Source organism: Mycoplasmatota bacterium (genome assembly GCA_018394295.1).
Lineage (GTDB): Bacteria > Bacillota_I > Bacilli_A > Haloplasmatales > Haloplasmataceae > JAENYC01.
Map to the genome: position 1 here is coordinate 2,364,525 of CP074573.1, position 115,343 is coordinate 2,479,867.

General features: G+C 27.9%; 102 protein-coding genes, 3 pseudogenes and 1 other annotated feature (2 of these 106 cut by a window edge). Of the genes and pseudogenes, 36 read left to right on the forward strand and 69 right to left on the reverse strand.

What is annotated here, in order from left to right; translation table 11 throughout:
• Nucleotides 1-232, forward strand: the final stretch of a protein-coding gene (locus KHQ81_11010; GenBank protein ID QVK19625.1) for an IS3 family transposase. It extends 623 nt beyond the left edge of the window; the window shows 232 of its 855 coding nt (coding positions 624-855); the start codon falls outside the window, past its left edge; the stop codon is at nucleotides 230-232.
• A gap of 612 nt (nucleotides 233-844) precedes the next feature.
• Here the strand turns inward: KHQ81_11010 and KHQ81_11015 are convergent.
• The 4 genes from KHQ81_11015 to KHQ81_11030 all read right to left on the reverse strand — a co-directional run bounded on the left by KHQ81_11015 (nucleotide 845) and on the right by KHQ81_11030 (nucleotide 5,016).
• Nucleotides 845-1,693, reverse strand: coding sequence for a hypothetical protein (locus KHQ81_11015; GenBank protein QVK17376.1), 849 nt, complete (start codon nucleotides 1,691-1,693; stop codon nucleotides 845-847).
• A 738-nt stretch (nucleotides 1,694-2,431) separates the two neighbouring features.
• On the reverse strand, nucleotides 2,432-3,706 hold the full coding sequence (locus KHQ81_11020) for a hypothetical protein (GenBank protein ID QVK17377.1): 1,275 nt from the start codon (nucleotides 3,704-3,706) through the stop codon (nucleotides 2,432-2,434).
• Between the two features lie 293 nt (nucleotides 3,707-3,999).
• A complete protein-coding gene (locus KHQ81_11025; GenBank protein QVK17378.1) occupies nucleotides 4,000-4,152 on the reverse strand; it encodes a hypothetical protein in 153 nt (50 codons plus the stop codon).
• Between the two features lie 387 nt (nucleotides 4,153-4,539).
• On the reverse strand, nucleotides 4,540-5,016 hold the full coding sequence (locus KHQ81_11030; GenBank protein ID QVK17379.1) for an ASCH domain-containing protein: 477 nt from the start codon (nucleotides 5,014-5,016) through the stop codon (nucleotides 4,540-4,542).
• Between the two features lie 375 nt (nucleotides 5,017-5,391).
• On the opposite strand from KHQ81_11030, the gene KHQ81_11035 reads away from it, so the two are divergent.
• Both KHQ81_11035 and KHQ81_11040 read left to right on the forward strand, forming a co-directional pair.
• On the forward strand, nucleotides 5,392-6,090 hold the full coding sequence (locus tag KHQ81_11035) for a hypothetical protein (protein ID QVK17380.1): 699 nt from the start codon (nucleotides 5,392-5,394) through the stop codon (nucleotides 6,088-6,090).
• 192 nt (nucleotides 6,091-6,282) lie between these two features.
• Nucleotides 6,283-7,899: an ATP-binding cassette domain-containing protein gene (locus KHQ81_11040; GenBank protein ID QVK17381.1), complete on the forward strand. Its 1,617-nt coding sequence runs from the start codon at nucleotides 6,283-6,285 to the stop codon at nucleotides 7,897-7,899.
• Nucleotides 7,900-8,118: 219 nt separating this feature from the next.
• On the opposite strand, the gene KHQ81_11045 is transcribed toward KHQ81_11040, so the two are convergent.
• The 3 genes from KHQ81_11045 to KHQ81_11055 all read right to left on the reverse strand — a co-directional run bounded on the left by KHQ81_11045 (nucleotide 8,119) and on the right by KHQ81_11055 (nucleotide 14,518).
• The gene (locus tag KHQ81_11045; protein ID QVK17382.1) at nucleotides 8,119-10,740 is read right to left on the reverse strand and encodes an N-acetylmuramoyl-L-alanine amidase; all 2,622 of its coding nucleotides are present in this window, start codon (nucleotides 10,738-10,740) and stop codon (nucleotides 8,119-8,121) included.
• 828 nt (nucleotides 10,741-11,568) lie between these two features.
• A complete protein-coding gene (locus tag KHQ81_11050) occupies nucleotides 11,569-12,816 on the reverse strand; it encodes an NAD(P)/FAD-dependent oxidoreductase (GenBank protein ID QVK17383.1) in 1,248 nt (415 codons plus the stop codon).
• A 16-nt stretch (nucleotides 12,817-12,832) separates the two neighbouring features.
• Nucleotides 12,833-14,518, reverse strand: a complete 1,686-nt coding sequence (locus KHQ81_11055; GenBank protein QVK17384.1) for an ankyrin repeat domain-containing protein — start codon at nucleotides 14,516-14,518, stop codon at nucleotides 12,833-12,835.
• Between the two features lie 163 nt (nucleotides 14,519-14,681).
• Between KHQ81_11055 and KHQ81_11060 the strand changes: the two genes are divergently transcribed.
• Nucleotides 14,682-15,395: a hypothetical protein gene (locus tag KHQ81_11060; protein ID QVK17385.1), complete on the forward strand. Its 714-nt coding sequence runs from the start codon at nucleotides 14,682-14,684 to the stop codon at nucleotides 15,393-15,395.
• A gap of 57 nt (nucleotides 15,396-15,452) precedes the next feature.
• Here KHQ81_11060 and KHQ81_11065 read toward each other — a convergent pair.
• From KHQ81_11065 to KHQ81_11075, 3 genes and pseudogenes are all read right to left on the reverse strand, one after another.
• Nucleotides 15,453-16,346: pseudogene (locus KHQ81_11065) on the reverse strand (DUF362 domain-containing protein).
• Between the two features lie 104 nt (nucleotides 16,347-16,450).
• Nucleotides 16,451-17,635: an aminotransferase class I/II-fold pyridoxal phosphate-dependent enzyme gene (locus tag KHQ81_11070; GenBank protein ID QVK17386.1), complete on the reverse strand. Its 1,185-nt coding sequence runs from the start codon at nucleotides 17,633-17,635 to the stop codon at nucleotides 16,451-16,453.
• 17 nt (nucleotides 17,636-17,652) lie between these two features.
• Complete coding sequence (locus tag KHQ81_11075; GenBank protein ID QVK17387.1) at nucleotides 17,653-18,456, reverse strand: SDR family NAD(P)-dependent oxidoreductase; 804 nt, start codon at nucleotides 18,454-18,456, stop codon at nucleotides 17,653-17,655.
• A 248-nt stretch (nucleotides 18,457-18,704) separates the two neighbouring features.
• On the opposite strand from KHQ81_11075, the gene KHQ81_11080 reads away from it, so the two are divergent.
• The 3 genes from KHQ81_11080 (at nucleotide 18,705) to KHQ81_11090 (ending at nucleotide 20,305) form a co-directional block, all read left to right on the forward strand.
• The gene (locus KHQ81_11080) at nucleotides 18,705-19,394 is read left to right on the forward strand and encodes a hypothetical protein (GenBank protein QVK17388.1); all 690 of its coding nucleotides are present in this window, start codon (nucleotides 18,705-18,707) and stop codon (nucleotides 19,392-19,394) included.
• Nucleotides 19,395-19,510: 116 nt separating this feature from the next.
• Complete coding sequence (locus KHQ81_11085; protein ID QVK17389.1) at nucleotides 19,511-19,858, forward strand: NifB/NifX family molybdenum-iron cluster-binding protein; 348 nt, start codon at nucleotides 19,511-19,513, stop codon at nucleotides 19,856-19,858.
• 45 nt (nucleotides 19,859-19,903) lie between these two features.
• Nucleotides 19,904-20,305, forward strand: coding sequence for a DUF134 domain-containing protein (locus KHQ81_11090; protein ID QVK17390.1), 402 nt, complete (start codon nucleotides 19,904-19,906; stop codon nucleotides 20,303-20,305).
• On the opposite strand, the gene KHQ81_11095 is transcribed toward KHQ81_11090, so the two are convergent.
• From KHQ81_11095 to KHQ81_11125, 7 genes are all read right to left on the reverse strand, one after another.
• Complete coding sequence (locus tag KHQ81_11095) at nucleotides 20,302-21,444, reverse strand: IscS subfamily cysteine desulfurase (protein ID QVK17391.1); 1,143 nt, start codon at nucleotides 21,442-21,444, stop codon at nucleotides 20,302-20,304. The two genes, KHQ81_11090 and KHQ81_11095, sit on opposite strands and share 4 nt — an antisense overlap.
• Entirely contained in the window at nucleotides 21,441-21,731 is a 291-nt protein-coding gene (locus tag KHQ81_11100; GenBank protein ID QVK17392.1) for a hypothetical protein, read from the reverse strand. Before KHQ81_11100 ends, KHQ81_11095 begins: the two co-directional genes overlap by 4 nt.
• Nucleotide 21,732: 1 nt before the next feature.
• Entirely contained in the window at nucleotides 21,733-23,466 is a 1,734-nt protein-coding gene (locus KHQ81_11105) for a hypothetical protein (GenBank protein ID QVK17393.1), read from the reverse strand.
• Between the two features lie 97 nt (nucleotides 23,467-23,563).
• The gene (locus KHQ81_11110; protein ID QVK17394.1) at nucleotides 23,564-24,496 is read right to left on the reverse strand and encodes a hypothetical protein; all 933 of its coding nucleotides are present in this window, start codon (nucleotides 24,494-24,496) and stop codon (nucleotides 23,564-23,566) included.
• A 41-nt stretch (nucleotides 24,497-24,537) separates the two neighbouring features.
• On the reverse strand, nucleotides 24,538-25,569 hold the full coding sequence (locus KHQ81_11115; GenBank protein QVK17395.1) for a M42 family metallopeptidase: 1,032 nt from the start codon (nucleotides 25,567-25,569) through the stop codon (nucleotides 24,538-24,540).
• Nucleotides 25,570-25,878: 309 nt separating this feature from the next.
• Nucleotides 25,879-26,403, reverse strand: a complete 525-nt coding sequence (gene pyrR, locus KHQ81_11120) for a bifunctional pyr operon transcriptional regulator/uracil phosphoribosyltransferase PyrR (protein QVK17396.1) — start codon at nucleotides 26,401-26,403, stop codon at nucleotides 25,879-25,881.
• Nucleotides 26,404-26,419: 16 nt separating this feature from the next.
• Nucleotides 26,420-28,426 carry an LTA synthase family protein gene (locus KHQ81_11125; GenBank protein QVK17397.1) on the reverse strand — a complete coding sequence of 669 codons (2,007 nt, stop codon included), beginning with the start codon at nucleotides 28,424-28,426 and terminating at the stop codon, nucleotides 26,420-26,422.
• A 136-nt stretch (nucleotides 28,427-28,562) separates the two neighbouring features.
• Between KHQ81_11125 and KHQ81_11130 the strand changes: the two genes are divergently transcribed.
• Nucleotides 28,563-30,248: a DUF4080 domain-containing protein gene (locus KHQ81_11130; GenBank protein QVK17398.1), complete on the forward strand. Its 1,686-nt coding sequence runs from the start codon at nucleotides 28,563-28,565 to the stop codon at nucleotides 30,246-30,248.
• A 16-nt stretch (nucleotides 30,249-30,264) separates the two neighbouring features.
• On the opposite strand, the gene KHQ81_11135 is transcribed toward KHQ81_11130, so the two are convergent.
• Entirely contained in the window at nucleotides 30,265-31,242 is a 978-nt protein-coding gene (locus KHQ81_11135) for a glycosyltransferase family 2 protein (protein QVK17399.1), read from the reverse strand.
• 141 nt (nucleotides 31,243-31,383) lie between these two features.
• Here KHQ81_11135 and KHQ81_11140 point away from each other — a divergent pair, with 141 nt between their 5' ends.
• From KHQ81_11140 to KHQ81_11150, 3 genes are all read left to right on the forward strand, one after another.
• Nucleotides 31,384-34,224, forward strand: coding sequence for a YfhO family protein (locus tag KHQ81_11140; GenBank protein ID QVK17400.1), 2,841 nt, complete (start codon nucleotides 31,384-31,386; stop codon nucleotides 34,222-34,224).
• The gene (locus KHQ81_11145; GenBank protein ID QVK17401.1) at nucleotides 34,209-34,616 is read left to right on the forward strand and encodes a GtrA family protein; all 408 of its coding nucleotides are present in this window, start codon (nucleotides 34,209-34,211) and stop codon (nucleotides 34,614-34,616) included. Before KHQ81_11140 ends, KHQ81_11145 begins: the two co-directional genes overlap by 16 nt.
• A gap of 143 nt (nucleotides 34,617-34,759) precedes the next feature.
• Entirely contained in the window at nucleotides 34,760-35,875 is a 1,116-nt protein-coding gene (locus tag KHQ81_11150) for an aldo/keto reductase (protein ID QVK17402.1), read from the forward strand.
• An 88-nt stretch (nucleotides 35,876-35,963) separates the two neighbouring features.
• On the opposite strand, the gene KHQ81_11155 is transcribed toward KHQ81_11150, so the two are convergent.
• The 6 genes from KHQ81_11155 to ychF all read right to left on the reverse strand — a co-directional run bounded on the left by KHQ81_11155 (nucleotide 35,964) and on the right by ychF (nucleotide 42,357).
• Nucleotides 35,964-36,470 carry a hypothetical protein gene (locus KHQ81_11155; GenBank protein QVK17403.1) on the reverse strand — a complete coding sequence of 169 codons (507 nt, stop codon included), beginning with the start codon at nucleotides 36,468-36,470 and terminating at the stop codon, nucleotides 35,964-35,966.
• A 237-nt stretch (nucleotides 36,471-36,707) separates the two neighbouring features.
• Nucleotides 36,708-38,666, reverse strand: coding sequence for an ABC transporter permease (locus KHQ81_11160; protein ID QVK17404.1), 1,959 nt, complete (start codon nucleotides 38,664-38,666; stop codon nucleotides 36,708-36,710).
• Nucleotides 38,656-39,417 carry an ABC transporter ATP-binding protein gene (locus tag KHQ81_11165; GenBank protein ID QVK17405.1) on the reverse strand — a complete coding sequence of 254 codons (762 nt, stop codon included), beginning with the start codon at nucleotides 39,415-39,417 and terminating at the stop codon, nucleotides 38,656-38,658. The genes KHQ81_11160 and KHQ81_11165 overlap by 11 nt, the downstream gene beginning before the upstream one ends.
• 81 nt (nucleotides 39,418-39,498) lie before the next feature.
• Nucleotides 39,499-40,488 (reverse strand): sensor histidine kinase, encoded by a 990-nt coding sequence (locus tag KHQ81_11170; GenBank protein QVK17406.1) that lies wholly within the window; start codon nucleotides 40,486-40,488, stop codon nucleotides 39,499-39,501.
• Nucleotides 40,475-41,170: a response regulator transcription factor gene (locus tag KHQ81_11175; GenBank protein QVK17407.1), complete on the reverse strand. Its 696-nt coding sequence runs from the start codon at nucleotides 41,168-41,170 to the stop codon at nucleotides 40,475-40,477. Before KHQ81_11175 ends, KHQ81_11170 begins: the two co-directional genes overlap by 14 nt.
• An 86-nt stretch (nucleotides 41,171-41,256) precedes the next feature.
• Nucleotides 41,257-42,357, reverse strand: coding sequence for a redox-regulated ATPase YchF (gene ychF, locus KHQ81_11180; protein QVK17408.1), 1,101 nt, complete (start codon nucleotides 42,355-42,357; stop codon nucleotides 41,257-41,259).
• 104 nt (nucleotides 42,358-42,461) lie between these two features.
• Between ychF and KHQ81_11185 the strand changes: the two genes are divergently transcribed.
• Entirely contained in the window at nucleotides 42,462-44,417 is a 1,956-nt protein-coding gene (locus KHQ81_11185) for a PBP1A family penicillin-binding protein (GenBank protein ID QVK17409.1), read from the forward strand.
• Between the two features lie 31 nt (nucleotides 44,418-44,448).
• Here KHQ81_11185 and KHQ81_11190 read toward each other — a convergent pair whose 3' ends face one another.
• Nucleotides 44,449-45,549 (reverse strand): trypsin-like peptidase domain-containing protein, encoded by a 1,101-nt coding sequence (locus tag KHQ81_11190; GenBank protein QVK17410.1) that lies wholly within the window; start codon nucleotides 45,547-45,549, stop codon nucleotides 44,449-44,451.
• A gap of 70 nt (nucleotides 45,550-45,619) precedes the next feature.
• Complete coding sequence (locus KHQ81_11195) at nucleotides 45,620-46,390, reverse strand: TatD family hydrolase (GenBank protein ID QVK17411.1); 771 nt, start codon at nucleotides 46,388-46,390, stop codon at nucleotides 45,620-45,622.
• Between the two features lie 209 nt (nucleotides 46,391-46,599).
• Here KHQ81_11195 and KHQ81_11200 point away from each other — a divergent pair, with 209 nt between their 5' ends.
• From KHQ81_11200 to KHQ81_11255, 12 genes and pseudogenes are all read left to right on the forward strand, one after another.
• The gene (locus KHQ81_11200; GenBank protein QVK19626.1) at nucleotides 46,600-47,292 is read left to right on the forward strand and encodes a hemolysin III family protein; all 693 of its coding nucleotides are present in this window, start codon (nucleotides 46,600-46,602) and stop codon (nucleotides 47,290-47,292) included.
• A 571-nt stretch (nucleotides 47,293-47,863) separates the two neighbouring features.
• The gene (locus KHQ81_11205) at nucleotides 47,864-48,094 is read left to right on the forward strand and encodes a hypothetical protein (GenBank protein ID QVK17412.1); all 231 of its coding nucleotides are present in this window, start codon (nucleotides 47,864-47,866) and stop codon (nucleotides 48,092-48,094) included.
• A gap of 442 nt (nucleotides 48,095-48,536) precedes the next feature.
• A pseudogene (locus KHQ81_11210) lies at nucleotides 48,537-50,096 on the forward strand (IS3 family transposase).
• A 2,007-nt stretch (nucleotides 50,097-52,103) separates the two neighbouring features.
• A pseudogene (locus tag KHQ81_11215) lies at nucleotides 52,104-53,007 on the forward strand (radical SAM protein).
• Between the two features lie 8 nt (nucleotides 53,008-53,015).
• Nucleotides 53,016-54,266 carry a radical SAM protein gene (locus tag KHQ81_11220; protein QVK17413.1) on the forward strand — a complete coding sequence of 417 codons (1,251 nt, stop codon included), beginning with the start codon at nucleotides 53,016-53,018 and terminating at the stop codon, nucleotides 54,264-54,266.
• A 624-nt stretch (nucleotides 54,267-54,890) separates the two neighbouring features.
• Entirely contained in the window at nucleotides 54,891-55,862 is a 972-nt protein-coding gene (locus tag KHQ81_11225) for a YafY family transcriptional regulator (protein QVK17414.1), read from the forward strand.
• Nucleotides 55,863-55,933: 71 nt separating this feature from the next.
• Entirely contained in the window at nucleotides 55,934-56,824 is an 891-nt protein-coding gene (locus KHQ81_11230) for an alpha/beta fold hydrolase (protein ID QVK17415.1), read from the forward strand.
• A gap of 24 nt (nucleotides 56,825-56,848) precedes the next feature.
• Nucleotides 56,849-58,585, forward strand: a complete 1,737-nt coding sequence (locus tag KHQ81_11235) for an ABC transporter ATP-binding protein (GenBank protein QVK17416.1) — start codon at nucleotides 56,849-56,851, stop codon at nucleotides 58,583-58,585.
• A 714-nt stretch (nucleotides 58,586-59,299) separates the two neighbouring features.
• Nucleotides 59,300-59,512, forward strand: a complete 213-nt coding sequence (locus tag KHQ81_11240) for a hypothetical protein (GenBank protein QVK17417.1) — start codon at nucleotides 59,300-59,302, stop codon at nucleotides 59,510-59,512.
• Nucleotides 59,493-59,804, forward strand: a complete 312-nt coding sequence (locus KHQ81_11245; GenBank protein ID QVK17418.1) for a YbjQ family protein — start codon at nucleotides 59,493-59,495, stop codon at nucleotides 59,802-59,804. Before KHQ81_11240 ends, KHQ81_11245 begins: the two co-directional genes overlap by 20 nt.
• Before the next feature lie 283 nt (nucleotides 59,805-60,087).
• A complete protein-coding gene (locus tag KHQ81_11250; protein ID QVK17419.1) occupies nucleotides 60,088-61,173 on the forward strand; it encodes a M50 family metallopeptidase in 1,086 nt (361 codons plus the stop codon).
• A gap of 155 nt (nucleotides 61,174-61,328) precedes the next feature.
• Nucleotides 61,329-61,874 carry a hypothetical protein gene (locus KHQ81_11255; protein QVK17420.1) on the forward strand — a complete coding sequence of 182 codons (546 nt, stop codon included), beginning with the start codon at nucleotides 61,329-61,331 and terminating at the stop codon, nucleotides 61,872-61,874.
• A 208-nt stretch (nucleotides 61,875-62,082) separates the two neighbouring features.
• On the opposite strand, the gene KHQ81_11260 is transcribed toward KHQ81_11255, so the two are convergent.
• Genes KHQ81_11260 through KHQ81_11270 form a run of 3 tightly spaced genes read right to left on the reverse strand, consistent with a single transcriptional unit; the run spans nucleotide 62,083 to nucleotide 64,248 of the window.
• Nucleotides 62,083-62,835 carry a transporter substrate-binding domain-containing protein gene (locus KHQ81_11260; protein ID QVK17421.1) on the reverse strand — a complete coding sequence of 251 codons (753 nt, stop codon included), beginning with the start codon at nucleotides 62,833-62,835 and terminating at the stop codon, nucleotides 62,083-62,085.
• An 11-nt stretch (nucleotides 62,836-62,846) separates the two neighbouring features.
• Complete coding sequence (locus tag KHQ81_11265) at nucleotides 62,847-63,563, reverse strand: amino acid ABC transporter ATP-binding protein (protein QVK17422.1); 717 nt, start codon at nucleotides 63,561-63,563, stop codon at nucleotides 62,847-62,849.
• Nucleotides 63,556-64,248: an amino acid ABC transporter permease gene (locus KHQ81_11270; GenBank protein ID QVK17423.1), complete on the reverse strand. Its 693-nt coding sequence runs from the start codon at nucleotides 64,246-64,248 to the stop codon at nucleotides 63,556-63,558. Before KHQ81_11270 ends, KHQ81_11265 begins: the two co-directional genes overlap by 8 nt.
• Before the next feature lie 40 nt (nucleotides 64,249-64,288).
• Nucleotides 64,289-64,506: a binding site (T-box leader), on the reverse strand.
• Between the two features lie 360 nt (nucleotides 64,507-64,866).
• Here KHQ81_11270 and KHQ81_11275 point away from each other — a divergent pair.
• From KHQ81_11275 to KHQ81_11295, 5 genes are all read left to right on the forward strand, one after another.
• A complete protein-coding gene (locus KHQ81_11275) occupies nucleotides 64,867-65,433 on the forward strand; it encodes an IS1 family transposase (GenBank protein ID QVK17424.1) in 567 nt (188 codons plus the stop codon).
• A gap of 10 nt (nucleotides 65,434-65,443) precedes the next feature.
• Nucleotides 65,444-65,914, forward strand: coding sequence for a hypothetical protein (locus tag KHQ81_11280; protein QVK17425.1), 471 nt, complete (start codon nucleotides 65,444-65,446; stop codon nucleotides 65,912-65,914).
• 290 nt (nucleotides 65,915-66,204) lie between these two features.
• On the forward strand, nucleotides 66,205-67,056 hold the full coding sequence (locus KHQ81_11285; protein ID QVK17426.1) for a hypothetical protein: 852 nt from the start codon (nucleotides 66,205-66,207) through the stop codon (nucleotides 67,054-67,056).
• Between the two features lie 175 nt (nucleotides 67,057-67,231).
• The gene (locus KHQ81_11290; GenBank protein QVK17427.1) at nucleotides 67,232-69,085 is read left to right on the forward strand and encodes a family 20 glycosylhydrolase; all 1,854 of its coding nucleotides are present in this window, start codon (nucleotides 67,232-67,234) and stop codon (nucleotides 69,083-69,085) included.
• A gap of 157 nt (nucleotides 69,086-69,242) precedes the next feature.
• The gene (locus KHQ81_11295) at nucleotides 69,243-70,154 is read left to right on the forward strand and encodes an endonuclease (protein ID QVK17428.1); all 912 of its coding nucleotides are present in this window, start codon (nucleotides 69,243-69,245) and stop codon (nucleotides 70,152-70,154) included.
• Nucleotides 70,155-70,190: 36 nt separating this feature from the next.
• On the opposite strand, the gene KHQ81_11300 is transcribed toward KHQ81_11295, so the two are convergent.
• Nucleotides 70,191-70,394 (reverse strand): hypothetical protein, encoded by a 204-nt coding sequence (locus tag KHQ81_11300; protein ID QVK17429.1) that lies wholly within the window; start codon nucleotides 70,392-70,394, stop codon nucleotides 70,191-70,193.
• Between the two features lie 191 nt (nucleotides 70,395-70,585).
• Between KHQ81_11300 and KHQ81_11305 the strand changes: the two genes are divergently transcribed.
• Entirely contained in the window at nucleotides 70,586-72,052 is a 1,467-nt protein-coding gene (locus tag KHQ81_11305; GenBank protein QVK17430.1) for an IS1182 family transposase, read from the forward strand.
• A gap of 99 nt (nucleotides 72,053-72,151) precedes the next feature.
• On the opposite strand, the gene KHQ81_11310 is transcribed toward KHQ81_11305, so the two are convergent.
• From KHQ81_11310 to KHQ81_11345, 8 genes are all read right to left on the reverse strand, one after another.
• A complete protein-coding gene (locus tag KHQ81_11310) occupies nucleotides 72,152-72,433 on the reverse strand; it encodes a nitroreductase family protein (protein QVK17431.1) in 282 nt (93 codons plus the stop codon).
• Nucleotides 72,434-72,435: 2 nt separating this feature from the next.
• Nucleotides 72,436-73,194, reverse strand: coding sequence for a hypothetical protein (locus tag KHQ81_11315; protein QVK17432.1), 759 nt, complete (start codon nucleotides 73,192-73,194; stop codon nucleotides 72,436-72,438).
• Between the two features lie 19 nt (nucleotides 73,195-73,213).
• Entirely contained in the window at nucleotides 73,214-74,485 is a 1,272-nt protein-coding gene (locus KHQ81_11320) for a metallophosphoesterase (GenBank protein ID QVK17433.1), read from the reverse strand.
• Nucleotides 74,486-74,504: 19 nt separating this feature from the next.
• Nucleotides 74,505-75,950 (reverse strand): nicotinate phosphoribosyltransferase, encoded by a 1,446-nt coding sequence (locus KHQ81_11325; GenBank protein QVK17434.1) that lies wholly within the window; start codon nucleotides 75,948-75,950, stop codon nucleotides 74,505-74,507.
• A gap of 10 nt (nucleotides 75,951-75,960) precedes the next feature.
• Nucleotides 75,961-76,629, reverse strand: coding sequence for a cysteine hydrolase (locus KHQ81_11330; GenBank protein ID QVK17435.1), 669 nt, complete (start codon nucleotides 76,627-76,629; stop codon nucleotides 75,961-75,963).
• A 1-nt stretch (nucleotide 76,630) separates the two neighbouring features.
• Nucleotides 76,631-77,524, reverse strand: a complete 894-nt coding sequence (locus KHQ81_11335; protein QVK17436.1) for an NUDIX hydrolase — start codon at nucleotides 77,522-77,524, stop codon at nucleotides 76,631-76,633.
• Between the two features lie 106 nt (nucleotides 77,525-77,630).
• A complete protein-coding gene (rsgA, locus tag KHQ81_11340; protein ID QVK17437.1) occupies nucleotides 77,631-78,698 on the reverse strand; it encodes a ribosome small subunit-dependent GTPase A in 1,068 nt (355 codons plus the stop codon).
• Between the two features lie 220 nt (nucleotides 78,699-78,918).
• Complete coding sequence (locus tag KHQ81_11345; protein QVK17438.1) at nucleotides 78,919-79,551, reverse strand: SIMPL domain-containing protein; 633 nt, start codon at nucleotides 79,549-79,551, stop codon at nucleotides 78,919-78,921.
• Nucleotides 79,552-79,744: 193 nt separating this feature from the next.
• On the opposite strand from KHQ81_11345, the gene KHQ81_11350 reads away from it, so the two are divergent.
• Complete coding sequence (locus KHQ81_11350) at nucleotides 79,745-80,947, forward strand: MFS transporter (GenBank protein QVK17439.1); 1,203 nt, start codon at nucleotides 79,745-79,747, stop codon at nucleotides 80,945-80,947.
• Between the two features lie 25 nt (nucleotides 80,948-80,972).
• Here KHQ81_11350 and KHQ81_11355 read toward each other — a convergent pair whose 3' ends face one another.
• The 10 genes from KHQ81_11355 to KHQ81_11400 form a co-directional block, all read right to left on the reverse strand.
• Nucleotides 80,973-82,367, reverse strand: coding sequence for a WG repeat-containing protein (locus KHQ81_11355; GenBank protein QVK17440.1), 1,395 nt, complete (start codon nucleotides 82,365-82,367; stop codon nucleotides 80,973-80,975).
• A gap of 21 nt (nucleotides 82,368-82,388) precedes the next feature.
• Nucleotides 82,389-82,727, reverse strand: a complete 339-nt coding sequence (locus KHQ81_11360) for a hypothetical protein (protein ID QVK17441.1) — start codon at nucleotides 82,725-82,727, stop codon at nucleotides 82,389-82,391.
• 1,276 nt (nucleotides 82,728-84,003) lie between these two features.
• Nucleotides 84,004-85,119 (reverse strand): alanine dehydrogenase, encoded by a 1,116-nt coding sequence (ald, locus tag KHQ81_11365; GenBank protein ID QVK17442.1) that lies wholly within the window; start codon nucleotides 85,117-85,119, stop codon nucleotides 84,004-84,006.
• Between the two features lie 982 nt (nucleotides 85,120-86,101).
• On the reverse strand, nucleotides 86,102-86,467 hold the full coding sequence (locus KHQ81_11370) for a hypothetical protein (protein QVK17443.1): 366 nt from the start codon (nucleotides 86,465-86,467) through the stop codon (nucleotides 86,102-86,104).
• Nucleotides 86,457-87,743: a DUF1576 domain-containing protein gene (locus tag KHQ81_11375; protein ID QVK17444.1), complete on the reverse strand. Its 1,287-nt coding sequence runs from the start codon at nucleotides 87,741-87,743 to the stop codon at nucleotides 86,457-86,459. Before KHQ81_11375 ends, KHQ81_11370 begins: the two co-directional genes overlap by 11 nt.
• A gap of 158 nt (nucleotides 87,744-87,901) precedes the next feature.
• On the reverse strand, nucleotides 87,902-88,738 hold the full coding sequence (locus KHQ81_11380) for a DegV family protein (protein ID QVK17445.1): 837 nt from the start codon (nucleotides 88,736-88,738) through the stop codon (nucleotides 87,902-87,904).
• A gap of 131 nt (nucleotides 88,739-88,869) precedes the next feature.
• A complete protein-coding gene (locus KHQ81_11385; protein QVK17446.1) occupies nucleotides 88,870-89,604 on the reverse strand; it encodes a hypothetical protein in 735 nt (244 codons plus the stop codon).
• Nucleotides 89,601-90,401 (reverse strand): GNAT family N-acetyltransferase, encoded by an 801-nt coding sequence (locus tag KHQ81_11390; GenBank protein QVK17447.1) that lies wholly within the window; start codon nucleotides 90,399-90,401, stop codon nucleotides 89,601-89,603. Before KHQ81_11390 ends, KHQ81_11385 begins: the two co-directional genes overlap by 4 nt.
• Nucleotides 90,401-91,153, reverse strand: a complete 753-nt coding sequence (locus KHQ81_11395; protein ID QVK17448.1) for a DUF2087 domain-containing protein — start codon at nucleotides 91,151-91,153, stop codon at nucleotides 90,401-90,403. The genes KHQ81_11390 and KHQ81_11395 overlap by 1 nt, the downstream gene beginning before the upstream one ends.
• A gap of 98 nt (nucleotides 91,154-91,251) precedes the next feature.
• Complete coding sequence (locus KHQ81_11400) at nucleotides 91,252-92,445, reverse strand: YcaQ family DNA glycosylase (GenBank protein QVK17449.1); 1,194 nt, start codon at nucleotides 92,443-92,445, stop codon at nucleotides 91,252-91,254.
• A 74-nt stretch (nucleotides 92,446-92,519) separates the two neighbouring features.
• Between KHQ81_11400 and KHQ81_11405 the strand changes: the two genes are divergently transcribed.
• On the forward strand, nucleotides 92,520-92,969 hold the full coding sequence (locus tag KHQ81_11405; GenBank protein QVK17450.1) for a DUF1905 domain-containing protein: 450 nt from the start codon (nucleotides 92,520-92,522) through the stop codon (nucleotides 92,967-92,969).
• 51 nt (nucleotides 92,970-93,020) lie between these two features.
• Here the strand turns inward: KHQ81_11405 and KHQ81_11410 are convergent, their stop codons facing one another.
• Nucleotides 93,021-93,923 (reverse strand): GNAT family N-acetyltransferase, encoded by a 903-nt coding sequence (locus tag KHQ81_11410; protein QVK17451.1) that lies wholly within the window; start codon nucleotides 93,921-93,923, stop codon nucleotides 93,021-93,023.
• A gap of 13 nt (nucleotides 93,924-93,936) precedes the next feature.
• On the reverse strand, nucleotides 93,937-94,581 hold the full coding sequence (locus KHQ81_11415; GenBank protein ID QVK17452.1) for a methyltransferase domain-containing protein: 645 nt from the start codon (nucleotides 94,579-94,581) through the stop codon (nucleotides 93,937-93,939).
• Between the two features lie 250 nt (nucleotides 94,582-94,831).
• Between KHQ81_11415 and KHQ81_11420 the strand changes: the two genes are divergently transcribed.
• Nucleotides 94,832-95,707 carry a DUF3137 domain-containing protein gene (locus KHQ81_11420; protein ID QVK17453.1) on the forward strand — a complete coding sequence of 292 codons (876 nt, stop codon included), beginning with the start codon at nucleotides 94,832-94,834 and terminating at the stop codon, nucleotides 95,705-95,707.
• Nucleotides 95,708-95,753: 46 nt separating this feature from the next.
• Here KHQ81_11420 and KHQ81_11425 read toward each other — a convergent pair whose 3' ends face one another.
• Nucleotides 95,754-96,236 (reverse strand): GNAT family N-acetyltransferase, encoded by a 483-nt coding sequence (locus tag KHQ81_11425; protein ID QVK17454.1) that lies wholly within the window; start codon nucleotides 96,234-96,236, stop codon nucleotides 95,754-95,756.
• A gap of 149 nt (nucleotides 96,237-96,385) precedes the next feature.
• Between KHQ81_11425 and KHQ81_11430 the strand changes: the two genes are divergently transcribed.
• Nucleotides 96,386-97,579 (forward strand): hypothetical protein, encoded by a 1,194-nt coding sequence (locus KHQ81_11430; GenBank protein ID QVK17455.1) that lies wholly within the window; start codon nucleotides 96,386-96,388, stop codon nucleotides 97,577-97,579.
• A gap of 86 nt (nucleotides 97,580-97,665) precedes the next feature.
• On the opposite strand, the gene KHQ81_11435 is transcribed toward KHQ81_11430, so the two are convergent.
• From KHQ81_11435 to KHQ81_11455, 5 genes are all read right to left on the reverse strand, one after another.
• The gene (locus tag KHQ81_11435) at nucleotides 97,666-98,613 is read right to left on the reverse strand and encodes an N-acetyltransferase (protein QVK17456.1); all 948 of its coding nucleotides are present in this window, start codon (nucleotides 98,611-98,613) and stop codon (nucleotides 97,666-97,668) included.
• A 90-nt stretch (nucleotides 98,614-98,703) separates the two neighbouring features.
• Nucleotides 98,704-99,279: a GNAT family N-acetyltransferase gene (locus tag KHQ81_11440; protein ID QVK17457.1), complete on the reverse strand. Its 576-nt coding sequence runs from the start codon at nucleotides 99,277-99,279 to the stop codon at nucleotides 98,704-98,706.
• A 20-nt stretch (nucleotides 99,280-99,299) separates the two neighbouring features.
• Complete coding sequence (locus KHQ81_11445) at nucleotides 99,300-99,845, reverse strand: GNAT family N-acetyltransferase (GenBank protein ID QVK17458.1); 546 nt, start codon at nucleotides 99,843-99,845, stop codon at nucleotides 99,300-99,302.
• Between the two features lie 4 nt (nucleotides 99,846-99,849).
• On the reverse strand, nucleotides 99,850-101,499 hold the full coding sequence (locus tag KHQ81_11450; protein QVK17459.1) for a hypothetical protein: 1,650 nt from the start codon (nucleotides 101,497-101,499) through the stop codon (nucleotides 99,850-99,852).
• 1 nt (nucleotide 101,500) lies between these two features.
• Nucleotides 101,501-102,274, reverse strand: coding sequence for an ABC transporter ATP-binding protein (locus KHQ81_11455; GenBank protein QVK17460.1), 774 nt, complete (start codon nucleotides 102,272-102,274; stop codon nucleotides 101,501-101,503).
• A 197-nt stretch (nucleotides 102,275-102,471) separates the two neighbouring features.
• Between KHQ81_11455 and KHQ81_11460 the strand changes: the two genes are divergently transcribed.
• The gene (locus tag KHQ81_11460; protein ID QVK17461.1) at nucleotides 102,472-102,666 is read left to right on the forward strand and encodes a hypothetical protein; all 195 of its coding nucleotides are present in this window, start codon (nucleotides 102,472-102,474) and stop codon (nucleotides 102,664-102,666) included.
• Nucleotides 102,667-102,681: 15 nt separating this feature from the next.
• On the opposite strand, the gene KHQ81_11465 is transcribed toward KHQ81_11460, so the two are convergent.
• The 8 genes from KHQ81_11465 to KHQ81_11500 all read right to left on the reverse strand — a co-directional run bounded on the left by KHQ81_11465 (nucleotide 102,682) and on the right by KHQ81_11500 (nucleotide 109,963).
• Nucleotides 102,682-103,128 (reverse strand): hypothetical protein, encoded by a 447-nt coding sequence (locus KHQ81_11465; protein ID QVK17462.1) that lies wholly within the window; start codon nucleotides 103,126-103,128, stop codon nucleotides 102,682-102,684.
• Nucleotides 103,129-103,155: 27 nt separating this feature from the next.
• Entirely contained in the window at nucleotides 103,156-104,466 is a 1,311-nt protein-coding gene (locus KHQ81_11470) for an MFS transporter (protein ID QVK17463.1), read from the reverse strand.
• 69 nt (nucleotides 104,467-104,535) lie between these two features.
• Entirely contained in the window at nucleotides 104,536-104,961 is a 426-nt protein-coding gene (locus KHQ81_11475) for a hypothetical protein (protein QVK17464.1), read from the reverse strand.
• Nucleotides 104,945-105,385, reverse strand: coding sequence for a hypothetical protein (locus tag KHQ81_11480; GenBank protein QVK17465.1), 441 nt, complete (start codon nucleotides 105,383-105,385; stop codon nucleotides 104,945-104,947). The genes KHQ81_11475 and KHQ81_11480 overlap by 17 nt, the downstream gene beginning before the upstream one ends.
• Before the next feature lie 257 nt (nucleotides 105,386-105,642).
• Nucleotides 105,643-106,293 carry a hemolysin III family protein gene (locus KHQ81_11485; protein ID QVK17466.1) on the reverse strand — a complete coding sequence of 217 codons (651 nt, stop codon included), beginning with the start codon at nucleotides 106,291-106,293 and terminating at the stop codon, nucleotides 105,643-105,645.
• A gap of 10 nt (nucleotides 106,294-106,303) precedes the next feature.
• On the reverse strand, nucleotides 106,304-106,963 hold the full coding sequence (locus KHQ81_11490; GenBank protein ID QVK17467.1) for an ATP-binding cassette domain-containing protein: 660 nt from the start codon (nucleotides 106,961-106,963) through the stop codon (nucleotides 106,304-106,306).
• 323 nt (nucleotides 106,964-107,286) lie between these two features.
• Nucleotides 107,287-108,579 carry a TldD/PmbA family protein gene (locus KHQ81_11495; GenBank protein QVK17468.1) on the reverse strand — a complete coding sequence of 431 codons (1,293 nt, stop codon included), beginning with the start codon at nucleotides 108,577-108,579 and terminating at the stop codon, nucleotides 107,287-107,289.
• 1 nt (nucleotide 108,580) lies between these two features.
• Entirely contained in the window at nucleotides 108,581-109,963 is a 1,383-nt protein-coding gene (locus KHQ81_11500; protein ID QVK17469.1) for a TldD/PmbA family protein, read from the reverse strand.
• 317 nt (nucleotides 109,964-110,280) lie between these two features.
• Between KHQ81_11500 and KHQ81_11505 the strand changes: the two genes are divergently transcribed.
• The gene (locus tag KHQ81_11505) at nucleotides 110,281-111,036 is read left to right on the forward strand and encodes a class I SAM-dependent methyltransferase (protein QVK17470.1); all 756 of its coding nucleotides are present in this window, start codon (nucleotides 110,281-110,283) and stop codon (nucleotides 111,034-111,036) included.
• Between the two features lie 170 nt (nucleotides 111,037-111,206).
• Here the strand turns inward: KHQ81_11505 and KHQ81_11510 are convergent, their stop codons facing one another.
• The 5 genes from KHQ81_11510 to KHQ81_11530 form a co-directional block, all read right to left on the reverse strand.
• Nucleotides 111,207-112,232 (reverse strand): threonine-phosphate decarboxylase, encoded by a 1,026-nt coding sequence (locus KHQ81_11510; GenBank protein ID QVK17471.1) that lies wholly within the window; start codon nucleotides 112,230-112,232, stop codon nucleotides 111,207-111,209.
• Nucleotides 112,233-112,354: 122 nt separating this feature from the next.
• Nucleotides 112,355-113,131 (reverse strand): DUF1189 family protein, encoded by a 777-nt coding sequence (locus KHQ81_11515; GenBank protein QVK17472.1) that lies wholly within the window; start codon nucleotides 113,129-113,131, stop codon nucleotides 112,355-112,357.
• A 129-nt stretch (nucleotides 113,132-113,260) separates the two neighbouring features.
• Entirely contained in the window at nucleotides 113,261-114,220 is a 960-nt protein-coding gene (locus KHQ81_11520) for a hypothetical protein (GenBank protein QVK17473.1), read from the reverse strand.
• Entirely contained in the window at nucleotides 114,213-115,109 is an 897-nt protein-coding gene (locus KHQ81_11525) for a winged helix-turn-helix transcriptional regulator (protein ID QVK17474.1), read from the reverse strand. Before KHQ81_11525 ends, KHQ81_11520 begins: the two co-directional genes overlap by 8 nt.
• Nucleotides 115,110-115,226: 117 nt before the next feature.
• Nucleotides 115,227-115,343, reverse strand: partial view of an HD domain-containing protein gene (locus KHQ81_11530; GenBank protein QVK17475.1) — the end only. It continues 483 nt past the right edge of the window; 117 of the gene's 600 nt are visible here — the last part of the coding sequence; its start codon lies beyond the right edge, outside the window; the stop codon is at nucleotides 115,227-115,229.

Genomic DNA, 115,343 nt, shown 5'->3' on the forward strand with positions numbered 1-115,343 from the left:
GTATAACTATGAACATCTTCATAGTGGGATAAAATATTTAACTCCACATCAAAGGCATTCCGGTTTATCTAATAAAATATTAAAAAAGCGAATTAAAGTCTATGAACAAGCACAACTTAAACACCCAGAAAGATGGTCGAGAAACATAAGAAATTGGAGTGTGGAAAACATAGTTTGGTTAAACCCAGAAAAATCATCAATTTTGGAAAAAGAAGAAACAAAATCTTCTTAAAAAAATTAAAAATATGCGACAACTACCTTGACATTAAGCGCCATAATAATATTATACTTCTTATATCTGGAAAAATCTACTTGTATTGTTAAAAATTGTAAATATTTCAATTTTGGAATATTAAAAGGAAGTTATTTGATTAAAACAAATACATTTTTCTACTACTACTTTTTCATTCAGAACCAAAATTATAACCAAAAATATCTCACCTTTTAAATTTTTTTTATTTTTTACCAGCTATATATCAGCAATTACCTTTTAGAATTAGTAGATGAAAGTAACAAAAATGAATAATACAACATAAAAAGTCATTACAAATTACTTTTTATTATTTTTGTTAAAAAGAAGGTTAGTTTAAAATTAAAATTCTTTTTAGATGAAATATAATATATACATTACAAACTAAATTAATATAAAAAAAACTGATATGAAAATCGTTATAGAAAAAAAATCAGGTAGAGTTATTCAATATATATAATAACTGTTATAAAAATTTACTAAATTTATTAATAAACTTTAGAATTAGAGGATTGAATTTAAAAAAATGCACCCTAATTTTCTCATAGGTTACTATGAAGAAAAAGGTGCATTTTATATATAATTAATTAAATATCAATTACTTAATGGAATCAATATGTTATTCCCAAATGTATTATTTGAAATATATCCATCATATAATTCTTTTAATAAAACTGTATCAAAAGGCATAGGTGTCAACTCATCAGCTGTATTATTATAAACATCTGAATTATTAGAAATTCCAAAAGTACCGTTGATTACATCATCTAATGTGAAATCAGCATGAGCTAGTATAGGTGATGGAATTGAAATAGTGATATTATAATATTTATCATCTATGTCATAAGAATAATGAATGTTAATGTTTGATTGGTTCATTAAATATTGATCGTATTGAGACAATTCTTGTAGTAGCATATAAATTCTTGCTAATATTATTTCATTTGACAAATCTGATGATGTCGAATAAAACGAAATATCTCCAAATGTAGAATCTGCCATTATATTATCTTCTATTATGTAACCTGTAAAATACTTATTCGCAAATGAACGAACAAGTTCTTCAAAGGATAAATATTTACCCGATTGATCTAACATAATAGTGAAATTAGCTGCATCTGTATTTGCTCCTTTAAGCACAGTTACTTCAGCTTCTAATTGTGCAATCTTATCTAGTAATTCAGTGTTGTCAATAGTTTCTACTGCCTCTAATGCAGTTTCAAGTTCTGCAATTTTTGCTAATAATTCAGTGTTATCAGTAGTTTCTACTGCCTCTAATGCAGTTTCAAGTTCTGTGATTTTAGCAAGTAATTCAGTATTGTCATTATCTTCAATTGCGGATACTTTGCTATTTAACTTTACAAGGGTTTCACCAACAACAAAACCGAATGCTAGTAAAACTATAACTACAATAATTCCTGATAATTTTAGTAATTTTCCCATCTCTTTTCCTCCTATAATTTTAAAACATCACTTTATTATACTACATTAGAAAGAATTGTAAAATATTACCACAATAAATATGAAATATTTATCGAATATTACTTTTATCTTATCTTCAATTAGTGAATTTTTTATCAATACAATAAAATGTTCTGGTTTTATAGGAACTATTGAATCATCAGTTTTTAATTTTTCAATAACATCATACCATTTTTCAATTGCATCTCGTATTAAATAATTATTACAAAAAATCACCTACAAAGATACTAAGTTTTTAAAGTGTATACTCTATAGGTGAAATTTTATTAAATATTTTTTTCTAATGTAAAAATAATATAATTATTAAAATAATAGTAATAATTATCCTATATTTTTTTCTAACTTTTTTTAAGAATCACTATTTCATTTAATATATAAACAAAAGAGGGATAGCAATCAAATAAAAGATAGATAAAAAATAAAATTTGTTATTAGAAAAAATATTTATAACAAAACTAAAAAATAAATGTAATAATTGATTTTTATTCTTATCATTCACATGCATTATATATACCAATACTAATAACTAACATCAAATATTGTATTATAATCAAACTATTACTTTTTAAGTATAAATTTATCATAATCTTCCTATAAAGAAATATATTTTATAGATTTTCCGTCCCAATCAACTTCATATAAAGTTGTAGATTGAGGATAATCTACTTTATACAAAGTAATCCTAAAAGGTACGTTATATTAATTCGAGAAGATAGTATCGTTATATAATAAATTAAAATCCTCTTTCTCTTCTACAGAAAACATTCCATTAACAGGATAACTACATCCAACCTTATGAGCATCTAGTATTGGATTAAGTAATCCAGTTCCGTAATATTTTGTATTGCATCTACCTGTTGCAAAAACTGGTGCTTCATTGATAACATGTCCATTATGACCTAGTGCATGACCTAATTCATGCGCTATTACTTCTACTACATTACTATTACTATAATATTGCAGATTATCATTCTCATCTAATCCCTGCATATTTAATAAGTCTATTATGTAAATATTTGATACATCAGTTGTTTGATTAACTTTATTTATTCTATAGCAAGCACCTGAAGTATTATCACAAAAACTATAGTGATTTGGTAAAATGCTTGTATAAGCATCATCGGTAACACCGTGTGTTCCTGATTTATATCCTAACGCAAGATATTCACCCTGTGTTATAAAATGAATAACTATTTCTGCTTCACTTTTGTAATAGGATCTTACAAAATCAAAACCAAACTGCATCTCCCAAATATTAATCGCATCTAATGTATATTGTTCATAAAAAGCTGCATTTGCAAGACTTGATTCAATGTAATAAGTTACAATCTTATCATTCATTCTATATACTGTAGAAACATCTCCAGAAAAATCATTTATATTATTTGTTACGTCAATCTCAAACTTATTAATAAAGACTCTTCCTTCACTATCCATAGCACAAGCTGTTAACTGATATGTTCCTGTAGTACCCATATTTACATTCTCTGTAACAACATATTGTCCAGTAATCTGAGAGTTATTAGAGTTCGCAATAATTCTATTTACCCAATTAGGTTCCGTTGAATTAGTGGCAAATACGTTATTAAACAAAGCTAGTTGAACAGTTGGTGCATCATTAACAACTTCAACATTATAAGTTCTAAAAATTTTGTGACCATTTACATCTCTCACAGTATAGGTAACTGTATAATTACCTAGTAATGTTACATCAACATTTTCAGTAATGGTAATTTTACTAATTGGAGAACCACCTGGTATAATATATACCATATTTCTCCAATCCTCAATCGAATTAATTCCCAATTTATAAGGAAAATACTCCTTAGGTGTAATTGTAGGTGGTAAGTTCGTGGTATCACATATTTCTGTCGCAGGATCACACGGCTGAACTACATACGCTTTAGCGTTAAGCGCTGTACCCAAAAGCATTACAGTAAAAATTGTTAATAAAAATAATTTACTTCTTTTCATAAAAAATTCCTCCCATAAAATATTTACTACATAAGAAGTATAACACTTTATAGAAGGTATATCATATAATTTATAAAAAGTATTGTTTCATGTCTCGTATGAGAGTAAACTCTTAATGATTTATATGTCTTTGGATATTTCTCAACTGACTATACTGCTACCAGTTGCTTAAGTTCATAATTATTTGTCGGTTTTGCATTGTCAAATCAGGTTTCAATTCCTTTTTTATATAGTCTTTTGCGTATGTAGTAAGATTTTCAGTAAATGAAATCATTCTCTGACTTGAATAGTTTTTAGATGTACATCAGTAATCGTTTTTGATAGGTAATTGATCCATCACTTGACACTACTTTTAAATTTGGATATGATTTCAACCAATCTACCACGTCTTCATATTCTCTTAATTTTATCATATCTATAATTTGGTGCGTTCTAACATCTATCATTATCGTCCCATAGGATTCTCTCTTTTTTTAGGCAAAGATAATATACTTCTTTGCAATTAGATACAACGCTTATGTAACATACAGAGTCAATAATTTCATGACTTACATAATCAAGATTTCAATCTAATAATTTAATAAATTCGTCCATTATAAATCCTCGATTCTTTACTTTACGACTCTTTAATTATACCATTATTTTCTAAGTGAACCAACTAACTTTGGAAGGAACCAAGTTACAATTGACATGTACATGTTCTTTTATTCGATTAATCCCTCCTATAATATTATCATAATTATAATACTTATAAGTTTTGTAATACCATTATAAATATTTTAATTTGTTTATAATTTCGTAGGCTTGTCTCTATATTATTTTCTCCATGAAGTCTATACTTGATATATTACTTCAAAATCTTCAAAAATCACTGGCATATCATCGCTAAACTCATACCCAAGTTCATTTCCTTCTTCCTTGAAAAAACGAATATGTCCCTTACGCCAGGATTCTAATGTATCATCCTCACCCTCACGCTTACAAAGATCATAAGTAATATCTGAAAATGGAAGAATTGTTACCGCAATTGTTTCAATAACACAGCGTGGTACACCTTCCCAATCAGTGACAATACTTAAATCACCAACCTCAGGTACACGCGCACCTTCAATTTCATATCCCCATAAACTACTAGCTGTAGCCTTCTTTTGTCCAATTAACACTAAATGCAATAATTCATTGACCCATTTTTCAGTTAATTCAAAATGAAATACATCTAAATACTTGGTTGTTTTATCTCTACTTGTTTCTCTTAAAAAAGATTTCCAAAACATTTCTATTTTTTCTTGCGAATACTTTTCATTTTCCATTAATACTACCTCCCTTGAGCTTTATACATCATAAACTAATGTTTAATAGAAATATTACCTATTATAATAAATCTACATCACTGATTATTCATGCTATATCATAAAAAATTATACCATGATTTATCATTTCTTTACAGAATTTAATTAAATAGTTATTTTGTAATTATATTTTTCTTTATCTTTTCAATTCTTTAAAAATATATGAAGTTAAATTTACCTGGATTTTATTTCTTGGATTTTGGTTACACTATATTTCACTACCATTACTAGTATCATTTTTGTATATATTACTATATTACTTGCGTTTTTTAGAAGATTTTGTCTTTAGAACATGATATAATAATATTATATAAAATAATAATAGGATGGTAAATCATGAATATTAAGCTACTGAATTTTAATTCAAATCAAAATATTTTAAATTATATTACCACAGGCTTGAAGACTAATTATAACTCTCATTCATTTTCTATAAATGAAAAAAGCATTGAACTATTTCATAAAAAAGATGGATTTTTTTTAAAACAACACTCACTTTTTTGTATTATAAAAACAAGTGATTTATCGCATGAGAACCTAGAAGTGATAAAAAAGCATATCTATTTTAAAATGACTGAGTTAAATCTTTTTAAATCTTTATATAGACCTGGATCAAATGTCATGTTAAGACTAATTATAGAGACTGAAAGTAATTCAGAGGCTATTATTAAGGCTTATAAAGAAAATAGAGATTTAAATATTGATTATGTTTTTATTTGTAAAGATGAGCTGTATTACAAGAATAACAAATCACTAAGTAATATCTATAATTTAAATACCCTAGATTTTCTTTCATTACTTGATTCAATTAGTAACAATATATGTAATAAGAAATTATATCAGATACTCAATATAATAGGATATAAGTATTATGTTTTACTTCAGATTCTTTTTGTCATCACAACACCTTTTATAGCTTCCTCTTTAAACTTAAATAGACCTTGGCTGACCGCTTTTTTATTACTACCAAGTATATTTATGTTTATGTTTATTATACTTTCGAATATTTTTAGAATGGAATTAAAAAAAGATTAACAGAGAAAAGTTTACAACCAACACCAATGGTGCTGGTTGTTTTTTTTCATCAAGTAATATCCAACTTCTCCCTTATAATTAAAATAATTCCCAACAAAGTGGATGAATGGTATTTTTTACCCTGCTCCATTTTATTTTTTTGTAGTTTTTAGTTTTATATTATGTTACTATATATTGATAGGAGTTGTTAGAATGATTACAGTATCAAATTTAGATTTAATATTTTCAGATAAAAAAATATTTAAAAACGTCAATTTAAAATTTACACCAGGTAATTGTTACGGTGTAATTGGAGCAAATGGAGCAGGTAAATCTACATTTTTGAAGATTTTGTCCGGTGAAATGGATTCAACAAAAGGCGAAGTTATTATTGAAAAAGGGAAAAGAATGGCTGTTTTAAAACAAGACCATTACGAATACGAAGACTTTGCGGTTATTGATACAATTATCATGGGTCATAAAAGGTTATATGATATTATGAAAGAAAAGGAATTATTGTATGCAAAAGTTCCTTTTACTGAAGAAGATGGAATAAAAACAGCAAATCTAGAAATGGAATTTGCTGAGCTAGATGGATGGAATGCTGAGTTTGAAGCTGAAAAGTTATTACATGGATTAAATGTAGATAAAGTTAATTTCCAAAAAAAAATGAGCGAAGTAACTGGTCAAGATAAAGTCAAAATTTTACTAGCGCAAGCATTATTTGGAAACCCTGACATTTTATTACTTGATGAACCGACAAACCACTTAGATTTTGAAACCATTCGGTGGTTAGAAAATTTCTTGCTTCATTATGAAAACACTGTCATTACTGTCTCCCATGATAGACATTTTCTAAATAAAGTTTGTACACATATAGTAGATATTGATTTTGGAGTAGCCAAACTTTACCCAGGAAATTATGACTTTTGGAGAGAATCATCACAATTAGCACAAAAATTAATGCTTGATGCAAATAAGAAAAAAGAAGAAAAGGTGAAAGAATTAAAATCTTTTATTGCTAGGTTTAGTGCGAATGCTTCAAAATCATCGCAAGCAACATCACGAAAAAAATCTCTTGAAAAAATTAATCTTGACGAAATTGTTCCTTCTTCGAGAAAATATCCATTTGTTGGGTTTGAATTAAGTAGAGATTTAGGGAAAGATGTTTTAACAGTTGAAAATTTATCCGCTTCTTTTGAAGGAAAAAAAGTATTTGAAAATGTCTCATTCACCATATACCGTGATGATAAAATTGCTTTACTAGGAAAAAATGATTTGGCAAGAACCGTACTATTACGCATTTTAGCTGGTGAGTTATTACCAGATAGTGGTACATTTAAATGGGGACAAACTGTTGTACACGCTCATTTACCAATTGATAACACAAGTTATTTTAATAATTGTGATCTAAACTTGATCGATTGGTTGAGACAATATTCAAAAGACCCAGCTGAAGTTTATATTCGAGGGTTTTTAGGTAGAATGTTATTTTCCGGAAATCAACCACTTAAAAAGGTACAAGTACTATCAGGTGGAGAGAAAATGCGTTGTATGTTGTCTAAACTGATGTTAGCACATGCAAATACTTTACTGATTGACCAACCAACAAATCATCTGGATTTAGAATCAATTCAGTCTGTAAATACCGGATTAAAAGAATTTAAGGGATCTCTTATTTTAACATCCCACGATCATTCATTATTATCAAGTGTTTCCAATAAAGTGATAGAAATTGGGGATAAAGGATCCTATACATTTGAAGGATCATTTGAAGAATATTTAGACAATACAATGGCAAAGAATTTAGTAAATAAACTATATATCTAATTAGTATTATTGATATAAATTTTCTGTTTATAAAGTTTAAATATGTTGTACATTATCTTTTTATAAAAACAAAGAAAATATGAACTATATTAATAAATAATTAGAAAAATTCGAATCAAAAATCCCACCTTATTTCAGGTGGGATTTCAAATTTTTTTGTCTTTATATTTATTATTAATTTTTATATAGATTTTGTCATCAGACTAACTAGAAAACAATTTATTGTTCAGCTGTTAAACTATTATATAACACTTCAACATCATGTTTGAAATCTTCAAAACTATATCCTCGTCCTGCTAAACCATTTTGAATCATTGTTGATGGACATGGTTTATCCCAACTACTAGCCATTTGATGAGTTACAACACGATCTAATGGAACATTTAACTCAATCATTAATTGTACAGTTAATTTAACCGCATTTTGAACTGCTACATCATAATCCCCATCAATGTTAACACAAATCTCAATTCCAACTGAATTACTATTAGAGATTCCTAGTTCTTCTTTGTAAGTACCAACATGCCATCCTTTATCATCTAAATCTAAATATTGGAAAACACTTGTTTCATCAACCCCAAAGTGTGCTGATGTTCCCCGATAATCATTGTTCCAATATCTATAATGTAAATAAGCATCAGCACCAACATTACGATTGGCTGTCTCATGAATTACTATAGCTGTTGGTGTTATCGCATCTTTAACAAAATTTTGGCTAATATGATCATAAATCATTGCTAAACCAGTATTTAAATTAATATTGATTGTATTAGTGTAACCATCTGACATTGTATAATTAGCTAAATAAGTGTTATTCTCAGCATCAAATGTTACATCATTCATAACACCTGAACCACGATAATTATATGAATAAACATCAGTATAATCCCATTTTCCATCTGTTATTTTAGGGAAAACAAAATATGGACTACCATTATTTTGTCCTAATAACATCATTTTTCCATCTAATTCTTTAACATCTAATATGTTTGTTGCTTGCGCTTCATTATTTGTTCCTCTTGAGACATCTTGTAATTTTCCATCCTTATCAAACAACATTAATAATAAATGATCATTTTCATCTTTAACAATCTTTACTGTTAATTGTGAGGCTTCATCAATATATTCCTTAAATACACTTGTATATTCAAAATCCATTTCATCATTCTCCATATTAATTATCATTGTATTTGTACAGATAGATGATTCTTCTTGATATTGAGCTTTTATTGTATTATTTTCTTGGTCATAAGTAATACCAACAATTGCTCCATCATTATGAAAATCATTCCAATAGTAATCTTTCACATCAACTAATTCTCTATTTTGATTTAATGACTTAATTTCAATCATTGGTTTATGATTATTTTCGCCATAAATAAAGAGTAACCCATTTTGAAATGAAACATAATTATTATACTGTGAATGAGAAACTAGTTCATTATTTTCATCAAAGAGTAAAACTTCAGGTACTTCTGGTTCTAATGTCCAAATTACAACATCAGTATTTGAATTTTCATCATGTCCTCTAGAAAAAATAGGTCCAAAACTTAGTTCAGGAGAAATGCTAATAACCTCATCTTCTACAGCTAAACTAATCATCTTTTCTGTAAATCCATCAATAATTTTATTATATACAGAATTAACTTCTAAAGTTGGACAATCATTTAACTCAAAATCTAATTGATACATCTGTTCAATATAATTTTGACTTTCAATAAAATAACCAGCTAAATAATAAGGGGTATCCCCATAAATATTTGAATTTTTAACATTGAAACCATTCGTAGAAAAATGATAATTCGTCTTATCTGTAACTAAACTGTTCGTTAAGTTTTCTTGTACAAATGTTAAATCATGATTTAAACCTAATTCAAATCTTGATTCATTTATAATCGCATTTCGCCAATTTTTAATGTTGTTAAGCGTTATCCCATTATAACTATAAGATTCCTCTTCTCCCTCAAACGACATTGCTTTATAAATTGTTCCATTTCGCTTATTAAATACTTCATAATCTATAATAGTTGTTTGTGGCTTTTCTAATTTACTAAATATTGCACCATTCCGTTTATCACCATAGAAATATAAATTTTGTTCAGATGATTCTGTTGAATTAGCTTTTTCTATTCTGATTAATTGATTTCCATCTTCATCATTTTGAATAGTAAAAGAAACACCTTCATTATCAAGGTTATAACCTGCTTCTATCTTATTTTCAATCAAATCAATTTTAAGATTTAAAACCTCATCCTTACTTACATTATTTTGCATACTTATCTTAAAAAGTTGTTCATTAAAAACAATATTAATCTTTACCTCATCAGTTAAATGATTAGATTTAACTAATTCATGATTGGTTGTTAAAGTGATATCTGCCTCAATTTTTTCTATCAAAGAGGTATCACTTAATTCATAAGAATTAATATCAAGTGTTAGATTATCTAAAGATAAATCAATTGAATTATCCTCATAAAAAACGGTCTTAGATAGTGCTTCATTAAATAATACTTGTATATCTAAAGACAATTGATTAACCTTCTCTAAAGGTGTCATTATCTCATTTTGTAGTGGTGTATTATTAAATGTTATTAAGTTTTTAGTAACTTCAACATCAGTTAATCCAGTCACAGATGACCCATTAGATAGATTAATTGACTCACTAATACCTGACATTATGTCATAATCAATAGCTTCTGTACTTACTTGAATCACTTCTTTTTTTTGGGTTGTTTCAGTGGCTTCAGTTGTTGTTTCAGTTGTTGTTTGGGTTTCTGTTTTATCACAAGCAACTAAAATAAACACCAAAAAAAAGGCGATTACTATAGATTTAAATTTCATATTATCCTCCCTCTAATCATCTATTAATCAAAATGAAAACTTCTACCCTATTATAACACAAATTATGAAAATTTTTTGCATTTATTTAAGATATTTTGAGTAAAAAAACAGTTTAGCAACTAAACTGTTTTTCCATTAAACAAATAACCTAAATATCGTCAAAATACCAACTAAAAACATTATTACTAAAATGATGAACATTAGAACACTGAAGACATGTTTGATCACAAGTCGAATCACCGAAAAGAAAAGGATACCGAAAACTATCATATAAACAAAAATAGGAATTTCTGCTAAAAATTGATTTAACAAATTATTCATTTTTATCACCCTTATTATTTTGGTTAATTATGGAATATTTATAAGTAATTTCCTATTTTTACCAAATTATATATTCATATGACAATATATTACAATCAAATATCTTAACTGACGTAGAAATATATTTCTCAAGTTATTGAAATAAAAAAAAGCAAATAATGTGAATAATTTTATATTATGTAATTGATAATGATACTGAAGAAAGGAAGGGAAATAAATTATGAAACGAATACTGAAATTTAATATCAGTATTTAGGGATTTACTATATTATAAAATCTTATTCATTATGTCTTGTTCCCACCTCAAAAAATAATGAATACTGTTGATTAGTAAATCCAATTTAAGGATATAATAACATTTAATCTTTATCATGAAGGGAAAATCAATTTTTTATAAGTCGGAGATTTAATTTAGATTTTCTATCATGCCTAATGATTATATGAGTATAAAAAAGAATCTTACAAAATTTAAGTAAGATTCTTTCCTTATTTATGAGTCCATTATAGTTAATATTCACTCATATTTTTTCCTGCTAGATAACCACTACTCCATGCCCACTGAAGATTATAACCTCCACAGTCTCCATCAACATCTAATACCTCTCCAGAAAAATATAATCCTTCAACAAGCTTTGATTGTAATGTTTTATCATATACTTCAGTGGTATCTACTCCACCAATTGTTGATTGTGCATTTTTAAAACCATTTGTTCCATTACAAATAAAAGTCCAATTTTTCAAAGTTTGGTAAAGTTTAATTTTTTCTTGATATGTTAAACTATCACAAGTTTTATGAATATCAGTAATACCACTATTTTTTAAAATAACTGGTATTAATTTTTTATGTAAAACGCCAATTAAAGATTGAAAAACCGTTCTGTGACCAAATAAAGCAAAACGGGCATCAAAATAGTCTTTCATTTCCTGTTTTGATTGTTTAGAAAATAAATCAAGCGAAATTTTCACTTCTTGATTATGAGAAAGCCCAACAGAAGCATATCTACTCAGTTGTAAAATAGCAGGACCTGAAATACCATAATCTGTAAATAATACTTCATCATATTCTTGCCGTTTCATTTCTTGATTAACCATAATCGAAGCTAAAGCATCAAATCGAACGCCTGATATAGCCTTCAAGTGCTTATACTCAAGTTTTAACTGAACAATTGTCGGAAGTGGTTTTATGATGTTATGACCGAATTGCTTGATTATTCGATTAATACTACCATCAGAACCTGTATTAGGTGCAGCACTCCCTCCACAAGCAATCAATACTTTATTCGCTAGAAAATACTGATTATCTGAATTTGTGGATTCAACTAAAAACTTGTTATTTTGTTTCTTTATATTAATTACCTTACTATTTAAATAAACAGGAATATCTCTTTCCTCAATATTCATTAAAAAAAGATTAACAACACTAGATGCTTGTAGTGATTTTGGATACATTTTCCCATCATTTAGTGTCGTAAGGGGTAACCCATATATATTAAATAAATTAATTGTATCTTCAACAGTAAATTGATTTAATACAGATTGAAAAAAAGTTGGGTTTTGTCCATGAAATGTCTGATAAGGCATTTTGATTTTATGATTAGTAATATTACAACGACCATTACCTGTTGTTAGTATCTTTTTTGCGATCCGATTTGCACCTTCTACAATTACAACTTGTTTTCCTAAATCACAAGCAGCAAGTCCTGCTAGTAACCCAGAAGCGCCCCCACCTATAATTAGGACATCTGTAGAAATCATTCAATCACTCCTATATTTAACTATTTTCAGAATAACTTCTTAATAATTTCGCTATCTCAAAGTCTTCAATTTCTAAAGCGAAGAAAATGGCAGCATCTCCTTTATTATCTTTTAGATTACTATCTGCACCACATTTTAATAAAGCTTCCACAACTCTAATATTACCACTTTTAATCGCGTGCATTAACGCTGTCATCCCAGAATCATCTTGAAGATCAACATCAAAATTAGGATGCTCAAAAATTTTAGCAATAAATCTTTTCTTTTGCATTTGAAGAGCAATCATTAATAGTGTCTTACCCTCTTTGTATTTAAGATTTAAATTTGCTCCATAATTTAATAATTCATCAAATAATTCTAAATTATCATCAAATAAACTTAACAATATTAAAGAATTTTGGTTTTTATCTATCGTATTAATCTCTGCCTTACGTGAACGGATTATCTTTTGTAAGGTGTTTGAGTCATGATTTTGGTAAGCAATCAATAAAGCGTTTAATCCCTCATTATTCATTATGTTGATATCTATTAGGGGGTATTCAATTAATCGATCAATAATTAGGTTTTGCTTATTTTTAATTGCAACCAGTAGGATGGTGTTTCCCTCATTATCTTGACAATTGACATCAACTCTTCGCTCTAATAATTCATTAAATAATAATTTATATTCTTCCTGATGTGTTTTATCACCACTTATATCATTTAACTGTTCATTAAGCGTAAATAGGATAGTTTTATTATTTGAATCTTTTAAATTCAAATTACTATCTAAATATATTATCTTTCTTGCACAAATAAACATACCGAACTCAACACAATACATAAGAAGCGATTTTCCACGATAATCAATATTATTTAACAAATCATTTTTCCGCAAAATCTTATCAAAGATAAATTTATTATTATATTTAATTGAAAAAACAGCAATTAAAAATGGAATATTAAATCGACAATAATCTTCTACATCCTCATATTCAAGTAATAATTCAAGTAATTTATCATGATCTTTATCTTTAAAATGTTTATCAATAATTTCAATTATTTTATTAATTAAAGGCGTATCAATTCCTAATCCATTGGCAATGTCTAAAGCTGTTTCATGATTATAATTTTTAATAAATGGATCAGCACCATAATCAATTAATAATAATGAAAAATCAATGTCTTCATTTTTAACTGCGTAGTGTAAAATAGTATTACCATCTTTATTAATATGATTGATGAACACATTCTTTTCTAATAAATATAAGCAAATTTCTTTCCGATCATGCTTATATGCATATATTAAAGTATTTTCACCTTGTAAATTAAATCCCTTAATGTCAATTTCTTTTTCAATTATTAGTTCAAAATATTCTGAATTAGGATTATTAATCACATAAAATAACACCGATTCACGTTTATTATCAATAAAATCTAATTTAATATCTGTTTCTAATAATTTTTTAAACATCGGTAAGTTATCATACTTAATCGCAGTCATTAGATAACTCATATTATTTTTATTCAAATGATTGATATTTGAACAATAGGTAATAGCAGCTTCAGCGATTGTATTTTTATGATTTTTAATACTCTTTTCAATCAAATCTTCGTCATCTTTAAATATTTCATTGAGATCCATTTTTTTAGATTCCAGATAAAAAACAATTTTAGGTTCATCATCTTCAAACATTTTTTTTACTTTTGAATTTTTAAACACACTATACCTCCCCTGAAACTCCGTTTATAAACTTACTATTATTTTACTTGTCGAAAACAAGTAAATCAATAGGAACCGTATGATTTATTGATAAAATATGTAATATTGTTTGTTTAATAAGTTTTATACATGTTATAATAAATAAAAACAAATGGGGGATAAGATGGATATTAAAAGTTTTATTCTTGGATTTTTACTTGGTATTCTATTTTTATTTTTTATTTTCTTATTAACTATATATATCACTAATAAACGTTTTTTAAAAAAGACTCTTAATGCTTCAAACATTGAAAATCAAACAATACGTCAATTAATCGCAAATAAATCAAAGCAAATTATTAAATCACCTCGAATTGGTTTTACTAATAATCTAGCATTAATGCAAGAATTAACGAAAGATTTAGTTCAAGAAATCGCAACCTACTATTACCCTGATAGTAAGTATCCACATTTAGAAATTAATATTATTGAAGCCATCGAAATGAATGAACGCGTTTTAGAACGTTTAAAACAAATTTTAGATTATAAAGTTATTGGTTTACTGAAAACAATTCGTATTTCACAAATTATTACTATTTTAGAAACGAAAAAAAATATCGAAAGCCATAAACTCTATCAGTTATCAAAAAAATATCACTTTGATAAAGTCGTTCGTTTTGGATACACAGCCCTAAATTGTGCCAATATAGGTTACTGGATTAGACGTTTAATTTTTACTTCTACATTAGAAACCACCTTAAGAAGTGTTGCAGTAATGACATTAAATATTGTAGGTGAAGAATCTTCACAATTATATAGTAAAAAAATCTTAGATAATAGTGATAAAATTCTTGACAAAGAATTAGATAAATTTGTGAAAACAATTGAAGCTAGTTAATAAATTTCAACTTAAAAGTAAAAAGTCTTTATTCAATCACAATAAAGACTTTTTTATCTATTTATCAATAGCGATATTATTATGATACACTTTTTGACTAAAAATTAACTCTGCATCTCTTAAAGAAAGTCCTTTTATATTTATTTTATTGACATCAGTCTCTTTCATATTAGCTTTTTCCAATTGATATAAATAATTAATCGCTTAAGGCTTAAATCCTAACAAACGAGCAGCAATTGTATCACTACCAATCGGATTATTCCCACAGATTACAAGACCAGTATGATAAGGGATACCTTTTGAAGGTCCTGTTCCTACCATTGCTGGATTACAACTTATAATAGATAAATCTATGGGGATTTTTAATGCCATCTTACTAATAAAGCCATGTAAATCTTCATGAATACCTAAATTCTTTTTAGGTGATCCATGTTCCTCTGTCGATGGAATTGATAACATAACATTTTTAATCGAAGCAGACATTGTAGCTTCTTCATGTTGTTTTAATTGTGTAAAAGATATTAACTTCGTTTTCTCATTCATAATTTTATTCATTTTAAGCGAATGAATAATAGGATGTTCAATAACTAGTTCCTCATATGGACCTTGATTAAAATCAATAAATTCAATTTTTTCTTCTTGGATTATTTTTTCATATCCAACCGTACGCATTACATCTAATGTATCTCCACCACCAGAACCTGTTGCGATTATAATACGTTTCGGGTTTTTAATTTTCACCCATTGAATAATGGTTCGTAAAGTATTAGGTCCAACAGTAATCCCACTTGAAGGACTTGGCTTATCTTTATTAACCCAATTTGGAATAATAACCACTATATCATTCGTTGTAATTAGAGATTTTGCATTAATTAGATCCAAGCCTTCTAATACTGCCATACTTTCATTTTCGTGTTGAATAATAGCCACATCACTTGAATTATAATCCATAATTTTCCTCCTTTTAATTATTATTATTTCTAATTGAAAGAAAGAATATACTAAAAAAAATTCCCTAAGGGAATTTACTCACCTCAAGAAATTTTTAATCTTTATTAACGTATTAAATTAGCATTAGTAAATACCTTTTTAAATTTATCTAACGCATAATCTAATTGTTCAGTTGTATGCGTTGCAGTATAACTTGTTCGAAGCAATGCTTCTCCTGGGTTAACAGCTGGAGAAATAACAGGATTTACATAGACACCTTCTTCAAGTAATTGTTTTGCGATTATAAAAGTAGCGATATCCTCATATGTCATAACTGGAATAATTGGCGTTTCAGAATTACCTATTTCTAATCCTAATTCAGTATAACCTTTTCTCATATAGTTACCATTATCCCATAATTGTTTAACTCTTTGTGGTTCAGCTTCTAATATTTTTAAGGCTTCTAAAGCTGCAGCTGCATTAGATGGTGAAATTGAAGCACTAAAGATAAACGGACGGGACACATGTCTAATATAATGAATAACATCACTACTAGCCGCTACGAATCCGCCTAAACTAGCAAGAGATTTACTAAATGTCCCAACGATGATATCAACTTTATCTTCTAGTCCATAATATTCAGCAGTACCACGACCAGTTTTACCCATGACTCCCACACCATGCGCATCATCAATCATGATTCGTGCACCATATTTCTCAGCTAATTTCACCATTTCTGGAAGATTACATATATCTCCTTCCATACTAAACACACCATCAGATAATATTAATTTACCACGGTTCTCTGGAACTGCTTTTAATGCTCTTTCTAAATCTTCCATATCATTATGATTGTATTTAATCATTCTTGCAAAACTTAAACGGCATCCATCGACAATACTAGCATGATTTCCACGATCACTAATAATATAATCATTTCTACCCGCTATTGCTGATATTAGTCCTAAATTAGCTTGAAAACCAGTACTAAAAGCCATAGCATCATCCTTATGTAAAAATCTTGCGAGATTTTTTTCTAATTCAACATGTAAATCAAGTGTACCATTTAAAAAACGTGATCCAGAACAACCAGTTCCATATTTTTTAACTGCATCAATTGCCGCTTGTTTAACACGCTCGTCACTGGTTAATCCTAAGTAGTTATTTGATCCAATCATAATGGTCCTTTTTCCATTCATTAAAACTTCTGTATCTTGACCAGATGTTAACATATGGAAATATGGATAAACGCCTTGTTTTATCGCTTCTTTTGCATCTGTATAATTATAACATTTTTGAAAGATATCCATGGTATTACTCCTCTTCTTTAATAAATTTTCGATATCACATATTCTACTACTTTTGCTGGCAATAGTCGTTTAAGTAATCCGACTAATTTATATTGCCAACCCACTACTCTTCTAATTGAAGGATTCTTCTTGTTTATTATCTTTTTTAATTCTTTTACCACAACATCAGCACTTGGTCCTTTAGACTCTGATTTAATCATCTCATTAACTGCTTTATCACATTTTTCTTTATAAACTGAATTTATTGAATTTCTAGCATGCACCCTTTCAAAATTAGTCTTCATATCCCCAGGTGCTATCATAGAAACCCTCACATTAAATGGTTTTACCTCTATTCTTAACGCTTCTGTCATTGCTTCTAAAGCATATTTACTTGAGCTATACATAGATTGATAGGGGATTGAGATAAATCCAGCAACAGAACTGATATTAATAATCAATCCATTTCTTTGCTTTCTCATCATTGGCAAAACCTCTCGGCAACAAGACATTATTCCAAAGAAATTCGTATTAAATAATTCTTTAGCTTCTTCAGTAGTAATATCTTCTACACTCCCAGCTAGTCCATATCCTGGACAGTTAATTAAAACATGTATCGCTCCCTCTTTTTCTTCAATATATTGAACAGCCTTTTTAATTGAATCTTCATTGGTTACATCTAATGGTATCATTTTAATTTTTCCTTCAATTTGTTCGAAGGATGCCTTACGGGAAGTGCCATAAACGGTATATCCTTTATTAACTAGATAATTAGCACAAACTTTTCCCACACCAGAAGATGCACCTACTACTAGGGCTATTTTACCATAAATTCCGATCATTTTATCCTCCTTTTAATGAAAAAAATAAAAAATTACCATTTCTAAACCAATTAGAAAAAAATAATATTAATTTTTATATACATTTAACTTTTTTATTATAACAAATTTCCATTATTTTTCATACTTAAATTTAAAAATCATGACAATTTTCATAAAATATCAAAAAATCGTTGCAAAATCAAAAAGAAGTGATATAATATGTGTAACATAACATTGTTACACATATTATAAAATAAAGGAGGAACGATATGAATAATATTAATGTTTTTGCATCTTCAACGATTTCAGGCGGAAATTATGATAATATCCGTATATTTGGATCGGCTGAAATTAATGGTGATGTTGTTGTTACAAACATGGATGTTTACGGTTCAACTGTATTTAATGGGACATCAGAGATTATTAATTTGAAAGTATTTGGCTCTTGTCATTTTAAATCTTATACTTGTGTAAAGGAAATGGATATTAAAGGTTCCTGTACATTTAAAAGTGATGTGAAAGTAGATATACTTAAAGTTTACGGTTCTGTAGATTTTAAAGAAAACATCTCTCGTGCTAAGGAAGTTAGTATTTATGGTGATGTAGATACAAAAATATTAGAAGCAGATAAAATCAGCATAAAAGGCTATATCAATTGTACAGAACAATTAAATGGTGAAACCATTGAAGTATCAACAAACTCCGGATCAAAAATAAAAGAAATAGTCGGTAGTGATATTCATATTAGACCTGATAAAAAATCTTTTTCTAGAAAAATAAAATCAATCCATGTTGATATAATTGAGGGTGATAATATTTATTTAGAATATGTAACCGCAAATATAGTTCGTGGAAATAATATTAAAATTGGTCCTCATTGTAAAATAACATCCATTGAATATAAAGATTCACTAGAGGCCTCTGATAAAAGTCAAGTTGAAAAATCAAATCAATTATAAATACTAGACCTGAAAATATCAGGTCTTTTTTATTTATCATTAATTAAATTGACTTTTTAGAATTATAATCTTATAATGTAATTAGCATATGCCAATAATTATTAGGAGGTTTTTTTATGAAAGTTGCTCTTGTATTTCAAAATAATCAAATATCTCAGCAGTTTGGACATAGTGAAGGTTTTAAAATATATAACTTAGATGAAAACAAACAAATTCTTTCAACGAAAACAATTATGAATAGTGGGATAAAAGGTGGAGAAATAGCTCATCTATTATCATCATATGAGGTGGATATTATTATTGTAGGGGGGATAGGAGAGAACGCAAAAAGCAATTTAGAAGCACAAAACATTGATGTGATTCTTGGAGCTTTCGGTGAAGTATCGAAAGTGATAGATGATTATTGTCATAATTCACTTCAATTAAAAAAGGATATGTTGCATAAAAAACGTTGTTGTCAATAAGCTATAGATACATGTTTTAATTTTAAAATAGTAAGGATGATTAGGATGCCAAGACCCATAAAACCAAGAAAAATTGGATACATACCCCAAAATAAGATGTTTGTCCCTTATGGTAAAAAAATAGAGTTCAATGATTACATCATTTTATTACATGATGAATTAGAAGCCATCCGATTAAAAGATATTGAAAATCTACATCAAAATGAATGTGCAGAAATTATGGATGTATCAAGGCAGACGTTCCAATTAATCATAGATTCAGCTCGAAAAAAGGTTGCACGTGCCCTCATTGAAGGAAATCCAATTAAAATTGAGGGAGGACATTATACACTCTCAAAATATACACAAAAATGTCCTGAATGTGGTAAAATTCATAAAACAGAATCCTTTAGCAATCATAAAAGAAGATGTTGTGGTAATTGTCAAAATAATAAAAAAACTCATTAATATGAGTTTTTATTTATATAAGCAATAATCGATTGACTAATCACTTCAATATCATCTATAGTTGTATCTTTTCCTAATGTAATACGAATCGTTCCTTTAATATATTCATCTGGCACTTGAATTGCCTGTAAAACATGACTTGGTTCAATAGATCCTGAATTACAAGCACTGCCAGTTGATACAGCAATACCTTCTTTATTTAGTTCATAACTCATTAAGGCACCATCAATTCCCTTAAAAGACAAGTTTAGATTTCCAGGTAATCGATTGTTTCCAATTTCAGGTCCATTTAACTTTATATCTTTAATTTTTTCTTTTAATAACGCATAAAGTTTTTGTGACAAAAATCTTTCTTTCATATTATGTTCATGGATATCCTGATATATTAATTCCAAAGCTTTCCTCATGCCGACAATATAAGCAACATTTTCTGTACCTGCTCTTTTACCTTTTTCTTGTCCACCACCATGAATCAAGTTTTCAATCTCAATTCCATTTTGAATATATAAACATCCAATGCCTTTTGGTCCATAAAACTTATGAGCTGAAATCGATAATAAATCAATATGTAATGCTTCAACATCAAGCTGTATATGAGGAATTGCTTGAACCGCATCTGTGTGAAAAATAACATTTTTCTCTTTACATAATTTCCCAATTTTTTTAATATTTTGAATCGTTCCGATTTCATTATTTGCCATCATAATAGATACCATTAATGTATTATCGTTGATGGTTTTTTCTAATTCATCAATATCAATAAAACCTTCTTCATTTACATTTAAATAATGAACAATATATCCAATCTTTTCTAAGAAAGAACAAGTATGTAGTACTGCGTGATGTTCAATTTTTGTAGTTATAATTTCTTTTTTTGTTGACGATGAAAAAGCAATTCCTTTTAACGCCCAATTATTAGCTTCACTACCACCAGAACAAAAATAAATTTCATTTCCTTTTGCGTTTAATAAAGATGCTATTTTTTTACGACACTGATTAATCACTTTTTTATTATTAATACCTATTTCATATAATGATGATGGATTCCCATACTCATTATGTAAATAGGGAATCATCTCTTCATAAACTTCTTTTCGAATTTGTGTTGTTGATGCATAATCAAAATAAAAATCTCTCATTTTTTACCAACTAAATAAATAATTGTATCTTTTACTTCAAAATCTAAGTAATCTAATTGGTCTTTATAATTAGTTAGATTCACTTCTTTTTTTTCTTTTAAGTTGGTTTTATCTAATAAATCATCAACAAACTGTTTCACAACATAAGACTTATGAATTACACAAGGATCATCATCATCAAAAACTTCAATACTTTTTTGAATAATAAATTCATTTTTAATTGGTATATCTAAAATATTACCTTGAAAGATTATCTCTTCATTCTTTTTAATAATAACTTTACTCATCTTATATCACTCCAAATACTTTAAGAATATAATAAACCGCAATCACTAAGAAAAATATACTTGTAACTAATTTGATCAAATAAAGTTTTTCTCTAATTTTATTAGAAGTCTCCATCGTTGATTGCGTCTTAATCGCAAGAATCGCAAGAACAATCAGTGGAAGAACAAACATTATATTATAAAAAAATAATTTAATCAATCCACTTAATCCACCTGTTTGGGCAATAATTAATATTGTTGGTAAATAGACTTGTCCTGTACATAGAAATTCAGTCAAGGAGATAACAACACCTAAAATAAAACTAATCATATAAACAATGACAATATTTTTATCATTTAAACTTTTAGTAAAAATTTTAATTAATTTCTTATTGAATTTTTGTATTCCTTTAGGTAATTGATTTTTAATTTTACCAAACTCTTCATTTTTTGATACGAAGTAATCGTGTAAATTAAAGAAAAATAAGAATATAGATAAAGCGATTATAAATATATTGATATAGAAAGTAAGATTTTGAATATATGGTTCAAACTTTTCAAAAGTATGAATCAAAAAGGCACCTAAAAGAAAATACGTTACAAATAAACCTAGTATATACGCTACTGAAACACTAATCAAAGTCGATTTTTTTGATGATAGACCAACTAATAATGAAATAAACAATATTAACATAGCCATCGCACATGGATTAACACCATCGAGTAATCCTGCGAACAAAATCAAAATAAATCCGAAAAATCCTTCATATTTCTCTAAATCTCTCTCAGCTAAATGGATGTCATTTAATGCCAGTGAAGATGCATTATTGACAATTTCCTTTAAAGAAGATGAAATGGTTTTGGCAGAATGATAATATTTACTTCCTGAAAACACCATAGGGGTCGTTATATCGTCAGTAACATTATAAGATTTACTATAACTATAAAACAGATCAGAGTTTTCAAGATGAGATACATCAACCTTAACCACCTTAATTTTCTTATCGTCAATTAACTTCTGTATTTTGGGATTTACTTCTTTACAACCTGTACAAAATGGCGAATAAAAATAAACAATCATTTTTATATCAATTTGGCTGATATCTTTCAATTCGTTTTCTGAATTTTCATCAATATCTTGTAAAGATGAATTTATCTCTTCATTACCAGAAAAATATGAATCTCCTGATAGAACAATTGGTAATTTCTGATTTTCTTCTTCAATATCAAAAGCAGCATTTGTTAAGTATAAGTACTTCATATAATCAAATTTTGTTACATCAATAGAAGTGATATTTATCCCCCGACTTCTAAGTTCAGTAATGATCGAATCAGATAATGGATTGTCTGGAGAATATAAATTAACAATCATTTTAATATCAATATTTTTTATATCTTTAAGTGGAGTAGAGGCATTTTGTATAATGTCCTCTAAAGAATTAGTAATTTCTTCATCATCTCCTGAAAAATATGAATCTCCTGAAAAGATTACTGGTAATTCCTGATGTTCAATATCAATATTATAAGCTGTATTATAACGGTAATAGTCTTTCATATTACCTAATTTCGTAACATCAATTGAATTAATATTTATCCCATTATCTTCTAATTCATCCAGAATCGATTCAGACAAATGGTTTGTTAAAGAATATATATATATAATTGTTTTTTCTCTATCTTCAGCTCGTGATAATAACGATACATTAAATAATAAAACAAATATTAATCCAATAAAAATTAATAATTTCTTTTTCATGTTGTGCCTCCGAATGTAGATTATACTTCTATTATAAACTTATTAGAGTCAAAAATCTATACCTTTAAAAAAAAGGTATCACATGATACCTTTTTCATTAATCAAATGCTTTAAGTAATAATTTAATTAATCTTTGTTCATCATTATATCCTTTTAAAAGACTTTCAAGGACAATATGATTACTATGTGTAAGATTTATTAAATCTTCAATTTCTTCAATAATGATATGTATTTCATTATTTTTAATGTAAATAGCAAAAATAGAATTATAAACAATCATATCATCATTCAATGTTTTTAATATTTTTTCAGTCGTATAATTTCGATATTCATTTAAATCTTTTAGATATAAATTCAACTCTAAATCACTATTTAAACTTACACGACAGTTCATAAAGTCAAATCGATGAAAATTTTTAATTAATCTTCCATCATAACTATCAAATTTTGATATTAAATATAATGCCTCAACTGGATATTCCTTATTTAATTTAAATGTATACCAATGATAATTAATTTTATTTTCTATATTATTGTTTAATATTTTATTTCCTGATGTATCATATTCAACTAAATTACTAAACATTACTTCACTAAAAGTGAAATCATGATTTTCTAATTGTCCATTATAATTAAAATATGATTTATAATCGGTAAAATTATTAAATAATTGTAAATCATCAATTAATTCAGAATCAATCATTTTATTTTTATCATATTTAATACTAGGATTATCTTTTACTAATAATTTAGGAACAATTTCATTTTGGAAATATTCATTTAATTGCGAATAGGATTGATGAATCTTGATTGTAATTTTATTATCAAATATGTAACCACCAATAATTAAAAAGATTAATAAAACTAAAATAATAATCGTAAACTCAGTTAAATTAGTCTTTGATGTAAGAAATAAAATAATAATTAATGAAAATATCGAAATTAAAGGAATAATCCAAGAGAACATTTCTAATCGTTGTTTATCTTTCAAAAGTTTTTTTAACTTTTCATCTTTTAACACATCTCTCATTTCTCTCCCCCATTCTTGTTTAAAAATATATTTTAATAGATTTATTTAGTTAGATAATGTGCCAGTAATTTCATAGAGGCCAAACAGGCATTATAATGAGTTCTTTCCATGCCGTGTGAAGCATGTACGCCAGGACCTATGAGCGCTGCTTTAATATTATTACCACCACGTAAAGCTGCAGATGCATCACTTCCATAAAATGGATAAATATCAACAGCATGACTTAAATTTTCTGATTTCGCGATATCTATTAAACGACTAGTCATAAAATAATCGTATGGTCCACTTGAATCTTTAGCACATATAGATACATCATATTCTGTACATGCTAAATCTTTACCAATACATCCCATATCAACTGCGATTAATTCTTCGATTTGACAAGGAATATGGCTTGAACCATGTCCTACTTCTTCGTAAGTAGATATGATAAATTTTATTGTATTTTTTGGTTTTATTTTTTCATCGATAAAGGCTTTAAAAAGTGTAAAAATAATCGCAACTGATATCTTATCATCAATATGACGAGATTTGATAAAATCATTTTCCGTAATGGTAGTTTTAGGATCAATTGCGATAAAATCACCATTACAAATCCCTAAATCTAATACATCTTGTTTATTTTTAACCATTTCATCTATTCGAATCATTAAGTCATCGAATTTAGAACCTAATTTGTTAGCATTATCATAAACATGTGATGAATATGATGTAGTTAAAATGGTGCCTGAAAATGTTTTATTATCACGGTTAAATATTGTACAATATTCTCCAATTAATGAATTGGGTTGATTTCCACCGATTGTAGTTATTTTCAAAGTCCCGTTTTGATTAACCGAACGTACCATCAACCCTAACGTATCTACATGAGCTGATAATCCCACTGTATAATCTTTATTCTCTCCTTCAAACGTGATAATCGCATTACCCTTATTCGTTTTTTCTAAATGAAGATTTAATTCATTTGCATAATGTTCAATTTTTGTCATGATATTGTGACAATAACCACTAGGACTTGGAGTAGTTAATAATTCTTTCGCTAAATTTAAAAAATATGTTTTATTAAATTCCATTTATATCACCTCTTTAATATTGTTAGAATAACTAATTACATCATGTATATATTCTAATCTTTCTTTTGAATATACAATGCTAGTAAATGTATAAGTATCAATAAACAACTATTATAAAAAATCAGCTGAATTATCTTCTTATTACATATATTATTTCAATTATATATCATCTATGATAATATTTCAAATTATCTATGATAATACATAAATTATCTCTGATAATAGCTGAATTATCTTTGATAATACCTGAATTCAAATACATAAAAGTTACAGGTATTAAATAAAAAAACTAGTGAACAATCACTAGTTTTATAACTTTTTAATATATACACCATCTTCAAGATCATTTTCTTGAAGAGAAACAATAACTAACTCGCTATTAGCTGTAGGAATATTTTTCCCTACATAATCGCTTCTTATCGGTAATTCTCTATGTCCACGATCAATTAATGTCGCTAGTTGAATTTCTTTTGGTCGACCATAACTTAAGATGGCATCAAGTGCTGCTCGCACTGATCGTCCTGTGTATAAAACATCATCAACTAAAATAACTTTTTTATTTTCAACACTAAAATCAATGGTTGATGTATTAATGTCTTTTTTCGCAAAATCATCACGATAAGCTGTTATATCTAACTCACCAATTGGTAATTGAACACCTTCAATTTGATTTATGTTATCGCAAATCCTTTTTGCGATAACAGTGCCTTTATTTTTAATCCCGATGATTACTAAATCATCTGTTCCTTTATTTTTCTCCAATATTTCATGAGCCATTCTTTTTAATGATCTAGATAAAGTACTTGCATCAATGATTAGCTTTAAATCATTCATAGAGTCCTCCTTAATATCAATTTCCGGTTAAATCTTCTTTTGATTTTGCTTCATAATAAGCAATTAAATCATATTTATTTATCATGTTTGACATATCAATTATACGATTTACTTTTTCACTTTGAAGATTAATATAATCATTATTATCAATCATTTGATCAATCATTTCCTGTGTATAATGAGGATTCATAATATAATAATCATGATCACGGAATGAATAATAAATAATTCCATCTGTCCAGTCACCATTTACAAATGGTACGATATTATTTTCAATTGAAAACATATCATGTCCTAAAGCAAACTCATTTTTGATTCCAAGCATGTTTTGTAAAGTTGGACCTACATCATATTCACCCATAATTGTCTTTATTTCTCTAGGTTTAATTTCTTCATTCCAAATAATAAATGGAACATGTGCTGTTGATTTATATTGAACACGTGTTAAATCTTCTTGATAATAAAGTTCCATTTCATTAGATGGCAATTTAGCTGGATGGTCTCCATATAAAACAATTGACGTATCTTCTAATAATCCTCTTTCTTCTAAGAGTTTAATAAATTGTCCCAAGGACCAATCAGTATAACGAACTGCTTTAAGATAACGACATACTGTGGTATCTTCTAAACCTATTGCCCCACAATCAATTGCTGGTTCTTCTACGCCTAATTCATCTTTTGTAATATATTTATCAACATCATTCCATGGTGTGTGATTTGTTAAGGTAATTAATGTAGCAAGATATGGAGTCGTTGCATTTGCGATAATATCAGCAGACTGGTTGAAGAAATCATAATCACTGATACCTAATCCTATGGTTTGGTTTTCATTAAAATGATACTCATTTTTAGAAAAGAATACATCATAACCCATTACTTTATGCATAATATCTCGATTCCAAAATGAACCATTATTCCCGTGCATATACATCGTTAAATATCCCTCTTTTTGAAGAAGATTTTGTGTTGTGGTATATGTTCTATCAAAATGGGTTAAAAATACTGTTCCGTTATTTACAGGTAGAAGTGATGAATTAAATACAAACTCACTATCAGCACTTGTACCGATACTTTGTTGAGTATAAAAATTACTAAAATATAATCCTTCATTAGCAAGTTTATTTAAGTTCGGTGTGATTTCTATCTCATTTCCATCAACATCTTGAACTTTTTGATTTACAACAAAATTTTCAATGCTTTCTGCATGAATAATTATAATATTTTTCCCTTTTAAAATATCTGTGTATTGATTCGTTTTATCAGTACTATTTTTTTCTTCAAAATAATCTAAAAATTCCTTATATTCAGATTCATTTGGTTTATGTTCAATAAATACACCAATTGATTTATAAATATCAATTACATGATAATTATATAGCCCAAAATCTTGAACAACAATTGGACGATTCCATAATTTCTGTGCTTGTGAATAATTCGCTGGTGCAAGTGTAATTATCCCTGTAATAAATGCGATTAAAGCTAAACGTATAAAGTTTAAGCGATTAAAAACTCTAATCTTACTGTTTTCATAATCAAAATTATTATATTTAAACACTGTTAAAGTAATAATTAAAGCAATTGATAATGTTAATAATACCCAATATAATATATCAAAAAATGACATTCCTACTTGTGTGGCATCAGCAACATCTGAAAATAAGGTTAATTGTTTAATTAATGATAATGATAAAAATGTATCATAATAACGGTAATACATAATGTTTGAATAATTTAATACGTATACAATGAAAGTTACAATAGAAAAATACACTATTCGTGTTTTCTTTTTCTTATAATTATAACTTAAAGCAACCACAAGGCAATACCAAGCAAAATTAAATAATAATGAACGTAAATTAAATATACTCATATCACTGGTTGCCTTTATAATCACATTAGGTATAAAGGCCGCAATTAAAAACCCTAGTAATAGTAAGTCTTCCCCTATTGCTGAGACACAACTTTCTACTACGAACATAATAAAGGTAATAAATTTATTTATTGTTTTAGATATTTGCTTCATCTTACTCACCTTCTTTAATTTATATATCCAAAATAATTGTTTACATTCACTGAAAACCAATATAAAATTATAACAAATAATATTTCTTTTTTAAATACCAAAAAACAAATTAATTAAATTGATAAGGATGATTTTCATGAATTCACTACTCGTTGGAATAAACGCTAAATATATTCACACAAATTTAGCCATCAGATACCTCTATACCTATACTAAAGATACACACGATGTTGACTTTATTGAATTTACAATTAAAGACGACATCGAAAATATCATTGATAAAATTTTATCACTAAATCCATCATTAATTGGTTTTAGTTGTTATATATGGAACATCGAATTAATTAAACAACTTGTAAAAATATTAAAATCTAAATCTAGTAAGATTAAAATATTATTAGGGGGACCTGAAGTTAGTTATGATATAAACTATTGGTTTAATGCATTGCCGATTGATTTCATTATATCAGGTGAAGGAGAATATCCATTTAAAAAATTATTAGAAACTTTAAAATCTAATGCTCCTTTTAATAAAGTACCTCAACTACATTATCGTCATAATCAAAAAATATATACCAGTCATGAAGAATATGTGATTGATTTAGATACTTTAAAATCACCTTATCGTATAAAAGAAGACACATTAAGTCTTCCTAATCGAATTCAATATATTGAATCAAGCAGAGGTTGTCCTTACCGATGTAGCTATTGTTTAGCTTCATTAGAAAAACATGTTCGTTTTTTCAATATTGATACCATTAAACAAGAAATCTTGTACTTAATGAATCATGGAGGAAAAGTTTTTAAATTCTTAGACCGAACCTTTAATGCACGAATTGATTATGCGTTAGATTTATTTGAATTTATTATTAACAATCCTAAGGACGGTTGTGTTTTCCAATTTGAAATAACTGGTGAATTATTAGATGAGGAAATAATCTGTTACTTAAATGAACAAGCCCCACCTCATTTAATCCGTTTCGAAATAGGAATTCAATCAACAAATGATTTTACCAATCGACTAGTTATGCGAAAACAAAATTATCAAAAACTAAAACATAATATAGAACTCATACAACAAGGTCGAAAGATTGATTTACATCTTGATTTGATTGCTGGACTTCCAAAGGAAGATTATACGTCTTTTATGAAAACTTTTAATGATGTATTTTTACTTCAGCCGCATGAATTACAATTAGGTTTCTTAAAAATGTTACGTGGAACAAAATTAAGAAAAGATGCTAGTCTTTATCAATATACGTTTCATAATACAGCACCTTATGAAATCATTGAACATATGGATTTATCACAAAGTGATATTTATAAGATTCACTTAGCAGAAGACATGTTAGAAAAATATTATAATAGTCATCGCTTTAAAAAAAGCATCACTTATATTATAAATTCTTATTATAAAAATAACAACTATAAATTCTTTGAAAATTTTGGGTTATTTTATTATAACCATCATCAACAAATGGCTTATCAAGTACATGATTTATGTTTAAGACTTCTAGCATTCTTAGAAAATGAAAGCTTCGATACCACCCATGTTCAATCACTTCTTATTTATGACTATCTAGAAAGAGCCAAAACACGGCCTAAAATTTGGTATCAAACACATCTTAATAAAAAAGACAAACACATACTTTTTAAATATATCGTTGACAATTATCAAGGTTATAATTTTGATTTACTATTTCGTTATGGTTTAATAGAAAAATTAACAATCCATCCACAAACCTATGAAATAGGAAATTATTATTTATTAAAAATGTTTACCCAATACAATCAAGAAATCATCATTTTTTCAATAGAGTAATTTTAGAAAGGAATGCTTAATTGGTTTTTTCATCCAGCATTTCTTTTTTATTATTAACAATTTCATCAACAATATAAATTGGACGATGCTTTACTTCTCCATAGATTCTTCCAATATATTCTCCTAGTAGTCCTAGAGAAATCAATGTGATTCCCCCAAGGAACAAAATAATAGACACAATAGTAGCCCATCCTGATACCTCAGTACCATTTACAATTCGATCAACAATAATATATACCATATAAACAAATGATAAGAAGGCACTAAACACCCCAAGTATCCCTGAAAATTTTAAGGGAATACTTGAAAATGAAGTTATCCCTTCAATTGCGTAATTGAATAGCTTAAAGAAACTCCAAGAACTGCTTCCCACAACACGATTGACATTTTCATATCCTACATAGGTGGTTTTAAATCCAACCCATTCAAATAATCCTTTAGAAAAGCGATTATATTCTTGTAATTCTAATAATGCATCCACCACTTTTCTTCTCATCATACGATAATCAGTTGCATTCTCTTTTATTTTAACATCACTCATTTTATTAATAAATCGATAAAAAAGTTTTGAATATAGGACTCGAAAAAATGATTCACTTTTATGATTTTTGCTTCTTCCTAATCGGTAGGCCCCTACTGAATCAAAACCTTCTTCTTTAATTAAACGTAACATTTCAGCCAATAAGTGAGGGGGGTGTTGCAAATCAGCATCCATCACAACCACATAATCACCAGAAGATTCTGTTAATCCTGCTAACATGGCAGCTTCTTTACCAAAGTTTCTTGAGAAATTAATCGCCTTAATATGTTTATCTGAAGTTGTTAGTTTTTTTAATTCTAACCAGGTATTATCTTTTGAACCATCATTAACTAATAATATTTCATAATCATAATTAGTAAATTCATGCATATATCGAGTAATTTCTTGATAAAATATAGGTATCATTTTTTCTTCGTTATAACAAGGAACAACTAATGTTATTTTTTCTTTCATTTTAATCTCACCACACCTTTTTAATGTCATTATTATATCACACATTATGGGATTATTTCATGAATATAATTCTTTTTTATACCTTTACTACTATTTTTGCCAATGTTATAATTAACCTAAGTATTACAAATGGAGGACAACATGAAAAAATCTAATATAAATAAATCCCAAAACTATATCACAGGATATAAAATCAATGATAAAGTAAATAACGCTTTTAAATTTTTTACTGATATATCTTCTTTTAAAAAAACTATGTTTCTTAGTTTACTTTTCGTTTTTTTATTTTATCTTCCCTTTACATTTATCACTTTATTTTTAAATAAAGTTGTTTTTTTTCAACTAGATTATGTATATCAATTTTCAACAATTGTTTTTGACTTTCGTAACCGGTTAATGGATTTAAACTTTTCTACATGGGATTTCAAAAATAGTATAGGATATGATTACTTTGCGAATTTTTACTATATTCCTCTAGATATTACCTTACTTCCATACTTTTTATTTCCTTTCTTAGCTTATAGTAAATTAATGTGGCTATCCTTTATCTTTAAAGTAATGCTTGGAACAGCTGCTTTTTGTTATTTATTAAAATTATATAAGATGAATCATAAAACCATATTGCTTGTATCCGTACTATATGGAACAGCTGATTTGTTTTTTGCACAAAATGTCTTCCCCTCGTATACAGGATTAACTTTTTATATTCCACTTGTTTTAATCTCCATTGAATTGATGTTTCAAAAAAATAATTTTCTTGTATTCTCTCTTGTCATCTTCCAAATTTTCTTATTTAACTCCTATTGGGCTTGGGGATTATCACTCTTTATGGCATTCGCTTTATTAGTCCGTACAATCTATCATTTCTTCACATTTAAAAATTTGAATAATCTTGACCCTTATATTAAATCCTGTTTGTTTATAGGAAAGAGTATTCTCTATTATTTACTAGGATTAGGTATTGCAGCATTCTTCTTTTTACCAACTTTAGGTATCATGCAAAATGAACCTCGCATGGAAATGAGTCAAACAGGAATTTTTAATATCATCCTATCCATATTTAAGACCTATAAGTTAGAATTTGGCGATATGGTCTACTACAAAGAGTTCTTTAAAATGCTTGTACCAAATCTTTATATGTATAGTGGTTTCTTCCATGATATAAAAGCAGATTATTGGTTAACCACAAATCATGTTATTATTTATTCAAGTATACTAGCCTCATTTAGTTTATTCTTTTTGATTTTATATCCTACATTTCTAGCGAGTGAAAAATTAACAAAAGAACAACTAAAAACATTTATCACCTTAAAAGTCGTCACATTTATCGCAACAATGATGGTATTATTCCCATTTACCGCTTATCTCTTTTCAATGAATTCAGGACCTTACCTTCGATGGCTTATCTTTTATGGGGTTTTACTTGTCATCGATTTTGCATTTATCTATCAATATAAATTATTTAACAATATATTGTTTGCTTCCTTTTTAGTAATATCAATAGGCTATCTAATCTTTAGTATTCAATACAACAGAAACTTTGTCGCTAAATACAAAGAAACTCACAACAACAAAGGACCTAATATTTTTACAGGGATTGATGAAAATGTAGCTTACACCATGATAATTGCTTTCATAGTAATTTTATTTTTGGTAATCTTTTTAGATAAATATATGCAGGCATCTATAACTTTACTTATTGAAAGAGCGGTTGCCATTGGCTTAATCTTTTCTGTTTGTGTATCCCCTCATTTTACACGTGGTGTGAGACATGCAGACTTGTATCCAAGTGAAATCAATAAAATGATGAAAAAGGTTGAATTAGAAGACTACTACACAATGACTGAATATCTCTTTTATGATGATAATTCTTCTGTTGAAACCATGCAGGACATGACTTATTTATTTGATTTCCCTGTTTATAATAATTTTAATATCTTTCACTCTTTGATTAATCCATACTTTACTTTTCATTCATCAAACGATAATCATAAACGCTACTATCGTTCATTAGATATTCCTTACCTCTACTATTATTACATGGACCCTTCCTTGTTCATTTTATCTGATTCTAAAGAAAATCCAATTAATAATGGTATGTATGATCCAGATAGTGAATTAGTCGGTTATAAAGATATTGATGAATTAAATTCATTTTTATCTATTTATCAAAAGAAACCACAGTTTTCAATTGGTAATGGATTTACTACTTATTATAATTTAGAAAACAGAAATGAGTTTGATTACTTATGGTTAGAATCCTTATATGTCAATAATAGAGATGACAGAAATCAGGCGCTCATCAAATATTTAGAAGATAATGATTTCAAAGAAGAAGATGCTGTGAAAAATTCTTTTATTCACTATCTCAGATTTAATTTAAGTGACGCTACAGAATACGACATGAAATATTATCCTGGAGATTTTAATGAATTTCCAATTAATATTTCAAAAGCTGATACAGACGCTGTAATCATTGGTACTGTTTCTAAAAAGGTCTTTTCAATTGATAATGATGGAAATGTCAAACGTTGTTTCAATCGTTTTTGTTTAGTTCCAGATAGTGGTCTTAAAAGTATTGTTATTGATAAAGAATACCCAACCTTCTATACAGTTGACAAAGAATACCTTAATGAAAAAACAGAACAAATCCTTAAATATTCTACTTATGATGTTAAAATAAATGGCAATCATATATCCTCAAAAGTCGATAATGATCAACCAATCATTATGACTTATAAAGTAGGTTACGCGAAAGGATGGAATGTTTATGTTGACAATCAAAAGGTTAAAACTTTCCCATCCTATAATGGACAGATTAGTTTTATTATAAATGATGTTGGCACACATAAAATTGAATTAAATTATGAAACACCAAATTTGAAAAAAGGTATTTATATATCTACAGCATCAATTGTTATATTTGGTTCATTAACTTACTTAAAAATTCGTAAAAGAGGTAAAAGATGTATAAATTCGTAGTCAATTTAATAAAAAAATATAAACTTGAAGAATTTATAAAATTTGTCATCATAGGATTAATGGCAACTGGAATCAGTTACCTAATATACATTTCTCTAATCAAATTAATGGATAAAAGTATTGCCTACTCCATTGGTTATGCCATCAGTTTTTGTTTTAACTTAATCGCCTCAAATTTATTTACCTTTAAAACTAAAGTAAATGTAGAAAATGGTATACGTTTTGGATTAGCCCATTTAACAAATATTATTATTCAACTCATTTTATTAAATCTATTTACCTTTATAGGGATTCCTGAATTATATGCCCCTATCCCAGTCTATGTTATCGCAGTTCCTGTAAATTTCTTTGTTGTAAGGTTTGCATTAAAGGGTAATAAGTTCAGAAAATAAAGAATTCTATAAAAGCGCAAATATCACTTTTGATAATCTGCGCTTTATTAAATTTTACCAATAGACAATAACTAATTTAAGTTGTACTCATATTTTATTTATGATAAAATTATCATTAGCAAGCAATTTAGTGGGAGGTCAATATGAAAAAAGTACAAATGAAAAGCGATGTAAACAACTCTCTATTAGGGTTTGGATGCATGCGTTTTCCAACGAAAAACGGAAAAATAGATCGCGAATTATCAACCAAAATGTTAGAATATGCCTATCAAAATGGTGTTACTCACTTTGATACCGCTTATCCCTATCATGAGGGTGAAAGTGAATTATTTCTCGGAGAATTCCTGAAAAAACTTGATCGTAATAGTTTTACATTATCAACAAAATTACCTGTTTGGAAAGTTGAAAAATATGAAGACTTTGAAGCATATCTAGATGAACAATTAAATAAACTACAAGTAGATTATTTTGATTTTTATTTACTACATGCTTTAAATAAAAATACTTGGAAAAAAATTAAGGAACTTGACGTCTTTAAGTTTATTGAAGAAGCAAGAGCTAAAGGGAAATTTCGCTATATTGGTTTTTCTTATCATGATGATAAAGAAACATATCAAGAGATTGGAACAAGTTATGATTGGGACTTCTGTCTCCAACAAATAAACTACGTTGACTATAAAAGTCAACAAGGCGTTGAAGGATATCAATTAATGGCTGATCGGAATATCCCAATTTGGGTTATGGAACCATTAAAAGGCGGGCAACTAACGACACTTCCTGAGGACATAATGAATGAATTTAAAACAGTTAAACCTGATGATAGTAGTGTAGAGTGGGCGTTTAGATGGATACACTCTTTACCTGGTGTTAAATTAATTTTAAGTGGTATGTCTACATTAGAACAAGTTGAAGAAAATGTTAAAATATTTGACAAGATTGAACCATTAAATGAAAATGAATTCAAAGCAATTGATCGAGTAAGAGATATGCTTAATAAACGTGTAAAAATTGCTTGTACAGGATGTAATTATTGCATGCCATGCCCTCAAGGGATACAAATACCAAGAAACTTTAAAATATATAATAATACTTATATGTACAATAACCTAGATTCAGGTAAATTTGCCTATAAACATTATTTAAAAGAAGAAGAAAAAGCAGTAAATTGTATTGAATGCGGTGAATGCTTAACTAAATGTCCACAACAACTTGAAATTCCTACACTATTACATGAAGTTGTTGACAATATTGGTGAGTAACAATTAAATAAACGTTTTAAAAATAAATAAAAAAATACCACAAGATGGTATTTTTTTTATTTAAATACTCAATTAAGTATGATCAAAATCATTCATTAGTTAATGTGTGTGTGACTAGAAGCTCGATACAATCAGTATATCCCACTTTGATAGATACATGATAACTTTCATCTGATTGCTTCTCTATATTAATCATGGTTGGTACTGCATCTACTTTGGTTTTTTCAAGAAAAACATCTGTAATATCAACGGTATTTATTAGATATAACTTAATTTTGGGGTTTGAAACAAAATTTTCATATTCACTACTTGTTAGAACTTGATGACAATGATTACAATATGGACTGTAAATAAAAATGATATAATCACTCGCGTCTGCATCAATTTTACTTTCTGCTAATGTATTTAGGTACTCTTCCGTTAAAACATCATCTAAATTAGTAGTAGTATATTCTGTAACTACTTCCTCGGTTGTAGTTGTTGATTCTGTTTCTACTTCCTTAGTGGTAGTTGTAAGTTCTGATAGTTCACATCCTGATAAAAATGTAAGTGCAATCATCAATAAAAAAGATACAATAAAATAGTTTTTTTTCATAAGTCTCCTCCTTTCAACTAAGATTTTTCTTTTTTAATTAATTATACTTATTATATAATACCATAACTTATGTAATTTAAAAATATTATCAAAAAAATTACGACTTTGAATTATCGGTATGGTAGACTCGAGCAATTATATCACGAAAAAAGAACTGGCTAAAAATCCTTAAAAAAAGGAATTTTTAACTAGTTCTTAATATATTATCTTTAAAATTTAGAAGAAGGGAATAAGATTTTAATGAATTATCTGTTTAATATATTTATTTTTAGTAATAAAATAGAAGGTGAAATGAATAACAATAAATACAAGCATCATCATTAGGCTATACCACATCACTCGATAATAAAATGTAAAATTCATTGCGGTTAACATAATATAGAGAAAACCAATTAATAATCCAAGGATCATTGGAATAAAAAAGATGACTTTTAATTCGCTGAAAATTGGTTTCTTCATTTCTACATCAGATGATCCTATTTTTTTAATTTTTTCATAGCGTTTCTTTTGATTAGGTAAATCGTTAAATAATTTTAGAGTTATCACTACCCCGATAGAAATAGAAAACGTAATTCCAATAAAACACATAACAAACAAGTTGCAAGATGCATTCCGCATATTATTTTCATAAGCAAGAACTCTAGATGATGGCATCAGAGACCAATCATTATATAATTGTTGTAACGTTTGATTCTCTATTTTTTCAGGATTTTTTGCTTTTACTGCGTTAACAAAATCAAGAACTAAAGGTTTTGAATTCATCCAATGATCTAACTTAAACATTCGAAACCGTTCAATTCTATCACTTCCTAATTCTCTGACAATCTGATTGTAGTTGGCATCATCGATAATAATCATAAATTGTAGTTGATAATTATTTATATTATAATGATACCCTATTTTTTCTTCTTGAAACTTAAACTGGAAGTTTCGATTTGTTTGCTGGTCTTTAAAAACAATATCTTCTTCTTTTTCAAACCATTTCAACGATCCATCTTCAAAAGAGATAGCAACCGCATGATCTTTTTTAACATCTAAATTTTTTTGACTTAGTTGATTATACATGTTTTCAGAGACAATAACTGTATCGCCCCAAATCCCATACTGATTCGTTGTGGTTTTATATAAAATCATATGCATAAATTCCATTGTTTTTTCTTCTTTATCAATGTGATGCTTTTCAAATATTTGTGTAATCTCTTCATCACTTAGAGACTTGCTCCATCCTGTTTCTATAAGCATGAGATCATAAGGATATACCTTTTTCACCTCTTCAAGCTGAGTTGCATAGACCGAAAAAGTCAATCCAATAAAATAAATCGCAACAGCAATTAATAAAGTTGTAACAAATAGGATGTTCTTATATTGTTTAAAATGCTGTTTTAACTCAGAATAAAATAATATATTCTGATGATATTTCTCTTTTTTTATTAATCTTAAAATAATTTGTCCAAATTCTTTAATTATTAGGTATAATCCAATTAAATTCATAGTAAAAAATAATATTAAGAAAAGTAGAGGGTTATTAACTACATTTTTAACTAATAATAGATAGGTTAATAGATAAGAGACAATAATTAATAGAATTCCAATGAAACCTAATAACGGATTATTCGAATCATTAATTTCACTCATTTTCTCTTTTTTCAATAACTCAATTACTTGAAACTTATTTATCTTAAAGTGTGAGATAATTAACACAACTGTAAATATGAAAGAGAATAAGATAATTGTTAATAAAAAACTTTTATAATTTAAAATAAAGGGAATATCCTTTAAATCAATGATGGAAAGAAATATCATATAAAATAACTTAGAAAATACAACACCACTTATAATCGCAGCTACAATTGATATACACATAATGATAAAATATTCAATTCTATTCATTCGATTAATCTCTTTACTTGTCATTCCAAGTGTTATAAAAAGCCCTATTTCATGATATTTTGACTTAATAAATGCCTGATATGCATAATGAATGAAAAAAACAGAGAAGATACCAATAATAAATAATGCCATTTTCATTACTTCATCAATAGTAGTATATCTAATGGTTTCATATAATGCAGGATTATAATAGATGATTGAATAGATGAAGAAAACCATAATTGAAAAACTAATACATAAAAAGAAAGCTAAATATTGTTTTATATGATAAATAAAATTTTTTCGAATCATGCTTTTAAAATTCATTAGGCTCACCACCTAATACCGCAAGATTATCTAAAATCTGATCAAAAAAGGCTTTTCTATTCCCCTTTCTAACCATTTCTAAATGAATTTTCCCATCTTTAATAAAGATTATTCGCTTACAAAAGCTTGCAGCTAACGCATCATGAGTAACTAATAAAATAGTACTTTCTTTTTCTTGATTCAACTTTTCTAAAGATTGCATAATAGAAATTGAAGATTTAGAATCTAAATTACCCGTTGGTTCATCGGCAAGTAAAATACTTGGTTCATTTATTAAAGCTCGGGCAATTGAAGTTTTTTGCTTTTGTCCCCCAGATATTTGATATGGATATTTATTTTCTAAGGCTTGAATGGATAAGTACTGGATTAATTCATTTGCCTTTTCTTTCATCAAACTTTCTTCTTTATGGTCTAATATCATTGGTAACATAATATTTTCTTTAACTGTTAAACTATCTAATAAATTGAAATCCTGAAAAATAAATCCAATATGTTTTCTTCTAAATAAGGCTAATTCATTTTGATTCATTTTTGATAAATCATAATTCATTAACTCAACTTGTCCAGAAGTAGGTTCATCTAATCCACCTAACATGTTTAATAAAGTGGTTTTACCACTACCTGAAGGACCCATTATCCCTACAAATTCACCTTTTTGTATTTTTAAATTCATGTCTTTTAGTGCATGTGTAGCACTAATATCATTTTTTCCACCATAAATCTTTTCTAAATTACGAGTTACTAATAACATAATTCCACTCCTTTTCTCAATGATCGATTTTATTATACGAGACTTCATCTTATATAGAAATCGAATGAGATGACATGAATCTTACAAATTTGTAAGATAAGTAATGGTGACTTCTGTACCTACTCCAACTTCTGATTCAATTGAAATATGATGGTTTAACTTATCACATATTTGTTTAACCACAAACAATCCAATACCCGATGAATTATTGGATTGCCGACCGTTACTTCCAGTGAAAAAGGGTTCAAATAACCTATATAAATCATATTCTGGAATACCAATTCCTTCATCTTTTATTGATAGAGTTACTTTTTGATTGTTTTGATTGATTTCAAAGATAAGTTTTTTTTCAGGGTTACTATATTTTAATGCATTATTAATAAGCTGATCAATAATGATACGATTCCACTTTACATCAGTTGTGATATCTATTTTTTTATCTGAAACATTTACCTTAGGATAAATATTTTTATAAATAAATTCTTTCTTTCTTTCATTAATCATCAAATGAATCAATGACACCAAGTCAATTGTTTCTAATTGAAAATCAGTTTCAAAATCATCTAAACGAATTAGATTAAGAACTTGTTCTAATAAGTTTAATAATTTTTTATTTTCCAAGTCGATATCACTTATATCAAGTGATTCTCCACTTTTAATTTTCTGAATTATTAAATCAATTACTGAAATCGGTGTTTTCATCGTATGTATCCAGTGTGAAAAGAACTGTTTATTATTATTCAATTTTGTTGTCATAGCTCTTTGTTCTTCAAAAGTTTCTTTACGGAGCTTTTTAATTAGATCACTCACACTCTTTTGAAGATTATTAAAAGATTCCACCTCATGTAAATTATTTACTATCACCTGATTAAGACTCTTTCTAAAGGTATCGTACTGATAATATCTGATACCTAAAAAAATGATGAGGAGAAATAATGAAATACCAATTGGATAAATAACGCTACTTATATTTGTTTCTAAATAAAAATAGAGAATCATACAAAAAGTACTTATAAAATAAACTAAAATAAAACCCAAATAATCTTTGATAAATTCTTTAAATAGTTTCATCATCATCACCAAAACTTAGTTGATACCCTACAGCTCTTTTTGTTTTCACAACATCTTCTAAAGTAATATCTTTTAATTTCTGTTTCACTCTTGAAACATTTACTGTTAATGTGTTTTCATCAACAAAGGTTGAATCATTCCAAAGTATTTCCAGTAAAGTTTCTCTTTTCACATATGTATTTTTATTTTCAAGTAAACATTTCATTAATTTAAATTCATTTTTAGATAATTCAACACTATGATTTTCATACATCATTTTAAAGGTGTTTTCATCTAAACATAAGCCATTTACATTGATAATTGATTGTTTGACATATGACCCTTGAAACCTTCTTAAACAAGCTTTAATTTTCGCTAAAAGCAGTGATAAATTAAAAGGTTTTACAAGATAGTCATCAGCTCCTAATTCAATCCCCATCACCTGTTCTATGTCACTACTAAGAGCAGAGATTATAATGATTGGAATATTTGTTTTTTTTCTTAATAAACGACATAAATAAAAGCCATCATAATATGGTAAATTGATGTCTAATAAAACTAAATCCGGTTGAATTTTTTCAAATTCTTGTATGACTTCACTAAAATCATTTACAGTAAATACTGTATAATCATATTTTATTAAGTGTTCTTTTATCAATACTTCTAATTTATTATCATCTTCAATTAAAAATATCTTAACCATCCTTTTCACCTCTATAATCACTTTAAAATCAATTGTATAAATACCCTTGTAAAAATAAGTATAGGTCAAAACCTATACTTATTTTTTTATACATTAAAACGGAAATGCATGACGTCCCCATCTTTAACAATATACTCTTTTCCTTCAAGTCGCATTTTACCAGCTTCTTTAACAGCCAGTTCAGTCTTATAATGAACATAATCATCATAACTAATTGTTTCTGCACGAATAAACCCTTTTTGAAAATCAGTATGAATAACACCTGCACACATTGGTGCTGTCATTCCTTTTTTAAACGTCCATGCCCGTACTTCTTTCGGTCCTGCGGTAAAGAATGTTTCTAATCCTAATAAATGATAAGATGCTTTAATTAGTTTATCTAGCCCACTTTCTGTGATGCCTAAATCCTCTAAAAACATGATTCTTGATTCATCATCTAATTCAGCTAGTTCAGCCTCTATTTTTGCGCATAATGCGATGACTTCAGCACCTTCATTTAAGGCTAATTCTTTTACTTGTTGATACTGAGGATTAGCTTCATAATCTAATACATTATCTTCAGAAATATTAGCAACATAAAGCATATGTTTTAATGTTAATAATTGTAAGTGTTTCACTGATTGAATTTCATCATCAGTTAATTCAAGTAATCGTGCTGGAATTCCCTTATGAAATCCCGCTTTTATTTTTTCAAGTGTATGATATTCATCTTTACTATCTTTTTCATTCATTTTTGCTTGACGTTCGATTCGACCTAATCGCTTTTCAATTTGATCTAAATCAGCAAAGATGAGTTCTAAATTAATCGTTTCAATGTCTCTTATTGGATCCACTGCTTCATCAACATGTGTGATATTTGAATCTTCAAAACAACGAACAACTTGACAAATTGCATCAACTTCTCGGATATTAGCTAAAAATTGATTTCCTAACCCTTCACCCTTACTTGCTCCACGTACTAAACCCGCTATATCAGTAAATTCAAAAGCAGCTGCAATGACCTTTTGTGGATTAACAAGTTTTGTTAATTCTATTAATCGTGTATCAGGTACTTCTACAACTCCAACATTAGGACTAATTGTCGCAAATGGATAATTAGCTGCTTCAACTTTTGATTTTGTTATGGCATTAAAAAGTGTTGATTTACCAACATTTGGTAAACCGACAATTCCAGCTGTTAATGGCATACATATTCCTCCATATTAAATACAAATTTTTACTATATTAATATATCATATTTTTTAAAAAAGATAAAACACTAAAAAGGAAAAAGATAAGAAGGTGATTGAATTTGAAGATATTTTCAAGAAAAAAGCAGTTGTTATTAGAAAACAAAACAATTCTCATCGCATTTAGTATTATTATCTTTATTATCATATCTATTACATCTTCACTTTTTTACATTAAAAAACAAAAACTTCCCGCTATTAGTGATTTAAAGACAATTGAATTTTATAGTCAAGATCAAGTTAAATTTTTTGAGTTAAATAATGAACAAACTCAAACCTATGTAACCTTACCTGACATCTCACAACATATGATAAGTGCAATATTAAGCATAGAAGACCAACACTTTTATGAACATAATGGCTTTGATTACCGTCGCATTGTAAAATCAATTATTGATAATGTTTCAAGCATGAGTAAAAAATATGGTGCATCAACAATTACCCAGCAATATGCACGGAATTTATACCTTAGCCATAAAAAATCTATTGAAAGAAAAGTGAAAGAAGCTTATTACACCCTTCTTTTAGAACAAAATTATACAAAAGATGAAATTTTAGAAGGTTATTTAAATACGATATATTTTGGCCATGGTATCTATGGAATTGGGGATGCCTCACAATTTTATTTTGGTAAAGACCCTAAAGATTTAACAATTGCTGAATCGGCCGTATTAGCATCAATTCCAAAAGCGCCAACTTTCTATTCCCCTATTACTCACTTTGAAAAAAATACCATAAGGAAAGAATTAGTCTTAGCTCAAATGCTTTCTCAAAATAAAATAACACAAGAAGAATACGATGAAGCACTGAATGAAGAAATAGTCATTATTGGTAAACATCCCCAAAGTGTTAATAACATGGCACCTTACTTTCAAGATATCGTTATGCATGAATTAGAAAAATTTGATTTAGTTCAAGATCAATTCTTCAAAGGTATTAAAGTATACACTACCTTAGATACGCACTTAAATCATATTGTTGAAGAAGCGATTAATAAAACATATTCTCCTTATTCTGAAATTGAAACAGCTGTATTTGCGATGGATCCACAAACAGGGTTTGTAAAAGCAGTTATCGGAGGAAGAGATTATCGTTCATCACAATATAATCGGGCAGTAACCGCAAAACGTCAAACTGGTTCAACGATTAAACCTTTACTTTATTATTCAGCTTTAGAATATGGATTTACACCAACCACTACGTTTAGAAGTGAACCAACAACCTTTTACATTAATAAGGGTTCAGAAAAATATGCACCAGGTAATTTCGCTAATATTTACGCAAATGAAGATGTGACAATGGCATATGCTTTGGCTGTATCAGATAATATTTACGCGGTTAAAACCCATTTATTTTTAGGTGAAGACACACTGATTAAAACAGCTCATCGCCTAGGAATTACATCAGATATGTTAGCTGTTCCCTCTTTAGCATTAGGTACAACAGAAATAAAATTAAGTGAAATGACAAATGCCTATGCTCACTTTGCAAACCTTGGAAAAAAAGTACGTCCTGTTTACATTACAAAAATAACCGATTTAAACGATCAAGTATTATATGAATACGTTCCAATCAAACAACAGATTTTAAATCCTGATTTGTGTTTTATAATGAATCATATGTTAAGGGGAATGTTTGATACTAATATGAGTTATAGAGCCTCCGTCACTGGATTATCAATCGCTTATCGTATAACCCATCCTTATGCTGGAAAAAGTGGTTCTACAGATTATGATAATATTATGATTGGTTATAATCCTAATTTAGTTCTTGGTGTATGGACGGGTTATGATACTCAAAAACCAATTGAGTTATATGATGAAAAAACTTACTCTAAACGTTTATGGGTTGAAATAATGGAGGATTATTTTAAACATCAAAAGACAAGTTGGTATCAACCTTCAAAAAATATATCTACATTAGTTGTTAACCCTATTACAGGAGAAGTCGCGAACCGATATACAAAAGAGTATACAAAATTGATGTATTATATCAAAGGAACAGAACCAATTTATTAAAACCGTGAAAATCTATTTCACGGTTTTTTCTTTAAAAATCTATATGAGGTTCTAAATTAAACTTTATTTCAATTCTTTTATTTCCTCGTATAATAGTTAACTTTATTTCATCTCCTAGTTCATGTTGATAGATTTTGTATCGGAAGTCTGTTACATCTTTTACCTCATCTTCATTCACTTTAACAATCACATCATCGATTTCAATTCCAGATTTTTGAGCTGATGAATTAGGAGTCACATCATTGACATAAATTCCTTTTGTTAAGTAATCAATCCCTAACCCTTTTTTCTCTTCTGTACTTAATTTACTTATACTAATTGGATGAATACCGATAAATGGTCTTTTAACACTTCCATAGTTCTCTAAATCATTGACTACTTGATAAACAATATTTGATGGAATGGAAAAACCAATGCCCTCGACTTGTGTACTTGAGATTTTCATTGAATTAATACCTATGAGTTTCCCATCGACATTCACTAATGCCCCACCACTATTTCCTGGGTTAATCGCAGCATCCGTTTGGATAACATGTGCAAACCAATCACTTTCACCGTCTTTATCAATATCAATTGGAATTAGTCGTTCTATAGAAGAGACTATTCCTAAGGTTGCACTACCATAAAAATTTAATCCCAATGGATTTCCTATCGCAAAAACAAATTCTCCTACATTTAACTCGCCAGAATCTGAAAAATCCATATACTCAGTTAAATTTCCTTTTGGAATTGAGATAACAGCTAAATCAGTTATCACATCATCACCAATTACTTCAGCTTCAACGCGTTCTTCATTTTGAAAAGCTACTTCTACTTTACTACCATCTTTAATAACATGATAATTAGTTACAATATAAGCCCTATCTTTTGTTAATTTATATACAACACCAGAACCGGTTCCACTTTCTCTATTATTTTTAAATCGGACAATCCCAACAACACTTGGACTAGCCTTTTTAATTGCTTGGTTAATCACACTATCTACATTGACTTGATAAGAAATTTTATTTATTGGTGTTTTTGATTTTTCTCCATCAAAATGATAAACAACATAGACAAGGACAAATAAAAAAACACCAACTAATCCACCAATTACTGTTCCAACTAAAAAAATCTGCTTTCTTTCCTGCATAAAGACACACTTCCTTTATTTTATATACAGTAATAGTATGTAATTTTTGATGTTTTTTATCACTTTTAATTTACTTGATATTAAATAATCGCTTCGCATTTTGCGTAGTTGCAGAAGCTATTTCCTCAATAGAAACTTCTTTGATTTTCGCTATTTCATCAGCGATTAATGTGACATACGCTGGTTTGTTTTGTTTTCCTCGATAAGGATGAGGAGCTAAATAGGGACAATCTGTCTCTATTAATAGTCTATCTAATGGTACTATTTTAGCGACTTCTTTAGGAGCTTTCGCATTTTTAAAAGTAACTGGTCCACCTAATGAAATATATAATCCTAAATCTAGAAACTGTTTTGCCATTTCGCTGCTCCCGCTAAAACAATGCATAACCCCTTTTAGTAACCCATCTTTACTTGCTTCTTTTAAAACTTCGTAACTATCAGAAAGTGCATCCCGAACATGAATAATCAGTGGTTTTTGATATTTCTTAGATAGTTCAATCTGTTTTTTAAAATAATCGATTTGTTTATCCCTAGTTTCTTTATGCCAATAATAATCTAATCCACATTCACCAACAGCAACCGTTATTTCTTGTTTTAAATAAAATTCCAATTGTTTTAAATTATCTTCTGTATGCAAATGAATATCTGAAGGATGTAGTCCACAAGTAGCGTATAAATTATCATATTTTAAAGCTATTTCATTCGCTAAAGCGTTGGTTTTAGGATCAAATCCAACCACATTTATATAATTCACCTTATTTTCTCTCGCTCCATTAATAATTTCAGTTAAATTATCTTTATAATTATCTGCATTTATATGAGCATGTGTATCGTAAAACATATTATCACCACTTTCTTTACTTATTATTTTACAGATTAAAATGGTATATGTCTATTATTTAACAAACAATTATTTTCCATTAAACTATTAGTTTAAATTATTAACTGTCGTTAAATAATTAATTTACTTTTTTATATTAATGATGTTATAATATGAGTAACATTAAACGAGGTGAAAGCATGGAAGAGAAACAAGGTTTGCCTAAAGATATGATTAATTTTTTTACAGAGCATTTAAAACATCATAAAATAGAAAAAGAGAAAAAAAAGCTTTTAGAAATTAATAAAGATTTTACCTTGGGTGAAGAATTATTTAATTCTATATCTCATGGAATTGGTGCATTACTATCAATTGCTGGATTAGTTTTACTTACTGTTTGGTCAGACCATCCTAATCAAGTAGTTGGTATGTCTCTATTTGGGGCATCAGCCATTTTGATGTATTTAATGAGCACACTCTATCATGCCTTTCCACGTGGAAAAACAAAAAAAGTATTTGAACGGTTTGATCATTCTTCAATGTACATTTTGATTGCAGGATCATATACCCCTCTATGTTTTATCGCATTCCCTGATACAATTGGTTGGGTATTATTTGGTATTCAATGGGGATTAGCTATAATTGGCGTTATATTAAAATCCATATGGGTTGATAAATTTGAATTTATCCATGTAATTTTATTTTTATTAATGGGTTGGTCATTCGTTTTCTTTATTGGACCTTTATTACTAGGAATGCCAATTCTAGGATTTATCTTATTAACCGTTGGCGTAGCATGTTACAGCATAGGACTTTTATTTTATATTTTCACATGGTTTAAGTTCCATCATGGCCTTTGGCACTTATTTGTTTTAGCCGGCACTATCCTCTATTTCTTCTCCATGTATACTTTAGTATCATAAAAAAGAATTAAGATTTAGCAGGAGTTGCTTCGACTCCTGCTATCTTCATCAACATAAAATAACCCAAATATAACCAGAATAAGATTAAAATAGAAAATAATGACTCAAGTATAGGTTCTTATAGTACAAATATAAACAATATAGGAAGTAGGCTATATAACCCAGAATGTGTCAAAATGATGTACCTAGATGAAGCTAGACAAATTTATGAAAATGTAATAAATGGAGTAATAGATCTTGGTACAGCTTATTTGGCATCTGGTTGGATTTGAAGCGTCAGCAAGATTTGGTAAATAAGTATACAAAATTAAAACAACATATATGGATACTTATTTCTTTGGCTTAGACGCAAGACTATATTGATTTTTTGTAAATGGTATGTTGATTTTAATAAAAATGAGTTTAAAAAATTTTGTGGTGGTTGGGAAGACAGTGGAGATAATTACTGTAATAATGGAGTAATATTAACTGTTGTATGAACGGTATGGGTATCAACAGTTTTTTTTGACTCATTCACTCCATTCATGTATCCATCCTTAATATAACTTCATGTTTTAAGGAGATAATTGAAATGGAAAAAATTTTCGATTTTTTACTAGGGTTAATTGTTATATTTGCATCAATTTTCATGATTAGATTGTTAAGAGAAAAGAAATTATTATTTGTTATATTTAGTGTTGTTTTTTGGATAGGGATTTGCGCATTACATTATTTAGATCATGAGAATAAAGCTATGGCATTAATGTTACTCTATTTTTTAAATTTTAGAGAGAAAAATGATAATAGTGATGCTAATATTTAATAATTGATATTTTGATATAGTTTATTATATTTTTAATATCAAGGATGTGAGATAAAAACAAAAATAACACCTAAGAAAAAATATTGTAGAGCAAGAAATAACTTGTCTTTTTAATTTTCACAGATATAGATCATACAAGTTACAGCTACTAGATACTCAGGGAAATTGACTAAATATGATGATGATGATATAATAGCCCGAATAATGAATGAAATGGTGGAAGGATGATTTTTTGAATTTGATTGATTTTAATAAAAGATTTAATATTTTTAAGTTCATGCTTGTGTTATATGGAATTATCGAATTTATTTTATTAATGTCCCTCTGTGTTAGAATAGTTGTCATGGAACTCTAAAAATAGTATAGTAGACATAGTAAGTTATTTCAAGACAACTAGTTGTCTTGAAATAAAATTTAAAAACTTAGTAAGGAGAACAACTTTATGGCAAGATACTCAAAGGATTATAAGTTATCATTAATACAAAGAATGATGCCACCACATAATGAATCAGTCAAAGAATTATCAAGAGAATCAGGAATACCAGAAATAACACTTTTTACTTGGAAAAAGAAAGCGAAAGAAAATGGAATCCCTGTTAACGAACAACCTTTAAAATCAGAAGAATGGAGTACACAAGATAAGTTTCATATTGTCTTAGAAACTGCAACATTAAGTGAAGTAGAATTATATAAGTATTGTAGAAATAAAGGACTATATGTTAATCAAGTTAAAGAATGGCGAGATGCATGTATGCAGGCTAATGGTGGTGTAGCTAAACAAGCAACAGAACTACAAAAGCAGTTAAGAGAAAAAATCAAGAACTTAAGAAATTAAATAAAGAACTACAAAGAAAAGAATCAGCACTTGCAGAAGCAGCAGCCCTTCTTGTACTTAGAAAAAAGGCAAGTGCGATTTGGGGGGAAGACGAGGAAGATTAATCAGTGCCACAGATCGCAAAAAAGCAATATCACTGATAAGAGAAGCTGTAGATAATGGAGCAAGACAAGAAAAAGCATGTGAAGAAATAGGAATTAGTTTACGAACACTTCAACGATGGAGAAGTGATTCATCACCAAATGAAGATCAAAGACCAATTAGTAAAAAAAAGTACCCAAAAATAGATTAACTAAAAAAGAACGAGAAGAAATTTTAAAAGTCGTAAATCAGCCTGAATATAAAAACTTATCTCCTAATGAAATTGTGCCACTCCTAGCTGATAAAGGAATATATTTAGCATCTGAATCAACAATATATAGAATCTTAAGAGAAGAAAAACAACTAAAACATAGAGGAAATACTAAAAAGCCCCAAAATAGACCTATATCAACACATTATGCCACAGGTCCTAATCAAGTATGGATGTGGGATATTACTTATCTAAAGGGACCAATAAAAGGGATATATTATTATTTATATTTGATCCTAGATTTATTTAGTAGAAAAGTAGTAGGATGGGAAATATGGTCTGAACAATCTGCTCAACACGCTAGTGAACTAGTTAAAAGAGCAGTATTAGCAGAAAATATACTTTTACATAAAAAACCTTTAGTGCTTCATTCTGACAATGGAAGTCCGATGAAAGGAGCCACTCTTTTAGAGACCCTTTATCAACTAGGTATTACTCCATCAAATAGTAGACCTAGAGTAAGTAATGATAATCCTTATGCGGAGTCTATATTTAAAACATTCAAATATTGTCCAGGTTACCCAGATAAGGGCTTTGAGACTATTAAACAAGCAAGAACTTGGTCATTACAGTTTATAAACTGGTATAACTATGAACATCTTCATAGTGGGATAAAATATTTAACTCCACATCAAAGGCATTCCGGTTTATCTAATAAAATATTAAAAAAGCGAATTAAAGTCTATGAACAAGCACAACTTAAACACCCAGAAAGATGGTCGAGAAACATAAGAAATTGGAGTGTGGAAAACATAGTTTGGTTAAACCCAGAAAAATCATCAATTTTGGAAAAAGAAGAAACAAAATCTTCTTAAAAAAATTAAAAATATGCGACAACTACCTTGACATTAAGCGATGTTTAATCCAATTATTTCTTCTATTTTTTCTTTTATTCTTAATATAATACTGATTTTATGTAGTACTACTATTTTATATATTAAAAATAAATTTTCTATTCATGAGTATAACATTAAATTTATGTATTTTACTTTTGGAATTTATATATTACTATATTTCATATTTTTCAATAAAATATTAGATTATCATATGATACATTATTCTTCTGTCTTTTTTCTTGTTTATATAGTAGAGTTATGTACAATTAATGCCATAATAAAGAAGTAATTATCTAATTGTTTTTAGGAAAGTAGATATATCAGTAGATTCACTATATTTCAGAATAGGTAGTTGTTAATTATTAAATAAAAAAAACAAGAAAATGCTTTTTCTTATAAACTCATTAATGCTAAAATAAAAGACACGAATGAAGGTGGAAATATTTTACAGTAACGAAAAGCCCAGTAAAAAGATTCCCGCCATCTCTACCAATAAAAATTAACCTATAAATAACTAGATTATTCGTAAAAATATTTGCAAAACACGAATTTAACACGAAAAATTTAAAAAAGTCATTGTGAGAGGTTATCGATTAGTCGATAATCTCTTTTTCTTTACTCAGAAACATGTGAGAATAGTAGACCAGATTTGTTTGCTGAGATGCATTATAGGATACAGAAGTTGGAAAAAGTTGTATATAAAGATCAAACCCAGGGTTAGTTCCCTGGGTCTAAAATATAAAACACGATTTATTCCTTAATATTTTTCAATTTAAAATATAATTCTTTAACAAATCTTTATATTCCTTAAAGAATAGCTTATTTTTTTTACGAAATGCTAAGTATATTATTAATATTAAAATAAACAGTAATATTAATGTTGAAAATACATATACATTAAAAATTCTAAATATAATTGATGATATTAGAATAATATCTCCTATCACAGACATTATTACCAAAAAAATTATATGAGTATATACCAAATTTTTATTTTTCTTAAAAAAGTCTGTTTTTAAAACTTTAAAAAATAATAATAAATAAAATAAATGTACATTTCCAAGATAAATAATACATACAATTTTCATCGTTGAATTTAACAAAGTATTATCAAACTCGCCACTAATAATTAAAGTTAAAATAAATAAAAATCTTAGTATTTTTTCAAAATTATCAGTTTTCTTAAGCATATTACCCTCCTTATTTTGATACAATAAAAATATTAATAATCTTTTAATTTATCAATAGTTGTTCTAACAATTTCTTGTGCGCCTTCCCGGGTACTTATATAGGATATATTACCATAAGAATAATTGCTTGTATACTGTCAATCAATAGTATCTTCTTTCTTTAAGGATAAATAATTTTTAGGTAATATTAAAATCATTTAAGGATAATTTGAATTCAATTTGGAAGTAATTTAACTGACTTCCTTTTTTCTTTACCAATTGTCACCATCATCCCCTAAAAAGTGTTTAAAGAATTATTTTAGAAAACATATGATGCAGGAAAAACTGCAGTTTCTTTATACATTAAAATAAGTAAATATGTACTAAAAAATAATTATGTAGCATGATTTTGGAATCTATTTTGTGATTTCTATTACATCATGGGATATGCTCTAGTTGTATTTAATAATGATTTGCTAGGTTATTCAAACGAATATACTAGTGTTTCTATTGATAAAGGAAATTCCTCATCGCTCCTTTAAAAATATTCTATAATGATTATTATGGCTTTATTTGCAATCAGAATTTACCATAATGATTTTAGTTTTAAATCAAAAAACGAGCACTAGCATTTTGCAAGTTTTGCTTGTTTTTTTATATACCTCATATTATTGAATTATGGTATAATATTACCGAAGATATAATTTAAGTTAAATTTTAACAACTCTGGGAAGCTGTATTTACTCAATTTATAGACAATAAAACTATAATTGCGATATGGGTAAGACATGCCATCAATTATACGAGGAGAGATTGTATGAAACTAAGCAATTTGATGAAATTTTCACTATTTGGAGCATCTACTGTAATTTTTAAAAGAAAAAAGCCTATCTTAGGAACAATTATTGTAACAGATAAATGTAATTTAACTTGTAAGCATTGCGCAGTAAATAATATCAATTCTAAAATATATTCATACATAAATATAAGAAAAGAAATGATAGATTTATATGGTAAAGGGATTAGAATTCTTTTTTTTTTGTGGAGGAGAGACTTTTTTATGGTCAGATAATGGTAAGACAGTTAGAGATTTAGTTATAGAAGCAAAAAAAATGGGATTTTTAATTGTTAATGTAGTAACCAATGGTACTCATAAAATTGATTTACCTGAGGCTGATTTAATATTATTGAGTTTAGATGGAAATAGAAGAAATCATAATAATATTCGTGGAGAAACATTTGATTTAATTTTAGATAACATAAAAAATGCAACAAAAGATAATATTTGTTTATATATGGCAATTAATAATATAAATAAAGCAGATATTAGGTCTGTAAGTGATATAGCAAAAAATATGAAAAATATTAGAGCAATTTCTTTTAATTTTCACACACCATACAAAGGGACAGAAAATCTAAAACTTACAAAGGAAGAAAAAGAAAATGCTTGTAAAGAAATATCTCATTTGATAAAGGAAAAATATCCGATTTTTAATTTAGAAAGTGCTTTTAAATACATTATAAATAATGATTTTAAAACACCCTGTTATCAGTGTGTTGTTGTAGAAGATGGAAAAGAATATATATGTGGAAGATGCATAAATGAAGAAGGTTTATGCGAAGAATGTGGCTACTTTTTTGCGGCAGAATATGCACTTATTTTTGACGGTAAAATAAAAGTTATTTTGGACATGTTAAGGACATATCTAAAATACATATAGGAGGAGTTATGTTTACAAAACTATTAAGTATTGCGACAACTAGATCGTTTAAACCATTTAAATTCAAGAATAACTATAGTAATAATCTTGAATATGAAAATTTAGATTCGCTTGGATTGTATGTTCATATTCCATTTTGTAAAAGTATATGTTCTTTTTGTCCTTATTCAAAGCAATTAATGGATGAAGAAGTTTCTTTACAATATAAAGAAGCACTTTTAAAAGAAATTGAACTTGTAACATTAAATCAAATTGAAAAAAAAGATGTTACATCTCTATATTTTGGTGGAGGAACGCCATCTTTAATGATAAAACACATTGAAGACATTATTAATAAATTAAAAGAACATTTTAATATATTAGGTGGTATAGGTTTAGAATTGCACCCAGAAGACATTAATGATTACATATTAACGAAGTTGAAAAAGATAGGGATTACAATGATTAGTATTGGATTTCAATCTTTTGATAATGAATTGCTTGCAAATATAGGCAGAAAAGAAGATAAATTCATTGAGAAACTAAAATTAGTGGATCGTTATAATTTTGATGTGGTAGATGTAGATTTGATATTTGCATTACCCGGTCAAACACAAGAGATGTTAACAAGTGATTTTAAGAAAGCATTTACTTATGGAGCAACACAAGTATCAACATATCCGTTCATAGATTTTACTTTTGTAAACAACATCAAAAAGCCACTTTCAAGTAAGATGAAAAAGAAAATGCTTAAACATTTGAATGATTTGACAGAAATAATGGAATTAGATAGAACATCAGTTTGGACTTTTTCAAAAAAAGGTACAGAGAAATATTCTTCAGTAACAAGAGATAATTTTTTAGGATTTGGTACTTCTGCTACAACATTACTAAGAAAATCATTTAAAATAAATACTTTTTCTATTGATGGATATATAGAAAGAATAAAGAATGATAATTTACCTACATCTTTAACACTTGATTTCTCATTAAGACAAAGGGCTGTATATTTTCTGTTTTGGAGTTCTTATGGACTTAAAATAAACGAGAATACCTATTTTAATTTAATAGGTAAAAAATTGAATAATATGTACTCTTTTGAAATGTTGGTTGCTAGAATTTTGGGTTATATAAAGAAAACTAACTATGGGTATGTTTTAACATCAAAAGGAGCTCTGGTCTATCATGATATTGAACAAAAGTACACACATGCCTATATTGATAAGATGTGGAATATTTCAAGAGTTGTACCATTTCCAAATGAAATAGAATTGTTATAATTATGGCTTTTTTTATTTAAACTCAACTCAAACTTTGTAATGATTATATAGTTAGGCATTGTTTTATAATAAATATAATAGTTATACCCTAATAATCCACCCTTTGTTGGACGGTCACTGTATTATCCTGACTTTTATAAGCTTGAGTTGGTGTATCAGGATAATCCATTATTAATGAGAACTTACATTGAAGAATTAAAAAATTAAGTCTAATATTAATACAAAGTCACTTAATAAGATGACTTTGTTTTTTTATTATATATTGTAAAAAGCAATTATTAATATATTACAATGTTAACCTCGTATAAGAGGACTAGAATAATTAAATATTACAATAGAATTGATTTTATCCAATAGTTGGAAATAAAATAAATCTGTTCAACAACAAAAGAACCAGAACAAGTAAGTAGCACTAATATTACTATTATCCTAATAAGAATATCTTGAAGGATCAACTAGAGGAAAAGAAAATACCCGCAATTTCCATTACGGGTTAATATGATTTTACTATAATGATTTAAATATAAGTATAGAAAAGAGAATGTGTTTCGTTTATAATTAAACTTAGGATATTATTTATATATAACAATAGTTTGTAGGATAAAAGATTAGAAGGTGAATAAGATGAATAAGATTGAGAGATTAATGGCAATAATCCTTGTATTAAACAAAAATAAAAGAATGACTGCAAGTGATTTAGCAAGAAAATTTGAAGTAGATATCAGAACAATTTATAGGGATATACAGGCACTAAGTGAGATGAATGTACCAATTGTATCACAGGTTGGACCTGATGGTGGATATTCTGTTTTAAGTAAATTTTTTATACCCCCTATCATGTTTAATAAGGAAGAAATATTTTCTTTGCTGTTATCAAAAAAATCTATTGATGAAGTATCTATACCTGGATATTCTAAAAATATTGAATCTGCCTTCTTAAAGATAGAAAGTGTGATGGATGAGGATAATACAAAGGAATTTAATCAAATAAAAAAGAGGATTTTATTTGAGAAAACGAGCAGGAATACAATAAAAAAAGAATATGATTATTTTGAAATGATTAAAAAAAGTCTTGAGTTAAATTTAAAGATTAAGATAAAAGCTTTTCTTTCTAGTGATATGATAAATACTGAAATGATAATCCAACCCTACGGTATTTTATACGTTGATGATGATTGGTTGGTGATCAGTTATTGTGAGTCAGTAGGACAAGTAGAAAGTTTACCTATATTTTTAATTAGTGATGCACAATTAATAAATGAAACCTTTACAGTACCAGATGATTTTGATATAGATGAATATTATTGTAAGAAACATTGTATAATGAAGTGCTTAAATAAAGATACCCAAACTGTGAAGCTAAAAGTTAACAAAGAAAGTTATTATAGAATTAAAGATTATATCTTTTTTCATAGAGCAGAAGTAATTGAAGAAGAGAACCACTATCTATTAAACATGCAAGCAGGTGATCCTGGCTGTTATATCCAACTAGCTTTTAGGTTTAAAGATTTTATTGAAATATTAGAACCTCAATGGTTAAGAGAGGAAATTTTAAGAAATCTAAAAAATTTAATCAATAAATATGAAAGATACTGACAGGTTTGTGTCAGTATCTTTTTGTTATTATGTGATTAAAGTATTAAAAAGTAATGAAAGGAGAAATATTTATGACTAAAATTATTGAAGAAGGTTTTAAAGAAATAAATGGTATAAAAATTTATTATAAGAGTATAGGAGAAGGAGAACCTTTATTTGTACTACATGGTGGTCCAGGGTTAGCACATAATTATTTATTTCCCCATTTTAGTAAGTTAGCAGAAGATTATGAAGTGATTTTTTTTGACCAACGTTCCTGTGGAAAATCATCAGGAGATGAAATACCTCATGATATAACAATGGATAATCTTGTTAAGGATTTAGAAGAATTACGTCAATCATTTAATATCGAAAAGATAAATGTATTAGGACAATCTTTTGGAGGATTATTAGCTTTAAATTATGCTATTAAATATCCAGAAAGACTTAAAACTCTTTTAATTCTTGAATCTACTGGTGCAAGATCAGATTTTATAAAAAAATTTCAGGAAAATATTAATTCAAGAGTAACTGAAGATATTCAAAAAGAATTATCTGAAACAAATAAGAAATTAAATGAACTTACAAGTTCCAAAGTTATTAAAAATGGAGTTGGAAAGGTATTTAGTCGTTACCTATCAATAATAAACAAACTATATTTCTATAATACTAGCTATATGAAAAATTTAGATATGGAATATTTTGATGATGAAATGGTTAGAAAATCTTTCACAATCCAGAAACAACTACATAGTTATTTAATACATTATAATTTACTAAATCAATTACCTAGGATAACTTGTCCAACACTTATTATTCATGGTGATTACGATCCAATTCCATACGAAGAAATAGAACTAATACATAAAACAATTAATGGGTCTGAAATCTTTTTAATAAAAGAATGTGGACACTTCGCACATATAGAAAAACCTATAGAGTATTTCCACATTATCAGAGATTTTCTTTATAAAAATACATAATAAAATCTAAGGAGGTATTAAAATATGTTAAGAAAATTCATATCTTATTATAAACCACATAAGAAACTATTTATACTAGATATTGGAAGTGCATTTTTAGCTGCTGGGATTGACCTTATCTTTCCAATGGCAACTAGGACTATATTAGATGATGTAATACCAAAAGGTAACATAAGAACATTATATATACTAGCTGGGACATTAGTTTTCCTCTTTATTCTAAGAGCGCTATTGAATTATATTGTTGACTATTGGGGACATGTTTTAGGGACAAGAATGCAGCATGATATGAGAAAAGATTTATTCAAACGATTTCAGAAATTATCATTTAAATATTATGATAAGAATAAAACAGGTAATTTGATGTCTAGAATAGTAAATGATTTATTTCAAATATCAGAACTAGCACATCATGGCCCTGAAGATATATTTTTGTCTTTTATACTACTAATAGGTTCATTTATAATTCTTGTTACAATCAACTGGAAACTTACTCTTATTATGTTTGCTTTCATACCTATTATGTTATTATTTGGAATCAAGAAACGTAGAAAGATAGGTTTTGCTTTTAAGAGTATCCAGAAGAAAATAGCTGAAGTAAATTCTCAAATCGAAAATAGTATATCAGGAATAAGGGTCACAAAATCATTTACCAATGAAAAATACGAAATAGAGAAATTTGGTAAAGGTAATAGGGAATTTAAGGAAGCTAATGAATTTGCGTTTAAATCAGTAGCTGAATTAGGTACAGGTATTAGTTTAATTTCTAATATACTAAATGTTATTGTTCTAACTGTCGGAGGATATTTAGTCTATAGTAAGGCTATGAGGATAGGAGATTTAGTAGCTTACTTATTATACACAAATTATTTTTTCAAACCTATTATGAGACTAATAGCATTCACACAACAATATGAAGCAGGTATGGCAGGTTTTGAAAGATTCATAGAAGTTCTGAACACTGAACCAGAAATATTAGACAAGGAGGATGCTTTTGAACTTAAGAACATAAGAGGAAGCATTAGTGTTAATAATGTAACATTTGGCTATAATGAAAAAGTACCAATTTTGTCAGATATAAGTATCCACATCCAAAAAGGCAAAACTTTGGCGTTAGTTGGTCCTTCAGGAGGTGGGAAATCTACCCTTTGTCATTTGATTCCAAGGTTCTATGATGTAGATAATGGGAAGATTATGATAGATGGTATTGACATAAAGGATGTAACACAAGAATCATTAAGAAGGAACATAGGATTAGTCTCTCAAGATGTATTTCTATTCACTGGAACAATAAAAGAAAATATCTTATATGGAAATCCAGCTGCAAATGATGAAGAAATTATTGACGCAGCAAAGAAAGCTGAAATTCACGAGTTTATTACTAGGCTTCCAGAAGGCTACAATACATATATAGGAGAAAAAGGAGTAAAACTTTCAGGGGGTCAAAAACAAAGAATATCAATTGCTAGAGTATTCTTGAAAAATCCTTCAATTTTAATATTAGATGAAGCAACCTCGGCCCTAGATAATGAAACTGAATCAAAGATACAGAAGTCTTTAGAAATCTTATCTGTAGGAAGAACAACTCTTGTAATAGCCCATAGACTTTCAACGATTCAGAATGCAGATGAAATCGTTGTTTTAACGAAAGAAGGTATAATAGAAAGAGGGAAACATGAGGAACTTATTATTAGAAGCGGATTATACTCTAAGTTATATAATTCACAATTTAAAGAAAAAAATTCGAGTAAAATAGCATAGTTGTTGATATTATTTTTAATAAATATATTTATATTATGTAGTTTATTAGTTTACTAATATACAATATATACATGCTAAAGTTTTAGTAAAAAAGGTGAATTTCACTATAAAGACAGTGAATTTCACCTATTTTTATGAAAGTTTCTTATTGATTGAATAGGTGCTAAACAAGTAACTAAAAAGTTACAATCCACTCTATTTAAGTATGTTATAATCTTAAATAGAGTAAATATGTAAATTATGTATCTCAACTCGTAGTTTATGAAATAACTGTTCTCAGAAAATATTTATTATGATATTCTTTTTGTAGTAGAAAGAAGACATAAAATTCTTTATACAATCATTTTGGGGATTAGACTACAGTAGTAGATCAAGACAAGAAGCCAAAGAATTAGTTTTTGAGGAAGAATGGGGAATACGATATAAGGTAAAATTAAGAGAACTAACTGAAGAAAATGAATATGGATTAACTGGGAGAAATTTATTTACAATTGATGTTTATGATAATCAAACATATATCAATTCACCTCGTAAGATATATTACTATGTTGAATTACCCGAAGATTTAAGAGAATTCATATTTAATGGAGATGGAAACTAAATATTTCTCATTCAGCTCTATAAAACCTAATATAAAATAATTTTTCTAGATTGGTAAAAACTTGTATATTCAATAAAATCTTGATATACTATAAATTAAGAGGTGATTTATATATGAAATATATTGCCCCAGCTATTTTTGGATTTATAGGCTTCATCATTATTGGAGGATATTTTTTACTCATAACTTTTGCGTTTGAAACAATATTAGCAAAAATAATTGGTGGTATTATAGCATTAGCTATTTTAATTAGTATTATTTTTGTTTATATTCAAAGAATTAATGAAATGAAGGAGGAAGAAAAAAATGATTATAGTCAATACTGATTTTGTATCTGGAAAAACGCTTGAAACAATTTCTTTAGTTAGAGGTTCAACTATTAGATCTAAGCATTTAGGAAAAGATATATTAAGTGGATTAAAAACTTTGGTTGGTGGAGAAATAACTTCATATAGTAAAATGTTAAATGAAGCACGTCAAATCGCTACCCAAAGAATGGTCGAAGAAGCAGAAAGATTGGATGCTGATGCTATTATTAATGTTAGATATTCAACAAGTAATGTAATGTCAGGGGCTGCTGAAGTACTTGTTTATGGGACAGCTGTTAAATTTAAATAATTAAAGTTTACCTTTCCTAAATAAAAATTTACTGTTAAAAATAACTGCTTTAAGAGATGTATCTTAAGGCAGTTTGTTATATATTATTACATCAGTTCTCCTTACGCTATTTTTGATGCATTTATTAATTACCTGGTCATATAAAGATAAAATTAGGAATTATTATCAGCGTAAGTTGAGTATTTGTACTTAAAATATTAAAGAATTATAAAGTGTTTTTACTTTTTTATAAAATCTAATTTATTTATTTAACATATTATTTATAATAAAATTGGAGAGGTTTATGGAAAAAAAATCTAAAGTTAAGAATGGTAAAATATTTAAGCGTTTAAAATTATTGTTTTATATGATCATTGTACTATTTTATGCCCTTTTAATAATAGGTGGAGGAACTAATGCTATTAAATTAATACTATTAATATTTTTACAGATTATTGTTATCTGTATATTGATTATTAATATCCATGAATTCGGACATCTTATAATCGGTAAATTATTTGGATATAAACTCTTATCCTATCGAATTGGATTTTTTTCATGGAGTAAAGAAAATGGTAAAATGAAATTTTTAATAATTAAAAATAGAGGATATAGTGGATTATGTGGAATGATTCCACCTGAAAAAGAATTACCTAATTATAAACTTGTATTATTTTATGCCAGTGGAATTCTATTCAATGTCATTTCAGGTACATTTTTTTTAATACTATCTTTAATTAATGGATCACTTAGTCAATTTTTTAGTTTTTTAGGAATATCCTCTATACTTATAGGTGTTTTAAATTTATTGCCGATTATGACAAGTAATAATCCCTCAGATGGAAAAGTGATTTGGAGTATGTTGTTAAAGAAACCATTTGCGGAGAAATTACTTGTAATGAAAAGATTATTAACTAAATTATCAGCGGGTATTCGTCCTAATCATTTAGATATACCAAATTTAAATTTAGATAATCTTACTTCATTTGATTTATACATTATCATATATGCTTATTTTCAAGCATTAGATAAAAATTATGATGATAAAATATTTTTATATGCTAACTTATTAGAAGAAAACATTGATAACTTTCCCACTCCAACATTACCTGTGGTATACTATGAACTCTGTTATGTAGGATGTATTACGAATGATATAGATAGAGCTAAGAAATATTATAAGCATGGTGGAAATATCTTAAAAAAAGATAAAGATATTAATGGTTGTCGTGTAAAAGCATATTACGAGTTTTATGTGAATCATAACCCTGATACTGCATTAGAGTTATGTTATAAAGGGTTAGCTGTTTTAGATAAATTTCCGATTAAGGGTCAAGCCTTTATGGAAAAAGATTTGATACACTCATTGATTCGGTTAATTAACCTTTAACCACAGTAGGTATCCAAGAAGAGTTTCAATTGGAAAGAGATGAATTAATGGTTATGAGATGTTCGGTTAGGAAATGTACTGTGTTTTAAGAGAACCATAATAAAAGTAACACATTTGAAATTAATTTGTTGAGAAAAATATTATGAGGTGATATAATGGCAATTTTCAAGTTTTATCAAATTTATCGTAGTATTAAAGAAGTTTTAGGAGAAGAGATGGTTAAAGAAATTTTTCCTGAATATGCTGATCTTCCAGATAAAATGCCTGCGAAAGAACAAGCAGAATTAGGAAAAATTATCATGGATAGAATGGATATATTACTTGATGAAAACACTATCAAAAAAATAAGGCAAATGCATACTTGTAATCCATCAAAAGAACAAGTCGCTAAAATAAATGAGCTAAAAGAAAAGACTAATAACCTAGATGAATTTTTACATGAATACTCAAAGTTCTTAGCACCTGGATACGTTAAAAGAGATGGTGATACACTCTATGTATCCTTTGGATTAGAAAAATGTGTTTGTGGAATGTTTCGAAAGTTGGAAACATATGAACCTGTGTCTAAAACATGGTGTGAATGTTGTAATGGACATGTAATTAAAATGTATCGTATGATTTGTGAAAATATTAAATCTTCTGAGATTGTAGAAGCTGTAGCTTGTGGAGGAAATGACTGTATATTTAAAATAACAATCTAATATAAACATGATTTTATCATTATTTGGATAATACTATTAATATGTACAAAAAGACTATTGTTGGAATACCTATCCTTCAATAGTCTTTTATATACAATCAAACCATTATTATTTTAAACTAGCTTTGTCAGAAACTAGAGATCTTAATATATATAATCATACTTTAATATAGTTTTTATTACCAAATGGTATCCATAGTCATATATTATTAATCAAACCATTTTTTAACTAATTCATCTATCTTACCATTTTCTTGTAATTTAACAATTGCTTTATTAAATTCTTCTACATATTCGCTTCCTTTAGTAAAGGCAATTGCGTTTCCATATTTTGAATCTAAGGTATAATCAAAAATTTCCTTACTTAAATTATCATTTACTTCTAAAATTGATTCAGCAACAAGACTCTCAACAACTAATACATCTATTCTTCCAGCGTTAATCTCTTCTACTATTTGTGTATTATAATTTCTTAGATCAACTGTAAAATTATATTTACTAGCTAATTCGCTTATTAAATTGGCTTGAACAGTACCAAGTTGGGCACCAACTACTAACCCATCTAAATCCTCTAAAGATTTTATTGGATTTGATGATTTAGAAACAAAATAATTAACAAGTCCATCTTCACTATTATAATATATTTCACTAAAATCAACATATAAAGCTCTTTTAGGACTTGGTGTTATACCAGCAATCGCTATTTCAGCTTGACCGGATTGTAAAGAAGCACGAATTCCATCAAAATCAACATCCTTCCATTTAATTTTAATTCCAACTTCATGAGCTAAAGCTTCCATTAATTCAATATCAAATCCAGTTAACTTTCCGTCGGTTCCAACCATTTCATATGGTTCATACCCACTTGAAGTTAGAACTGTAACTGTTTCTCCCTTTTTTCCACATCCAACTAATCCTAATACTGTAATAATAAATAATACTAATACACTTATCTTTTTCATTTTCATTTCTCCTATAATATTTTATTTAAGAACGCGATAGCACGTTCACTTTTTGGATTTTCAAAGAAGTCTTTACATGGCTTATATTCAACAATTTCTCCATCATTCATGAAAATTATATAATCAGCGACTTCCTTAGCAAATCCCATTTCATGAGTAACAATTATACTCGTATAACCTTTAGTTGTTAAATCTTTAATCACATCTAATACTTCATTTACCATTTCTGGGTCAAGTGCACTTGTTGGTTCATCAAATAGTAACACTTTAGGTTCCATCGCTAGTGCTCTTGCAATTGCCACTCGCTGTTTTTGACCACCACTTAGTTTCCTTGGGTATTCATTTTCTTTTTCACTAAGACCTACTGTATTAAGTAAAAATCTAGCATTCTTGATAGCCTGTTCTATTTCTATATGACGTACTTTCCTTTGTGCGTATATCACATTAGCAATCACACACATATTTGAAAAAAGATTAAACGATTGAAATACCATTCCCATCTCTTTTCGATGTTCGATAATATTTTTTTTATCTAGCAATTCACCTTCAAAATAGATATTACCACTTGTTGGTGTTTCTAGATGATTTAAACATCGTAATAATGTAGACTTTCCACTCCCACTACTACCAAGAATTACTGTAGTTTTACCTTTTTCAAAACTAACATTTATATTTTTTAAAACTTGATTATCATCAAAGTTTTTATATAATTTCTCTACTTTAATCATAATTTAACCTCTTTTCTACCTTACGTCCTACATAACTCAATACCTTAATCACAACATAATAAATAACCCCAACCACAAGTAATGGTTCAAAGTATAAATAAGTTTGTGATGTTACAATTTGTTGTCTTCTCATTAAGTCTTTCAACCCGATCACTGATACAATTGATGATTCTTTTACTAAAGTAATAAATTCATTCATTAGAGCTGGAAATGAGTTCTTAAACGCAATTGGGAGTATGATATCTTTGTAAATGTGCCGTTTTTTTACACCTAGGGAAATCGCTGCTTCAATCTCACCCTTATCAACACTGTTTATTCCTGATCTTATAACCTCAGATATATAAGCACCTGAATTTAAACTAAATGTGATAACACTTGCCATAAAGGCACTAATTGTAAATTCAATTCCTAAGTTAAGAAACCTATTTAAAATGATATTTACAACTTGTGGAAAAGCAAAGTAAATGATACTTAACTGTAAAATAAGCGGTGTTCCCCTTAATATATCAACATAAAAGAAAGCAACTTTACTTAATTTCTTATTATTATTTATTAATGTCACAATTATCCCAATTACAACACCAATGACAGCTGCGAATAAAGCGATTAATAATGTAATTCCTAACCCTTTACTAATAAAAGGGATCCAATCTTTAATCGAATTGTAATTAAATAATTTCTCCATAATCTCACTCCTTTATAAATATAAAAAAAGCCATCCTTAAAATAAGGACGACTTATCAAAATCGCGGTACCACCTTGATTCTTATATCACAAAAAGGATATAAGGTCTCTAATCTTTAACGCAGACATACGTAATTACCTCAAATCTTCGATAATCCAACTCCAAAACACGTTCAGCAAATATATCTTCTACTTCACACCAACCAGTAGATCTCTTAAAAATAGTGATTCGCTTACTACTTTTCTTCAACGTTTTGTTACATTAAATCATAAAAAAAAGTTAATTTCAATGCTTTTTTTTAATAAAACGTTTTCAGTATTTTCATCGTAAATTCAACAAGTGATAACTAATCCTTATTAAATAATAGTATAGCTTATTTTTTTATGAAATGAAGAAGAGTTATGAAGGATAATAAAAAAATTGTTCATAATATTACCATCTGTTACATTTGGTGAAACTAATATAAAGTAAAAAAATCGATGAAAATGTCCTTTGAAATAAATCATCAAATGTTAATTATTTTCGCTAAATTCAATTTAAGTGTTGATATTTTTTTATTGTTACATCTATGATGTAATAAGTCACTTTATAATGAAATTATAAAGTGAGGTAATTAGAATGATAAATAAAATAGATTTAATTAATGAATTAAATAAACTATCTATAAAGAATTATGAAGATGTTTTTAGTTTCATTATGTCTTTCAATAACCCTATAGAATCTAAAAGCGATATTTGTTTGAATTGTCCACATTGTGGTTCAGTTGAGTTTGTTAAAAATGGAAAAACAAACAAAGGAATTCAAAGATACATTTGTCGCGAGTGTAATAAATCATTTTGTGATACATCTAACACTCTTCTTTATAGAAGTAGATGTACTGAAGATATATGGTTAAAATTTATTGATTGTGAAATATCAGGATTATCTTTAAAAGAAACTGCTTATTATACTAATTTAAGTGTCACAACTTGTTTTTATATGCGACATAAGCTTTATAAAGCAATCAGAAACTTAAAGATGAAAGAAACTTTATCTAGTAAAGTTGAATTAGATTGTATTTATACAAAGATAAATCTTAAAGGAACCAAACCATCAAATATGCCTAGACATAGTAAAAAGAGAGGTAATAACTGCATATTCAGGTATATCTCATCACAAAGTATGTATTGTCGCTGCAATCGATGAAAATGATAATATGTTGCTTGAGATAGCTGGAGTTGGATCGGAATCAATGGAAAAATACACTAAATATACCGATAAATTTATGGATACAACTTTAATTATTTCTGACAGTAAACCATGTATTCAACAATTTGCGAATAATTTAGGTGTTAAGAATGATAAAGTTCCTGTGATAGCTAATAAAAAACGTTATACTACTAATCTAGGTAATAGTTTAGGTGATATTAATCAATTGGCTACCGGGATTACTAAGATTATAAAAAATAGTCATGGTGTATCTATAAGACATTTACAAGATTACTTATCATTTTACCTATATAAAAAACAATTACATTATAGAACTAATCGAAAAGATCATGCAAATATAATGTATAACTTATTAAAATACAATCATCATTTATCTAATAAGGATACGTTAAATTTTGATTATCCAATATCTTTAAAAGATGCTTATTATGAATATCGATATGGGATTTTTGCATAATCATCAACACTTAAATTGAAAAGAACGATTATTTTTAACATTAACCCCAAAAAACACTATTAATAGTTAAATATTTGGTTGTATTAGAATATCTATACTTTATCTCTAATGAATTAAATTCCTAATTATATCCCAATATTGGGATTTGTTTTACCTATATTACTATGTATATTATAAATTTCGACATTATTTGACACTGATTTATGAAGAATCATGCTATATTTACTCTTGTATAAAAATTATTTTTAAATCTTAAATCTATAAATACTATCACCATAAAGGGGAATTATATGACAAGATTAGAATTGATTAACAAAAGAATTTCAAGTATAGCTATTGATAACAAACACATCTATACAACTAGTGAGGACAAAATATTTGAATGGAATAAAGATAGTAAAGAATGCATTAAAATTCTTGATGACTTAGAAAAAGGCATTCAAGTTACTGTGGATCAACATAATATTTATTGTACAAGCAATTATCATTTCTATGTGATTGATAAAATAAACTTCAAACAAATTTATAAATGTAGATACGGACAAGACCTAAGTTCTGACCTTGGAAAACCACTAAATGATAAAGAACATGTTTACTTCTCAATCAGAAATGGTAAACTTGTTGTTATAAGTAAAAATAATTTTGACAATCCAACAATACTAGAAAAACATGGTGGTACTATTTGGGGAATGTGTTATGATGAAAATTATCTATATACAGCTTCTGTGGATAAGTCGATAATGATCTGGGATAAGAAGAATTTTGAAGTTGTTAATATATTAACTGGTCATAAAAGAAACGTTCAAAGAGTATGTGTAACTGATAAGTATATTATATCTGGTTCTTCTGATTTATCGATTATTATATGGGATAAAAAAACAGGGAATCTATTAAATAGGTTTAAAAATGTACATAAGAAAGCAATAAATGGGCTTTTTTACTGGAACCATTATCTACTTACATCAAGTCAAGCTGAAGGTAAAGCAATTATATGGGATATGAATAGTTGGGATAAAGTAAAAGAACTAGAAATATCTATTGATGAAGGAGGCGGACTATTATTTGACAAGGACAATGTATACATTGCTTTAAAAAAAACGCCTGGTATAAAAATAGATACAGTAAAAAATATTTTCCTATAATTCATTTTTATAAGATTAAAAAAACAGAGTATTTATAGTTATATTCTGTTTTTCTTATGTATAATCAAATTAAGATTATTAATTATTCTAAATAATTCATTTTACACACTTGTATAGATAACTTTTTCATTATAAAATGAAATCAGAATAAATAATAAAGGGATGGTTAATAAAAATGTATTTTATCGTACCTCAAGTTAAAAGTTTGAAAATTACTGAAGGATATTTCTCAATCAATACTGAAATTAATGTGAAGTATAAAAAACAATTTGAAGAAGTCTATCAAGTATTGAACAAATTATTTATTGTTGATTTTAAAAATGAAAATAATAATCTCATTTTTATCCAAAATACTGATTTAAATAATGAAGGATACATACTTGAAATTAACAATGATATCATTACAATTAGTTATCATACTGTAAACGGTGCATTTTATGCATTAAAAACACTTAAACAAATTATCAATCAACAAGAAAATAATAAGATTCATAACTTAATCATTCATGACTATCCTAGTTTAAAAACACGTGGTTTTATGCTTGATATTAGTCGTGATAAGATTCCAACGATGGAAACATTATATGAATTTATCAACAAATTGAGTGACTTAAAATATAATCATTTTGAATTATATGTTGAAGGTTTTTCTTTTGGATACCCTAGTTTCTCGCAATATACAGAAGGGAATACACCAGTAACGATCGAAGAATATCAGACATTAGAAAAATACTGTAATGACCTATTTATTGATATGGTTCCAAATCAAAATGGTTTTGGTCATATGGCCCCTTGGCTTGCTCAAGATGAATTTAAAGATTTAGCTGAATGTCCAGATGGATTTACAATTTGGGGAGGAAACAGACCTGCATCAACGCTTAATCCTTTAGATGAAAAAAGTATAGAGTTAGTTAAAAAAATGTATGATGATATGTTACCTTATAGTAATTCTAAATACTTCAATATGAACTTTGATGAACCATTTGAATTAGGTTATGGTAGAAGTAAAGAAGTATGTGAGCAATTTGGTGAAGGAAAAGTATATATTGAATATATGAAAAAATTATATGAACATATCAAATCCTATAATAAAACCCCATTAATTTGGGCTGATGTATTAAATAAACATCTTGATTTAATTGATGAAATACCCGATGATATGATTTTCCTAGATTGGGGTTATGATATCAATTCTCCATTTAGTAAATCACTTAAAAATTTAGCTAATTGTAATACTAAATTTATGGCTTGTCCGGGAACATCTAGCTGGTGCTCAATAACAGGTAGAACAATGGACATGTTAGAAAATATTAAAAATGCTTCATACTATTCCTACTTATACAAAGGAGAAGGAATAATACTAACTGATTGGGGAGATGTTGGACATCTTCAATACTTACCCTTTACCTATCCTGGTTTAGTCTATGGGGCCATGACATCCTGGGGTGTTGAAGAAGGTCTTTATAAAAACCTTGCAGAGTCACTTAATATTATGTTTAAAGATAAATCAAAATTAATCGGTGATATTCTCTTAGATTTAGGCAATTATTATCGTTATGAAGGAACTTATACTTCTAATGGAACTAAAACATTTCATTCGTTAATTTGGGCATTAAATGCTTCTAATGGTATGAATGGAGACCCATTAACTTATTACATTAATAAAATGAAAAAAAATGTATTCCCGACTAAAAATTATCAAACATTAGTTAATTACTTAAATTTTATCTCTAGTAGAATTGAATTAGTTGAATTAGAATGTGAGGATGGAGAACTTGTAATTAGTGAAATTAAACAAAGTATCTTCTTCTTACACACCTTATTAAAAGTTAATCAAATGTTAAGTGAACAATTAAATAAAGAAGAAAAAGCCACTTTAATAAATGAAATTATTACTGAATTAGACATGACCATAAAAAATCATCAACTAATTTGGTTTCAAAGAAATCGTTTAGGTGGGTTAAAACATAGTGTTCAAGTAATCGAATATCTTAAACAAATTGTTGTTTTGTATAAAAATTCTTTATAAAAAATTAAGTCAAATTTTTGATATACATCTTTACACTGAATTTATGAAATTAGTAATTACTTTCACTAAATTGTTTATTAAGATGATACATATAATAGGATTTAAAAATAAATCAATTTATGATATCATATGAATATAATATACTGGAGGATATAAAATGAGTAAATTTCGCACAATTATAACTTTGTTAGTTCTCGTAACCTTAGTTGGTTGTAACGTATCAATTAATTCAACTACTTCTACTAGTACAACAACTACTACTGCGCAAACGACGACTGATCAGACAACAACTACTGAAGAACAAACGACAACTACTGAAGAAACAACGACGACAACTGAAGAAACGACGACAACAACTGAATCTAATAGTTCATCGCTTGATAATTCCTACTATAAAGATGCTATTGGAAAAACAGGTGATCAATTAAAACGAGCATTAAATGACATTATTGATAATCACACGAAATTAACCTATGACGAGGTTAAATACGCGCTTAGAGATACAGATGAAGATCCAAATAATTCAAATAATGTAATCTTATTATATACAGGACGTTCACAAGCCAAATCTACTTTTGGTGGTGACAGAGATGATTGGAATAGAGAACACGTTTGGGCCAAATCTCATGGTGATTTTGGAAAATCAATGGGGCCAGGAACAGATCTTCATCATTTAAGACCAACTGATGCTTCTGTTAATAGTACAAGAGGCAATAAAGATTTTGATTATGGCGGAAATTATGATAAAGAATGTAAACAATGTAAAACAGATAGTGATTCTTGGGAACCAAGCGATAATGTTAAAGGTGATGTTGCACGTATGATTTTTTATATGGCAGTCCGTTATGAAGGAGAACATGGTGAAGTTGACCTAGAACTTAACGATCATGTTAATAATGGTTCAAGACCTTATATGGGAAGATTATCTGTATTATTAGAATGGAATCGATTAGACCCAGTAGATGAATTTGAGATGAATAGAAACAATGTTATTTATGAAGACTATCAAGGTAATAGAAATCCATTTATCGACCATCCTGAATGGGCAGAATTAATATGGAATAATTAAATACTAAGAGCACTTGAAAAATCAAGTGCTCTTTTTTTACCAGTGATTATAATGAATTCTATTTTCATCATAAATATCTCTTGCTGGTTTATCCTCAGCTTTGTATCCAACCGCAATTAATCCTATCGGTATAATTCTATCTGGTAGATTTAATATTTCCTCAGACATCTTAATTAACTCAGGTGTAGGATATAAACCACACCAAACTGCACCATAATTAAGTGCATGTGCAGCTAACAATATATTTTCTATCGCTGCTGAACAATCAGAAACAGAAAAACCAATTTCATCGAGGCTGCTGAAAAAGTCTCATCAAATTATGAATTGGGAAGAGTATATTAATTATTCTTCCTTTTTTCATATAAATACAACGAAAAGAAAGTGAAAAATGATATAATGAAGGTAGAAAATAATTTGAAATTGGTGATAGTATGCTACCTAATAAAGAACTTGTCTTAAGTCCATACAGTAAGTTGTATGATATTGTGGTTCCAAAGAATCATATATTAAGAAAATTTAAAGAATTAGTGGATTTTGAATTTGTTTATGAAGAATTAAAAGATAAATATACAAAGGATAATGGAGCGACAGCGAAATGTCCTATTTTTATGTTTAAATTATTATTATTAAAAGTAATGTATCCAATGTCTGACCGAGATTTAGTTGAGCAAGCACAATTAAATATGGCATATAAGTATTTTTTAGAAATAGCTCCAGAAGAAACAGATATTATCCATCCAACAAGTTTAACAAAGTTTAGAAAGTTACGATTAAAAGATGGAGAATTATTAGATAAACTAATTTCAAAAACAGTAGAGCTAGCACTAAACTTAGGATTAATAAAATCAAAACAAATAATAGTAGACTCAACACATACAAATAGTATGTTTAATTATAAATCACCACTTGAAATCTTAGAAGAGAAATCAAAAAATTTACGAAAAGTAGTATATAAGACTGATGAAAGTTATAAAGATAAGATGCCTGAAAAGCCAATATCAAAGAATATAGACGATCATATAAAATACTGTAATGAATTAGTTGAATTAATTAGAAATGATGAAAATTTACTAATCAGAGAAAATATTAGATTAAAAACAAACTTATTAGAAGAAATAGTAAATGATAATATTGAAGAAATAAATTCAATGGTAGAAAAGGATGCAAAAGTAGGACATAAATCAGCTGATACATCATTCTTTGGATATAAAACACATATCGCGATGGTGCCAGAACGAATTATCACAGCGGCAGTTGTGACAAGTGGAGATAAACACGATGGAAAGCAAGCAAGAGAATTATATGTGAAATCAAAAGAAAATGGAATTGAAGTTGATGCTTTTATAGGGGATGGAGCGTATTCAGAAAAAGAACTAATAGAATATGCGAAAAAAAATGAATTTAAATTAGTTTCAAAATTGAGTAAAACAGTATCTAAAGGAAATAAAAGAAAATGTGAGGATTTTGAATATAATAAAGATGCGAAAAGATATGTATGTAAAGCAGGTCATATGGGAGTTAGAGTTGCACTACATGGTAAAAAGAAACATGAGATAGAAGGAACTCCATTGCGAGAAACGCATTATTTTGATGTAGAAAAATGTAAAACGTGTCCATTTAAAGAAGAATGTGGATATAAAGAAGGACAAGATAGTAGATCTTATACAGTTACATTAAAGAAGGATAATGTTCATGCAGAACATGAAAAATTTCAAGAAAGTAAAGAATTCAAAGAATTAGCAAAAGAAAGGTATAAGATAGAAGCTAAAAATTCTGAATTGAAAAATAGTCATGGATATAAAAGATGTCAATCCCATGGCCTTTTAGGTATGCAGATACAATCAGCAATGACAATATTCGCAGTAAACTTGAAAAGAATTGTAACACTAATGGGATAGAATATATCTCATTCTTTAATAGAAACAATAAAAAAGTTAGAAAATGAAGTTAAATCATTTCTAACTTTTTTTATTTAATATTAGTTATCTGAAAATAGACTAGATTTTCAGCACCCTCATTTCATCTTGCTTTTCATTATCGCTACAGACAACAATTCCACAGCCTGCTTGTGGTAACATTTTAGCATAAGGATGATGACTTGCTAAATCATTTAATATTTTTTCATCCTTAACCACAATGAAATCAAAGGGTTGTCTATTATGCGCTGATGGCGCAGCAAATCCAGCTCTTAATAATAACGATAAATCTTCATCCTTAATTATTTGACTAGTAAATTTACGTATACTTCGTCTTGTTAAAATTGCTTCTAATGCATCCATTTTTAATCCTCCTTGATGTATTGATTACTAATAACAAAAGCATATAATGAGATAACTAATAATGGAATATGCACTATTCCCATTAAAGTCATCTTAGGATTTAAGATAAACCAGGTAATCATATTTATTATTCCAAAAATTATTCCAATAAAACCAGTTACTCTTAAAGTATAAAAATTTATTTTATTAATCAAAAATAAATTAATCGTTAAGGCAACTGGTGTTATCATACAGAAAGTAACCATTGAATTATTAATCAATAGATTCTTTAATGAAAAGTCAATATTTATTCCACTACTATTAACAGGGAAATAAAAAGCAATAAACGCTAAGAATATTAATCCATACTTCAAATTACTCTTACTTTTTTTAATTTGATTAGGTTTTGACTTAACTGCTTGTATATACCAAAATATACAAACAATTAAATTCAAAATCGCATTTCCAGTTAATATCACAAATCCAAAGTTTTCTGTATAAGCAGTTGTTTGAAATAATGCTGTTACTAGAAATAATAATATGAAATAACCATTTAATATTTTTTGATATTTAGTATTGTAAATACTTAATAATAAAATAAAAATAAATATTATCTTAATCATTCCATATATCCAATTATTATTATAAATCAATGGAGAACTCAAAACCTCTTTTATCACATCTTGTGTGTTTTCTGGATTATAGGCTATTGTTGAATAACTCGGTATAAATAAGATTAAAACGATAATAACATAACTCCACCATTTATTGAAATATTTCACAGTTCCCCCTTTTCTCTTTTTATTTCATTGGTCTTGCTGGTACAGAATACTGTTTTAAAGCTTTCACAGAAACGAAATCTTCTTCAGGATAACGATAAGCAGTTAATTTATTACCAAATACACAACCTGTATCAATATTAATTGCTTCGTTTAAACTAAATGCATCTAAATTAGGTGTATGTCCATATAAAATCCGAGGTTTTCCTTTATAGTCTTTAGCCCATAAATAACGTTTCGGCAAACCAAATTCATCCATTTCATTAGAAGTTTCACCATATAATGTAAAACTTCTTATGCGCTTTGAAGTTCTACCAATGAATTCTTCTTTAATTCCAGCATGTGCAACTACTAATTGACCATTATCAAATATTAAATGACTTTCTAAATGTTTTAGGAAGTTTCTCACTTTATCAATAAAATTTTGTGATTCCTTTGATAACTGTTGAATAGAATCCTCAAGCCCATTCTTCACTTGAACGTTTCGCCCTTCAAGTTTACGATACAATTTATTATCATGATTCCCTTGTACGCAATAGGCATTCTCAGATTTAACCATAGACATTACTAACTTTAAAACTTCGACAATTTTAGGACCTCTATCAACTAAATCACCTAAAAAAATTACCTTCCTTCCTTCAGGATGGTATATCTCATACTTATCATCTTGTATATCTATTTGATATCCTAATTTTTGTAGTAAACTAACTAATTCATCGTAACAACCATGTATATCTCCAATAATATCAAAAGGTCCCTTCTCATCACTTTTATCACAATATAATGGCGTTTCATATATTTTTGTTTTCATAACATCATCTATTGAGTTCATAATATACACATAATTTAACCCTTCTTTTTTTAGATTCATTAAGGAATACTGCATCTGATTATATTGATACTTAATAATTTTTTCTTCTAAATCACGATCTTTCCGCAATTTGTTTCTGTGATAACATATCCATTCTGACATATTAAAGACAATCGCAACCGTTAAACAATGATGCTTTTTAGCGAGTTCTAACAATTTATAACGTGTATTTTCTAACACATTTGTGGCATCTACGACTGTTAATTTTCGTAAACTTAAACGTTTATCAATCAAATACAACATCAATTCAAACGCTTCTTTACTCACCGTTTGATTATTTTCATCATCTGATAATAAATAACGACAATAACCTGAAGAAATTATTTCACTATCTTTAAAATGGTTTTTCGCAAATGTAGTTTTTCCACTACTTGATGGACCGATTAAGATCACCAAAGAGAATTTTGGTATTTTTATTCGCATGTTTTATCCACCTTTATTTTTATTTTAGTGAATATTCATGAATCATCCCTTGTTTTAAATCCCACAACTTTTGTGATAAATCTACATAATACTCATGGGGATTCTCAAAACGTAAAATGGTATCCCAAAGCGTTTCGATTTGTTTTTCACATCGACTTCTTATTTCTGACAATGATGGAAGTTTATAGACACATTTTCCATCTTCAAATATGGGAACTAACAATTTCTTCACATAATAATTAGATAATTTTTTTCGCTTCCATATGTTGTTAGGATCAAAAATTTCATATTCACCATCATCTTGAATGATTTCTTCATTTAATGTTATGACGTCTGCTAGTGCTTTATTTGTTTTCTTATCAAAAAATCGATAAATTTGCTTAAATCCTGGGTTTGTTATTTTAGCGACATTTTCACTAATTTTTATTTTAGGAATAATTTTATCTTTTTCCTCTATCGCTACTAATTTATAAACCCCACCAAAAACTGGTTCTGATTTTGAGGTGATTAAGCGTTCTCCAACCCCAAACATATCAATTTCAGCACCTTGCATTAATAAATCTCGAATGATATATTCATCTAATGAGTTAGACGCTACAATTTTACAATCAGAAAATCCCGCGTCATCTAACATTTTCCTTGCTGTTTTAGATAGATAAGTTATATCTCCACTATCGATTCTAACGCCTCTTGGTCTATACCCTAATGGGATAAGAACTTCATTAAAAGTCTTAATGGCATTAGGAATTCCTGATTTTATCACATTGTATGTATCAACTAATAGCGTACAATTATCAGGATAGATACGTGCATAAGCTTTAAATGCATCTAACTCAGTAGGATACAGTTGTACGAAACTATGTGCCATCGTTCCTAATGCTGGAACCTTGAATGCTTGATCGGCTAATGTACAAGCAGTTCCCACACAACCGCCAATATAAGCCGCTCTAGCGCCATAAACTGCTCCATCATAACCTTGTGCTCGTCTACTTCCAAATTCCATTACTGCACGGTTTTTCGCTGCTCTTACAATACGATTTGTTTTTGTGGCTATCAAACTTTGATGATTAACCGTTAATAAAATCATCGTTTCAATGAGTTGGGTTTGTATAACAGGTCCTTTAACAACAACAATCGGTTCATTAGGAAATATTGGCATTCCTTCTTCAACTGCCCAAATACTACAAGAAAAATTAAAGTTTTTTAGATAATCTAAAAAATCTTCACTAAACATGTTTTTGTTTTTTAAAAATTGAATATCCTCATCAGTAAAATGTAAATTACGGATATATTCTATAACTTGTTCTATTCCTGCCATAATCGCAAATCCACCATTATCTGGCACTTTACGAAAAAACATATCAAAATAAGCGATTGTGTCTTTTTTATTATCTTCAAAAAATCCATTTACCATCGTGAATTCATAAAAATCTGTAAGTAATGTTAAATTTCTTTTTATATCCATTTTTCTACCTCTATATAATTATTTCTTTTACTATTTCTATACTGTTTATCATCATAAAATATAATCCTATCAAATGCATTAAATCACCATTATGAGTCTCAAAATCATAAGTATCAACAGCATTCATCGGAATAATAATTCGACTATCTTCATTAATACGATTAAAATGTGTTTTTAACGTTAAAGCAAATTGTAAAACACAGATATCGGTACAATCCCCTACAACAATAAAATTATTAATTTCTTTATTTTCTATCAACCATTTTTGAAATACTGGTTCTATAAAACCATTAGTCGAATTTTTTTCAATTAATAAATAATTACCTATTGTTTTTATTTCATTAACGACTTCTGCTTCTTCTGTTCCTTTGACACAATGACAAGGGTATGATTTAAATTCAGGTGTATTTTCAGGATGACTATCCGCTAAAACTACCTTTTTTATCTGTAATTCATCACACCATTTAGCTATTTTAACCACTTCAGGCACTAAACTAGCGATTCTATCACTCTGTAAAGCACCTTTTTTAACAAATCCATTAACCATATCCACTATAACAACTGCCGTTTTATTTTTATCTAATGTCTTTAAATCAACCGCTTCTAAATTATCTAATTGTTCTACTATTTTACCTAAAATCGCTTCACTGTTCTTTAAAAACATTTCCTTATTTTTCATTTTAATTTCTCCTTTCGATATGTAAATCAACCCAATTAGGATTATATCGGTATAATTTAGATGGACGATGCCCTTTATCTTTTCTATAATTGTTCGTTTCTATGACCATGTCTGCAATTTTTCTTCTAAAATTAGCTTTTAATAATTCTTTATCCAATATAACCTCATACACTTGTTGTAATTCAGTCAATGTAAACTCTTCTGGCATTAAATTAAACACAATGTCTGTATATTCAATCTTATTTCTTAATCTCTCTATTCCATAAGAAATCGCTAAACCATGATCAAAAGCAATTTTATTTGATGAAACAATCTCTCTTTTAATAGAAACATTACTACCTTGTGCTTCTATAATCACATTAATTAAAGCATCTAATTCAATATCATTATTGATTAATGTTAATTGATAAGTTTTTCGTTTAATATAACCCTTATTACTTATATTTTTTTGTTCTTCTTTTAATTTATACTGAATTTCAAACCATCTCGCATCTAAAGCATCATCACTTGCTTTCACATTAAAATTAGAACTATCCACTAATGACATATAACAACAACTAATAACCCTCGTTCTAGGATCACGTCCTACATCACCATAGGTATATAACTGTTCAAGGTAGATATTATCAATATTCGTTTCTTCTTTTAATTCTCTTTTTGCTGCATCTTCTAAATTCTCATCCATGTTAACAAAACCACCTGGTATTGCCCAATTATCTTTGAAGGGATGCTGTTTTCTGTTAATTAGTAATACTTTAAACACTTTTCTCGGAAGTTTTCTGTAGTTAGAACTTTCTTCTTTCGTAACTGTATAAACTAATGTATCAACTGTAACAGAGGGTCTAGCATATTTTGTCACATCATAGTTCTTTAAAAATGTTTGTTCATTATCCATAACTTCCTCCTTATTATCATTATGTTATTATTAATATATTACTATCATTAGTAATTTGTCAAGAACTATTCACAAAAAAAAGAAAAAACCTCAAAATTTTGAGGTTTTATTTAGCTCTTTGTTTTTGTTTAAAATTGTGAAATTTGGCTAGTTCTTTCCCGCGACGTTTTTGTTCAGCACGAAGTCTTTGATCAGATTTCATCTGTACATAAGCCGTTTTTTTTTTTAGTTTTATATAACTATTAAATCGTTTTATATCTAAGGTTCCATTGTCTATAGCTTCTCTAACAGCACAACCTGGTTCTGTCATATGTTGGCAATCATTAAAGCGACAAGATTGGGCGATTTCATCGATATCACTAAAAGTTTCACTTAACCCCTCGCTTCCTTGCCATAAACCAAGTTCACGCATTCCTGGGGTATCAACAATCATACTACCATTTGGTAATAAAACTAATTCCCGATGAGTTGTTGTATGTCTTCCTCTATCATCTTGCTCTCTTATCTCTTGAACTTTTAATATCTCTTCTCCAACTAAATTATTCACAAGTGATGATTTACCAACACCAGAAGAACCTAATAAAGCAATTGTTTTTCCTGGTTTAAAGTATTTTCTAATTGCATCTAATCCATATCCTGTAAGAGAACTAACAGCATAGACATCAACACCTGGTGCACTGTTTCTAACCTCATATATTTTTCTTTCTACATCATCACATAAATCTGATTTACTAAGGATAATAACAGGAACTGCTCCACTTTCCCATGCTAATACTAAATACCTTTCGATACGTCTTAAATTATAATTACTGTTTAGGGAATTAAATATAAACATTGTATCAAAATTTGCGACGACTACCTGTTCAATCGTTTCTTGACCCGCCACTTTACGTGAAAATTTTGATTGTCTAGGTAAAACATCTTGAATAATACCTTTATCTTCATTTGGTAACTTCTCTAATGTAATCCAATCTCCCACTGCGGGAATAAATTCACTTCTTAATTCACGTTTGTATTTTCCAGATAATTCTGTCTGTAAAACACCTAATTCTGTTACCACTTTAAAATATTTACCATGTTCTTCAATAACTCTCCCTGGCAAAAGGTTTTTATTATTTTTATCGTTATATGATTTCTCAAAAAAAAGATTGTAACCGTACTGGTTTAAATTCATTGTCTCCTCCATTAAATTAAAATAAAAGTGCACAAAAAACGAATAACCTATTCATAGGTTAAACCAATTTTGTCTATTAACTAAATTAAACTAAAATCACCTTTACATGTTTTTCAATCATAATACATCACTCCTTTTGCCTAAATTAAATACAAATAAATTATATAAGAAATTGAACTAATAGTCAATAACTTATCTATAAGTAAATGTTTTATTTGTTCTATATCATATTATCTTCAATTTCCCACTCAATGAAAACTGTATCTGTTCCTGTAACATCTTCTGGATAAATATCTAAACTCGTTGAATTTAACATTGCTTTCTCTAACACAACCCCTGAGCGATAGACAATATCTCTGTAATCATAGTCTATATTCATAATTTTACCTAATTTAACTGATGCTGCATTTGATATCACTGAAGCATTTTGTTTGGCGTTATTTACTGCATCAACCAGTATCTCATCTTTAAACGCTCTTTTATCTTTAACTTCAAATACAATTTTATATTCTGGATCTGCTTCACTTGTTGAGAGAGTTCTTAACAGATTATTTAATATAATTTGATTAAAATCAAATTCAAGTTTCAATTCATGTACCGCTTTATATCCAGTAAAAATATTTTCTCCATCTTTATACTTATATTCAGTATCAATTGTAAAATTCGTTGTTTTTAAATCCTCTTTAGCAAATCCTGCTTTAACAATATCATTTCTTAGAATAGCTGTTCTTTCATTTAAATCATTTATCACTTTATCATAATCATAACCTTTACTTATTATTTTAAATAAAATAACTACGGAATCAGGTGTCTTGGTACTTTTTCCAACACCTTTTACCTTTAATATTCGCATAATTTCCTCCTCTTATCTTTTTATTTTGTTATATACTTCCATCAATATTATATTCTATTTTATACTACATGTATCCAATAAACAAATTTTTCTTTAATTATAATTTTTAACCTTCATTTTCCTTTTTTTGTAATGTTATAGGTTCTAAAAAATGCAGATAATATAATTATGAATTAATAAGGAGAATGAAGATATGAAATTTGGACTACCGAAAATAGCATTTAGAAAACATCTCTCTACTTTATTCATCGCTGTTTGTATTATGCATTTAGCTGATTTTGTCATTATTCCAATACTTCCAGTTATATTAAAAATTGATAAAGGATTAACCCCAGCTCAAATTGGATACATCATCGGAGCTGGTGCTTTATCTTTTCAAATCGGAAGTATTGGCGGTGGACTAATTTCAGATAAAATTGGTCGTAAATTCACCTTAATCACTGGTGCAATTATTGAAATCATCGCTTTAATTGGTTTTGGTTTAAGTAATACTTATTCTATGTTTCATTTGTTTCAAATCCTTAATGGAATTGGGGCTGGATTTTTCGCTCCAACAATTAAAGCAGCCATTAGTGAATATTCAAAAGATTCAGAAGATACAAGAACAACCGCTTTTTCTTTGAGAGGGATGTCAGCTAATTTAGGAATTGCGATTGGTGGATTAATACCTCTCTTAGTTGTTGGACTAACCTTTTCTACCTTCTTTTTTATTTCTGCATTCTTTTATGTAGGATTATTATTGTTATCATTATTCATTCCTAATAGTGTTGATGAAAATCAAAACCATAATATTACTATAAAACGTTATGTTGAAATATTAAAGAATAAACCCTTTATGGTCGTTAGTATCTTATTTATATTTGTTTGGGCAATTTATGCTCAATTAAGTCTTTTATTACCTTTACGAGCAATAACTATATTTAAAAACGCAAAACTAGTGGGTAGTATTTGGACATTAACTAGTCTTTTTGTAGTTCTACTTCAAACATCAATTGAATCTCGCATTATTAGAAAAATTCATATTATAACATCTATCGCCTATGGAACACTCATTATGGGAATAGGTATATTTTTAATTGGATTTTCATATTCTTATTTTATTTTACTACTTAGTGGCTTTATTTTTATTATTGGAGAAATGTTAATGACACCAACAATCGATAGTACTACAAGTATGCTTGCCAATAAAGATATTATCGCAGGTTATTTTAGTGTTGGTAATATTATTTATGGCCTTGGTACAGCACTCGGTAGTTTCGTTGGAGGAAAGTTGATAAATAATTATGGCATTAATAGTTTAATTCCTTGGTTTATAATATTAATTGCTTCATTTTTCATTGCCTTAATCGTTTATATTGTTGGTAAAACAGCACTAATAAAAAAAGTTTTAAATTAAAAAAAATCCGTAGAGTTCCTACGGATTAATCTTTATATACTTTCCACAACAATTCTCCTTTATGAATATATGTATAATATTCTAAATTTGATGCTTCTTCATAAGCAACCAAACTAATATATGGACCATTATTGTAATAAAATTGTTCATAGTATTTTGAAGTTATTTCATTATAAACTCTTTGTCCTTGCAGATTTAAAATGACATAAGTCTTATCATCACCACCTTCATCAGATGCAAAAACAACTCTACAATCGGTCATATCATCCCCTAGATAGTAATTAATTGTGACAAATTCATCTAAATTGTCAATTCGATGATATTTACTATGCCCATTATCAATGGTTAAAATCACCCCTTGATTTACAGTTCCTACATAATCATACTCATTATTAATTATCATCTCTCCCATATGGTTAATCATACCTTCTTGACCTATACCTAAACTAACCATCGCATATCCATTATAAAAATCATTGGCTTCTACATAATCATGGGTTGAAAGTACATGCCCATTTTTGAATATGAAATTATATTTTCCACTTGTTAATTTAACTCTTGCATGATGATTATCAGTAAATGGATAAGCTTCTAAAAATTGTGGTTCAATACAGATTGTTCCATCATGTTTCATATATCCCCATAAATCACCAGAACGATAAGGAATCATATCATAGTTAACAAAATGTTCTTTTTGATAATCAAATTGTATTATATAGTCATTTAAAACTTCATCTTGTTGTGGTGTTAAGACCACTTCATTATTTTTATTAATAATTCCGAATTTATTATTTTGATAAATAAAAGCAAATCCATCATAAAAATTAAAATCAAAGTCTGGATAAAAATCATATAATAACTCAATTTCTACTTCACCATTAAGATTAATGTAACCTAATTTATTATCAGCAGTAACATATGCCAATGAATCAGTAAAATAACCTACTTCATCATAAGTGACATCTTTAAGTTTAATCATAATATCACTATTATTATCATACCTAGCGATATGACCAGATGTTTCATCTTGATAATAATAAATATTACTACCCATATATTTTATTGTCTCATATTCAATTGGCAAGATTTTGGTTTCAACTGTATTAATTAATCCAAACTTTTCATCTTTTTTAACAACCGCTAAGTAATTTTCATCAAAAAAATACGTTTCATCATAGGTAAGAGAAATCGCAACTTCCCCATCTAAATCAATATAGCCCCAATATCCAACGCCTTGATCATATTCTAAATACCCAACAGGAAGAAGGGTTTCATCTCGACCTCTAGGTTTATTTGTTTTAGTGATATTATTTTTTTCAATATAAATTATTTCATAACCTTGAGTTAAATAATGATTAAGGGTAATTCCTAAAAATACTAAAAACACAACTAAACTTATTATTATATATCTATTCTTCATTTTTATCACCTATTTCTTTACTTAACTATTACTACTTCTGAGGGTTTCATTAAATAATCTTTCAACCTCATTTTCAAAACTATCGGAAGCTCCCCAATCAAAATCTGTAAAAAAGCTTCTTCCACCACCACTACCTATTGCCTTAACTTTAGTGTATCCATCAATATTATCTATGATAACCACTAGTGAAACACGATTTTTGACTCTCATATAATATTTTCCAAAAATCAAAATCCCTAATTGCTTTCCATCACCTAATTCTTTAAATTCAGTATCGACAAGATCAGCGATATCGCTGCCTTCTAATAAATCAAAAGCTTCTTTCACACTAATATTAACTTCAAATTCAGTGTTTTTCATTATTAACCTCCCAAATAAACTATCAATATCTTAATTATATTATAATATTAACAATTAAACTACCATTATTTGTATTTTTGTTAATTTAATGTATTATCACTGCTTATAAATCATCGGTTAATAAATAATACCACAATTACCAAAAAAGGACACGCCATTGATAAACCTCCCAATAGCAATTTTCTCCAGTGAGGTAGATTAGGTTTTTCAATACCAAGTTTACTTATAGATAAAAAAATTTTACCTCTTTTAACAAATGATATTGTAGCAAATATTAGATAATCCTAATTTAGAATTATGTACAGAAACACACTTTTACCATTGTTTTACATAATTTGCATCGATTTTTCAATACTTATAATTTTCTCCTAATATATATATAAGTTCATACATTAATTCATCTATGCAGTTTTTAGATTTCCCATAATCCCATTTTGCAGTTAGTTGCATTTAGGATTATCTTAGCACACTGATACTTACAATAGCAGAAAGCCATTGAGAATTAAGGTGTAAGAGAGTTAACCCTATTTTCAGATTTGGTTTTTTCTTCTGAAAGAAATTTTTCTTGATCTATAATAGCAATATGGGCTATACAAAACATAGTTAAATACAAAGAAACAAAATAAAGTAGTTGAATTATAATTTCCGAAGCGCCAAGAAAGTACACTATAATTCTAGGTAAGTTTACAATAAAGATGCCAGCAAATACTTTTAACAAGTTTTTTATAAATCTAGATGGTTTCGTTATATGTCTATAATAAGCTCCTATCCATATGAACATAATAAGAAAATTAACTATAGGTATATATTTTAATATTTTTTGTGTTTTTATTGACATTAAAAACAGCTCCTTTCATAACGTAATATCATACCACAAATCCTAATCCCTATCAGATAGCACCTTCTAAAGAAAATCCTCCAAATGTTATTGAATCACTAGTAAATGGGCTCTGTTTAAAATATTTTACTAATAAAAAGATTATCTTATACTTTAGATTATACATCATTGTCCATCAAGGGTAAAGAATATGAACGAAAATCTATTTATGTAGAAACATTATCAACCTGAAATTATTTTATGTGTTAGTTGGTATTAAAATATAGTTTATGACGTAGAGATTTATAAGAAATAATGGAAGAACGTGGATTATTTCATCATCACAGGACCATTAATAGATGGGTAGTTCAATATTATAGTATTCTTATTCCACTGTTAAAGGTCTAAGCAAAAAATTGCTTAGACCTCAATACTTCAGTATATTTATAAAGAACACTATTATTTTAGTAGGTCTTTAACATCACCATATTCTAAATTCAATGAATCACTAACTGCTTTATAAGTGACATAACCTTTACAAGTATTAATTCCTTTTAATAATCCTTCATCTTTCTTACAAGCTCCGATTAATCCATTGTTTGCTAAACTAATTGCATATTTCATTGTAGCGTTTGTAAGTGCAAATGTAGAAGTTCTACTAGCAGCACCAGGCATATTAGCTACTGAATAATGAACAACATCATGTTTAGTATAAACTGGATTATCATGAGTTGTAGGACGATCAATTGTTGCAATACATCCACCTTGGTCAATTGCGATATCAACTATTACAGAGCCTGGTTTCATTTGTGCAACCATATCATCAGTCACTAATTTAGGAGCTTTAGCACCTGGAATTAAAACTGCACCGACTAATAAATCTGCCTCTTTAACAGCTTGTTCAAGATTAAATCTATTTGAATATAATGTATTTATATCATTTCCAAATACATCATCTAAATAGCGTAAACGATCAATATTAATATCTAATATCGTTACATTAGCACCAAGGCCAATTGCCATTTTAGCAGCATTAACACCAGCTACACCACCACCAACAATCACTACATTTCCTTTAGGTGTTCCTGGAACACCACTTAATAAAATACCTTTCCCTCCATTATATTTTAATAAGTAATTTGATCCAACAACAACTGACATTCTTCCTGCCACTTCACTCATTGGTGTTAAAAGTGGTAATTTACCATCACTTGATTCAACTGTTTCATAAGCTACTGTAGTCATTTTAGATTTCACTAATTCATGTGTTAGTGTTTCATCAGCCGCTAAGTGAAGATAAGTAAATAATAATAAATCTTCTCTAAAGAACTTATACTCTGGAGCGATTGGTTCTTTTACTTTCATAACCATATCACATGCCCAGGCTTCTTCTGCCGTATTTACTATTGTAGCACCAGCTTTAATGTACTCCTCATTAGTAAATCCAGAACCTAATCCACCATTTGTTTCTACAAAAACTTGATGACCATTAGCGATAAACTGCATTACTCCTGCAGGTGTTACTGCAATACGATTTTCATTATTTTTTATTTCTTTTGGTACGCCTATTCTCATATTATCTCTCCCTCTTAAATTTATTTTACAAATCTATTTTAACATTAACTTTTTAAAATTGATAGTAAAAATCGTTATTTTTTTTATTTTATGATAGCGTTTTTACGACCTTATAAGGTAATCATTTGTATCACAACTCTATTTTGTTTTAATTATTTAATCATAATTTGATTTTTAAACAATAGTATTAAAATAGTAATGTTATTGGGGGGATATAAATGGTTTCTTTCAGAGAAATTTTTCATAAAATGATATTTATTATTACTCATAAGTTTTATCATCTCTTTTTCGTCTTTATCATAAATGCCTTTATCCTAATGTTTATCTACCTTCATATTGGGGAAAACCTAGTACAACTTAATGAAACAGAACCATTTAATATAACGAAGGTTTTTAACCAACAACTGATATACATCTATGCTATTTCTTTACCAATATCTCTTCTTATAAATACCTACTTAATACTTCTAGTAAAAGATGCTTTATTAAATCAACAGAATGATCAAATTACAATTATCAAAAACACAATCGTAAAACTTAAATATTATCTCTTTGGTTCAATTTTACTATTATTTTCATTTTTAGGTTTTTTTCTACTATTATCCCTAGTAATTTTTTCCCCATTTTTAAAATCTATAATTTTTTTAGGTGTAATTATTTTATTTCTTATATTTGTTATCTATTTTCGTTTCCTTCCAATAACTGCCGTCCTTACTGATAGTTTTTCACATTTATATAAAAACACCTTATTTCTTTTAACTAAACATGCCTGTAAATCATTATTACTTTTAATCCTTTTTGGATTCTTAATTACTATATTAAGTTCATCAAAATATGAGTCAATGATAAATTTTTTTCTGAACCAATCATCCTATTTTAAAATGTTTAGTTTATTTATGATTTATGAATTAATTAATTTTTTATCGATGCTATCAGATATTGTCTTTGTCACATTACTTTACACAAAAAAGAACCACTTACATTAACGTAAATGGTTTCTTCTTTTTATTTTATTCCGATAGATTATTAGTTCCATTTGATCATCTTTGATATTAACTTCGAAATCATCAATCATCATTCCTACAATACTTAATTCAGTATCTGTATCACATTCACCAGTTAATTCCCAATAATATTCTTCCATTTCTTCTAATTTTTGGCAGTTTAAACATTTAACTAATATATCTATATCATCTTGTTTTATATCTTTAATATTGCTTTGAAAGATAACTTTAAATTGATTATTTTCTTCTATAACATCAATATGAATTTGTGTAGCACCTATCTTAAAAAAATAATTAATTAATTCCTCAGTAATTTTAGATATTCTTTTTTTTCTATGTTTCACTTGATTCATCCCTTCTAAATGCATCGATAATTGGTACTAAAAATGTAGCTACTAAACCAGCAGAAAAACCATTATTGTATAAATTCAATCCTCCATGTAAGGAAACAACACTTAAGGTAACCGAAAGATGAATATATGCAGCTAATGCTCCTATAATAATACCGAATTCACCAGCTATAGGGGCTAAAGAGGTCCCAAATAAAGCAGCTAATATAATAGATGGATTGTTTATATCCCAAATTTTGGTCAAAGCACCTAAATAAACACCTAAAAAGATAGGTAGGATGTTCTTTGGATGTTTTCCAAAAGCACTAAATCCCACAACAACTAAAATACCACCGATTGTTGGTCCACTCAATTCTCCACCAACCAAAAGCACATAACTTGTAGAAATTAAACCAGTTAATCCCATATTAATTAGGGTTAAATTAAGTCCTTCTAATGTAATATAGTCTGTAACAAGTCGTCCTGTGTATGTCCATATTTTAAGATAATTTTTAAATGATTTATTATTCCCTATAAAGCCAATAATTATCATTATAATAAATAGACTCATTAAGAAAACACTAAATAAAAAATTATTTCCTTCAGAATAGATTAATCTTCTGTTAGGGATATATCCATATGATTTTAATATTGATACGACGACTGTTGAAACTAACCCTGCGGTAAAACCAATATTGTAAAGATTATACCCTTGATGCATCTTTAATAGGTGCGTTGATAGTGGAGCAATAATAAATCCGATTAAGATACCTAAAAAAATACCCAAGAAGAGTCCTGTATACCAAGGTAAATATTCAGCAAAAATAAATTCCGTTGCGATTGGTGCCATCGCTGTACCAAATAATGCAATATAAACATATCTTGAAAACTTTTCTTTTTGAAATTTGGCATATAGATACACACCAATTATCACAAACCATACATTAAATATATTCTTCCCAAATAAAGCAAATCCAGTAATTGAGAATATTGCAGCATAACTAACACCATTTATGTTAATTTTCATTCGATATAACATATAAATAAAAATGAGGGTTAATAATCCGGAATTTACAAACGCTGCTCCTATCCCTCCAACTTGAATATAATCGGTTATTAATGTATCACGGTCTAGAATAATTTTTTTCATTCCCAATAATATGTTTTCTGGGGTATCGACCACTAACCCAAATAGGACAAAAGAACATGCAAAAATAAGTAATACTAGAAGTTTCTTTTTATTTTCAATATGAGATTGTGTTATTCTTTTTCCCTTTAACTTATACCTCATGTATTCACTCCTATCTTAATTTTAAAAAGTTCACTATATTACTTTTTAGTTAAATCAAGGATTTATGTAAACCACTGAGATTTACTAAGTCATATGCAAAAACTTCACTCATTATAACATTATTTTTAATAAAAAAGGCACTTAAATAAGTGTCTTTATTAAAAAGCAATAACTATACCACCATCATCAGCATAAGTTGAGCTTAAGCCCTGCATTTCAACAATAAAGATATCTTTGAAATTGTATTTTTCAAGAACCTTATCTTTTAGCGCAATCGCTTTATCTAAACAGTTGCAATGAGCAATACCTAATATACGGTCACTAAAGTCATGAATTTCTTCACTAATTGTATCAACTAACTTTGAAAAAGCTTTTTTATACCCTCTCACTTTATGAACCAAGCGAATCGAACCATCTGAATTTGCTCCCATAATCGGTTTAATCTTAAGTAATGTCGCAATCACTGCCACGTATGATTTTAATCTTCCAGCTTTCGCTAAATGTTCAAGGCTTTCTAATAGAAAGTAAGTTTTCATTCCTTTTATAAATTCATCAACTTTTTCAACAATTTCTTCTTTAGATATGCCAGATTTTACGAGTTCATCAATTTTTAAAGCGATAAGGGTTTCTCCAACAGATGCACTTTTTGAATTAAATACATGAATAAACTTTTCTTTATGTTCTTCTAAATAGATCTTTCTTGCGATTTCAGCACTATTATAAGTTCCACTTAACTCTTGTGATAAAGTTACCACAAAAGTATCCTCGTCACGTTGATAACGATTTATGAAATCTTGAGGTGATGGGCAAGCTGTCTTAGGTGCTATAGGACATGCCTTCATTTCTTTAACATAATCTAATACATTTAATGACTCATCATCCACAAAAACTTTATCTTCTAATTGTAAACTTAAAGGTACTAACTCAATATTCATATTCTTTTTCATATCTTCATTTATATCACAACAACTATCAGCTATTATTTTATACTTCATAGTATACCTCCACTTTAATCTATATATCTTAGAATATCATGTTTTCATAGATTAATAAAGTAAAAATTGTAAAAATATTTTGACTATCAAACAATTTATTATTCTATACTAGTATTTTAACTATTTTATCATTAATTATTATTATTTGTTAATCTTTTTTTTATACTATCTATTTGATTAGTTGTAATTTCATGATAGTGAGTAATCGCTTTAATTCCTTCTTCTGATATATCATATATGCCAGTTTTTACTCGGTAAAACCAGTGATTAAAGTTTTTAATTAAGATAGAATTCGTTTTTTTAGAATGTGATCCTAATTCTTTCAACTTCTTCGGAGATAAAGGTCCTAACAAATGGATGCAACAGGCGATATATAATGATTGTTCTTTATAAGCTGTCATAATCTTTTTCTTTGAACTTCCACCTATATTTAAATCATAACTTCTTCCATTAAATTCTTTAATCAATTTTTTTCGTTTTATTTTAGCTTGTTTTTGACTCTTAATAATATCAAATAACATGGGTTCAATTAACACTTCTGCATAGGGTTCTTCCTTAAAGCGAACCACAATAAGTCCTAATCCTAATCGCTTGATTAATAAAATTATATCTTTCCATTTCTTAGTTTTCATTAATTTTGATTCTGGTATTGCAACAAAGACATAGTCTGTTAATCTCTGTCTTTTCACAGCCTGTAGCAACAAATTTAGGGTTAAACTAGTTTTTAATTCAACAATAACTAATTGATCATCTTTCATTGCGGCAATATCACAATATTGTATCTCACTACATATACTGAAATTATTTTTTATAAGTAGTGTCTTAACAGGGGGAAATAACTCTGTTTCATAAATCTTATTCATCATATACTCTCATCAATTAATCTTTCAAGGATGATGAGGCTAAAATGGTTTTCACTATATTCTTTGTCACCATAAAAACCTGCTATCTTATCAAAACCATTTTTAACCCAAAAACGTAATCCCTGCCAATTTTTTAAATGTACTCCCAAACTAATCTTTTTAAACTGACTATTATTCAATTGTGCATATAATGCTTGCACAACTTCTGAACCCTGTCCTTTATGTTGTTGATTTTTATGGATTGCAAAGAAGCTTATCCATAACGTTTGATTTGTGGGATAGCCACGATAATAATCAAAAAAGCCAATTATTTTTTTTGTATCTTTTTCTATGATGGTTTTACACTGATAAAACTCTTTTTGCCCATAAGGTGGTAAATCACCCTCAACTAATCTATTATGAATCAAAACATCTTCAAATTCCTCATTTGTATATTGTTTTAAGTATGAACATGACTGACCAATCCCTATTAAACTTTCTTCATCATCTATTGTACTATCACGTACAATTAAATTATTTGTTTCAAAATATTCTGGCAAAAGATCTTCACGCCAATATTTAGCTCCATTTCTTGTCCGCGCTAAGTATTTATGCTCAATCAGTTCTCTTCGCAATAAAAAGTAATCATTAAAGCCATGATTTTCATCAATAATTTTATTAACTTCTTTTTCAGTATAAATCCTGTTATATTCAAATTTACTTACAAGATAGGATAAAACTATCTTTTTTCTTTTTTGTTTTGAAGGATAGACTTTTATTTTACCTTCATTATTTAAATAATTTAAAATATCATTTTTCATCATTTCACCCAATACTCACTTCCATCAATTCTTCTACCTAAAAATCCATATTCAATAAGATATCTTCTAATTGTCACATAATCATGATAGATTTCTTTTAAGATATCGTTCACTTCTTTTTCACTATATCGTCTTTTATGTTCAAAATAACTAATTATATGTTGAAGTACTATAATGATTCGCTTTTGTTTGGTAGGAAAACTAATTAGTTTATGATTTTTAAAATATGTCTTTAAATAAGATTCTCTTTCACTTTCTGTAATGGCATAACGTTCATCAATACTAGTTGCAGATCTATGAATTGGAATAAACTTCTCTTCACTTGACTGACCCATTTTATTTTCTAACAATTCCATTAATGATAAAAATATTTTAGCTTGTTTTGCTTTCTCGCGTAATGAGAAACGTTGATTTCTAACAGTAGAGGTACTCCCGCTCATTTCTTTTGCGATATCCTTATCACTAAGCCCATTATAAAATTTTAAAATCAGTTGTTTCTGATGTTCTGTTAAGGATGTATACTTTTTATCCATTTCTAATAAATAATGAAACATTGATTGATGTTTATCAACAAGATGTATTTCCACTGCTTTTTTTGCATCCATGAATGCATTGTCTTTTTGATATATCATTCCCTCTTCAAATACTTCATTACAACATAAACAGATATAGATACCTTCTTTTTTTAAATACACATAACCTCTTTTAATTTCATCTATCGATGAGCCCCAAAATATTTCTTCAAAATTCATAGATAACCACTTCCTTTGTTTGTAGTTTATATAGACATTATATATTATTGTTTATATTTTGTCCATGGTTTATTATAAATAATACTTTTTTTTTGAAATTAGTCATATTTTCCATCTATTTTACATATATATTGTATATTAGATGCGTTTAAATATTTCGCAAACCGATTAATGGCTTCATCTATTTTCTTATATAGTTCTTGTGATGGTTTGACATCTTTTTCAAACCACCAGTTAACAATTTGTAAGGTTTTAGTCGATTTATTAAATACTGGTTCAAATCGAGCAATAAATTGTTCTCCATATAAAACTGGCAAAACATAATACCCATAAACTCTTTCTTCTTTGGGTTTATATACTTCCCATGTATAATCAAAATTAAAAAGTTCCTTGATCAATTTTCTGTCCCACATTAAATTATCAAGTGGTGCGATAAAAGATACTTCTTTTCTATAACTAATCCCACTTAATACTTTGTCTAATATCCACTCATCACTTTTCCTAATAAAAAATGACGTATTAATCCCTTCTACTTCTATTTCAATAATTTCCTTATTATTTAATAATTGATTAAATGCACGGTTTCTATCCTTACTTTTCATAAAATAAATACCTAAAAAAGCATCACTTGCTTTATTCCATAAAAGACCAATACTACCTATTCTTCTTTTAACATTCCATCTTATAAAATCTTCTAGGGATTGATTTGGTTCCTTCATTTGATAAATTTCTTCAGGGAGTACTTTTTCAGTCAAATCATAGTATTTTCGAATGCCCTTCTTATGATGAATAACAACCTCTCCCCAATAATAAAGACTTTCTAGTGCCACCTTAGATATTTTTGTATCTCCCCAAAACCAATTTATCTTTTCATCATAGTTTAAATCTTTAGAAGATATAGGACCTTTTTCTTTGACTAATGTTTTAACTTTCTGAATTATTTCATGTTCACTTAAATCTACCTTCGTATGACTTCTTAAGCCCTTTTCTCTGTACCTTCGAAAATAAGGCCAATCCTCTATTGGATAAATACATTGATTTTTATCCCAATCATCGATTAACAAACGATTTTTATATAATAAATCAGTTAAATCCTTTGACTGATAATTTTTAATCCGTGATTGTAGGACAAGATTAGGGTTTGTATCAATAATACTTAAGGGATCATATTGAATAGAACCTACTTGACGAATGTAGGTCATTATCCCCTCTTTATCATTTAATCGTTGTGGGGTAAGCAATTTTTGATATTCTAATAAATGTAATCTCGCTTGTTTTTTTGTAATTTTCATTTTGATTACCACTCCTTGTTAAAATTTTATCAGTTAAATTTATTATTAATAAATAAAACGAAAGGGGACTAAAAATGATTTATGAATTTGATACGGAATTAATAAAATTGGAAGGGAGGATGCACTGGACAGTCTTTTATGTTCCAATATCAGTTGAAGAAGCCTTTGGTACGAACGGAAGGGTCTATGTAAAAACAATGATTGATGGATATCAATTTGAAGGGATTCTAATGCCAAGTAAAAAAGGCCATTATATGGTCTTTAACAGAGAATTTCAAAATATCTGTCATAAGAAAATTGGAGATATAATCCATGTAAAACTTGAAAAAAATGATGAGATTAAAACATTGAGAATCCCAGATATTATGATTAAGAAAATGAAAAACAACTCTCTATTACTACAAGCATTTAACGCCCTACCTCATCAAATTAAACAAGAAGAAATCCATAAAATTATGAGTGTAAAAACTGAAGAAACAAGAATAAAAAGGTTAGACGCTCTAATAAATAAGTTGCTAAATTAATAACGATATATAATAAAAAGCTGTAATAATTACAGCTTTTTATTATTCTATTTAATTATTTTCATTCCATACTCTTTTCCAAACATTTCGTTTAAAGATAGGTTTAAATCCAATCGCTTGATAAAATGGTAGTCCTGATTCAACATACACCACATTTGCTCCTAATTTTTGAGCACGTCTTATACACTCTAAAACAACAATTCTCCCAAACCCTTTCTTACGATAATCAGGGTCTATACAAACAGGTTCTATATAACCTACTTTATTAATAGAATCAAACCATATACCACTATAAGCAATATAATTCCCCTCAGGTGACTCTAGAACAACGTTTAATGTAAAATTGTATTTAGGGGCACTTTGCATTTTTTCTCTCCAAACAATTCCTTCTATTGGTGCTTCTCCTTCATGATTAAAACCACGCCACATAATACGATGAAATTTAAAAATATCACTTTTACCTGATAAATTTTTCAAGGTAAACCCAGTAGGCACCTGTAATTCATCATCTTTTATATCATCTGTAAATTGACAGATTGTTTCTTTATACTCAATTTTTTGATAGCCTTTTTCTATTACTATATTCTCTAAATCTTTATCAAAATCGTTCACATAAACATATAGGGATTTTTTATTATCTTCACTCTTTTTACTTATATTAGCTTCAGCAAATTGAATCATTTCCTTTTTTAGATAACCATGTGTCTCATCTACCATGATAAAAACTTCGCCTAAATTCCCTTCATGAGTCGCTAGACCAACTATTTCTCCATTTTCTTTCCATACACCAATTGTCTTATAGCATTCTTCTTCTGTATTAGGATGATAATGAAAATATTCCCATCTAGGTTGTAACCAATTTGGATATTTTTCTTTTTTATATGTATGATACAAAAACTCATTAACTAACTCATAGTCATTTTTATGATTATAAATATTAAATATAGTTCCCACTTTATCTCAACTCCTATAATTTACTCGCTTTTATAAAATAGCCTAATTTATACCAATCTAAATATTCTAAATACACCTTCCATCCTCTTTTTTCTAGTTCTATTTTAATGTCATTAGGTTCTAATTGGTTTTCCATCCTTGAATTTCCTTTTAAAAACCACCCCATCTGATATATTCCTTTTCTAACAATGTTTGTGACATCATCAAAATATTGTTTAGTATCAGATACAAACATAAAAACATCACGATGAACTAAATAGTCGATTGAATCTTTTTTAAAGTGTTTAGAAAGATTCTTTAAATCATCCTTAATAAAAGTTACCTTATCCAAACTATCAACAGAGGAATCAAGTACATCTAGTCCATATACTTCATTAACTTCTTCAATATTATTAATATGCTGTGTTAAAAAACCTTTACCACATCCTAAATCAAGGACAGTTCCATCAATCCCCTTATAATAGGAAAATAACTTTTTATTATAATAATTTTGTGCATCTTTTTGATTCACTTCAAAATTCTCCCCACACTTAGGACAAGTCATTTTTACTATAAAATCTGTTTCACTCCAAGGATGAAATTTATTTTGTAGTATAAAACAATCATTCCCACAATCACAACTTTTCCCCCAAATATAATTTTGATTTTCTACCAACACTCTACCTCCTCCTAACTCTTCTATTAATTATTTATCCCACAATAAAAAAGAACTTATCATGTTCCTTATTATCAATCATATTATACCATAAAGTGATGCTATTTAATAAAGTTTAATAACTATATTTATCTAATTTATGCATAAACCATCTGTTTATATTAAGAAACTAAAAGTAACAATAATATTATATTTTTATCCAATTAGGTAATTTATGATATAATAAACTTATTAACAATGGGGAGGAAATAATATGGATAAAAATTTAGATTATTTTACACAAAAAAAGCTATTATATGAACTAATATCTGTAATAGGATATATTATTATAGGCATAAGTTTTTTCTTATGGATACCACTCGGCACATCATCTGGTGGAAAGGCAATTCCGATTCTATTAATCGGCATTATTGGTGGAGGTATTATATCTGGAATATCTACAAAATATTTTAAAAATTTAAGTAATGAGTTTAAATCAAAATACTTACCTGCTGAAATTAAAAAAATATATCCTAACTGCATTTATAATGTAACCAAGGGATTTACTAAAGAAGAAATCTATCACTCAAAAGTGTTACGACAACAAGATCGTTATCATTCAGAAGATTTTATGAGTGGTGAGTTTGAAGGTGTTCAATTTGAATCAGCAGATGTTAACCTTCAAGATGTCCGAAGTAACGGTAAATCTACAACTGTTGTTACTGTCTTTTTAGGAAGGGTCTACAAATTTGAATTTAATAAACCTTTTAAATCAAATATTCTCATTAATCAACCTAGCTTTTTTTATCATCTTTTTGGATGGAATCGAATCAAAACTGAATCAAAGAAATTCAATTCTGAATTATCAATTTATTCTGATAATGAACATGATGCTTTTTATATTTTAACTCCTCATTTTATGGAAAGATTACTCGTTCTTGATAGAAAATATCATGATAAAATTAGTTTTTCATTTATAAACAATCAATTATATATCGCCATTAATACAAATAGAGATACATTCGATTTAAAAATGTTTCATCCTCTTGATTTATCGATATTACAGGAATATCGAAATGAACTAAATGATATCAAAGAATTTGTTTATCAATTAAACTTAGATAAAACACTTTTTTTGGATAATAAGTAACAAACAACAAAAGACCTTACTTAATTAGTAAGATCTTTTTTTAATCTTATAATGATTTAGACATGATTAATAAATTATGATAACCTTTATTAGTTTTGATATAATTTTCTTTTTTCCCATCAACCTCAAAACCAAATTTCCTATAAAGTTTTAAAGCAGATATATTTTTTTCAAAAACTTCTAATTCAATTCTTTCAATTCCATTTTTCTTTGCGTGTTTTATCATATAATTAAGTATTTGAGTTCCAATACCACTATTCGTATATTCATTTAATATTGTAATTCCAAATAAAGCAGTGTGTGCAGTTTTCTTATATTTGCCACGAATCAAAGTACTAGAACCAACTAGATCTCCATTAATTTCACACACTAAGAATAATTCTGTATTTTCAATAAATTCAATTTCTGCTTCTACAGTAAAGTCAAAATCTTCTGCTTCTAAAGGAAAATAATCAACTTCCTTAATAACTTTTTTTACTAAATGAATTATCTCTTCAGCATCTTCTTTTTTTGCGATTCTTATTTTCATCTAATCCCACCTTGTATAAATTAGTTATTTAATATATAAATTATATTATATAATAAAAAATCAAATTTTTATATAAAAAGGGTTGCATAATTTAAAATTGATGTTATAATAACCGTAACAAAACATTGTTATAATTAGGAGGGGTTATTATGTTATTGAATCATTACCAATCAAAAATAAATATTAATCCAAAAACTAAATTTTTTTCAAGTGATTTGTCCTTTACTTATTACGTAAAAGAAAATAAAACAACTAAGCTTGAATTCTATTTATACAAAAATTTTAGTTTACAATCAATCCAAAGTGACGATATCTTAAATTATCAATTGGGTGAAGAAATAATTGATTGGTGTCCTTCTGTATTAGAATCTAAATTACTTATTATTAATTTAAAACGAATCTATCATAAAGGGGAACAGATCAATGTTCATATGATTTATCAAGGTCAAGTTGACATTGTTTCAAAATGGGAAATTAACCGGATAACTGAACCGTTTATTGAATTAAGCCTATATTCACCTTATTTTCCTTTAACGAAAGATTTACAACTATCTACATTTAGTATAGAAGTTAACTTACCAGAAGACTATTACTTAATAAATGGTCAAAAGCATATAGACTATCGGCGTATAGAACAACGCGAACCGACTAATGATTGTACATTAATTGCTTCAAACCAATTTAAACAGATTAAAACAGAAGATTATTTAACCGTTTATTACATAAACAATGAATCAAAGCATGTCGCAAAAAAAATCAATGATGACTGTCTTTGGCTTATAAATTATTTTACCGATGCATTTACAGAAACAGAACTATCACAAGAACTATCAATTGTCATCTTACCACGTAAAATTGGAGGAGCGTATTGTCGACCTGGTCTTATTGTCTTTCCAGATATGATTGATGAAGACGATGTCAGCATTCGATTTCTAGCACATGAAATAAGTCACCTATGGTGGAATAAATCAATTAATACAAATTCATGGGAGGACTGGTTAAATGAATCATTCGCTGAATTCTCATCACTGATGGTTTATAGAGATCATTATGGTGAAACAAAATTCAATCAATTAATCGCAAAATATAAAGAAAAAGCCAAAAACACACCACCAATCTATAAAATCAATCGAAGTGATGAAGCAGCACATACTGTATTATATATCAAAGGTGCGGTTATCTTATATCAATTAGAAAATAAACTTGGTAAAGAACGTTTTATTCAATTTTTAAAACAAGTTCACCAAAATAAAATTAAAGAAACAAAACAATTGCTAAGATTATTAGCTTCCATAGAAAGAAAAACCTATTCTAAATATATCAATAAGGCGTTAAAAGAATAGATGCCTTAACACAAGAAAAAGACTGTGTAAATTACTTTAAAGTATTTTACACAATCTTTTTTTATATGAGAAAATATATTTTATGTCTATTCCATCTCATAATTTGTTGATAATATCACTTGACCAGGTTTTCTTATACCACTAATAACTTCTTGGACATAGGTATTAACTAAATCATTCTCTTTATCTAATATACATATCATACAAGCACCCCAAGTAGTATTAACAAATGAAGCATCATATTCCTTAAACATTTCTTTCGCGAATTCTGTTTCATAGATTGGTAAGATTACATTAGAAGCATTCAATTCTTTTTTGAAATATCTTAATATTAAATCCGTCGATTCCTTATCTTTACTTAAAAACATTTTTACATTTTCTAAATGATCCTTCTCATAACGGATATACCCAATGATTTCATTATCTTTTTCGATTATTCGAGATCTTACATTGGTATAATTACTAATCCAATCTAGTAGTAATTCACTTGGTTGTACCGCTAAATCAACAGTTTTAAACCATTTTTCCCACATCTTTACTAATACAGGTGTATCTTTTGTTTCAACCTGTCTAAATTGTAAATTGGTATCTTCTTCTATCGTTTCTAGATTAATCTTAATTATCGACTCACCAAACATATTCGTTACATAACCAAATCTAGGGTAATAGGTATCATGTCCCCATAAAAATGAATATTTATATCCTTTTTCAAAAGCAATCCGATGTCCTTCCTCAATTAGTAATTTACCAATCCCCTTTTTTTGATATTCCGGTAAAACACTAATAGGACCTAATAAAACAGAAGGTATTTCTATCTCATTAATAAATGATTTTTGTGGATAAAACAATGCATGTCCAACTACCTTATCTTCACATAAAGCTACTAATGATAATTCTGGATCAAAAAAACTTCCTCTTCTTAATGCATCAACTAAGGCAACTTCTCCAATAAAATTTTGATCTGTAAATGCTTGAGCATTTACCTCAGCGATATCTTTATAATCCTTTACTTGTTCCTGTCTAATGGTAATCATATTTATCTCATCCCTCCTTGTAATAAGTATACTATAAATTTAGAACTAGTTAAATATAAATATCTAAAATATAGTTTAAATACATAACAACTATTCTTTTATTTTTAAGTCTTTATACCAAATAAGCATGACCTCATCATCATATTCACCATAGTAGGCGTACTCATTAATTTCACCTAGAGCACATCCATTACGAACATAGAATTGACAAGCGCTTGGATTGTTATTTTGTGATTCAATTTTCAACTGTGAACAGTTTCTTGATTTTGCCCATTCTTCACATCTTTTAAATAAAGATTTTCCTATCCCTTGGTACTTATAATCTGGGTGAACACGTATATCCCATAAAACACACAAATCACTACGATTTTTCAACATATTGACACCTTTTGTATTATATGCTAGTGTCGCTGCACCAACAGGTATTTCTTTGTCATATACAATGAAAAATGCCCAGTTCTTTACATCAAATTCTTTTTCCCATGATAAAGGATTTTCACCTAAATCTTTTAAATAGGGCTTTACTTTCTTTTCTTCCAAACAGATGCCACCAAGACCCTTGTTAATTTTTTTCAATTGATAAATAGAGGATACCTTAATAATCATTGGTATTTTACTATAATCAATTAAATTATCCTTACTTACTTCTTTAACCTCCCAAATCAACTTATCACCTCGTATAATTTTTATTTATTAATTGTTCCTATTCGTTTAGCCATCATTATATCAGGTTTTCCATATCCATTGGCATCAGGAACAACACCAACAATTTTATAACCATTTTTTTGATAGAAAGAAAATGGATGATTATTTTTATTTTTAATATTTTCTAAATGATAGTATAAATTCTCATAAATATCTCGATTGGATAAACTTGTTAAATCATCCTCATCATCCGATCCAAGATAAATCGTCATTCCACCTCTACTATGGACTTCTTTCTCAAAGTAAGCCAATAGCTTAGAACCTATCCCTTGATGTTGATAAGCCTTTTTAATAACTAGTGGGTGTAGTTCCCAGACATTTCCAGAATAAGTAGGCTCACCACCAATCATTCCAATTACTTCATTTTCTTTAATCAAAACAATACATATTATTTCTGAATCAAGCAACTCATCCATTTCACTTAATGCAACATCACTTTTTTCATAACTCTTAAAATTTTCTTGTAGTAGTAATGCTGCTTGTTTCTTATAATTATCTTGTTCTCGCGATAAATAGACAAATTCCATTTTACTAAAATCTCCTTCTTCTAAAACTAAGTTTCCATGTAAAGAAATTGACAATAAACATGATGCCCAAATAAATATAAACACCATTATTTATAGCGCTAAATATTCCATGAATTCCCGCAAATACCCCAATAATAAACATTAATAGGAGAAAAACTATTCCTTGACTATTCGTTACATTATCAATTGATTGCGAGAATGGTAAACCTTTACCAACCAGTCTAAAGCAAATGACAAGGATGAGTAACATTGTCAAGAAAACAATGATTAGATCTAGTAGAATGTCAATATGAAATAAATAGATAAAAATACTACTTTCTATTAAATAAATCGGTAATAATAACTTAAAGACAAAGGCTTTTAAAGCACCTTTATAAATGAAATTTATATCTTTAATTGGCGCCACCTCATAAATCCATGCCCCTTTGTAACTTCTTGAATACTTCAACATCGCAACAGCTGTAGGTAATAAAAAGGCGCAAAAATAAATGAATAAATAGTATTTACTTCCAGGTAGTTCATCAATAGAAATCCCATAAGCAAATAGAAATATAAATGGAAATATTAAAGATAATCCTAAGGAGGGATAAACTTTTAATTTAAAATCCCGCTCACTCTTCATCATCTGATAAGTAAATTGATAGAAAATCCGTTCATCTTTATTACGGATAAATAAATTAGATAATCTTAACTTATTCTTTTTATATTTTCCTGTTTTTTGACTTTGATTTAATTTCAATAAATTATCTTCAAACGTAGGAATAAGTTTGATATATATAATAAATGTTAAAATTGGCACAATAAGAACAAGAAGTGATAAAATCACATACTGTTTTGATAAATTATTGTTAAAGAATACTTCAAATGGGGCACCAAACCAAATTGGAATGATTAAATATTGATACCACTTATCATGGAATTCAACCTTGCCTAATTCTCTAAATTGATAAATTCTTCCAATAAATTGATATCCAATAGTAATTGTTATCATCATTAAAATCTGAACATAATTAATAATATCTTTTAATTTTTCACCACTAAAAAACTTTAGAATAAATAGATAAATAAGCGTTGTAATAACAACAATAAATAAATCTAGTAATATCATTTCACCAATAAACAATAAAGTTATTAAAATACTAGAAACAAAATTGTAGAGGACAAGATACTTAATAAAAATCGCAATGATACCTGGTCCAGCTAATATGATAGTCACTAGAAAAAGATAATGTACGATATGAATAAACTTTGCGATACTGATTGTTTTAGATTGAACTGGTTTTGTTGAAATAATTGTTTTATCTCTTATATCTAATAAAACAGAAGAAAAATCCGCAATAATGGTTGAGGAAATAAGAAACATGAGAATACCAAATATTATACTCATTTGAGCAACAATATTATTAATCATAATTACAAAAGGGACAATTATCATTAACCCCATTAGAGCATATAACCATAATGAGGAGAGAAAATAATTTTTGTCTTCATTTTCATTTCTTTTTTTATAATTATTTATCATCGTTGGAACTCTTCTTCCATCCATGATTAATTTTACTTGTACGATTTTTCTTAACACTAAATAATCAATTTTCAATTTTCTGAAAATAAATTGAAAACGATCCAATACTTTTAAAATAAAAAAGTCTTTCATACTAAATCCCCTCAATAACAGACATCATATTTTCAGCAATCTTCTGATGCTCTTTAAATCCAGTTAACTGATTAAAAATTTCCTCTAATGAACCTTCATGTAATTGTTCTTTCAAAGTATCAAAACTACCATCAGCAACAATTTGTCCTTGATTTAATAAAATAATACGGCTACTAATTTTTTCTACCACATCCATAATATGAGAAGAATAAAAAATAGTTTTTCCTCGACTCGCTAAAAGAGCAAGTAATTCTTTCAAAATCATAACACTATTTGCGTCTAATCCAGCTAATGGTTCATCTAAAAATAATATATCTGGGTTATGTAGTAAACTAGATATAATTAAAACCTTTTGTTTCATCCCTTTAGAGTAGGTATTTATCCTTAAATCTAAAGCATCTACAATACCAAAGTATCGCATTAACTGAATGGCCTTATCTTCTACACTTTTTATGCTTAAGCCATACAATTGTCCGGTAAAATTGAAGTATTCACGGGCTGTTAAACTATCATATATTTCAGCCAGTTCAGGAACATATCCAATTCTCCTTTTATATTCTACATTAGATGAAATATCTTCATCAAAAATCTTCACTTTTCCTGAATACCCATTGACTAATCCTAACATAATTTTGACTGTTGTTGATTTTCCTGCCCCATTTGGTCCGATATAACCGATGATTTGGCCTTCTTGTACCTCTAGGTTTATATCTTTTAGAACTTGTTTAGGACCAAAATTCATTGATAAATTTGAAATAGTAAGTATTGAACTCATAAATAACTCCTTTACACCTTTTTTCTATTGCTAGTCATTTAATTTTACTTTTTTACCCATTATTTGTCAATATTCTTAATAATTCCAGAATATGATTGTACTATTTTTTTATTTATAATTATCCTTCTATTTTGCCCTTACCATAATGAATGAGGAAACATAAATTATAATAAGAGTATATATAAAGGATGAGATATATGGATTTAAATATTAAAACCATTCTTTCAATTGTTGATTTAATTAATAATGTTAAAACTACCTATAAAGGATTGACATATAAAAATAAACCACTTTATAATAATCGACCTCAATATCGGCAAATGAAACATCGATATCCACAAAATCATATAAATAGGCGTCCTCCCCCACAAAATCATAGGTTTTGGATATAAATAAACAGAAGATTTTTATCTTCTGTTTATATTTTTATAACTAATTGGAATATGTCCAATAGAAAATAATAGTGTAAAAATCATTAATAAGTAAGACTCTGTTAATAGCGATAATAATAGAAAGTAAACAATAGGACTAATAGCAAGTGGAATAGGAATAAAACAAAGTGAAGCAAACAAATAACTATATTTTCTATCATTTATAAAAAAACGAATCCATCCAATATAATAAATTACAGCACAACAAATTAACCCTATGATTAGATACAAATTATAGGAAACAGGATAAAAAATAGGGATTATAAATATTCCCATTTGACCCACTTTTTCTAAAAGTTCTAGGATTTTTTCCTTTTTACTTAAGGGCTGTACCGATATATCTTTTGGTGGAAAAAAAAGGATTAATAAATTGGGAAAAAGACTAATTAAGATAAATAGTAAATTAAGTAAATAAACTTCCATCGTATCTCCTCCAAAAATCAATCATATTTATTGTATTTCATCAAAATCTGGTAAATCACCTTCAACATTTCGAATTGAACGAATAAAATAACCAGATAAACAAGTAATCGTTCCTAATACCCCACTAATTAAAAACATAAGTCCCATCCCAGAACCCAAGTTATTACCAACTAAAAACGTAAACACTGTCTGTTTCATAAACATTGGTTCAAAAACGTAATCCGCTAAAAATCCTCCGAGAAGAAAACCTATAGGCATCATTGATAATGATAGCATCCCTTTAATGGAAAATATACGCCCTTGAATACTTGGTTCTATTTTCGATTGCCATAATGCACTTTCTGCTCCCATAAGAAGTGGTAAGAATAGAGAGGATAAAACCGATGCGATTATCCACATAAAAGCAGTTTGACCTAATCCCATTAAAATATCACCCAATAAAAATGAACTCATTCCAGTTAAAATAATTGTAATTATTTTTTTCTTAGGTATCCCATAAATACTGACGAAAAGGCTTCCTATCACCCCGCCTACCCCTAAGGCAGTTTGTACCATTCCTAAAATCACTTCATTTTTATTCGTCCTAGCAAGGATATAAGCTGGTAATATTCCAAAGTAAGTAGTTGCAGCTAATAGATTAATCACCATGAACACCCCTAGTAGATAAAGCAATCCCCGTCTATCAAATAAATATTTTAGACTGAATTTTAAATCTTCTAACATATGTGATTTTTCACTTATATTATCTTTTAAAACTTTAGGAAAAGTGACCATAAGTAGCGTAGATACCGCAAATATAAATGTGATTATATCAATGACCATGATACCCATAAATCCAATTATTCCAAGCAAAGCACCCGTTAAAATTGGCGCTGCGATCAAAGATGCATTCGACGATAATGAACGCATTCCACTAGCTTGTCCATATTTATCCTTTGGGATTAATACTGTTATTGAAGCAGAATATGCCGGAACTTGAAAAGCTTCCAATGCAGAAGAAAAAGCAACAAATACAAATAAATACCAAATAAGCATATTATTAGATAAATAAGTCATTAATAAGATAATGGTTAATAAACCTGAAAACAAATCAGATATAATCATGATTTTTTTTCTATCCCATTTATCCACAATTATTCCTGCTAAGGGACTTAAAATAATATAAGGTAAGTAAGCAAAAAAACCTAGTAAAGCAGTGGTTGAAGCTTTACCTGTTTGTTCATAAGCCCAAATTAAAAACGCAAAACGAGTCATGGAGGAACCCATAACTGATAAAAATTGTCCAGACCAAATAAATGTAAATTTCTGCATGCCAGTTAGATTTCTTATTTTTTTCATTTTAATTTCTCCGTATATAATGATAATAATATTTAAATACCTTGTATAGAAGATATACAAGGTATTTCTTTATTTTTTATAATAATGATTAGTTGAAAAGATGTACTTAATCAATAATCCCATTCCACTTAAAATAGCTAAAATGCCACCCTTTAGCCTCTCTTCTAATACGAAATTTTTATACATCGTTTCATCGAGTCTATCATATTCTTTAAAAACCCATTCATTCACACTTTTTGTGGCATGGCTAATTGTGTATACACCATAGATAAATACGATAAGTAAAATTAGTGTTATAAAATAATGGACAAATTGTTTTGTTTTTATATGTTTTACATCTTCAATCAATACACCTTTTAAATTATTTAATACACTTTCACTATAAGTTAATCGCGAAAATAAAGTGTAGATAAATGGAAACGTTATAACGATAAAAAGATAATAATAATCTCCCACTCCATTTTGTGAATAAGGTAATTCATATAAGATAAGCAAACTCAAACATGAAGCCAATAGATAGGTGATTATATAAAATTGAATCTTTGAAAAAGATAGATGGAATAGTCGTTTTCCTAAGTATGGAACTAGGTAAAAAATGATAGGAAGTAAAAAAAATACTAAAATATATATCTTCTGGAAGTGCATAAATAACTGCATTGACAATATATACGATCATAATTCCTATAATAATCAAATTACAAACGATAATTAAAATCCGTTTATTTTTAACCTGTTTAACTAATAAAGTCATACATAAAGTCACTAAATACAATAGTAGTGAAATAATAAGAGGTATTAATAATTTCCAACTAGATGTGTTAATCGAAATTACATCAAGTGCAAGAAATATTAATGTAAAAGTTAAATAAAATAAATAAATCCATAAATAGTTGATCATACAGTTCAAAAATTTGTTCATATTTACCCCTCCAATATTCTTCATAACATCTAACCTAATTATAGTATTATAATTTCAATATGTAAAGTATACTTAGATAAAGCAAGTATAAATATGAGGAATAAAATTAAATCTTTTCCCAAGAAAGCCAATACTACCCTGAAGTTAAAAATATACTTACGCTATTAAATAAAAGATCAGCGGTTTCTTTTATTTACGAAATTATATTTAATTATAAAAAAAAATAAAAAGAAGTCCTCTTTTTATTTTTATAAATATCATTTTAATATTATATATTTTAATATAGCCCAATAATGAAAACAACTTCCTAACATTACACAGATGTGGAATAATTCATGAGAACCAAACCTGATAGATAAGTTCGGTTTTTTTAAACCATATATTACTCCTCCAATCGTATATACAATTCCACCTAAGACTAACCAAATTATTCCATAAAGCGAAATTGATAAATACAATGGGTAAATAGCGAAAATAGCTAACCATCCCATGATAATATATAGTGTTGTCTTTATAAAACGAGGCATATCAATATAAAAAATAGATAACATCACACCAACAATCGCAAAGGACCAAATTAACAATATAAATGTCCATTTCCAAGCCCCTTCTAAACCTAATAAACAAAATGGTGTGTAGGTTCCTGCAATCAAAACATAAATCATTGAATGATCAACTTTTTTAAGATGATAAATTAGTGAGTCGCTCCCTCTTACCATATGATAGATTCCACTGGCTGTATATAACAATATCATGCTAATTCCAAATATAATTACTGATATAATGCTAGTTGATGTGTTTTTAACTACTATAGTTTCGATTAACAAGACTATTAAACCTATAACTGCTAGAAATGCACCTATTAAATGAGTTAATGCGTTAATCGGTTCACGAAATTTTGCCTTCATATTTTTCTCCTTACTTCAACAATAATGGCATAATTTGATTTTCATATTGAATGGATGAATGAAATATATTTTTAATATGTCTTATTTTTCCACGATTTAAGATAAATAATTCATCTGCAATATCAAAACCAAAGTAAGTTAAATTAGTTGCGATAAGTACTGTTTTTCTTTCTTCCTTCAATATTTTAATTAATTTTATTACTAATAATTGTGATTTTCTATCCAGCCCACTAAAAGGGTTGTCAAGTAAAATAATATCACTATCAAGACATAAAGATGATAAAAGTACCAATACATTTCTAGTATATAAAGAAGTATTTTTAATGAGAAGTTCTAAATTCTTCTTTACTCCAATACTATCAATTAACTTATAAACTAAATCATTTGTGTGATTACCACCTAAGGATAACAACATTTCTACATACTCTATCCCAGTAAGTTCTTCACAAAAAGTAGGTAATTCTTTAATATAACGACAATTATCTTCTACTTTAATTGCTCCATTGTAATGAGTTAAATTCTTTCCAATACATTTTAGAAGCGTTGTTTTACCACAACCATTTAAACCTAATAAAACACCAATATGACCGGTTGGGAGATTGAAATTAATATTTTTTAAAATCTTTTTATTCTTTTCATATTCAAAAGATACATTCTTACAATTTATCATTGTTATCCTCCTTAAAAAGGTATTGAGTTTACAATTTGTTTACAATACAAGAGTGATTTTGTCAATAAATGTCATATTTATTACATAGTATTTATTGTATTTATATTATATGCTTGATATAGTAAATAATTACAAATCATAAATATTATTTACACAAATGTAAAATACTTTACATTTATTATGTCATATTTCACTTAGCATGTCAATCATTTTATATTAAAAAGAGTGATTTCCTTTCCTTTACACAAATCGCTCTTTTTAATATCTCCTTATGTAAAAAAAAATAGGATTATCTGTCAAAGACAGTTAATCCTACTATTATTTTATTTACCTGATACTAATACATCTTTAATCTTAACATAAGGGAATATATGACTACCAAAATCAACATTTTCTTTTGAAATTTCAATAATATTGTTAAATGCTTCTTTTAAATTTAGTGCAATCATTGTTTCATTTAATGGATATTTAATCTCCCCATCTTCAATGTAGTAACTATTTTTTAAAACAACAGATAAATCGCCATTTTCATTTGGGTGACCACCAGATACACGATTAACTAGCACACCTTTTTCTATAGATTTAATCATATCTTTAAGGTCTTGTTCACCTGGTTCAAGAATATAACATCCACCCATGTTATTTGATCTTTCTAACCCTGTTTTATTAGCACCATATTGAGATAAAGCATAAGATTTTAAAATTCCTTTATCAATGATTGTCATATTCTTAGCTTCAAAACCATCGTTTGTGATATGATAACCATTTGCGATTTTTTCACTTCTTGGTGCAGCATGTAATGTTAATTTTGGGCTAGCTACTTGTTCATTTAATTTATCTTTTAATAAACTAGTTCCAGACATTAATGATATATCAGTTAAGTAAGTATTTACATAATTTGAAATAATTGATGATAAACAATCCGGTGTAAAAATCACATCACCATTGAATTTACCTTCTATTCCTTTTGTTTCTATTTGTCCAATTGTTTCATCTAATACTTGTTTTAAAGAACCATAACTTAATAAATTATTTTCTAATTTTCTCAAATAATAGCCTGAATAATTAAATGAAGAACTTTTTGTTCCTTCTTTAGCCGCAAATACACTTGAGAAATCATAAATTCCTTTTGTTTCTTTAAAATCTACATCATTAGAATTCATTATAAACCTTGTAGTCAAAGTAAAAGAAATCGCTGTATCCATTAATTTAATTGTCGGATAGATTGATTTAATATCTTTTACATATTGAGCTAACAAGTCATACATTTTATCTAAATCTGGTTCATTATCACCAATAATAAACGCCTTTTTGTCTTGAACTGAAGCAATATCAAATGCTTCATCTTTCTCTGAATTTTCACATATTTCTATAACTGAAGTTAATGCTTCATCAACTGTTTTTTTATCAGTTTTATTAATCGAGATAGAACCTTTTTTGTTATCATTAATAACAATAACATGATATGTATTGTTTATTGTTGTTCTTAATAGAGAAATTTCGCCATTATCAAGATTCAATTCATATTTTCGACTTTGTGATACGCTACATTGACATTTATCAACTTTGTCTTTCATTTCATTAATGGTATATTTTAAAATTTCATTATCAAACATTTTATTCGCCCCCTATATTAACTTTACATTTAATTGAAGGACCGCCCATTCCAACAGGAATAGGTTGCTTTTTACCACACATACCACCTGCACCAGCCCATATCATTTCATCAGAAATAGCAGTTATACTTTTTAAGACATCAAAAGCATTACCTGATATCGTAGAATCTTTAATTGCTTTTCCTAATTTTCCATTTTTAATTTCATATCCCATTGTTACAGCGAAAGTAAATTCACTGGTTGTATCTGCTTGTCCATTAGATGTTTTTGTTAGATAGTAACCATCTTCAATTGATGCAATCATATCTTCTAGTTTGCTCTCACCAGGTAATATAGCAGTATTACGCATTCTAATTAATGGTTCATCACTAAATTGCCAAGCTCTAGCATTACCTTTAGGGACTGTATTAAACAATCGTGCGGATTCTTTATTATGCATATAATTCTTTAAAATTCCATTTTCAATTATTACAACATCTTCAGCAACGGTTCCTTCATCATCCATATAGATAGGAATTGTTAAAGTTTTACCTTCATAAGTATGAGCAAAGTCAACCAAAGAAACAAGTGGACTTGCAACTTGTTTATTCATATATTCAGAAGCAATAGATCCACCTAATACAAGATCAGCCTCAGTAGTGTGTCCAATTGCCTCATGAGCCAAAATACCAGAAATATTAGTATCTAAGATAATTTCTCTTAATCCAGCTTTAGGGTAAACCCCTTCACTTTTATCAGCTAACTGTTTATAAAGTTTATCAATATCTTCATAAAAATCACTTGGATTATTGAGTTGATCTTGAATTTCACCTGCTCCACCAAATACTTCGTAAATATTAACTGGTGCACCATCTTTCATCATGACAAGTTGTACAACAACAGAAGTTGTCGGTACAAAAGAATAAAAATTAGAATTATCAGATGTGATGAGTGATTTTTCCATTGATAATCCTCTAACACCAACATATCTTTGAGTTAAATTTGGATATTTTTCTGCGATATAATTATCAATTGTTTTAATATAATCTTTAATTTCTCCCTGCGTTAACGGATGTTTATTTGATCTAAAATCTTTTTCCATATTCCCAATTGTTTTCGGAAAGAATTCTTTATCTAAACTCAAGCGTGAATTAAGGAATAAAGCATTATTACTTGCTGCTTTCAATACTTCTTTTACACTAGCATCATCTATCTCAGAGTTAGAAGCAAAACCCCAAGATCCATTTTTATAGACTCTAGCACCAACACCATTATTACTAGTCTTAGTGTTTGAAACCATGTTCCCATTTAAAAAGCCCATGTTCAATGTTTTGTTTTCTTGAACCCTCAATTCAGTGTATTGAGTCAGTTCATCTAAATACTTTTTTAATGATCTTGTTATCATCAAATCCCCCTCAAATAATTTTTTTGTGTTTATCCACTAATACATTATAACAAATTTACTAATATTATCCAATATATAGCGAGTATAGTTATTAAATTTATTAACTATATTAAACAAAATTTTTGATAATAATGATATTTTCCAAAAATCATGGTGAAATATAGATAACATAAATAAGCAGATCAATTTCAATACAACCTGATTTTGATAATTATCTTATAAAGTTTCAATATCAATTTAAGGTGATTTCTGTAAAACCTAACTAATATTTAGCTTTTGATGTTATAATTTACCTATACTATATCGTGGAGGATAATATGATTAAGAGGGATGCCCTAACTTATTTAGATCTTGATGAATGTGTATTAAAATTAGAAAAATATGATTATACAAAAGATGAAATGATTACCTTTATTAAACAAGGAAAATTAAAAGGAGAAAAGATTGACAACAAGTGGTATGTTAATCAATGTGATTTAAGATACTTTACCTATTGCATAGAACAACCTGAAATTCTTAAACAAGCAGTATATAGTGGTGCAATTGGTGTTGATTTATCACAATTGTCTTTAAATGGAAAAATATTAGATATAGGTGGTGGAGGCGAAGGAATAATAGGACAACTTAAAAGCGATGAAGTTATTGCGATTGACCCACTTAAACAAGAATTAATTGAAGCACCAAGTGGCCCAATTAAAATAGTGATGAACGCGAAAGAATTATTATTCCTAGATCATTCTTTTGAGACGGTTACTTCATTTTTTACACTAATGTATATTAAGAATGAAGAACATAAACAAGTCTTTGAAGAAATCTATCGTGTTCTAAAACCTAATGGACACTTTATACTATGGGATGTTGTTATACCAAAAACCATCAATAATACTCTTTTTATTGCTTTTTTAGAAGTAACATTACCAAATAAAACTGTATCCACTGGTTATGGTCAGAAACGGAATGATAAAACACAAACTAGTGATTACTTCATAGACCTTGGAAAAGAAGTTGGTTTTCAGGTAGAAAGTGTAGAGGATATCAACAATAACGCTTATTGTCTTAAATTTACTAAATAAAACAATTTACCTAAAAATACAAAAAGTCCTGTTTATATGAACAGGACTTTTTTAACTAGTTCTGATTCTAAATTAGATAATCCTAATCAAGAATGATCTAGCTATTAATATTATTTTATTTATTTTTCTCTATATTATTCCTTATTTGGTTCGAATTAACACAAAAAAACTTAATGTTTTGATCTAGCATAGGCTTTTAATGCATCAATTAGTATATTATCTTCTTCAATTGATTTTATAGTGATTCGAACATATTTCCCATTCAGACTTGGAAAATTACGAGTGTGACGAATAACAATTCCTTTTGTAAGTAAAAACCTAATTAATTCTTCATCATCTTCAATTTTCATCACAAAGAAATTAACTACACTATCAAAAACTTCATACCCAAGTTCTTTTAATTGTTTAAATAAACGATTTCTTTCTTTTTCATAATATTCTTTTGTTTTTTCTATAAAATCAAAATCATTTAAATAGGCTAAACTAACAACTTGTGCAATAGAATTGACACTCCATGTTGGTTGTCTATTTTTTATTTCTTCAATATTATCTCTATGGGATAAAACATAACCAATTCTTAAACCAGATAAGTGGTAAAATTTAGTAAGCGAACGTAATATATAAACATAATTAAACTGTTTTATATCAAGCGTTTGATGCTTTTTCTTCATGAAATCAATATATGCTTCATCAATAATTAAATCAATATTTTTTGCTTCTAGCTTTTTCGCTAATTTAGTCATGGTGTCATAATTAAAGTAACGTCCTGTTGGATTATTTGGATTACATACAAATAAAGCAACATGCTTTTCTTTCACCTCTTCAAAATTATATATATAGTCTACGTTTACATTATTTACCTTCAAAGCTTTTTCATATTCTGAATAAGTAGGATGTAATATAGCAACCGTTTTATTTTGATAAAAAGAGGCTAATATATATATCAATTCATTAGTCCCATTTGAAAATAAGATATTTTCAATCGGAATATTTTCTCTCTCACTAATCAATCTTCTTAACTCAATGACTTCATCATCAGGATATTGATCAAAATAGGCTTCATAATTTATATTTAACACTTTGTCTTGTTTAATCGCATTCCCATTATCACTAAAATCAATTACTTTTTTGGGCATTGTTATGCCAAATTGTTGATATAATTTTTCAGGGTTAGCTCCATGCATACGCCATTTCATTAAATGCCACCACCTTTATATTTTTATTTTATCTAAAATAATCTAACTCATTCCTCTAAATTTATTGATGATATAAACAAAAAATAATACTAGGCATAAAATATACCTAGTATAATTCATATTTATTCAACATCTAATTGAAGTTCAGTATTATTTTCTTCAGTTTTATTGAATCCTACCTTAACTGCAAGGTAAGTTAATGCAAATATAATTGTGTAATCAATTATTACACGTAGGAATCCACCTAATGGTACAAATGATGTTATATATCCAAATAGAGATTCATGAAAAATCATTCTTGTTAACGCATTAAAAGTTACATATGGTAAAGAAGTATAAATTGTTAACTTAAACATCTGGTCATACTTGAAGTATGTTTTCATAGAAGCATTGATTATCCCCATCATGACTAGTGCTAGTATTGTATTAGCGATAATAAAGAAAATTGTCGCTCCTACAAATGCACCTAAAAAACCGAATATATAGATTAGGGCAGAAAAAGCACCTAAAAAGTCAATAAAATCATTCGCATTCATATAAGGTCCATGGTTTAAACCTGTTAATAATTGTTCATAACTATTAATTCTGTTTTCAAAGAGTATTTTATCTCTTGTCAGTATTACTTTATCATTAAATAGACTATCATCATCCCAATTTAAATCAATAATAAGATCATCATACTCGTAATAGTCCTCATTACATGTTAATTGATAATTAACAATTTTACACCCTGTTTCATCAGCAAACTTCTTAATAGTAGAGTCATCTAATTTAGATATATATCTTACTGATATTACTAATACTGATAATGCAAAGATAAATCCTAGTAATATTGAAAATAAAAATGCTTTTCCTAGTCCTTTTTCTGATTGTTTAAATAGATAACGAAAAAATGCCATATAATCCCTCCTATTATAATATAAATTCATTATATAACATAATTTTTATTTTTAATATATAATTTTCATTAAAACCTAAAATATTTTAACCAAAATTACATTATTGTGAGAATACTAATAAACATTTCTTTATAATAACCTCTTAATTTTGGCAAGATGATACCAATGTGCAAATGACTCTATTAATGATTTATACTCCTTTTGCGTCCTCCTCCATATTAGTAGATTTTCTAATTGCATTCCTTTTACAAATGGGTCTTCTAATAAATTTGGTATTAAACGTGGTTTACGATAACAAACTTCAGTTTCAATTAACTTTATCATACTAAAATAATCATTTTTCATAATATTGGAAGTTAAGGGGTGTTCTGATAAAGTTTTTAACCCCAGATACCGTACTCCCACTTCATGTACTAAAGTATTCTTCATCATCGACCATTTATATTTATCTCCAAATACAATTTGCTGAGGACCTAAACTACTAGCAGTTGTAGGATTTTCAGGACATATAATTAGATTAAATTCATCGTATGGATAATTTATCCCTAATTCTTCATTCCATTTTTTAAATACCTGTACCTGTTTACAATCGTTTTCCCAGGATAATAAATCATAATTAATTATTTTAGACCTATAGATATCTTGATAAATAGGCCATAATTTATTAATAAACTTAAAAAAATAATCAACTACTTTTATTACCTTCTTAGGATTTCTACTAATAGATTTAAAAAGATAAGTCATCCATGATGAATTATACCAGTCATCCCAATATTTTGTCTCACTAGGCCAGCTATTTTTAAATACTTCGATAGATTGGCTACAAACAAAATGGTTAATTGCTTCCTGAATTTTAATTAACTTATCAACTGAATTAGGATTAAGATAGGATGGAATTTGATAAACAAGAGTAAAAATCGGTCCACCTGCAGCTGGAGCACAAAAAGCAAACTCAGTACCAAACTTTTCTAATTTTTCTGCCTCATGTTGATACTTTTCATTAACTTTTCCCCCAATAAAACCTAATTGTTTTAATCCGTAATAACATAGAGAGGCATAATAGGACTTCTTAACATATACTTTAGACATTATTCTCCCCCTTGTTCATTGAGTTAAGGAAAAATACCAACTCTTGAAGCCGCGAGATTTCAGGAGAAAACCGGACGATACGACCTGATTTTGAACGAGATACTAAACCTGCTTGTCTTAAAATTGTGAAATGATGAGATACTGTTGCTGGTGTTATGTTTAATTGTGAAGCTAATTCAATTCCCTCAATACTCCCACCATTTAGTAATAACTTTTTCATGATAGCCAGTCGATTCTTTTCTCCTAAAGCAGCTAAACACCTAACATATAGATCATTATTTTCATAAGCACTCAAATTATCCCTTATATTTCTTGTACCAAATAAAATAATTAGATTGTCATTAACATTGTTAAATCCTAATTGAGTATCTAAAAATAATAATGGAATTAGTATGATTGACTTGGCATTCTCAATAATTAATTGATGTTCTAATGAAATTTTCTGTTTACATTGCCCTTCTAAGAATCTTATCACCTGATCAATATTATTTATTTCTACATTATCCCATCTGTCATATCGTTTCTTTATTTTTGTCCAATATTTAGAAAAACCTAGTTCCCAAACACTTCTAGCAATCTCCATTATAGACTTTATTTGATTTGAGGTATTTATTTCATTTAAATCTTTATCATTTAAAACGATATCACCATGTTCTAAAAAAATTTTTATTATAGGTTCTATTTGTTCTTCAATTGAATCTAAATCTTCTTCTGGAAACGCATATTTTAGTACATCTGAATTATTAATTTTGTATTCTTTATGATATTTTAAATAATCACAGTCACTAGGAAATATTCCAGGGTTTTGTATCGCAACAAATCCCATAAATATCTCCATAGTAGCGTATTCTTGAATTTTTATTCGTACATTACTTCTTTTAATAAACATCTCATTCACCAACCTTTTCTATAGATTAGATAATTATCTAATTGTCTAATCTAATTATATAACATATATAATTAAACATCAATGAAAAAACTGTACTAATCAATAGTACAGTCAATTTTAAGAAAGTGTGTTCTCTATTATATTTGGTAGTAAATTATATATCGATTGGTTAATACTTTTTTCTATTTCTTGTTTTAGAGAAAACACCTTTTTCCACTTTCCAATCGTCAAATC

Coding starts and splice junctions, on each gene's coding strand:
- KHQ81_11470 (QVK17463.1), bottom strand. CDS start 104,466: ATGAAAAAAATAAGAAATCTAACTGGCATGCAGAAATTTACATTTATT.
- KHQ81_11425 (QVK17454.1), bottom strand. CDS start 96,236: ATGAAAATAAGAATCGCAAAAAAAGAAGATGCTGAAGAGATAATTCAT.
- KHQ81_11060 (QVK17385.1), top strand. CDS start 14,682: ATGGATATTAAAAGTTTTATTCTTGGATTTTTACTTGGTATTCTATTT.
- KHQ81_11430 (QVK17455.1), top strand. CDS start 96,386: ATGTTATTGAATCATTACCAATCAAAAATAAATATTAATCCAAAAACT.
- KHQ81_11320 (QVK17433.1), bottom strand. CDS start 74,485: ATGCGAATAAAAATACCAAAATTCTCTTTGGTGATCTTAATCGGTCCA.
- KHQ81_11400 (QVK17449.1), bottom strand. CDS start 92,445: ATGAAAATTACAAAAAAACAAGCGAGATTACATTTATTAGAATATCAA.
- KHQ81_11460 (QVK17461.1), top strand. CDS start 102,472: ATGGATTTAAATATTAAAACCATTCTTTCAATTGTTGATTTAATTAAT.
- KHQ81_11515 (QVK17472.1), bottom strand. CDS start 113,131: ATGGCATTTTTTCGTTATCTATTTAAACAATCAGAAAAAGGACTAGGA.
- KHQ81_11510 (QVK17471.1), bottom strand. CDS start 112,232: ATGAAATGGCGTATGCATGGAGCTAACCCTGAAAAATTATATCAACAA.
- KHQ81_11500 (QVK17469.1), bottom strand. CDS start 109,963: ATGATAACAAGATCATTAAAAAAGTATTTAGATGAACTGACTCAATAC.
- KHQ81_11350 (QVK17439.1), top strand. CDS start 79,745: ATGAAATTTGGACTACCGAAAATAGCATTTAGAAAACATCTCTCTACT.
- KHQ81_11360 (QVK17441.1), bottom strand. CDS start 82,727: ATGAAAAACACTGAATTTGAAGTTAATATTAGTGTGAAAGAAGCTTTT.
- KHQ81_11345 (QVK17438.1), bottom strand. CDS start 79,551: ATGCGAATATTAAAGGTAAAAGGTGTTGGAAAAAGTACCAAGACACCT.
- KHQ81_11395 (QVK17448.1), bottom strand. CDS start 91,153: ATGAATTTTGAAGAAATATTTTGGGGCTCATCGATAGATGAAATTAAA.
- KHQ81_11375 (QVK17444.1), bottom strand. CDS start 87,743: ATGAGGTATAAGTTAAAGGGAAAAAGAATAACACAATCTCATATTGAA.
- KHQ81_11520 (QVK17473.1), bottom strand. CDS start 114,220: ATGTCTAAAGTATATGTTAAGAAGTCCTATTATGCCTCTCTATGTTAT.
- KHQ81_11310 (QVK17431.1), bottom strand. CDS start 72,433: ATGGATGCATTAGAAGCAATTTTAACAAGACGAAGTATACGTAAATTT.
- KHQ81_11085 (QVK17389.1), top strand. CDS start 19,511: ATGAAAGTTGCTCTTGTATTTCAAAATAATCAAATATCTCAGCAGTTT.
- pyrR (QVK17396.1), bottom strand. CDS start 26,403: ATGAATGATTTAAAGCTAATCATTGATGCAAGTACTTTATCTAGATCA.
- KHQ81_11175 (QVK17407.1), bottom strand. CDS start 41,170: ATGGTTAAGATATTTTTAATTGAAGATGATAATAAATTAGAAGTATTG.
- KHQ81_11465 (QVK17462.1), bottom strand. CDS start 103,128: ATGGAAGTTTATTTACTTAATTTACTATTTATCTTAATTAGTCTTTTT.
- KHQ81_11245 (QVK17418.1), top strand. CDS start 59,493: ATGATTATAGTCAATACTGATTTTGTATCTGGAAAAACGCTTGAAACA.
- KHQ81_11295 (QVK17428.1), top strand. CDS start 69,243: ATGAGTAAATTTCGCACAATTATAACTTTGTTAGTTCTCGTAACCTTA.
- KHQ81_11050 (QVK17383.1), bottom strand. CDS start 12,816: ATGATTTCTACAGATGTCCTAATTATAGGTGGGGGCGCTTCTGGGTTA.
- KHQ81_11305 (QVK17430.1), top strand. CDS start 70,586: ATGCTACCTAATAAAGAACTTGTCTTAAGTCCATACAGTAAGTTGTAT.
- KHQ81_11455 (QVK17460.1), bottom strand. CDS start 102,274: ATGAGTTCAATACTTACTATTTCAAATTTATCAATGAATTTTGGTCCT.
- KHQ81_11030 (QVK17379.1), bottom strand. CDS start 5,016: ATGGAAAATGAAAAGTATTCGCAAGAAAAAATAGAAATGTTTTGGAAA.
- KHQ81_11230 (QVK17415.1), top strand. CDS start 55,934: ATGACTAAAATTATTGAAGAAGGTTTTAAAGAAATAAATGGTATAAAA.
- KHQ81_11450 (QVK17459.1), bottom strand. CDS start 101,499: ATGAAAGACTTTTTTATTTTAAAAGTATTGGATCGTTTTCAATTTATT.
- KHQ81_11480 (QVK17465.1), bottom strand. CDS start 105,385: ATGAACAAATTTTTGAACTGTATGATCAACTATTTATGGATTTATTTA.
- KHQ81_11290 (QVK17427.1), top strand. CDS start 67,232: ATGTATTTTATCGTACCTCAAGTTAAAAGTTTGAAAATTACTGAAGGA.
- KHQ81_11385 (QVK17446.1), bottom strand. CDS start 89,604: ATGATGAATAAGATTTATGAAACAGAGTTATTTCCCCCTGTTAAGACA.
- KHQ81_11240 (QVK17417.1), top strand. CDS start 59,300: ATGAAATATATTGCCCCAGCTATTTTTGGATTTATAGGCTTCATCATT.
- KHQ81_11220 (QVK17413.1), top strand. CDS start 53,016: ATGTTTACAAAACTATTAAGTATTGCGACAACTAGATCGTTTAAACCA.
- KHQ81_11140 (QVK17400.1), top strand. CDS start 31,384: ATGAAAAAATCTAATATAAATAAATCCCAAAACTATATCACAGGATAT.
- KHQ81_11525 (QVK17474.1), bottom strand. CDS start 115,109: ATGTTTATTAAAAGAAGTAATGTACGAATAAAAATTCAAGAATACGCT.
- KHQ81_11405 (QVK17450.1), top strand. CDS start 92,520: ATGATTTATGAATTTGATACGGAATTAATAAAATTGGAAGGGAGGATG.
- KHQ81_11485 (QVK17466.1), bottom strand. CDS start 106,293: ATGAAGGCAAAATTTCGTGAACCGATTAACGCATTAACTCATTTAATA.
- KHQ81_11265 (QVK17422.1), bottom strand. CDS start 63,563: ATGATTAAAGTAGAGAAATTATATAAAAACTTTGATGATAATCAAGTT.
- KHQ81_11275 (QVK17424.1), top strand. CDS start 64,867: ATGATAAATAAAATAGATTTAATTAATGAATTAAATAAACTATCTATA.
- KHQ81_11225 (QVK17414.1), top strand. CDS start 54,891: ATGAATAAGATTGAGAGATTAATGGCAATAATCCTTGTATTAAACAAA.
- KHQ81_11115 (QVK17395.1), bottom strand. CDS start 25,569: ATGGAATTTAATAAAACATATTTTTTAAATTTAGCGAAAGAATTATTA.
- KHQ81_11095 (QVK17391.1), bottom strand. CDS start 21,444: ATGAGAGATTTTTATTTTGATTATGCATCAACAACACAAATTCGAAAA.
- KHQ81_11160 (QVK17404.1), bottom strand. CDS start 38,666: ATGAATTTTAAAAGCATGATTCGAAAAAATTTTATTTATCATATAAAA.
- KHQ81_11280 (QVK17425.1), top strand. CDS start 65,444: ATGTTGCTTGAGATAGCTGGAGTTGGATCGGAATCAATGGAAAAATAC.
- KHQ81_11165 (QVK17405.1), bottom strand. CDS start 39,417: ATGTTATTAGTAACTCGTAATTTAGAAAAGATTTATGGTGGAAAAAAT.
- KHQ81_11025 (QVK17378.1), bottom strand. CDS start 4,152: ATGATAGATGTTAGAACGCACCAAATTATAGATATGATAAAATTAAGA.
- KHQ81_11075 (QVK17387.1), bottom strand. CDS start 18,456: ATGATCGGAATTTATGGTAAAATAGCCCTAGTAGTAGGTGCATCTTCT.
- KHQ81_11335 (QVK17436.1), bottom strand. CDS start 77,524: ATGGATAATGAACAAACATTTTTAAAGAACTATGATGTGACAAAATAT.
- KHQ81_11170 (QVK17406.1), bottom strand. CDS start 40,488: ATGAAACTATTTAAAGAATTTATCAAAGATTATTTGGGTTTTATTTTA.
- KHQ81_11495 (QVK17468.1), bottom strand. CDS start 108,579: ATGTTTGATAATGAAATTTTAAAATATACCATTAATGAAATGAAAGAC.
- KHQ81_11155 (QVK17403.1), bottom strand. CDS start 36,470: ATGAAAAAAAACTATTTTATTGTATCTTTTTTATTGATGATTGCACTT.
- KHQ81_11255 (QVK17420.1), top strand. CDS start 61,329: ATGGCAATTTTCAAGTTTTATCAAATTTATCGTAGTATTAAAGAAGTT.
- KHQ81_11355 (QVK17440.1), bottom strand. CDS start 82,367: ATGAAGAATAGATATATAATAATAAGTTTAGTTGTGTTTTTAGTATTT.
- KHQ81_11100 (QVK17392.1), bottom strand. CDS start 21,731: ATGAGTAAAGTTATTATTAAAAAGAATGAAGAGATAATCTTTCAAGGT.
- KHQ81_11270 (QVK17423.1), bottom strand. CDS start 64,248: ATGGAGAAATTATTTAATTACAATTCGATTAAAGATTGGATCCCTTTT.
- KHQ81_11445 (QVK17458.1), bottom strand. CDS start 99,845: ATGGAATTTGTCTATTTATCGCGAGAACAAGATAATTATAAGAAACAA.
- KHQ81_11150 (QVK17402.1), top strand. CDS start 34,760: ATGAAAAAAGTACAAATGAAAAGCGATGTAAACAACTCTCTATTAGGG.
- KHQ81_11420 (QVK17453.1), top strand. CDS start 94,832: ATGGATAAAAATTTAGATTATTTTACACAAAAAAAGCTATTATATGAA.
- KHQ81_11135 (QVK17399.1), bottom strand. CDS start 31,242: ATGAAAGAAAAAATAACATTAGTTGTTCCTTGTTATAACGAAGAAAAA.
- KHQ81_11330 (QVK17435.1), bottom strand. CDS start 76,629: ATGAAAAATAAGGAAATGTTTTTAAAGAACAGTGAAGCGATTTTAGGT.
- KHQ81_11260 (QVK17421.1), bottom strand. CDS start 62,835: ATGAAAAAGATAAGTGTATTAGTATTATTTATTATTACAGTATTAGGA.
- KHQ81_11110 (QVK17394.1), bottom strand. CDS start 24,496: ATGAGAGATGTGTTAAAAGATGAAAAGTTAAAAAAACTTTTGAAAGAT.
- KHQ81_11205 (QVK17412.1), top strand. CDS start 47,864: ATGGAAAAAATTTTCGATTTTTTACTAGGGTTAATTGTTATATTTGCA.
- rsgA (QVK17437.1), bottom strand. CDS start 78,698: ATGAATTTAAACCAGTACGGTTACAATCTTTTTTTTGAGAAATCATAT.
- ychF (QVK17408.1), bottom strand. CDS start 42,357: ATGCCATTAACAGCTGGAATTGTCGGTTTACCAAATGTTGGTAAATCA.
- KHQ81_11200 (QVK19626.1), top strand. CDS start 46,600: ATGATTAATTTTTTTACAGAGCATTTAAAACATCATAAAATAGAAAAA.
- KHQ81_11250 (QVK17419.1), top strand. CDS start 60,088: ATGGAAAAAAAATCTAAAGTTAAGAATGGTAAAATATTTAAGCGTTTA.
- KHQ81_11435 (QVK17456.1), bottom strand. CDS start 98,613: ATGATTACCATTAGACAGGAACAAGTAAAGGATTATAAAGATATCGCT.
- KHQ81_11015 (QVK17376.1), bottom strand. CDS start 1,693: ATGGGAAAATTACTAAAATTATCAGGAATTATTGTAGTTATAGTTTTA.
- KHQ81_11285 (QVK17426.1), top strand. CDS start 66,205: ATGACAAGATTAGAATTGATTAACAAAAGAATTTCAAGTATAGCTATT.
- KHQ81_11125 (QVK17397.1), bottom strand. CDS start 28,426: ATGAAGCAAATATCTAAAACAATAAATAAATTTATTACCTTTATTATG.
- KHQ81_11190 (QVK17410.1), bottom strand. CDS start 45,549: ATGCAGGAAAGAAAGCAGATTTTTTTAGTTGGAACAGTAATTGGTGGA.
- KHQ81_11090 (QVK17390.1), top strand. CDS start 19,904: ATGCCAAGACCCATAAAACCAAGAAAAATTGGATACATACCCCAAAAT.
- KHQ81_11145 (QVK17401.1), top strand. CDS start 34,209: ATGTATAAATTCGTAGTCAATTTAATAAAAAAATATAAACTTGAAGAA.
- KHQ81_11020 (QVK17377.1), bottom strand. CDS start 3,706: ATGAAAAGAAGTAAATTATTTTTATTAACAATTTTTACTGTAATGCTT.
- ald (QVK17442.1), bottom strand. CDS start 85,119: ATGAGAATAGGCGTACCAAAAGAAATAAAAAATAATGAAAATCGTATT.
- KHQ81_11235 (QVK17416.1), top strand. CDS start 56,849: ATGTTAAGAAAATTCATATCTTATTATAAACCACATAAGAAACTATTT.
- KHQ81_11105 (QVK17393.1), bottom strand. CDS start 23,466: ATGAAAAAGAAATTATTAATTTTTATTGGATTAATATTTGTTTTATTA.
- KHQ81_11325 (QVK17434.1), bottom strand. CDS start 75,950: ATGGATATAAAAAGAAATTTAACATTACTTACAGATTTTTATGAATTC.
- KHQ81_11195 (QVK17411.1), bottom strand. CDS start 46,390: ATGTTTTACGATACACATGCTCATATAAATGCAGATAATTATAAAGAT.
- KHQ81_11380 (QVK17445.1), bottom strand. CDS start 88,738: ATGAAGTATAAAATAATAGCTGATAGTTGTTGTGATATAAATGAAGAT.
- KHQ81_11070 (QVK17386.1), bottom strand. CDS start 17,635: ATGGATATCTTTCAAAAATGTTATAATTATACAGATGCAAAAGAAGCG.
- KHQ81_11040 (QVK17381.1), top strand. CDS start 6,283: ATGATTACAGTATCAAATTTAGATTTAATATTTTCAGATAAAAAAATA.
- KHQ81_11035 (QVK17380.1), top strand. CDS start 5,392: ATGAATATTAAGCTACTGAATTTTAATTCAAATCAAAATATTTTAAAT.
- KHQ81_11130 (QVK17398.1), top strand. CDS start 28,563: ATGAATTCACTACTCGTTGGAATAAACGCTAAATATATTCACACAAAT.
- KHQ81_11045 (QVK17382.1), bottom strand. CDS start 10,740: ATGAAATTTAAATCTATAGTAATCGCCTTTTTTTTGGTGTTTATTTTA.
- KHQ81_11505 (QVK17470.1), top strand. CDS start 110,281: ATGATTAAGAGGGATGCCCTAACTTATTTAGATCTTGATGAATGTGTA.
- KHQ81_11080 (QVK17388.1), top strand. CDS start 18,705: ATGAATAATATTAATGTTTTTGCATCTTCAACGATTTCAGGCGGAAAT.
- KHQ81_11390 (QVK17447.1), bottom strand. CDS start 90,401: ATGAAAAATGATATTTTAAATTATTTAAATAATGAAGGTAAAATAAAA.
- KHQ81_11490 (QVK17467.1), bottom strand. CDS start 106,963: ATGATAAATTGTAAGAATGTATCTTTTGAATATGAAAAGAATAAAAAG.